Raw genomic sequence first — 115,343 nt, forward strand, 5'->3', positions numbered from 1 at the left:
TATTCATGCTGTTGTGTGGTAACAAGCCTAATTGCACGTTCACGAAATTCTGATGTATAGCGATTTGATTTTTTCATAGTTCCAGTTTCTCAAGTTATTGAGTCTCTGGCAAACACGGGGCGATTCACAATTTATTAAACACGAACATGATAACTACGCGGATCGCAGACAGCACATTTGGAATGCTTTTAGCCCAATATTGGAACTACTTGAAAGTGGCGAGACTCATCCTGCTCAGAAATCAATATCAGAAGTCCTAGAGAAATTTGATTCCGAAAGCATTCATTATGCTTGGGGTAAAGCGTTGGAAAGAAAAAGCACAGATCCAGAGGGTGCAATAACAATCTCTAGGACTATTTTAGAAAGTATCTGTAAACACATACTCGATGATAAAGGAGTTAGATACAACGCCACTTCTATTGAGTTGTCTGAACTTTATAAGCTCACAGCTAAAGAGTTAAACTTAGCACCTGAGCAACATGGTGAACAAGTTTTCAAGCAAATACTTGGTGGTTGTAGCGGTATAGTTAATGGACTTGGCTCTTTAAGAAATAAGCTGGGTGATGCACACGGTCAAGGTAAGAAACCAGTTAAACCACAAGCAAGGCATGCAGAATTGTCAGTAAACTTAGCTGGCTCAATGGCTTTGTTTTTGGTTTCAACTTATGATGCACAAAAAAAATAACAGACCCCCCAAGAACGGATGCAAAACGCTTGGCTTGCGTCACTTCGTTTCGAATTATAACCAAGCATTTTGCACCGCTTAGGCGGGCGTTAGCCAACAAGAGTTAGTATGTCAATCATAAGCATTTATCAAGAACCGAAAGACCTTTTTTTAAAACTAGCTAGAGAGGGAAGAAGGGCTTGGACTTCAGACTCCAAAGTAGATACCGCTGATAATCTTTTCAATTACTGCATAACAGCGCATTCCTTAAGAGATTGGTGTATTAAACACCTTTCTATTCCTAAAAAAGAATTTCATGAAGTTTGTAATACCTATGAACGACTAAAGTGGTGTAGAGACATAGCTAATTCTTCCAAACACTTTGGTCTCATGGCGGACAAAAAAAGTACCGTATCGAAGGTAAACGATATTAAAGATGAGTTGGTTACTATCACCCCTGATGGTCAAACTAGCTCTACTACACACAGTCGAGACTCTTTTATCATTGAAAAATCCAATGGTGAAAGTGAGTTATTGATGATGTTTCTATTTTATTCATTTTCAAACTGGGAAGAAATACTTGATAAGTATCAAATACCAAGGTACCCAGACTCTTTAAAGACTGAAATGTTTATAGAATTTACATAAAAGTTGGCTAACAAACGCTTAAAAAAAGCAGGCTTGCGCTCCTTCGTCGCTAATTTTAGCCTGCTATTTTGCGCCGATTAAGCGAGGCGTTGACATTCTCTGCAAATGGGGCACTCCCACTCAATCAATAATACCAAGCGGTTAGGTTTAATTATTTGTACTAGCTCAACCAATATTCAACAAACTTAAAACCTTTCACCTTTTGCCTTTTGCCTTGAACCTCTAAATTCAGCTGTAAACCCCCCTTACATTTTGATTAAAAAAGCCACACCTCAACATGTGTTAAGGTGTGGCTTTTTTACAGCTGCTTTAACTAAGAATTAAGCGACATTCGCTGCTAATAGCTCGTTACGTACTAGCTCTGCGCCTTTGCTTAGGGCGTTAAGTTTGCCGTTTGCGATATCGCGGGGCAGGGGTGCCATACCGCAGTTGGTGCAGGGGTAGAGTTTGTCGGCATCAACATATTTAAGTGCTTCGCGTAGGGTTTTTGCCACCTCTTCGGGAGTTTCTATGGTATTGGTGGCTACATCGATTGCGCCTACCATTATTTTTTTACCGCGTACGAGTTCTAGTAGCTCTATGGGTACATGTGAGTTTTGGCATTCTAGCGAAATAATATCAATATTCGATTTTTGCAGCTTAGGGAATACTTCTTCGTATTGTCGCCACTCTGTGCCGAGGGTTTTCTTCCAATCGGTGTTGGCTTTAATGCCGTAGCCGTAGCAAATATGCACGGCAGTTTCGCATTTTAACCCTTCTATGGCTCGCTCTAGACAGGCTATGCCCCAGTCGTTTACTTCATCAAAAAACACGTTAAAAGCGGGTTCATCAAATTGGATTATATCAACCCCTGCGGCTTCTAACTCTTTGGCTTCTTGGTTGAGTATTTTAGCAAATTCCCATGCTAGTTTTTCACGGCTTTTATAGTGATCGTCATACAGGGTGTCGATCATGGTCATTGGCCCTGGCAGTGCCCATTTGATTGGTTGGCTGGTTTGCTGGCGTAAAAACTTGGCGTCTTCAACAAATACCGATTTAGTGCGAGACACAGGGCCAACCACAGTGGGTACGCTGGCGTCGTAACGGTCGCGAATTTTAACCGTTTTGCGGTTTTCAAAATCAACGCCATTTAAGTGTTCAATAAAGGTGGTTACAAAGTGTTGGCGGGTTTGTTCGCCATCGCTGACTATATCTACGCCTGCGGTTTGTTGCTCGTGTAGGGAAATACGCAAGGCGTCGTGTTTGCCATCAACCAGCTCGCTACCTTTTAATTTCCACGGTGACCATAAGGTTTCGGGCTCAGCAAGCCATGACGGTTTTGGCAAGCTGCCAGCAGATGATGTGGGTAATAGTTTTTTCATAATAAATGCTGCCTTTAATTTTGTTGTGTGATTAAGCGATACTTGCTGAGAACTGCTGCAGCACTGATTGATAAGGCTTAATAAAATGCTGCTCGGTGAATTTGCCTTGCTCAACCGCTAATTGACCTCGTTCTGCGCGGTCATACACAATTTGCGTTAATGAATGATCATCATTTTTTAAATTTGGTTTATAACGGCTACCTGCGGCGGCATTGGCGTTATAAATTTCTGGACGATAAATTTTTTGAAACGTTTCCATGGTGCTAATAGTGCTAATTAGCTCAAGGTTGCTGTAGTCGTTAAGTAGGTCACCAAAAAAGTAAAAGGCTAACGGTGCAACGCTGTTTGGTGGCATAAAGTAGCGCACTTGTAAGCCCATTTTTTTAAAATATTGCTCTGTTAACGACGACTCATTAGGCTGATACTCTACGCCTAAAATGGGGTGTAAGTTTTCGGTTTGCTGATAGGTTTTATTATCAGACACGCTTAAACAAATAACCGGTGGCTTTTTAAAGTGCTGTTTATAGGTATTTGAGTTTACAAAGCATTTAAACAACTTACCGTGTAAGTCACCAAAGTTATCGGGAATACTAAATTGCGGTTTGCTTTTGTTATGCTCAAGCAATAACACGCTAAAGTCGTAGTCGCGCACATAGGATGAAAAGTTATTACCCACCATGCCTTCAATTCGCTCGTTGGTTTGGCGGTCAATAATATTGGTTTTTAATACCTCAATTGACGGAAATGCTTGGCCACTGCCTGCAATGTCTAAATCAACCGAAATGATCTCGAGCTCAACCTCGTAACGATCCCCTTGTGGGTTATCCCAACTAGCCAGAGCATTAAAACGATTGTTGATCATTTTTAGGGTATTACGCAGGTTTTGTTGGCGGCTTTCACCCCTTGCTAAATTAGCGAAGTTGGTCGTAATACGTGTGTTATTTGATGGATGATAGTTTTCATCCAAGTTAGTGCTTTTAATAGTAAATGTAAGATCAGTGCTCATAGCCGTATCCTTTCAATTTGAGTTGTTGCTGCTTTTATTGATGGCGCATTACTCGCTGTTAAAACCGACATAACGGGTTAGCTGTAATGGTGCTCTGCAGAGTTAATAAATTTATACGCGCTATGTAGCATGAAGAAAAACGGTATTATTTCAGGTAAAACATGAGCCAGATTCATTCTGTAGCAAAGTTAAATGGGTAAATTCAGCTAATTACCTATGACCCTCTCACAAAAACCGCTTTAGAAGTCTAGATTTCTAGATGTTTTTACGGGTGTTGTGATTTATTCATACAAAACGTGAGTATTATTCAATACTTATAAGTACTTAAAGTGCCATTTGCATAAACGGTTGTTGATATACTCGAATAAACCTTGGTGAGCTTAGATGTTTTATTAAACGTTTTTTACACGCAACTCACCGCCACAGAGCATAACAACCCTTAACATAAGAAGAGACAAAAGGAATGAGTGATTTAATAGTGTTAATTATATACTGCGCCATATTAGGTAGCGGTGTTGGTTTTTTAGCAGGCTTATTAGGAATAGGGGGCGGGCTGGTTATTGTACCCATACTCAGCATGATATTACTGCACTTTAATGCTTTGCCACCTGAGCAAGTAGTGGTGGTTGCCATTGCGACCTCGCTGGCCTCTATTTTATTTACCTCGACCTCGTCGGCTATTGCGCATCATAAAAATGGCAATGTACCCTGGAATATTGCACCTTGGGTTATGGTAGGCGTTGCCTTTGGCGCGCTTATTAGTGGCTTTATGGCTGCGCTGTTACCTGAGCATGTAGTGCGTTTGGTATTTGCTGTAAGTGTGGTGCTAATTGCACTTAAAATGATTTTTTCTGGTAAAAGTGATTCAGCAATAGCGCGCCCGTTACCAAACAAAGGGTTACTCAGTGTTTATACGACCATAACCGGTGGCTTGTCTGCCATGATTGGTATTGGCGGCGGGGCAGTATTGGTGCCGTTACTGACGTTTTTTTCTGTTGATATGAAAAAAGCCATTGGCTGCGCCTCGGCCTCAGGCATTGTGATAGCGCTGTTTGGTTCACTGGGTTATATCAGCTCAGGCAACCAGTTATTTAGCCTAAAACAAGGATTTGCAGGCTTTGTGTATTTGCCCGCTTTATTGGGTATTGTATGCACCTCATGGTTTACCGCGCCACTCGGTGCTAAAGCCACCCATTATTTGCCAGTTTCAACCATAAAGAAAATATTTGCCGGCTTATTAATTGTAATGGCAATCAATATGTTTACTCGATAAGGTTAAAGTTCGCAGGCTTGCTTGCGAATATATTTTGAAATAATAAACTTTAAGGCAAGGATGCTATGAAAATAGTTAAATTAAGGGATAAAGTTGATAAAACAATCTTAAGTGTTGCTTTGTTCTTTTTGATATCACCTACTATAGGGTTAATTACAGGAACTGCTCATCAGCTTGGAACGACAGGCAGCGACTATCAACAAGCATCGTTAATTGATGACCCAGAGCAATACTGGCAAATTATTATCATGCAACTTACTATTACTTTAGCTATCGGTATCCAAGGGTTTATTACATTTCCAGCCTTAATTGCCGCACGCCAAAAAATATTAAAGTTTAGAGATAACAATAAAATAGTAGCCAATATCATATTTTATTTGCTCACTCCGATATTCTTTATCGCTTTGTTGATATTTTTAATATATTTATTTGAAGTATGAGAAGTGTAAGGTTTTAGATCCGTAACCCGCACCCCGACGCCCGTTAATCTTAAGACGGTTAACTAAAATCTACGTCATTTGCGCGTGCTTTATAAACTCGTCATAAATACTGTCTTTAATGAGCCTGTCGGGTGTAAAGGCATAATAATGCTGATAAACATTATCAATTCTACCAATGTAATTAACGTCGTAATGGCGTTCTACTTCGGCTCTTACCAAAATAGGCGCAGGGAATATCCCAAACCCTTGCTCACCGAGTGACTTCATTAATGCGCTGTCGTCAACATGGCCTGCTATTGTCATTTCAATGTCTTGCTCTTGCAGCCAATAATAAATAGCACGCGCGACGGGGCTTTCTTTTGCGGGGAGCACTAGAGGCTTGTTATTTAAAGACTGCGGAAACTGCTTATGTAACTGCGAATGCCATGTTTCGTTACCAAAAAGAGCAATTTGGCTTTTACCTATTTCATGGCAAAACGCCTTAAATGGCAAGGTGGTATCGAGTGGTTTATCGGCTAACACTAAGTCGAGCTTATGAATCGCCATTTGTGCAAGCAGCTCATCTTGTTGGCCGTCAATACAGTGTAAGTTTGTAATACGGTCGTTATTAATTAAAGGCGCTAGCCACTTCGACACCAGTGATTTAGGCAACACGTCTGAAATACCCACCTTTAACGTTCGTGAATAGTGCGTGGTATCACCTTGCGTGGTTTCTAGCCATTCATGGGCAATAGCAAACATATCATTGGTGTATTGCTGGGTTACATGGCCAAATTCCGTTAACTGTAGGCCTCGCCCTTGACGAATAAATAGCGGTTTTCCTAGTCGTTGCTCTAAGTTAGTAATTTGCGAGCTCACCGTTTGCGGCGTTAAATTAAGTATTTTACTCGCCGCTGCAATACTGCCGTGCTTACTTACTTGCCAAAAATAATATAAGTGATTGTAGTTAATGTTGGTAATCATTCGAAAATACCTGTTTTAAAGTAAGAAATAATCAGCTTTTTCCTTTGCCACTAAGTTAGTAGATTACAGTCATGCCTGCAACATAGTTACTATTAAAAGGTGTAATTGCATGAAGCTAAAACTTACAGTTAAAAACAAGATAATTAACGCAAGTGAAAAGATGTCGCTTTTAAAGTTGATAAAAAGCCAATTGGCAAAACATGCTTTAAATATTCGTAAAGTTGAGATTCAAATAAATGATCTTTCGAGTGATCGCCACGGCACTTTGCAGCAATGCAAAATTAATATTCTTTTGCCTGGGCTACCCAGTATTAATGTAAATACAAAGGGAAGAAGTATGCTGCAAGCGATAAAGCGAGCACTTAAAAGTTTGCAGCACATTCTCGTTAATAAGTATCAACCTTCGCAACCAAGCTCTTAATATCGCACTTGTAGTAGCAAGGATGCTACTTTTTTAATACCTCTCTAATTCCAAGTTATGTTTAGCAATAAATGATTCAATTATTGCCATTGAGCAGTATTTCCTTGTTGGGCTTTGTTCGACTCTACCCAACTCACAATAACTAAAAACCTTTGCCCTTTTTCCTTTAACCTTTGACCTCAGCTGTAAACCCCCGCACCATTTTGATTAAAAAAGCCGCACACTAATAATTAGTGTGCGGCTTTAGTATTTTATTTTTTTAAAGCGATTACTTGTTTAATAAGTGCTTTTCAAAAAAGTCGGCCATCATAGTATGGTAATGCAAAGTGGTGCCCTTGCCTTCGCGCAAGCTGTGTGAACGGTTAGGGTATGAGAAAAACTCAAACTGCTTGTTGTGCTTAACGAGTTCGTCAATTAAACGCTCTGAGCCTTGATAATGCACGTTATCATCGCCTGTGCCGTGAATAAGCAATAGCTTACCGGTTAGGTTTTTAGCAAAGGTAATAGGCGAGGTGTTATCGTAACTCTCAGGATCGGTATTTGGGTTACCCGCATAACGCTCTTGGTAAATGGTGTCGTATAAACGAATGTCTGGCACGGGTGCTGAGGCAATGCCTACTTTAAATTTATCACCGTGGCGGAACAATAAGTTAAGGGTTGAACTACCGCCCCCTGAGTGTCCCCATACGCCAACACGGTCGGTGTCTATTACATCCCAGCGTTTAGCCATAGCATCAAGCGCGTCTACTTGGTCTTGCACGGTAATTGAGCCAATTTTTTTATAAATTGATTTGCGCCAATCTCGGCCTTTTGGTGCACGTGTACCACGATTATCAACCGATGCCACAATAAAGCCTTTTTGCGTTAGTAACGATTTATATAAGTAACTGTTACCTTCCCAGCGGTCTTGCACGGTAGAGCCCCATGGTTCGCCGTATACGTAAAAAACAATTGGGTATTTTTTACTTTTATCCATGTTTTCTGGGAACATAATATAGCCGTCAAGCTCAGTGCCATCTTGCGCGTTTACTTTAAAGAACTCATGCTTTGGTAAGCTTTGCTCAGCAAGCTTTTGTTTGAGCTTTGTATTTTCAACTAAGGTTTTTACATTACTATGATCGCTCACTTTAATGATCTCTTTAGTCGGTGGCGTACCAAATTTTGAGTAAGTATGCATTGCCCATGAGGCATCTTTTGACATGTAGTAGCTGTTTGATCCCTCAAACTCAGCAGGTGTTACCCGTACCGGTTTGCTGCTGCCATCAAGCGGTGTGCTGTATAAATAACGCTGACCAGGATCGTTTGGCGAGGCAATAAAATACATCACGTTTTTGTCTTCATTGATGGTAAGCATATCAATAATGTCGTAATCGCCAGGGGTTAGGTCGATAATAGTCTTGCCATCGCGCGATACACGATAAAGATGACGCCAACCGTCGCGTTCGCTATGCCAAATAAAAAACTCGCCGTCTTTTGACCAGTTTGCTTTATAAAACCATTCGATAAACGCATCGTCTTTGTCTTCTAAAATCTTGGTCAGTTGCTGCTTTTGCCAATCAAACAACCACACTTTGTTATGGCTTTGCGGGCGGTTTAAGTCTTGAATCATTAATTCATTACCGGTGCCAGCCCAGCTAATACGCGGAATATAACGGTCGCGGTTATCGCCTTCAAGCTCAGCCCAACGGGTTTGTTTATCACTAAGGCTTACCACACCAACACGCACGGCAGAGTTGGTTTCACCGGCTTTAGGATAAGGGAATTCTTTAAGGGTAGGGTACAGTTCGTCGGTGTTGTTAATCATAGTGAAAAATTTAACGTCACTGGTATCAAGCTGCCAATAGGCGATTGATTTGTTGTCGGGGCTCCAACGAAAACCATCGGCAATGGTGAATTCCTCTTCGTATACCCAATCAAAATTACCGTTAACTATGGTGGCGCAGCCATCGGTTGTAAGCGCGGTTACATCGTTACTGCCAACCGATTGCATGTAAATGTTGTTATCGCGTACGTAAGCCACTTTTGAGCTATCTGGCGAGAACTTAGCAAACATTAACTTAGTTGGCTCAACGTCTTTACCACCAAGTTGCTGTAATTGGTTAGTCTCAAGGTTAAGTAACCAAAAGTCGCCTCGGCTGCGTGAGCGCCAAACTTGCTCACTGTTGGTAAATACCATCAGCCATTTACCGTCTTTTGACCACTGATAGCTTTCGATTGCAAATGGCTCGTCTGCGCCCTCTGGCAACAGCTTTTCAAACTCAACCAGTACTTTACGGCCTGTGCCGTCAGCATTGTAAAATACAATGTCGTTGCCTTTTACGCCGTGCTCTTTTTCGTCATCGGCTTGGGTGTCGTCTGTTTGCTTTTTATCGCTTTCGCGCTCTTCAAGCACAGTGTAGCCAGTACCATCGTCTAGCCACTTAAAGTAGGTGCTACGCTGGGTTTTAAACTCTTTATCTTTATAAATTTGCGCTAGGCTTAATGGATTATTCACGGTACTCATCGCTGCATTGTTGTTGGTTGTTATGTTGGTACTTGAACATGCTTGCAAGCCTAAGCCCGCAACAATGGCCAGTGCCAAGCCCGATGTTTTGATCAGATTCATTGTTATTGTTCCTTGGGTCTGTTGACCTTTATAGATTAAGGCGCTTATTACATTTACTGTAACAAAATAACGTACACAATATCAGCATGCTTAACGCACAAAGCTATGGTTTAAACCCAAACTTTTATAATTAATTACCATGCTGGATTTTTAAATTCTTCACTGAGCGTGTCGATTAGTGCTCTTACTGTTGCTGATAAATGCTGACGAGAAGGGTAAAGCACATATATTTTCATTGGGTTTAATGTCCATGGCGCTAATACACGCTGCAAGCGACCATCCAGTATATATTGATTTGCCAAATACGTAGGCTGCACTGAAATACCACCACCGGCTATGGCTGCATGAAGTAATGTGGTGGCCTCGTTTGCACTTAAATTACATTTAACATCAACCGATTGAAATTCATCCCCGTTGTGTAAATGCCAAATATATCGGTCAAAGTTTTTATAGCCTAAACATTGATGAGTGCTTAACTGTTGTGGTGTCGTTATTGGCGGATAATCAGCAAGGTAGCTGGCTGAGGCCACTAATATAGATTCACACTCGGCAATAGGTTTACCTATTAACGAAGGATCAGGATTGGCTGCAATACGTATTGCTAAGTCAACACGCTGCTCTATTAGATCTGTGGTTGAGTCTTCAAGATCTATGTCTATTTGCACGCTAGGGTGACGTTTCATAAAGCGTGTAAATATAGGGGCTAATTGTGCAAAACCTAACGACATACTGGTCGCTACTCGTATTTTACCTGACAACTGTTGCTGGCTTTTAGTTTGTTCAACTAAACGGTTAGCCTGTGCTAACCATTGCTCTATTTCGGGTAAACAGGCCTCGCCGGCGGTGGTAAGCGTTACTTTACGGGTAGTGCGATGCAATAAGCGCGTATTTAACCAGGCCTCTGCCGACTCAATATGACGAGTAACCATAGGGCGTGACATTTCAAGCCGATCGGCAGTGGCAGTAAAACTGCCTGAGTAGGCAACATCCACAAAAACCTGCGCTGCGGTGAGTTTATCCATAGTATTTGCACGATTTATGAAACAATGATGCTAATTATTGGTTGTTTTTCTGAACATATCAAACCTTTATTATGCTCGCATTAACAACCAATGATGAGAATACTATGAACCTACGCACGCTTTTACTAAGCACACTATTAGCCAGCAATATCGCTATTGCAGACGAAACCCCACTAACCCTTGATGTGTATAACGCTGACAGCAATAGCTTTCATGTTAATGCCACGCTGGTTTATGGCCGTACCGATGCAATTTTAATTGATACCGGATTTACCAAAGCAGATGCACTGCGCATTGCCGCCAAAGTAATTGACTCTGGTAAACAACTAAAAACTATTTTTATTAGCCAAGCCGATCCTGATTACTACTTTGGCGCTGAAGTGTTACAGCAGTTTTTTCCTGACGCAAAGATTATAACCACACCGGCAGTGCACCAAAAAATAGCAGCAAAGCTTAAAGGTAAACTTGCTTTCTGGACGCCAAAAATGGGTGAAAACGCCCCAAAGGACCCCGTTGTTCCTAAGGTATTTAATGGTAATAGCTTAAAAATAGAAGGCCATACCATTGAAATTCGTGGTACAGAGGGTGAGCATAATCATCGCCCTTATTTATGGATACCTGATAACAAAGCCATTTTAGGGAATGTGGCTGTATACGCTAATGTTCATTTATGGATGGCCGATGCGCAAACTCAAGCAGAGCAAGATGCCTGGGCAAAACAACTTAATGAAATGAAAGCACTTAAACCTGACGTGGTGATCCCAGGGCATATGAAAGCAGGCACCCAATTAGATGCTGCAAATATTGATTTTTCAATTCAGTATTTAAAGGATTTTGCACACGCTAAGCAAAGTAGCGGTAGCAGTAAACTGCTGATAGATAAAATGACCAACTCATACCCAGAGGCTGTATTACCTATGGCTCTTAGCATTGGCGCTAAAGTTCATAAAGGCGAAATGAAATGGTAATTGCCGCTTAACCGCTGCAATAAATGCAGAAGAACCAAAAAACACGCCTAGCAAAGTCTGGCGTGTTTTTTATTATTGCCACAAATACATACTGGCTCGCTTATTGGCAATATTTAATTCAAATACCTCAGTGCTTGAACACATAGCAGCACCATAGCATACATGTAGCGGTAACAAGTGTTCTTCTCTGGGGTGATTAAAGCGTGCAGCTGGAGCCTGCTGCCATGCTAATAATTGCTGTTCACGCTGCTGCTCGGTTAATGTTTGATCTGCGATTGTGCTTACCAGCCAATTTTCAAATGCCTGATTTTGCTGATTAACATCGCTTGATTGGGTAACACCAAAAGCGCGCATATTATGGAAGGTAAAGCCTGAGCCTATAATTAATAAGTTATCGTAATCAATACGTTGCAGCACTTTACCAATTTCAACATGCAACAGCGGATCAAGACTTGGATGCAAGGATATTTGCACACAAGGAATATCGGCCTCTGGGTACATAATTTTTAACGGTACAAACATACCGTGATCAAAACCACGCTGTGGATCGAGTTTTGAGTCAATATTATGTGTTGCGAGCGCTTGCTGTACTAAATTAGCAAGTTGCGGCTGGCCAGTACAAGGGTAAGTTAATTGGTACGCCTGCTCAGGAAAACCATAGTAATCGTAAATAAGCGGCGGTGAAGAGTGCGCAGTTATACTAATTGGTTGAGCTTCCCAATGCGCGCTGACCATTAAAATAGCGCTAGGCTTTGGGATTGTAGCGGCAACTTGTTCTAAGCAGGCTCGCATTTCTGCATGGTTAGCATCACCTAGTAATGGCATTGGGCCGCCACCATGAGAAATGAAAAAGACGGTTGGGCGTTGCATGTGGTTAATCCTAAAGGACAGATATTATTATAGTGCCTGCGCAGTTAGTAAATAACTAGCCACATAAACGCACAACCTCAGTGCGCAAATATTATATGTGGTGTTTATTCATCAAGCTCTAAGTGAGCGCGTTCAACGCTTTCTTGAGGTAACTCTTTTTGCACCGATACACCCAACTCTTTAAATTCTGAGGCTTGTTTAATTAAGTTACCTTTACCACGGTATAACTGAGAGAATGCTTTATCGTAGGTTTCTTTGGCTTTATCGAGCTGTTTACCCACCCCTTCCATACTGGTTAAAAAGCCGTTGAGCTTACTGTAAAAACGCTCAGCACGATTAGCCAGCTCTTTTGAATATTTAGTTTGCTCTTCAAAGCGCCATAACTGCTTAACAATATTTAAACTGGTTAGCAGGGTAGTAGGAGTAGCAACCAAAATGTTTTTTTCGATTGCTTGCTGGTAAATGTCGCTTTGGTATTTAAGTGCTTCTACAAACGCAGATTCAATCGGTACAAACATAATAACAACCTCAGGCGAGTTTATCCCTGGTAAACGGTCATACGATTTACTGGCCAGCTCATTTATACGGGAAGTTACGGCATTTACATGCTCTTTAATCGCTTGTTGAGATTCCAGCTCTGTTTCGGCATTTACATAACGGGTATAGGCATTTAACGATGTTTTTGCATCAATCACTAAGTGGCGACCTTGAGGTAAATACACCACCACATCAGGACGAAGACGGCCGTCTTCGGTATTAAACGACACTTCGCGTTTATAGTCTGTGCCAGCTCGAAGTCCTGCGCTATCAAGCACGTTTTCAAGCATTAACTCGCCCCAATTACCTTGGGTTTTCTTTTGTCCTTGCAGCGCATTACTGAGCTTGTCAGCCTGCTCGGTAATGGCTTGGCTTTTGGCTTGTAAATGCAATAGTTCGGTTTTAAGCGCAGCACGTTGTTTTAAGTCTTCAACGTGAATAGATTCCATTTTATCTCTAAAGCCTTTTAGCTCACCTTGAACCGGCTTGAGTAACTGCTCTATGCTTTCTTGATTGAGGGTTTTAAATTTTTGCGATTTTTCTTCTAAGATTTGATTGGCTAAATTTTCGAATTCTTTTTTAAGCGTTTCTTTACTTTGCTCTATATGGGCGAGTTGCTCGCTGAAATGTTGCTGCTTTTGCTCAAGGGTGGTGCGTATATTATTAAGCTCGACATCGCGCAGATTGTATTGCTCGCGCAGGGCGGTTAGCTCGGCTTCGGTTTTACGCCAATATTGATTATAAAGTTGACTTTGTTTTTCTTGCTCAGTTAATCGCGTTTTAAAATGTTGCGCCTGATCACGTTGCTCTTGATGAGTAAGCCCTAACAAGTCGTGCTCTTCCACTAAAGAGGCATATTGATTTTGCGTATGCTCATACTGGCTTTGTAATAACAATAACTCTTGTTGCTGCTCACTCACTTGGCGCTTTATTTTTTTACTTAACTGGACTGATACAACGCTGAAAATAGCCATACCGGCTATAGCGCCAGTACCAACACTTAACCAATCTAAATGGGATAAAAACGAAGTAAACATAGAATAAACTTTTAAAATTTAGTGACATGCCATCATAACGAATTACGCTCTTTAGCAGTAGGGTAAAACACTAAATTAAGCGCATAAAAAAAGCCAGCTAGTAAAGCTGGCTCAATATTACTAAATTAGTAAATTAGTAATCAAACAGGGAAATCAACATGAAACTTGTAAAACAACATATCAACTACAAGCATAATTGTAGACGCGCTCTGATTAAATTAGTTCAAAATAATTTTAAAAAAGTTGAATTTGAGGCATAAAAAAAGCCAGCTAATAAAGCTGGCTCAATATTACTAAATTAGTAATCAAACAGGGAAATCAACATGAAACTTGTATAACAACACATCAACTACAGGCATAATAATAGACCCAGCCATTTGTGATTAGTTCAAAATAAATTAAATAAAAAATAAATATTTTTAAAAGCAAAAAAAAGCCAGCGCATTACTGGCTGGCTTAATCATTACTATGTCTAGTAACTACTATATGGGATATCAACATGAAAGCTTGGAGAAACTGCAATTTAACCAAGCATATTAATAGACGCCTACAATTTAAATAAGTTCAAAAACTCGTCATGATTTTTTAAAATTATTTTAGCTTTTAATTAAAGACAGCATTTGTTGTTCGTCAAACTGGGTAAAACTCATTGATTTTTCGGTAAATAATGCATCTACAAGCGCTTGCTTATCTTGCTGCATTTGAAATACTTTTTGTTCAATAGAGTTAGCCATAATTAGTTTATAAACAAACACTGGGTTTGTTTGCCCAATTCGATAAGCACGATCGGTGGCTTGTTTTTCAACGGCAGGGTTCCACCATGGATCAAAATGAATAACCGTGTCGGCTTGGGTTAAATTAAGCCCTGTGCCACCGGCTTTTAAGCTAATTAAAAACACAGAAGTGTTACCACTGGTAAATTCGTCTATTACTTTATCCCGATGACGCGTTTGCCCCGTTAGCATACTAAAATTAATATTTAGCTCATTTAAACGCTCGGCAATTAAATCAAGGGCAGAGGTAAACTGACTGAATATAATGACCTTACGGCCAAGGCTTAGCATTAAAGGTAAGTGGCTCGATAACCATTCTAATTTAGCACTGGCTGCCTCAGTTTCAGGTTCAATGAGTTTAGGATGACAACAAATTTGGCGTAACTTTAACAAGGCTTCTAAAAAGGCGAGTTTACTTTTTTGCACACCTTGCTCAGCAAATAAATCGATGAGCTTTTCTTCAAGCGCACGCGTAATGCCGTGATACATATCTTTTTGTTTAGGTTCAAACTCAAACTCTTTTATAAGTTCGGTTTTTTGCGGCAGCTCTTGAGCCACTTGGGCTTTAGTACGGCGCAAAATAAACGGCATAATTAACGCTTTTAGTTGCTCTGCACGTTCAATGTTGCTTTCGCGTTCAATAGGGCCTTGAAAATGCTGCTTAAAGTGCGCCTGTGAACCTAAAAGCGAGGGCATTGCAAAGTCGAGCAATGACTTTAATTCAAATAAATTGTTTTCAATTGGTGTGCCACTTAAACAAAGCTTAAAGTCGGCATTTAAACGTTTTACCAACCGCGAAACTTGTGCGGTATCGTTTTTAATATACTGGGCTTCATCAAGAATAATGTTTTCAAAATACAGCGGTGAGTAATAAGCAATGTCACGTTTTAATAGCGGATACGTGGTTAAAATACACTGCGCTTGTGCCAAATGCTGCAACGAATCATTTCGGTGTGCACCAAAAATAGTGGTCACTTTTAAGCTTTTTGCGAACTTGGTAATTTCGTTTTGCCAATTACTCACTAAACTTGTAGGGCACACAATAAGCGTAGGCCCTGCTTGCGGTGTATTGTATGAGCTTGCTAAGTAGGCAATCACTTGTAACGTTTTACCCAAGCCCATATCATCCGCTAAAATCCCACCTAACTGATTACGCTTTAAAAAGTTAAGCCAAGCCACGCCTTCTTGCTGATACTCTCTTAATACTACAGAATCGTGTAAGCCATGAATGGCAGTGTTAGGTGATAGCAGTGCATCGTTATTTAGTTCATCAAGGTAACGCTCTAATGACGGGTCATGTAGCTCTACATTAATAGCTGTGTGCTGAACTAATTCAGGTAAGTATGAAAGCGGAATGTTAAATTCGTCACGGGTTTTAATAAATTCAAACCGCAGTTTAAACTCAATTAATAAATTAAACGCTGCTTTATCAATAACCCCAAATTGACGGCCAACAGGGTAGTAATAAAATAATTCACTTTGACGGTTTAACGATTCATACAGTTTATTATTTACATTTAATAGGGTGGCTACTTTGGTATCGTTTAGCATTACTTTACTATGCATTTGATGATTTGCAGCTCTGTTTACATGCAATGAGATTTGGCTTTTAGTATCAGCAACATTAACTTTGCTCATTGATACTTGCCAACCGCGTTGTTTAAAGCTGGGCAGTACCTCGTGAACTAGCCAATGTAAGTGAATAGCCGATTCCTGACTAAAAATAAACTCGCTGTGTAAACCCCCTTTACAAAAATCGAAGCCTAAGTTGACTAACTCATTGGTAACGGTGTTTTCAAAGGCGCTATTAATTAACTTTGCAGGCGCGGTGCCCGCTAAATAGTTTTTATTTTTATACTTAAACGATAACGAAATAGCCATTACTGAGCCCGACATGCTAACTTTAAGTATGGCATTACTCAACGACTTAACAGGCGTGCTTGGTGTATTAGTAGGGTGGGGAATAACACCTACTCCAAAGTTATCAGCAAGCTGCTTATAAATTCGGTCAAAGTTTGTATCGTGCAGCGCCGGTATAGTTTGTAAGTGCGCAATTTCATCAGCACTGAGGGGCGTACGAATACGGCCTAATTTATATTTATCTAAATCTAAGTAGATAGGCGGCGTTGTTTTAATTAACGCCCAATTAGGAATTTGATCCAAGTGAATTTTTAACTGGGTTACCTCTTTTTGTTTTTCCCAAACAAAGTTAAGAGGTAAACCAGGTTGCGCTTTAATAGGTACTCGAGAGCGTTGTAAAAATAATCTGTCTGTGGCTAGTAATTGCTGCAGCGCATTAAAACCCCATTGACCTTTAAGCTCAATATTACCGACCGCATTTTGCGATCGGATCCAGCTATATAATCTAAAATCACTTTCGAGCAAATCGCTAGGGGTTACAAAACTATTAAGCTGTTGCTCAGTTAAATTTCGCCCAAGTGCATAATTATTATTTTTATCGTAGTTGGCAATTTTAGGGGTTAAAAATACTTTGTTGTTTTCTATGTCTAATACAAACAGTAATACTTGCGAGGGTTGAGCTTGGTCGGTGTTTTTAAGTGCGCTTAGTTCACTAAACCAATCATTAATAAAATAATCTTCACCGTACTCACCAGAATGCTCAATTTTAAGCTTTAACAAAATAGCGGCCAAATGGCGGCATTTTGTTTTAACATTACAGGTACAGTGGGTATCGACCGAATAACCAGTTGGTAATTTACTGATCTCAATACGTTGGTTGAACGCGATTCCTTTATCACCTTGCACCGTAGAGTCAACCACAGAAAAATCTGCATTATGTTCTAACCAACTGATTTGGCCGTTTTTATAGTACGATTTTCCTTTGGCCAACACCGCGGGTTTAAATAATTTTTTAATGAATCGCTCAGAAAGAGGAAACTGGGTAGCCTGCTCATTTTTAATTTCTTCAAAAATAGCCATTAAATCATTTTTTGATAAGTTAGCAGACATGTCACTCAAAGTATTAAAATTTAAAAACAATTTTTCCAGTATATGCCTTATCAGCGCTGAGCTAAAGCAATATTATTTTTAAAATAAACTGGTTGGATCTGATTGGTTAGTAAAAAATTGGTTTATAGCGAATTGGCGATCATTGTTTAATTTTGCTCACTAAAAAAGTACGTTTAAATTACAAAATAAAAACAATTAATTAACTTTAAAAGGAGATTTAGTTAGGCTTAGATCAGGTTTTTACTAACAAGGTGAAAAATGGCATTAAAAGGAGGTGTTTAGTTAGTAAAAATATGATCCTTGATGGTTTAAGCCATGTTTTTAGCCTTTTTATGCCACTAAAGATCAGATTTTTACCAACTAAAAAAGAGGTTTAGATCATGTTTTAACTAACCCAACCCCTTTTACAGATCACGATATTACTAACTAATTAAAGGCACTTAATAACTTAGTAAGTTGCTCTAAGCGCTTGTCTGTCATCACTTTATTATTTATTTTAATTGAAACGTCACCACTTTTAAGGTTGCGTTGCACACTAATAAAGTCATTTTCTAAAACCGCTTCACGTTTTGATGCTGTTTTAGGCTCTGCAGTTAGGTATTTAGTAATTAGCATAGCGCGCTTGTCGTCGGCTTCTAAGGCGTTAATTTCATCATTGCTGGCAAGTGCAACAACTAACTCGTTAAATGCTTCCTCATCGCGCTCCTTTGCGTTAATCAGCTTTTTAGCAACTTCTCTACCAACATGATTAGCTGTTGGGTAAAGGGCTATAACATCTGCAGATATTTGCTCATACGCTTTTATCGCATCAGCAATCGCTGTATGCGATACCCCTTCAATAACAGCAATTTCACGGTACGAGCCTTTTTTGCCTTGTTGAATAAGATCGTTTCTAGTTTGCTGATACGCTTGACCCAACTCCCAAAGACTTGGGGCAATGTATTGATCTGATGAAACCGCAAGTACTTTGGCATCTTGCTCGCTAAAGTCACTAGAACTCAATACGAGGTAGTCTGCGCCACCTAAAATACAGGCTTTACGACGTCTAGAGCCAGCTAATACAAGGCTCATATCACCTTGCTCCCACAATAGAGCAGGGTGCTGATTACGGCCATCTTCTTTAATAGCAGGAAGAATATCTGCGACTGACTTTTCGTTTAAAAGCGCTTGTACGCGACGATTTTTACCATAAACCTGAGTTGAGTTTTCAATCTCGTTATGTGCTATCACTTTACAAACAAGCGTAATTTCCCGATTAGGATCACTAGGAGCAGGCATACGAATAACATCGCCTGCATTGGCTTGCTCTAAAAGGGCATCTAAGCTGCTACTGCCAACAGCGGTTGCAAAGGGATCTAAGCGGGTGTCATTTTTACGTTTTTTAGCCATTTTTAGTCAACATCCTTACTTAGGCGTATTTAATTTAGATTGAGTGGATTGCCAATTAGAACGAATTAGCATTTCGAGTTCATCAACTACATCTTTGATATTTTCTTGTGCGCGCATTAATGACTCTCTACTTGCTAAGCTGTCAGATGCTTTTTGGTCAAAGATAGTATTGAACGACGATGAACTGGCGGTAATTGCTGAACTATGATTGATAGGATAGCTCATTACTTGGCGACCAAAAGCACTACGCACATCTTTAACTATGTCGCGTTGTGAGTGATTGCCTTTCACATAATTAGTAACTAAAAATTGCATGAAATCCCAACCATCATGGCCAAGAGCGGCAACTGTATGATAAATCTCACCTAAACGTTTTAAATATTTATTATTTGCATCAAAGTCTACCGCTTCAGGGTGAACCGGAATTAGCATCGCCGTTGAAGCCATTAATGCATTGTAAAACATAAAGTTAAGCGTTGGCGCTGTATCAATTAAAAGAATGTCAAACTCATCTTTTACCGGATTTATTACTCGTTCTAGTAGTTTGTGGTAATGGCGTGTTTGCTCATAATTGGAGGTGTCTTTGAGTAATGTTGCTGTTTCGTGTTCAAAGTAAAAGTCATCCATACCTGATGGTAAAACACGAATATTAGGAATATGAGTAGGTAAAAAAGAATTAGACACAAATTCTGGCCATGTTTCACCTTCATCAAGGTCAATGCAATCACGCATCAAATCACCAACGGTAATTGGATCGGGCTCTGAAGATGGGAAAAAGCTTGATGATGACCCTTGAGGATCTAAATCAATTATACCGATACGGTAACGTTTAATGTTAGTGGTAGCGAGTGCAGCAGCAATGTTAACCATGCTTGTTGTTTTACCACAACCACCTTTTAATGAATTAATAACAATAACTTGGAGTTTGTCTGTTGATGCGCGGTGATCAGGCTGTATGTCCATAATATCAGCCATAGCAAAAATATTAACTAAGGTGTAGGCATAGTGGCCGTTTGCACCGCGTTTTATATTTAAATCGTCAAAGTCACCATTGTCATGGCGTCTTTTTAAGGTACGATTATTACAGCCAAGTAAATCAGCTGCTGCTTTTTGGGTGTAAGTTCTTAATTCTTTTTCTTCAGATTTAAGATGGGCGCGATAATGTTGGATACGTCCTTCTAGTGATTTTTCAGCAACTTCTGCGGTTGCTTTCAAAAGTCGATAAGTATCTAGCGCGTTTTTATTGATAGACATACTTTATTCCTCAAAGTTAGGTGTTTAGTATAATGTCCATTCAATTAGCTGTAAACAACTATTTAAGGCGACATGTCTTTTAAATACATGACATATAAAATAATTTTTACACCTTTAAGATTGCTTAGTATAAATAAAGAAGTTTAAGTATGGTTAAATATATAAGGTATTTAAGGCTAAGGGTGTAAAATACATATATAACGTAATGATTTATATAAATAATATTAAAAATAGTGGATCAGCATTGTACGTGGTTAAGATCAGATCCTTATCTACTTGCAGATCAGCTTTTTACTAAGCGAATATTTACAATCTAAGTTACGCACAGGTTAAGCACTGAGTTACTCACAAATACCTACCTGTAGATCATATTTTTACTAAGTAAATTATAAAGTTATGCACTAAGCAATAGTGATAATGCATGGTTTAATTAGTATAGATCTGATCTGTAGTAAGTACAGATCAGATCTATGCTAACTCGAACTAAGCTTATCCACAGGGGGTTAAGATTTTTATATAATTTGTCGTGTAAAATATAAAAAAAAACACTTTGTAATGGACAAAATTATTATTTAGTTAGTAAAAATTTGGCTTATCAACACTCAGTTAGTAAAAATGTGATCTGAAAACGCTTGTTTTAAGTTTTCCTTAGTAAAATACTGATCTGAGCATTTTATTTGAAGTCAGATCACTTTTATACTAACTTAAACATTTAACTTTTGTGGCTTTATGTGTTGTTATTAGCTGTCACAATAAAAACGGAAATAAAAACCATGAGCCGAAAGGTCAACATCTCGGTAGATAACTTGCCCGATACACTTAGGGGCCAAATTCACGGGGTGGAAAGTGCGATCGATAACGAAAGCCTAGCACTATTTACAGATAATAAAGATGTGCGAATTTCGATAGAAAATGCAGCCCATGGGTTACGCGCTTACTCTAACACATTTAACCATTATGATCTGTGGGGACGTTTTGTTCGCTCAGGCCACAAAAAACTGCCACTTGAAGAAGCCCCTAAAAAAACCATCATTACGCGTAAGATATCTGAAAAAGTAGATGGTATTTTATATGATGGCGAAATAAAAATAACACCGGCTGTGGTCAGTACTCGTAAAGATGGCGAAGATGTAGAATATTTAGTGTGGCCATCAGATAGAGAAGAAAAAGTAGAGCGCGCATTAATTCGCCTAGCTTCAAAAGGTAAAATTGTAAAAATTAATTTTAAGTCCGGTATTCAATATGCCGTTGTGTTTTCTATGAACGAATTAGCACAAGAGCTTAAAGCGGTTGGCCAATCTATGCCATATCCGCAAATTAAAGAGTCGCTTGAAGCATTGCAAGGTTCTAAACTTTCTTTTAAATATTCTGCAACGGATACTAAAAATTCTGATATTGATGATTCGTTTTACGAGTCTAATATGAACTTTTTATCGTCTTTGCACTTTAGTGGTAAGAAAGGCCAAGGCGGAAATGTAAAATGTGTTGCGTGTTTAAATGCATTTGTACACAACATGATTGATAACCTTGAATACAAAGGTTATTACTTTAACAGTGCACAAGAATTAAAACGCGGATTATCGCGTTGGATGATGCTACGTTTATATCATTTATGGCGTTATGCAGCACCAGGAAAAACCTACCATTTTAGATTACTTTCTATTATGGAAAAATATGGCTCTATTTACTCAACGGATGATATTACCGAAAATAAATTAAAAGCACTGCGTCGTGATATGACAACCACGATGAAAGATTTAATTGAAAAAGGAGCAATATCTGAATACAGCATTACCAATGTTAAAGATGATAAAACCGGCAACATAGTCGATTACACTTATGAAATGCATCCGTCTGATCAATTTTGTGATGAGATATTGGCATTAAATAAACACAATAAGCGTATTGAAATACAAGGCGGTAAACGCATTGTTGAAAATGCGGTATTGATTGATGAAGATAAGCTGGAAGAAATTGTAGAAAAGTAATTCTATTTATTTTTACCAACAAATATATTAAAGGCCACATTATGTGGCCTTTTTAACATAATTTATTTAGTTACTTGTTCTAAATATAATCGGTCCACTAGAAAATCATATTCGCGTTTTCGGGGATGCGATAAGGGTTTTTGGTAACTCGGTAGTTCGCCAAATTTTACGTCGGGCTGTGGGTTAATTAGTATAAAAGGTAAAGCAGCACTAACATGATAGCGATTTTGTGCAGTGTACCTCACATTAACTTGAGGACTAACTCGAGTAGGGCGCCTAATTCGCAATTTTTCTTTTTCACCCAAACTGGCTACTCGAACCTGTTCTTGTGCAACCAGTGACTGCCATTTTTGCTGATCAATCATTCGCGGGTTTTTATAGCCTGCCGATTTTTCTAACATTTCAAGCGCCATTTTTTTTGTAAGTGTTTTGGTTGCGTGTTTATGCATCCAAGTAAAGCGAACAGAAAAAGGGGATTCAATTTCACTATGAATTTTACGATACGCCGCAAGCGTTATTAAATTTGGCATTGCATTATGCACCGCTTCAAATCGCGCGTCGTTATTATCTATTGCTAAAATACAATTTTTAAAAGCTGCTTTTGCACTATTTACCTGTGCTATGCGATCAATAATGGCTTGTTTATTCGCCTCTTTTATTACTAGCAAACCAGGGTGTCGCTTTAATACTCGGCTGCTTAGCCCTGGCTTTTTATACATATCTGAGAAAGCATTTAAAATTGCCTTATGTGCCAATTCCCCTGTTATTTTTGAAACGCTTATAGACTCAGGAATTATATTTTCTTCAGTACTACTAATCTCAGGTAATTGAAAATACTCTGCTTTAGCAAAGCCAACCTCTTTAAGCTCATCAATTAAGCTAAGTGTTAATTCATTGAGTAAATCAAACTGACTTCTTATTTGTACCTTTGTAACCATTAGCTACCTACCTAGAACACATCTTACTTATATACTATTCTCGCAAACAACCCTTTCTTTTGATATTTATTTCTTTAAATAACATGCTTTAGCTAAGATTTACAGTATTTTTAATTAAGTATGATGTGTTCTTTATGGTTTTTTAAGTACTTTTGCTTCATATACTTTAAAGGAAATAATAGAAGGGCTGAGTTAAGGCATTGAGCTTTGTATGAAGCGTTAGCATAAATATTTAAAAACGCATAATTGAGTAGCATTCTTTTTTAAAACCACCCGTAAAGTTAAGATTACATAAGTGCTAATTAAGTATGATGTGTTCCTATTACTATCTGTATCACCATCGCTTAGCTGTTAAGCTTCTACTCAAGCCATTATAATGCACACTCTACCTACTTAGATTATTGTTTTTAAATGTTTATTTATTTTTGCTTTATAAACTTGCTCATCAAAAGTAACTCAAAATAGGCTCTTAAATCTTATTAAAATTTAACTAATAACTAAATAATTGGTAAATAGTGTATTTAGTCCTTGAACAAAGCACACTGCATACGTTAATTTCATTACATCAGGTAATAGGAATGAGGAATGAACATGCAATCGTGGAACCCAAATAGCTGGAGAGAACTGCCAATACTGCAGCAACCACAGTACCCAGATCAAGACGTATTAAAGTCGGTAGAAAGCCAGTTGAAAAGTGCACCGCCTTTAGTATTTGCCGAAGAAACAAGAAGTTTATTTAAACAACTTGAAGACGTATGCGAAGGCCGTGCCTTTTTACTTCAAGGTGGAGATTGTGCAGAATCGTTTAGCGACTTTAATGCCGCTAATATTCGCGATACATTTAAAACCATCTTACAAATGGCTGTAGTATTAACCTATGGTGGAAAGTGCCCGGTTGTTAAAATTGCACGTATGGCAGGTCAATACGCTAAGCCACGTTCAGCCGACTTAGAAACAATAGACGGCGTTTCGTTGCCATCTTACCGTGGTGATATAGTAAATAACTTTGAGTTTACTGAAGAAGCACGTATTCCAGACCCTCAACGTTTAATGACGGCATATCATCACAGTGCGGCAACGCTAAATTTGCTACGCGCTTTTGCACAAGGTGGACTTGCCGACTTACATCAAGTTAACCGTTGGAACATGGGCTTTGTTGCTGCTAATCCACAAAAAGCAAAATACCAACAACTTGCAGACAAAATTCAAGACGCGTTAGAATTTATGGAAGTGTGTGGTATTAATTCAACTATAGCGCCAAGCTTAAAAGAAACTGATTTATACACGTCACACGAAGCGTTATTACTAGGCTACGAAGAAGCATTAACACGTAGAGACCATTTATCAGGTGACTGGTACGATTGTTCAGCACACTTTGTTTGGATTGGTGAACGTACTCGCCAGCTAGACCATGCCCATATTGAATTTTTTAAAGGTATTAAAAACCCAATTGGCGTTAAAGTTGGACCAGGTATGGATCCAGACGAGCTTATCCGTTTAATCGATGCGCTTAACCCGGATAATATCCCAGGCCGATTAACACTTATCACGCGAATGGGTGCGGATGTATTACCAGAGAAGTTACCTGCGCTGGTGCGTAAAGTACAGCAAGAAGGTCGCAAAGTAATTTGGAGCTCAGATCCAATGCATGGCAATACTGAAAAAGCCAGCTCAGGTTATAAAACTCGCAGCTTTGATAACATTATGCGCGAAATTAGTCAGTTCTTCGCTGTTCACAAAGCTGAAGGCTCATACGCAGGTGGTGTTCATTTAGAAATGACCGGACAACACGTTACTGAATGTACCGGTGGTGCATACGGTTTATCAGATGATGACTTAGCGCAGCGTTACAAAACTCAATGTGACCCTCGCTTAAATGCCGATCAAGTATTAGAGCTTGGCTTTTTAGTTGCAGACCTTTTAAAAGATGCTCGCAAGTAATACTCTCCTAATATGTTAAAAGCCGCTATTATTTAGCGGCTTTTTTGTGTGCTGTGTGTCATTACATGCTTAAATCACATGTTAGTTTGTTAGTACTTACGACGCTCAAGACCTGTATCAGAAATGATTTTTGCTGAGATCTCTTCAACCGAATGGTGGGTAGAATTTAAATGAGCAATCTTATGCTTTTTATACAGCATTTCTACTTCGCGAACTTCAATACGACACTGTCTAATTGATGCATATTTTGAATTTGCCATGCGTCTGTCTCTTATTGCAGCCAGTCTCTCAGGGTCTATAGTTAAACCAAACAGTTTATGTTTATAAGGCACTAAGCACTTGGGTAACCCTTCGCTTTCTAAATCATCTTCGGTGATCGGATAATTGGCCGCTTTAATACCGTATTGCAGGGCTAAATAAAGGCTTGTTGGCGTTTTACCGCTTCGACTAACGCCAACTAAAATAATATCAGCCTCAGCAAAGTTTTTAATATTACCGCCGTCGTCATTCATTAAAGCATAGTTAACTGCATCAATTCTAAAGTCATAGCTTTTTTCGTGTATAGAGTGTGTTCTATGTACTTTAGGTACTGGGGCAACGTTTAATTCGCTTTCAATTTTTTCGCTATACGTTGTTAAAAAGTCATAAGAGACAGCATCTGCAGAGCGAATAATCTCAGACAACTTATGATTCACAAAAGTAAAAAACACCAAAGGCTTTTCACCTTGCTTAGATGACGTGGCGTTAATAAGCGCTTTTATTTCATGCGCTTTTTCTTCAGTTTCTACAAAAGGGATTGTTTTATGATTAAATTCGACAGGGAATAAAGATAAAGTCGCATGACCAAACACTTCAGATGTGATTGCTGTGCCATCTGAAATATAAAACGCAGTTCTCATAAAGCCTCTTTTTTATTACATTTAATTTTAAAATCAGTGTATCACGGTTTACGTGGGGACGTTTGCCAGTGTAGAATGGTGGCGACCTTTATAAAAGGTTTTCTTTCTTAACTCTCACAGTTACTACTACAATTTGTTTTTTGGAGAAAGATCCGTGCAAGAATACGTTCTCTGGTATCAAGAGCTTGGTATGCAAGATGTTCCTCGAGTTGGCGGTAAAAATGCCTCACTTGGTGAAATGATTTCAAACTTAGCTAACGCAGGTGTGCAAGTCCCAGGTGGTTTTGCTACTACCTCAGACGCTTTTAACGAGTTTTTAGAACAATCAGGACTCAACGCAAAAATTCATGACATTTTAGATACACTCGATGTTGATGATGTAAACACACTCGCCAAAGTCGGCGCCGATATCCGCCAGTGGATTATCGATACCCCATTCCAACCTAGTCTAGACAAAGCAATCCGCGACGCATACAGCCAGCTACATGGCGACACAACTGCAGATGTTTCATTCGCTGTTCGTTCATCAGCAACCGCTGAAGATATGCCAGATGCCTCTTTTGCAGGCCAACAAGAAACGTTTTTAAACGTTGTTGGTATAGATTCTGTAATGACAGCCATCAAACACGTATTCGCTTCGTTATTTAACGACCGTGCAATTTCTTATCGTGTTCACCAAGGCTACGATCACCGTGGTGTTGCCTTATCAGCAGGTATTCAACGCATGGTTCGCTCAGATAAATCAGCATCAGGCGTTATGTTTAGTATTGATACTGAATCTGGTTTTGAAGATGTTGTATTTATTACATCAAGCTATGGTTTGGGTGAAATGGTTGTACAGGGTGCGGTAAACCCTGATGAATTTTATGTTCATAAACCAACGCTGCTTAAAAACAAGCCATCAGTAGTTCGTCGTAATATTGGCTCTAAAGCCATTCAAATGATTTACTCACAAGACAAAGCTCACGGCAAACAAGTAGAAATTGTTGACGTAGATCCAGCGCTTTCAAACAAATTCTCGATTACAGATGAAGAAGTGCAAAACCTTGCCAAACAAGCTGTAATCATTGAAAAACATTACGGTCGTCCAATGGACATCGAATGGGCAAAAGATGGTAACGATGGCAAACTATATATAGTTCAAGCGCGTCCAGAAACAGTTCGTTCAAACGAAGACACTAACGTAATGGAACGCTTCCAACTTAATGGCAGCAGCAATGTTGTTGTTGAAGGCCGTGCAATTGGTCATAAAATTGGTAGTGGTGTTGTGCGTGTACTTGATTCAATCAAAGAAATGGACCAAGTACAAGTAGGTGACATTTTAGTTACCGATATGACCGACCCAGATTGGGAACCTATCATGAAACGCGCAGCTGCGATTGTTACAAATCGTGGTGGCCGTACTTGTCATGCTGCGATTATTGCACGTGAGTTAGGTATTCCAGCCGTTGTTGGTTGTGGTAATGCAACAGACTTAATTAAAGCAGGTCAAGAAGTTACTGTATCATGTGCCGAAGGCGATACAGGTTTCATCTACGAAGGTATTTTAGACTTTGAAGTGTTAACTTCACGCGTAGACGAAATGCCTGAACTGCCAATGAAAGTAATGATGAACGTAGGTAACCCAGATCGCGCATTCGATTTTGCTCGTTTACCACATTCAGGTGTTGGCCTTGCGCGCGTTGAATTTATCATCAACCGTATGATTGGTGTTCATCCTAAAGCGTTATTAAATTTTGATGCACAAACTGATGCATTAAAAGCAGAAATTACTGACATGATTGCCGGTTACGAATCACCTGTTGAATTCTATATTGGCAAACTTGTTGAAGGTATTTCTACCCTAGGTTGTGCGTTTGCTCCAGAGCGTGTAATTGTGCGTATGTCTGATTTTAAATCAAACGAATACGCAAACTTAGTGGGCGGCCAGCAATACGAGCCAGAAGAAGAAAACCCAATGATTGGTTTCCGTGGTGCTGCGCGTTATATTTCTGAAGATTTCCGTGATTGTTTTGCCCTTGAGTGTGAAGCAATAAAACGCGTTAGAAATACTATGGATATGACTAACATTGAAATCATGATCCCATTCGTACGTACCCTTGAAGAAGGTAAACGCGTTATTGAATTACTTGAAGAGCATGGCCTTAAACGTGGCGAAAATGGTCTTAAAGTAATTATGATGTGTGAACTTCCGTCAAATGCATTAATGGCTGAAGAATTTTTAGAATACTTCGATGGTTTCTCTATCGGCTCTAACGATTTAACTCAGTTAACGCTTGGTCTTGACCGTGATTCAGGTTTAATTGCGCACTTATTTGATGAGCGCGACCCTGCAATCAAAAAGCTTCTTTCTATGGCTATTAAAACAGCAAAAGAAAAAGGTAAGTACGTAGGTATTTGTGGTCAAGGTCCTTCAGATCATGAAGATTTTGCTGCATGGTTAGTAGAGCAAGGCATTGATTCTGTCTCGCTTAACCCAGATACAGTACTAGAAACATGGTTATATTTAGCTGATAAACTCGCTAAATAAATTACCTTGTTAAAAAAATGCCAGCATCTGCTGGCATTTTTTATGGCTTAAAATGTGTGTTTTGCTAATTTTTTATCTAAATAGGCACATAAACGAGTAAGCGCTTTTTGACACCACGCTAAATAACCTCTCGCTTTTGGGTAATACATAGAAAAGCACAGTAAACCTGCAATAAAAAATATTAACGAAGGCCCTGGTACTACGGCAAATAGTAGTCCTAATAAAATAAACAGTGTCCCGCTGATCTGTATAAGTAGTTTTTTCATATAAACCTCATAGTAGGCGTTTAATTTGATTATAATTGCAGCAGCTCATATTACGATTAAAAGAGTGTTACAAACTGTAAAATCTTCAATTTCTATTAGCCATCACCATGATATAATTACACAAATGCATTAAAAAGCGCCGCCATGATAGCAACGATTACACAACAAGATGCCGCGACCGAATTGGTTGCAAATTACTTAAATACCATAAAAAATCAAGGGTTTACTGGAGATACAGACGCCAGTTATGCAACGAGGCTGACTGCATCAACCGATAACAGTATTTACCAGCAGCTTCCGCAAGGTGTTATTTTTCCAAAAAGCGAAAAAGACATTCAAATTGCCTTACAAACTGCATCTCATGACCCGTTTTTGTCGTTAACTTTTGGTCCTCGCGGTGGCGGCACAGGCACTAACGGACAGTCTTTAACCCCAGGTATTGTGGTTGATTTATCACGTTACATGCGTGAAATCCTCGAAATAAATGTAGAAGAAGGTTGGGTACGAGTTCAAACGGGCGTGATAAAAGATCAACTTAACGACTTTTTAAAACCGTATGGATTTTTCTTTTCACCCGATTTATCTACCAGTAACCGCGCAACCATTGGCGGCATGATCAGTACAGATGCATCTGGCCAAGGGTCATTAGTTTATGGCAAAACCAGCGACCATGTTTTAGGGTTAACTACGTATTTAGTCGATGGCACAGCAATGTCTACCAGCCCAATAGACATAGAAAAAGCAAAAATAATTGCCGATCAAGACTCATTAATTGGGCAAATATACAAAACAGTTTTAGATATTTCAATTAGTGAACGCGACGCTATATTAGCCAAATTCCCACGATTAAATCGCTTCTTAACTGGGTATGACCTAGAGCATGTACTAAGTGAAGACTTACAAACTTTTGATATGAGTCGACTAATTACAGGTTCTGAAGGCTCATTAGGTATAGTTACTGAGGCGAAATTAAACCTAACACCCATTGCTGAATTTAAAACACTCATCAATATAAAATATGACAGTTTTGATTCTGCACTTCGCCATTCACCATTTTTGGTTGATGCCCGTGCTACCTCGGTTGAAACCGTTGACAGCAAAGTTTTGAATCTTGCGCGCGAAGACATTATTTGGCATTCAGTATCGGACTTAATAACCGATGTACCAAATAAAGATATGCAAGGACTCAACATGGTTGAGTTTAATGCTGTATCACCACAAGACATAAAAGACAAAGTAGACACTTTATGTAAATTATTAGATGAATGCGTTGAAAATCAAACTAATGGGGTTATTGACTATCAGTTAACAAGCGATAAAAGCGATATACTAAAAATTTATGCAATGCGTAAAAAATCAGTGGGTTTATTAGGTAATGTAAAAGGAAGCCAAAAGCCCCTCGCGTTTGCAGAGGATACTGCCGTACCGCCTGAAAATTTAGCCGATTACATTGTCGAATTTAGAGCATTACTCGACAGCCATAATTTACAATATGGTATGTTTGGCCATGTTGATGCCGGTGTATTACATGTTAGACCTGCACTGGATATGTGCGACCCAGAACAAGAAAAATTACTACGTACAATTTCAGATGAGGTAGTAAAACTCACCGCTAAATACGGTGGATTAATGTGGGGCGAGCATGGCAAAGGATACCGAAGTGAATACGGCCCTGAATTTTTTGGTGAGCATTTATTTACTCAATTACGAAAAATAAAGTCAGCTTTTGATCCTAATAATAAAATAAACCCCGGTAAAATATGTACGCCAATTGAAAGTAAAGACTCACTAGTTAGTGTTGATGGGCAGAAACGTTCTTACTTCGATAAGCAAATTTCTATTGATGTTAAAACCAGTTTTAACAATGCAATGACCTGTAATGGTAACGGCTTGTGTTTTAATTATGATGAAAACTCGCCAATGTGCCCATCTTATAAAGTGACCGGCGATCGCCGTAATTCACCTAAAGGTCGCGCGGGTTTAATGCGTGAATGGTTACGACTTCAAGAGTCAAAAGATGTTAATTTGCTTGAAGTAGAGAAAGAGCTAAACAAAGGTGAAGTGATCACCTGGTGGGAGCGTTTTGTTCATAGCCGTGAAAAAAATAAAGGCGTTTACGATTTTTCTCACGAAGTAAAAGCATCAATGGACGAGTGTTTAGCATGTAAAGCGTGTACTACCGCTTGCCCAATAAAGGTAGATGTACCAACTTTTCGAGCTCGTTTTTTAAATTATTACCATAGTTATTATGCGCGCCCACTTAAAGATTATTTAGTGGGTAATATCGAAAATAGCGCACCGTTAATGTCAAAATTTGCTCGGATTATTAACCCAATTGTAAAAACATCATTGGTTAGTAGCATCATTAAAAAAACGGTCGGTTATGTTGATACCCCGCAGCTAAGTATTCCAGCACTCGGTAAACGTATAAACAAAGCGCAAAAATTTGATTTAAATTTACTTAAAAAATTAAGCGCCGATGAGCAAAATGAGTATGTACTCATTGTTCAAGACCCATTTACCAGCTTTTACGAAGCCGAATTGGTTGAGAGCTTTATTACACTGATCACACAGCTTGGAAAAAAACCCATGTTGTTACCATTTAAACCCAATGGTAAGCCTCAACATGTGAAAGGTTTTTTACATGAGTTTAAAGTGACAGCTAAAAATGCTGCAGAATTTCTAAATCAACTTAACGAGATCAATGCGCCATTAGTAGGTTTAGATGTATCTTTAGTGATGTGTTATCGCGATGAATATAATACAATTTTAGAAAATAACCGTGGTGATTTTCATGTGCTACTTGCCCATGAATGGCTAGAAACACAATCGTTTAAACAGTTAACGGCTAAACAAAATTTAAATACTGAATTTACGTTATTGAGCCACTGCACTGAAACAACCGCTTTACCAAAAGCGGCAAGTGTTTGGAAAACTATTTTTGATGAACTTGGTTTGACATTAAACACTACAAATACGGGTTGTTGTGGAATGGCAGGTACGTATGGCCACGAAGCACAAAACCAAGATAACTCTCGATCGCTTTACGAAATGAGTTGGAAACCTATTGTTGATAAAAATAAACCTGAGCAACTTTTATCAACGGGATTCTCATGTCGCAGCCAAGTTAAACGTTATGAAAAGTTTAAACCCAAGCATCCGATAGAGTTACTGGCAAATGTACTTAGTTAATAATTTAATTAATTAAGCTGAAAATAAAAAGGCGTAACTTATTATTAAGTACGCCTTTTTATTTTGCTTATATTTATTTAGTTTTTTTAGCAAAACTATCTGCTATAGGTTTTGTACTAATACCGTGAATAAACACACTAAATAAAATTGTTGTCATGGCAATGGTCGCAATTTGAAATTTGTTTTCTATTTGTGTATCAATAACCATTAAAGTAAAAACAATCGAAGCCAATCCTCGTGGCCCAAACCAAGCAAACGTTAAACGCTCTTTTATTTTTAATGACGTAAATTGCAATGACAACATAACAGGAATTATTCTGATCAGTGTTGTACTAAGTAGCGCATAAATTATTATTTCAGCATTTAATTTCGGGATCACTAAATAAGCACAAACAAAACCGAATAAACACCAAATCATTAAAGAGGAAAAGTCAGCTATATGCTCTGAGTCTTCAATCAGCTCTTTGTTTATTTTAGTACTCGCGTATTTATCAAATAAAAGCCCCGCTACAAATACGGCAATAAATCCACTGCCATGAAAATATTGCGTAAGTGAAAATACAATCATAGCAAAACCCAATAGTAAAAACGGGCTAGTGTTTTGAGCAAAATAATGTCGCTTCATTGCAAAGTTTAAACACGGAATAAAAACAGCAATACTTGCAAATGCAATTAATAATGCAACTCCCAACTCTCTGCCAAATACACTTAACGTTTGTGTTGCAGTAATTGCGGATTCAGGATTTTTTGCAAGCAGAATAAATATTAAAAATATAGGCACACATAAGCCATCGTTTAAGCCACTTTCAGTATTAATACCTTCTCTTATTTTTTCAGGCACTTTTGTATTACTTAATAACCCCTTACTTAACGCCGCATCGGTTGGGGTTAATATAATTGCGATAAGTGCTGCTTGAATTAATGAAAGCTCAGCAAATAAAAATAACGCAGTAGCAATCCCGAGTAATAGGGTTAAAGGTAAGGCAACAAATAAAAGTAAACTTGGGTATTGAAAACTATGCCTTAATACTCCTAATTTTGACTTTGCTGCATCGGTAAATAAAAAGATACTGAGCGTTAATTCGATAAAGGGCAGTAAAAACCGTAAGCCATTTTTAAAATTTTCACTTTCGTTCGGAGCTATCAATGCTAGCAGCATCCCCCCTATAACAAAAAACATCGGCCCAGTAATTTCTGTTTTTTCTAATTGGCGTAGTGTTATAGAATAAATTAAAAATAATGCACCAATAAAAGCAATAACTAAGTATTCCATTAAATCTTCCTTTTTATTCCAGACTTTGCCCGTTCTTTAATATTTGTTTGAATATATATTTGATCGGTTGTAGCAATTTTTGCATGGCCTAAGTCTTCAGATAAATGTTTTAAAGGGCGAGTTTGTGCGTCATGCGTTGCACCGGTATGTCTAAGCCAATGTGCAGTGGCCGCTTCTAATTGTTCCGCGTCATCTTTAAACCCATCATCAAGTAATGACTGCTGAGCAATATCGAAACTTTGTTGTACCAATCTGCGAATTTGTCTTACGGTCATTCCACCCTGACCACGAATTTTATGAACTAGCGGGTCTGACTCATCAACGCGGGGCAGAGCAGGCAAGCCTCGATACAAGCGATAACGTTTTAAATACTCAAGAAAATCATCACTTAATGTTACATCGCGTAATTTATTTCCTTTACCCATTATTCGTAAAAACCAAAAACCATCATTATCTTGCCAAAAATGAGACATAACAGGTGACCATTGTGGTCGCTCTGATAATTCTGAAATACGAAGGTAGAGTCCTTTTAAACAGGCGAGGGTAAATAAGTTTCTTTCATACTCTGGTTTTTTTTCGCATATATCTCGGGTAACGCCAAATACATATTCCCATTGAATATCACTTAATGTATCGGGGATTTGTATTTGCGATTGCACAACCAAGTAGGGACTATTTTTTTTAACAACAGGTACAAAGTTAGCAAAGGTTTTTTCTTCTAAAATAGCGAATTTATAAAATACATTGAGGGCAGTAAACATGGCCGATAATGTTTGCTGACTCGCAATAGATTCTTTTAACATGAAAGGGCGCCAATCTTGATTTAACCGACGAATTCCTTGCTCATCTTTATAACGCCATTGAACAGATGTAGATGCCCATTTTTTATCCGGTTCAACCATAAAATCGACATAGGCTTCAATATCTTCACGCTTAAGTTCAAATACAGATTTTTCAGCTATAAGCCATGACCATAAATAAAAACGTTCCAACTCATTACGAAAACGACTATAGGTTGCCTCAGATTTTCGTCCATAAACATATAAAAACTGGTATAAAAAATTAAGATCAGCCTTTGATTCAGTTACAGTCAAGCTGACTTGCTGTATAAAAGAGGCTAGTTCTGGATATTCTGATGAGAGTGTATTATCTTCAAGATGAGCTATTTGATAACGTAATTGTTTTAATGTATCGACCAGAGCAACAAGCATAATAGTAAAATATATAAGAAAATAATAGACTTATAGGTTAACCTTAAAGTCCGATACTGTCTAGTATTGGACATAATGAATTTTTGATATTTATGCTAAACGCAGATTTATTAACCATATACCTTATTAATGGAAAAATCATGAAAAAATTACTTCTGTTGAGCATGTTAGTTATTAGCGTTTTATTAACAGGTTGCGCTACTACAGGCAGTGCTTCCCCTAGAGAAAAACGTGCTTTAGTACAAAGTATGAAATCGAATACATTAACTGCTCTATACGAAAAAAAACCAGATGTTAAAACCCAAATCGCAAACTCTGCCGGTTATGCTGTATTTGATAATGCTAATGTAAACGTTATTTTAGCCAGTTTTGGTGGTGGGTACGGTGTAGTAAAAAATAACCTAACCGGAAAATCTACCTATATGAATATGGGTGAAGCTGGTTTAGGCTTAGGTTTAGGTGTTAAAGATTTCAATATTGTGATGGTTTTTCACGATCAAGCAGCGTTAAATAGATTTATTAAACATGGTTGGGCGTTCGGTGGTAATGCCGATGCTGCTGCAAAATACCAAGATAAAGGTGGTGCTTTAGTTGCCGAAGCTATTGCTGACCAAGTTACTGTTTACTCTTTAACCGAAAGTGGCCTTGCACTGCAAGCTGTTTTAAAAGGTACTAAATTTTGGGTCGATTCTGAGCTAAATTAAGACCTCAAAACCCTTTCATAAGTGGGCTAGTTTGTATGATTACGCCCACTTTAATTTAAATCCTGCAATTTACCATAACGTAATTTATGGGTTGTTGTTATTAGCCAAAAATAGCTTATAGCTTAAATTTTTCAATTAGTTTTAATTCAAGTTTTTTATAGCTATACTTTTATCAAACGCGTCAGCTAAAGCAAATTTAAATAATTTATCTAGGCTATTTTCTCCTACTCGCCCATGGGCAGATTATAGAATTTGATATCACGACAACAAAATGACTAAGCCTTGGGGTATAGTAAAACCATCTGATTTACAGTTAGTACGCCGATATAAATGTTCTGCTAAGAAATCAGAGTAAATGTACCAAAACCTCAAAAGACAGACATCTACACAAGATAAGTATTTATTTGAATTACAGAACCAATTACTAGATATTGTTGGTGATATTTCAGAAAAGACAGGAAGTTAATTTTGCTAGAATCTAAAAAATTAGTACCAAAAAAAAATCATCATTTTGTTTGGCGGCGTTATCTAGAAAATTGGCAGGTTGATAATAAATTAGCTTACTTTGCTACTAAAAAACATATTGCAGCAACTGAAACCGCACTTGGAGTAGCTAAGCAAGATTTTTTTTATAAATTGGAAAATATTGAAAATTATGAAGATCTATATATTAAGATCATTCTTAAGTTTATATCTGATTCTAATTACGAGATAAACCTTCATTACTACAATTCGTTTAAAGCAGCTTTAAAACAATCCGATAGTATTAATAACTGGAAAATTAACCTTTTAGAGGATTATCATTCTAAAATAGAGGGTAAAATGCTTAAAGTTTTGCCTCAACTAAGTAATGGTGATTTTAATATCCTTGAAAACTCAGATTACTTTAAAGATTTTATGAATTTTCTTGGTCATCAGGCAACTAGGACTAAAGATTTAAAAGATAGTAGTTTTTCTAAGTTAAATTTGTGGCCTAGATTTTCTTTAGATGAAAATTTTAGAGATGAAAAAGATATTGACATTCTATTGAGTGTATTTAGAAAACACTGGTGGTTTTTTAGTTTTGTCTTTGGGCAAAATTATGCTCTTAATCTCTTAACAAATTGCAATATCGATATTCATATCCCATTAATTAACTCTTCAAACATTTCATTTATTACTTCTGATTCACCAGTAGTAAGTCTTAAAAGTATTACTGGTAATGGTAAAGATCTCTATTTTCCAATTTCACCAAAGTTTGGGTATGTAATCTTACGTGATATAAACACTAAATTTTTTAATGAGTTATGTACAACAGAGGATGTAAAATTATTTAACTCATTAATTGTTCAACATTCACATCAAACTTATTTTGCAGATTCAGAATCTTCTATAAATGAATACAGAAAGTTATTTATGAAAACTCACTAGTGTCATTATATCTTATTCCTAACATTGTAAATAATTGATAAAAAGGGCTTTCGCCCTTTCCTTTAATATTACGTACGATAATTTATGGATTATTAACTACGACTCATAAAACTACATTACTTGATAGATTAGATCATCCAATTATTTTCACTATTGAGTTTTCTATCAAAATCATCAGCTAATTTCTCAGTTTCACTAAACACGGTATTCCAATATTTAATGCGGGTGTCGGCATCTAGATCGGTGAAGTCGTTTCTATCTGGGATTTTCCCGTAAGGTAAACCCGCGACAAATTCTTTTGATGGGGTGATCATCACAACGTTGTCGTAATTTTGTGGTGCGACTTTTCGTTTTAAATTTTTATCAAACCACCCTGCTTTTGGATCTGAATTAAAATGCGGATATAAAATTAAGCCTGGGTTATTAATTTTTAAATCAAAGTGGTAATCAATAATGCCGCCATCGCGGTAAATTCCTGGTGGGGAACCGGCAATATTTTTTATGCCTTGCATTACTAGTGGTATAGAGCCCGATGCCAATAAGGCATCTTTTAAATTAGTTTGGCTAAGGACTATGTTTTGCGTTTTAAAATTGTAGCTGTCGGTAATACTTAAATCACTATTGGGCGCGCCAAAAATAAAACGCTCATATTGCGAGCCTAATAATTTTCGATTAACGCGGTTAAGCATATAACTTTTTGATAAACCCAAAAGCTGTATTAATTTATTCTCACTGGCAATAAACCCGTTAGATTTTGCGACAATAAAATGCGCTTTAAATACCGGATTATTTATAATTTCAGTGACACCGTTATCACCAAACACATCTTCAAGTAATGCGCGGGCTTTAGTGGTAATTTCAGTTGGGGTGGGTTTATTACTAGAATATCGGGTTTGCGAATACGATTTTGCTAAACGTTCAATGGCTTTAACTGGATCGTTTTGTGCAAAACACGCAGAACGAAAAGCCCCTGCCGATGAGCCAATTAAATTAAGCGGTTGGGTGCGATGTTTAAAAAATTCGCCAAATATATATTTGTCTAAGCCAAATAAGGTAAACCATTTAGGGCCACCACTTGCCCCTAAAAACGAGGTAAAAAGCTCGGGTTTAAACCCTTGTTCGTTTATTATTTTTGCTGCAGTTTTACCTGCAAAAATGTCGATCATCTAAAAATACTACCTGTAGAGTCGCAGTTTAATGTTGTTAAAGCCAAACTTAAAAATGAATACTTATGCAATATAAAACTTTTAAACTTTAATCTTAATCCCAAATTCCGTCTTCACATTTGCCCTGCACTTTTACGTTTTTTACCTTAAATTCAGGCTCTATGCCTTTGTCTCTTTGTGCGTGGTAGTCGTTAGTAACAGACAAAATAGTTGGCGTTAACAGTATAATAGCGATTACGTTCACCACTGTCATTAACCCTAGGGCAATATCGGCTAAATCCCATACTTGTTTTAATGTGGCAGATGCACCCCACAACATCATTGATAAATAAAGCAAAGTATAAATACCGCGCCCTACTTTGTTATCAAGCTTAAATAGGTGCAGGTTACTTTCAGCGTAGGCGTAGTTAGCAACCACCGAGGTAAAAGCAAATAAAGTAATGGCAGCGGCTACAAAATACACGCCACCTTGTGCTAAATGTGAGGTCATAGCGGTTTGGGTTAAACGAATGCCTTCCATTTCGCCGCTTATGTTCACATCGGCCAATAAAATAATAACCGCGGTACAGCTACAAAGTACAATAGTGTCGAAAAACACGCCTAGCATTTGTATGTAACCTTGGGTAACCGGGTGATTAGGTATGGGGCTGGCACTTGCCGATGCATGCGGCACACTACCTGCGCCTGCTTCGTTTGAATATAAGCCCCGTTGAATACCGTTTTTAATCGCCGCCCCCATTGCGCCTGCTCCCGCTTCTTGTAAGCCAAACGCGGATAAAAATATATCTTTTAGCATACTGGGTACTTGGGTAAAGTTAATCAGTGTAATTACCACAGCAACAAGCACAAACACGATGCCCATAACAGGGACTACTCGCTCAGCAAAACGGGCAATAGCTTTAAATCCACCTAAAATAATTGAACCGGCTAACAAAGTGATCACGATGCCGGAATAGTGTGTGGGAATTTCAAAGGTATAATTAAGCGCATCGGTAATGGTGTTGGTTTGCATGGCGCTAAAGGTAAAGCCGTAACCTAAAAATAAACAGGCGGCAAACACAATAGCAAACGCACGGCTGCCTAAGCCTTGTTGAATATAATACGCAGGGCCACCTCTAAAATCGCCATTACTATCACGAATTTTATAAATTTGCCCAAGAATACTTTCTGCAAAACCGGTCGCCATACCCAGTATGGCAATCACCCACATCCAAAATATGGCGCCACTTCCACCAAGTGATATAGCAACAGCCACACCGGCTAAATTACCAGTACCAACACGCGCACAAAGCCCCGTACATAGAGCCTGAAAGGAGCTAATGTTATTTTTATCACACTTGCTACTGCCTTTTAGCAGGCTAAACATATGTGTAAATTTAACGAGTTGAATAGCTTTTAAACGCACAGAAAACCATATGCCAGCAAAAAGTAAAATGTAAATGAGTACTTGGCCTTCGCCCCATAAAAGGCTATTTACACTTTTGATCAGCGTGTCGAACATCAGGCTTCCTTTTTATTATTATTTGCCACGGTATTAATTTAGCGACGTGAGTGTTTAAGTTTAGTAGAGACTTAGCCACTTTATAATAAAGCTAATTAGATGTGAATTATTTTTCTTTATTAATGAATATAAATTCACCCAGCAAACTGACTTATATTGCAGTGTAATTGCTGATGTAAAAAGAATGTTTTAGAAAGGAATTAGTCGCGTGCTTTAATAACCGTTAGCGCATTATTTTCGGGGTAAAAAACCGAATATTTCTCACGGCTAAATGACTGCCATGAGAACACAGTAAATGCTGATTTATTATCTTGCTGATAATAAACACACAGCTACGCTATGTAGCTGTGTTTATAATCATCCTGATCTGGGTTATGGTTTTTTAAGTAGTTATGGCCTGCTGCTAAACCAAGTTTATAGTCAAATCGTAAGTCATCATTTGAGCTGCCTAATAACTTACTATACAACTTTTGATTTGCAAAAATTTGGATTATTTCTACATCTTTTGGTGGGTTAGCAATAAATGCTAACTCATCTTCGTAGGCTTGCTCATGTTGTAATAAGTAGTCTATTGTTTTTGGGCAATAGCCAGATACTTCAACAAATGATTTTAATTTACTTACCCATGCTGATTGAGCCTGAAAGGCTTCATCAACGGTGCGTATAACCACAATTTTGCGTGCGCCACGATTATAGGCTTCGCGTACAGGAAGCGGTGCGGCAAGGCCACCGTCTAAGTAAAAATCAGACTCTGACTGTATCTCGGTCTTACCTAATTCATTTGCGGCTAATGCATTTAACCACGGCGTCAATTTTACACCTTGCTTATATAAAAATGGCAGTGCACTTGACGCTTTTAATAGCTCTCGCCATTGCTGGCCTTCCCCTGTTGGGGATAAAAAATAAGGTTTGCGATCACGGGCATTAGTTGCAGTAATTAATAGCTCACGGTCGCCTAAACTGGCTTTTGCAGTTTTAAAATCAAGCGCTCTGTTTACTTCGGTGGTTTTATCAAAGTACCAATCTAGGTCAACAATATGTTTACCCATTAGGCCGCGACCTAATTGAAAAAAACGTTTATGACGCGAAAGGCCTCTGATCAGGCGTTTAGCATAGCCTTTTTGACGCGCCAAATAGCTTGTTAAGTTTTGAGAGCCTGCAGATGTGCCAATAAATAAGTCAAACGGATCATACTCTTGCTCTAACCAAGCATCGAGTACACCCGCGGTAAATATCCCTCGTTGTCCGCCACCTTCTGCTATCAGCGCTACTTTTGGCGGCACTGAGTTGTTGCATGAATGGGGTGTCGTACTATTTTGAAATTTCACGCTTTACCTTCCTATTTATTTAGCTGAATTGTGTTGCATACCCTTATAATAATCGTTCAATATTCATAATTAAAATTGATTGTTTAAATCTGTTCTATTGAAAAAATAGAACAAGCTTTTTCATTGCCACTTTTTAAAATAATACAAAATGGCCACGACTCAATTAACTTTAATCTGTTTAATAGCATAACAAGCGTAGAGTGTACGCTTGCTTAACCGTTTTTTATTTGCATTAAAATTTCAAGCGCTTTATGGCGTTTTTCATTATTAAATAAGTCGTTGGTGAATATAAGCTCATCAACCCCTAATTGATTTACAATCATTTCTAACTTGTGTTTAATACTGGCTGGCCCACCGGTAACACTTAACCCTAAAAAGCTCTCAACATGAGCGCGCTCTTGTTCGCTCCACAAACCTTCCATTGTTTCTACTGGGGGTTTTAACCACAGCTCGTCGCCTCTAATTAACGATAACACTCGCTGTTTGGATGTAGTTGATAAATACTGTGCTTCTTCATCTGTATCTGCAGCCACTAAAGGTAATGCCAACATGACATAAGGCTTAGCTAATACATTTGATGGTTTAAATTCTCGTTTATACAAGGCTATTGCATCATGCACAAAACGCGGTGCAAAGTGCCCCGCAAATACATAGGGTAATCCTTTTTGTGCAGCTAACTGCGCACTAAATAAACTTGAACCTAAAAGCCAAATGGGAACATTGGTGTTTTCACCAGGTATTGCTCGCACGCGCTTAGTTCCCTCATAAGGGCCCAATAATGTTTGTAACTCGCTCACTTCATTAGGAAAGTTTTCAGCACGACTGATATCGTTATTTAATGCACGACTTGTCACAGGATCGCTACCTGGAGCGCGCCCTAACCCTAAATCAATTCGACCTGGGTATAAACTTTCTAAGGTGCCAAATTGCTCAGCAACAACTAAAGGAGCATGATTAGGTAACATAATTCCACCCGACCCTACGCGTATTTTTTTAGTGTGACCGGCTATGTGCCCCACCAAAATTGAAGTAGCCGCACAAACAATCCCAGGCATATTATGATGCTCGGCTAACCAAAAACGATTAAAACCGAGTTCCTCAGCTTTTTGTGCATAGGCTGTACTTTTATTTAAGGTGTCACTCACAGTGGCGCCTTTAGGCATAGGCGCCAGTTCTAATAACGAAAAAGGAATAGTTGATAACAAAGTAGTACCTCCAAATTAAATAGCGATTTATAGCGCTAGCCATAAATAATGAGTCTATGCTAAGAGATGGGTGTGTATGACAGTCAATTCAAGGCGCCTTGCCTTTTAAAAGCTAAATAGCGATGTGATTGAACAAAAATTAAGTTAGCTATTTTTAGCAGCAGCGTGTTGGCGCTTTAGTTTATAAGCTTCTGAATCAAGCCCTTTTTTCCAATAGCCCGATGCAACAATTTGACTGCGCGGTATAGCTAATTCATCAGTTAATATGGTTTTTGCTTTACGGACTAATCCGGCTTCAAGTGCCATAAATACAATAGGTTGTTGCTCACTAAGTGGTAGCGATTTTAATGCGTTTATCATATCTGTATCGGGGTTATTTGTTATTAACCAAGTTACATCACGCGAGGAGTCTAAGCTAATCACATCATCTTTTGTTGGTGCATGAATAATCGCGTCAATTTTTGCGTTTATAGGCAATTGTTGCACGTAGCCTTTAATTGCATTAACCGAAGTTAAATCGCCAAGTAATAGATAATATGAATGATCATAGTTATCCAACTTTTTAGGGCCTGGCCCTGCTATACCCACTTCATCGCCTACTTTTGTTTCTTTAGCCCAATTAGTGGCTGGACCTTGGTGCATATTTATCACAAAGTCGAGGGTAAGTGCACCAGTGTGCTCATCAACATGTCTTATAGTGTATGAACGCATACACGTAGTTTTAATATTAAAGTCAACGAGGCCATTTTGTGGAATAAGCACCTTAACGTAGTTACCAATGTATTGGGCACTCAGGTCGTTAAACTCATCTGAGCCAACAATAATGCGTTGTAGATGTGGGGTTATTTGCTTTGTGCTTAATACGGTTGCTTTGCGTACTTTTTTACCCATATAAATTTACCTCATTAAAAAAGATGAATTGCACAACGCCCCATTGGTTGATAAAATCAACTATAACGATTTAATTGACTTTGTCAACTATAATGGAGTTATTATGAACTCATCAGTGGCTAATACATTATTTGCTTTAATGCAAAATTATCGCGTTACCATACGCGAAGCCATTAATGCAGGTGAGCTTGGGTTAAACGCGATGCATGTGCGTTGCCTGCATATTATTGCAGCGACACCTCAGTGCACTGCTAACGATATTGTAAATCAAACCCAACGCGACAAAGCCCAAATAGCACGGTTAGTGAAAGAACTGCTCGCGCTAAACTTAATTCATAAAAATGCCAGTGAGCATGACAAGCGTTGTTTTATTCTGTCGTTTACCGCACAAGGGTGCACGCTTTACGACAAATTATTAAACGCTGAGCAGCATGTAAATGCGCAAATGTGTAAAAACTTAAACCCACAGCAAATCAATGACTTTTTACATACTGCCCAACAAATGATCAAAAACATGGATTGATCTACCATTCATTACTTGGCATAACTGATACAAAACGCATATACTGTACACTTATACAGTATATGCATTTTAGGTTGTGTTATGTTTGTTATTCCCATTTATATAGAGGCCGGTGTTTGCGGGTTTGAATCGCCTGCAGCGCAGTATAGTGAGTTAGGGATATCACTTGACGAGCTATTAATAAAACACCCAGATGCTACATTTATTGGCGTTGCCTCAGGGTGTTCTATGCAAGAAATTGGTATTTTTGAGGGCGACTTACTGTTAGTTGACCGTGCAGAGATTCCTAAAGATGGCGATGTTATTGTGGCGAACTTAAATGGTTTATTTGTATGTAAGTTGCTAGATAAAACCAATGCGCGGCTGCTCTCGGCTTCTGCTGCTTATAAACCCGTGCAATTAACCGAATCTGATGAATTTCAGCTTGAAGGCGTGGTAACTCGCTCAATTAGATTACATCGGCAAAGCCCTGAGATACTTTCATGTATGCCTTAGTTGATGCGGTTGCTTTTTATGCCAGTGCTGAAAAGGTATTTGACCCCGCAATTCGTTCAAAACCAGTAGTGGTGCTTACCAATAACGATGGCTGCGTATGTGCGGTATGCCCTATTGCCCGTAAGCTTAATATTCCTAAATTTGGCCCCTACTTTAAAGTAAAGCAATTACTAGCAAAACATCAGGTCGTAGTGCGCTCATCTAACTACGAACTATACGCTAATTTAAGCGATAGAATGATGAACGTTATTGCTCGCTTTTGTGATACCCAGCATATTTACAGTATTGACGAATCGTTTTTGCACTTTAAAGGCTATCAGCCATTAATCACCGATTGGCACCACTACGGTCAGCTAATTAGACGTACAGTATGGCGCGAAACCAAACTCCCTGTTGGGGTTGGTTTTGGGCCAACACCAACCTTAGCCAAAGCCGCGAATCATGCTGCTAAAAAGCTAACTGGCTTTAATGGGGTTGCCGTGATTGATGATGAAGCAAGCCGACAAGCTATTTTACAGCAAATGCACTGCCAAGATGTTTGGGGGGTGGGCAAACGTATAGCTAAGAAGCTGGCGCTAATGAATATTAATACCGCATGGCAGCTGGCTGAGCAAAGTCCAAGAACAATTCGTCGTCAATTTAGCGTAGTGCTTGAGCGTACAATTAAGGAGCTCAATGGCATTACCTGTTTAAACTGGGATGATGTGCGCCAAGACAAACAAGCTATTTTTTCAACGCGTAGTTTTGGCCAGCGCCTTTGCGACCCCGATGCAGTGAGAACCGCATTAATAAATCATGCTAGTGTAGTTGCACAAAAATTAAGAGCGCAACAGTCGCTCACTCATCGTATTTATATTTTTGCTGCCAGCTCATCACATGAACACGCCTTTTATAAAAAGTCAGTTATGCATCAATTTGATCCGCCTACTAACGATACTCGCGTTATGGCCAATGCGGTATCAAAGAGTTTTGAGCAAATATATCAACCGGGAATTCGATTTTATAAATGTGGTGTGGGCGCATTAGAGCTCAGCCCGCAGCAGTTTCAACAACATCATTTATTTGATAAGCAAACCGATAACCCGCAGTTAATGAGCTGTTTAGATGCTATTAATCATAGATACGGTAAAGGAATGCTTAGCGTGGCGAGCAGCCAATTAAATGATCATTGGCATATGAACAGGGCTTTTTTATCGCCGCAATACACGACTCGTTGGCGTGATATTCCAAAAATACAGTGTTAGTCGGCAACTTTAATAAATTCACATTCTACACTCGGATTGTCCAATGTGTATTTAAGCGTATTGCTGGTTAAAAAAGTAATGCTTTGTTTAATCGTTCCTTCATGGATAGGATTATCACAGCGGCTCATGCGTAAGCTATTTTCTAGGCCATCTGTTTTATATTTTAGCGAGCTGGTAATAAAACAATAATTTGGTTTTTCAATGGTACGAGTACCATTGTGTAAGGAGTTAAACAAAATCTCTTTGCCTAAGCTAAAACCTTGCTCAGGATCTTCAGGGTTATTAAATTGTAATCGGCTATTAGTACATAACCCAGAGTTACTTGAGGTCACTTCGTAATTACCCAGCTTAGTTTGTAACAGCGGAATAAAGCGAGTTTTATTACTTGGGCCTGCTACTGCATAGCAGCTAAAAAGGCTTATGGTAAGTAAAACCAGTGTGAAAAATTTCATTATAGGCTCTATCCTCGTGTATCAAATATGATCAAGCACTGTGACTATGCTTAGCTATTTCTAACTATAACAGAGATTTACTATAAAAGATGTGAAGGATAGCGCAAGCTGTATCAAAACCTAAGCAACATAAAATGCATTACTCATAAACCCTAAGTAATGCATTAATAGTCAAAAGTGAGCGATTACTGCCAATACTTAGCAAATAATTGCGGGTAATTTTGTTTTAAAAACTTAGGTTTGTCTTTAAAGCGCTTACCTTTAGGTTGTTCAAGCCCTGAGGGGATAAAGGGTAACTCATCGTCATTACGTTCTTCATATAACAAACCTGCAATTAGGTCATACTCATCTAAATACGGGTAAGGTTGCTCGTTTAAAAAATAAAGTGGTGTGCACTGTGCAAGGCTATCGGGGTTTTCTAACGCTGCTTTAAATACCGCTTCACCCCGAGAAATTAGCCAACAACGAAATTCAGAAAAACCATATTCATCATTACAACCAGCTATTACAAACGCCGCACCAAATAAATCCCAAGTATAACTTTGGCGCATACAAATACTAAACTGTTTATCAAATTCAATAAGCTGCTCGTCGGATAAATCACTCAATGCAGCCTTAAGGGATTGGCATACAGACTCAGGCTCTGCGGTTCTGTCGTTTACAGTTACCAATCGCCAAAAATCAGTTAAGGTTAAATCGCTCATGCAATGATCTCTTTTACCCGACCTACTTGACCATCTTCTAACTGTACTTTAATACCGTGCGGATGATTAGGTGACTTAGTTAATAAACGCGACACAATACCATTGGTTAAAGTACCACTGCGTTGATCTTGTTTAAGCACAATATTAACCTCAGTGCCGGGTGTTATTTGTGAACGTGTTGGAACAGCCATATATAATCTCTTTTGCTATTTTTGGGGATTATAGCCTGCTTAATAAAATCACTCCATATTAAAGCTTTTAAAGGCCCTATAAAGCATAATTCAAGCTAATGTGAAGAATAAACAAAACCCATCGTACACATTATGGCTGCTTAGAAAATGAAATGGCATTGGCTTTAATATGTATGTTCAAGCTGGCTAACGCATTACAAATAAGCTGCTCAATGTAATAAAACTGATTTTTTTGTTTAGCCTGCTCTAGTGCAATATCATCGATAAAATAACAACTTACTTTAAACTTAGAAGGTAAATTGTTTAAGTCTGCTGAATGGGTAAGAAAGCTAAAGTCCTCCACAGTATCTTTTATTTGCTCACAAGCGAGCGTTAATTGCTGACGAATACGTTTATCTAGCTGCTTTTGGGTTTTGGTCATCGTTTATTGCTGCTCGCGAGCTTGTTGTTCTTTAAATTCTTTGTAACTGTCTTGCTGTTGTTTAACACACTCATGGTATTCCTTATCTGCCATGTAGCTGCATTCACCCAACCGCGCTGATTGAATTTCATGGTAGCGGCTATCGCTGCTACATCCCGCTAACACCAATAATGCGGATAACGAAAATAGATATTTTAACTTATTATTTAACATTCAAAATTCCTACTATTTTAACGGGAAAACTACTGATTTTCGTTATTTTTGCTGTATATTGCACTGGTTTTGTATTTATAACCGTTAAGGGCACGTTATGATGTTGTCGCAGTTACAAGAGCTGTTCCAGCGTATCGATAAAAGTAAACTATTTCAATCATTTGTTATTGCAGTTATTGTTGTTTCTGCATTGACCGTGGGCGCACATACTTATTCATTGCACCCAACCGCCGAACTCGTTCTACATTGGATGGATATAGGCATAACGGTGTTTTTCTTAATTGAACTGATTATTCGCTATATTGCCAGCAAAGGTATCAAGGACTTTTTCTCCAAAGGTTGGAACATATTTGACTTCATTATCGTGATCGGAAGTTTATACCCCGCGGCAGGCTCTACTATTTTTATTGCTCGACTACTACGCATTTTCCGCGTACTACGTTTAGTGTCTATGATCCCAGAGCTGCGCTTATTAGTGAACTCACTAATAAAAGCCATCCCGCAAATGGGCTATATCGCGCTGCTAATGTTTGTGATTTTTTATATTTATGCTGCCACAGGTAGCATGTTGTTTGCTGAAATAAACCCAGTACTGTGGGGCGATGTCTCTATTTCTATGCTTACTTTGTTTAGAATCGCCACCTTCGAAGATTGGACCGACGTGATGTACGAAACCATGGCGGTATACAAATTAAGTTGGATTTTTTACCTAACCTTTATCTTTTTAACTGCATTTGTGTTTTTAAATATGATGGTTGGCGCTATTTTAGAAGTGATGAGTGAAGAGCATCGCAATGCACGAGAAGAGCAAGCCGATATAGACTCACTCCCTGCCACCCAAGGCCAAGTAAACGAATTAAAAGCACAACTAGCAGAATTAAAAGAACTACTTAAAAATAAGTAGCAGGGATAAAAAGGGCATGCATTTGCTTGCCCTTACACTTTAAATTTACCCACCAACCCCGTTAAAATTGACGAAAGACGATTCATTTCGTTGCCGTTTTCACTGGTGGTCACGGCAATATCACTCACCTCATCAGCCGCATTTTTAATTTCAGTAACATTGCGGTTTATATCTTCAGCTACATGTTGTTGCTCTTCAGCAGCGGTGGCTATTTGGGTATTTAAATCGCTAATATGAACGATAGATGCCGTGATCTCACTAAATTATTGCTGCGCCGAATGCGCAAGCTCTACGGTTTTATTAGTGGTTTCTATACTGCGTTGCATACCTTTAGAAACTTTAGATGACATAGTGCGTAGTTTATCAAGCTGTGAAGCCACTTCTTCGGTTGACTCAGCGGTTCGTTGCGATAACGCGCGTACTTCGTCGGCCACCACAGCAAAGCCGCGTCCGTGCTCACCAGCACGTGCAGCTTCTATTGCAGCATTTAAGGCCAATAAGTTAGTTTGTTCTGAAATACCGCGAATAACACTGAGTATCGACATAATGTTTTCGCTTTCAGTATCTAGCTGAGTAATATCTGCTGAGGCATTGTTTATTACCTCACATAGCTGAACCACACTTTCCACAGTTTGTGTAATAACCGATTGCCCCAAGTCTGATGCTTGCTGTGTTTGAACAGCCAAATCCGCTGCATTTGCACAACTGCTAGACACTTCGTTCGCGGTGGCAGCCATTTCATTAATAGCCGTAGCTGCCATCTCTAAAGCTTGTTGCTGTTGGCTGGTGGAGCTTGTTAATTGTGCCGCTTGCGATGAGGTTTGTGATGAGGTTTTACTTACATTTTGCGCGCACTCATTAATTTGAGTTACCAGCTCGCTGATCAAGTTTAAAAATAAATTAAAGCTATTAGCCAGTTTAGCGGTTTCATCTTTGGTTTTTATTGTTAAGCGTTGGGTTAAATCACCGCCACCTTGCGATATTTCAGTTAAGCCATCACTCACTTCAACAATAGGGGCTGATATTAATTTAGAAATATAACTCGCTATAGCAACAAATACAGCAATTAATATCGCACTAATAACCAATATGGTATAAGCCATGGTATTCGCCGTGCTCATCACTTCGGCTTTCTCTACTACCCCAATAAACTTCCAGCCTAAGGTAGCAGAGGTATGAATATTAGCCATATATTGTTTACCATCTATCTCTACATCAAACAGCCCTTGGGTATTTTTAGCTAAGTCGGCGTATTTTCCCCCCCTCAAGATCTGCTAAGTTTTTAAATCGGTAATCTGGGTGTTTAACATCCACCAGCACACTGCCACTATCTTCAATCAACATTAAATAACCGGTTTCGCCTAATTTAATATCGGCAATAATATCGGTAAGCCCGCCTAATGATACATCCATTCCTTGGGCGCCAATTAATTGCCCGTTATCAATAATCGCTTTAACCGTAGTTATACGATGTTGCAACGTAAAATTATCACGCCTATTTTACAAAAAAAACTTGCTATATTCAGGTATGAGAGATGGTAAAGCGATCATCTAGCTACAATAAATTTATTTGTGCTTATTACTCTATCCGAATAATCATTATGATATTGAACTATAATTGGTTTAAGGGAATTTTAAGGTAGCTTATGCCGTTATCTTCAGCGGGAGGTGGGTTGCCAGCTCTAATATTCATTTGAATAGCAGGTAAAATTAAGCGAGGCATAGGTAATTCTTCGTCACGGCTATCGCGCATTTGAACAAACTGCTCTTTGCTTATTTTAGTCTTTACATGAATATTTGTTTCTTTTTGTTCTTTTACTGTGACCGCAAAACGGTGATTTCGTTTTTCAGTCGGATAATCATGGCATACATAGATTGTTGCCTCATCGGGCATCGAGAGTAGTTTTTGGATTGAATCGTATAATGTTTCAGAGCTACCACCTGGAAAGTCGCACCTTGCAGTGCCTACGTCAGGCATAAAAATCGTATCACCAACAAAAATGGCCTCTTCATTTATAATGTAAACTAAGTCGGCGGGTGTATGCCCCGGTGTGTGCATTACTCGTATCGATAACTGGCCAACATTAAAACTATCTCCATCTTTTAATAGTCGGTCAAAATCAGCCCCATTGGGTAAAAATTCTTTTTCAAGATTAAATAGCGCCTTAAAGCTTTGTTGTACCGTTTTGATATGTTCACCTATGGCGATTTTAGCACCAATGTGTTTTTTAAAATAAGGAGCTGCAGAGATATGATCGGCATGTGCATGTGTTTCGAGAACCCACTCTAATGAAAGAGAATGGCTTTGAAGGTACTCGCCGATTTTTTTGGCGCCTGATTCACAGCTGCGACCTGATTTATAATCAAAATTTAAAACGGGATCAATCAAGATTGCTTGCTGAGAGTTACTATCAGAAACAACATAACTAAAGGTTTCGCTATCGTCATCAAGAAATGCGTGAACATGAAATTTACTGTGCATAATATTCTCCAATAAGTCTGAACTCATCACTTGAATTAATAAAAATGACCGGAAGCAATAATATAAACGTTGGTAAAGGCCATGAAGATATTAGCGATTTAATTATTAAATAAAAAGGGCTAGCAAATGCTAACCCTCAAAGTAAATATTATTTATTATCAACAATAATACGTAACATACGACGCAGTGGCTCTGCTGCGCCCCATAAAAGCTGATCGCCTACGGTAAAAGCGCTAATATATTTTGGCCCCATGGCGAGTTTGCGAATACGGCCAACAGGTATACTTAACGTACCGGTTACTTTAACTGGGGTTAAATCGGTACTGGTAATGTCACGCTCATTAGGAATTACTTTAACCCACTCATTGTGCGAGGCTAAAATTTCTTCTATTTTTTCTACGCTAATGTCTTCACGTAATTTAATGGTCATCGCTTGGCTATGACAACGCATTGCACCAATGCGTACACATAAACCATCAATAGGCACAGGTTGTTTAGATGAGCCTAAGATTTTGTTGGCTTCAACTTGCGCTTTCCACTCTTCTTTTGATTGACCGCTTGGCATAGGCACATCAATCCATGGGATTAAGCTACCCGCCAGTGGCACACCAAACTGGTCTTGTGGCAAATCCCTTGATGCCATTTTTTCGCTGACTATTTTATCAATTTCTAAAATAGCTGAACTTGGGTTATCTAGTTGCTGTGCAACACTTGCATGAATAGCCCCCATTTGAGCTATGAGTTCTTTCATATTGCGTGCACCCGCGCCCGATGCTGCTTGGTAAGTCATTGGGCTTACCCATTCGATTAGGTCTTGCTCAAATAAACCACCCAGCGCTAGTAGCATAAGTGAAACCGTGCAGTTACCACCTACAAAGGTTTTAACGCCTTGCTCTAGCCCTTGTTCAATGACATCTTTGTTAACAGGGTCAAGTACGATAATACTGTCGTCACTCATACGCAGTGCAGAGGCTGCATCTATCCAATAGCCATCCCAACCTGATTCACGTAATTTTGGATACACCGCATTGGTATAATCGCCACCCTGACAGGTAACAATAATGTCCATTTTTGCAAGCTCAGAAATATCGCTGGCATCTAAAAGCGGTTTAGCTGCACCCGCTAACTCAGGGCCAAGCTGACCTGCTTGTGAGGTGGTGAAAAAGGTGGTGTCGATATGTGCAAAATCATGTTGTTGTTCCATTCGCTCTAGTAACACTGAGCCTACCATGCCGCGCCATCCGACTAATCCTACTTTTTTCATTGTTTGTTCCACTGTTTGAGTCATAAAAGGAGCCTATACATTAAAAATTAAAAATTCATTGCGTGAGATTTAATTTTTACAGCCCTAAGCTAACACCACCAGCACGCTAAAACTAGTCAATAAGCTGTAACTTAAATATTTTTCATACACATAAAAAAGCCCTGTATAAAATACAGGGCTAATGAGTAGTTAGGCGTTGTTATAAATCCTATCCTTGGGCTTTTACTTAAAACTCGTAACTATAACTAATATCAAAGTTCATACCGACTTCTTTAGAGCGAACAATAATATCTGATTGCGATACTTCCTGATCTTCATTAAGTAGGTTTTTAACTTTAAACTTCACCTTAGAGTTAAAGTCAGGGTAAAAGGTATAAACTAAATCAAGTGAATGAAATGGCTGCTCATAAGCATCATCTCGACTCGCTACACCTGCTGCTAAAATACGTTCACCAAATACGTTATAAACCAAAGAACTACTGTGCATTCCGTCGAGTGAATCGTAGTTAAGTTGTAAATTAACTACGTACTCTGAGTGACCCGTCATACGTTTTTTAGGGTTAGTTAAGGTGCCCGCAAGCGCAGGATCGATAGACGCTTCTGAATCACTCAAAGTTATATTACCACTGGTAAATAACCCTTCAGATAAAAACGTAAGATCTTGCAACCATTCGGCTTCTATACCGTAGACCTCAGCGGTTTCACCATTGATAAATGAGGCTGAATAGTCTTCATCGCCAATATTTAGAACCGTTTCAATGGGTGAAGTAATATCTTTGTAAAAGGCAGCCACACTAAACGAATTACCGGCTTCACCGTAATATTCATAACGTAGGTCATAGTTTTTAATTGGGCTACTTTTAAGCCCTGTACGGCCAAATGTTCTAATATCGGTAAGTGGGTCAAAGTAAGTAACCGGTACCACTTCACGAAAATCCGGACGAACTACCGTTTCACCATAGCCTGCACGTATTTGGTAGTTATCAGCGCCTACATAGGTGACAGAAAGCGCAGGGTACCAATCGTCGGAAACAATAGAGCCTGCTTGAATTTTTTCAGGGTCGTAGAAAGTATTTAAGTCATCTTGATCAAATATTAGGCTAGATGTACCAATAGACGTTTGTTTAAATTGTTCATAGCGTACACCACCGCTAATGCGTAGCCATTGATCATAAAACACATCAAACGAGGCGTAACCCGCATCTACTTTTTGTCCTGCTAGGTAATCATCCGCATCAGGAGCTGTTGGTTCGTTAAAATCAACCAGTATCGCGTTATTATTAATAAATTCATCGCTTAGATACCCGCTATTATTTAGCGCATTATCACTGCCATCATTTATAGTGATACCAGCACCACCACTGTTATTAATAGCAAAACTTGAGGTATTAAAAATACGCGCTCTATCTGAAAAGTCATACCCTACTTTAAATTCAACATCCATGCTGTCAAAGCTAAGCGGTAAGTTTAAATTACCACTGTAAGACTTAACTCGTTCTTCCATGTTGGTGTATGACATAATCACACGGTTATCATCACCCGTGATTTGAGAACCTACATACGACCCGTCTGTGTTGTACTCATCGCGAAATTCAAAATCAGCATTCGTCGGAATATCCGTTGTTGCCTTCGCTTCGGTATACTGCCAATCAGCGCCAATCCCCATGTAATCTAAAAAGGTGTGCTGACCAATAAACTGGGTAATATTGAGTTGTCGCTCTTCGTAGTTAAAAGTATGGTTACGATTAGCAACGCCATCCCCTGCAATACTAAATGTTGAACTACCCGCTGGACTTTGCGAAATAGCAATTTCAGACTCATCTTCATTATCAATAATGTATAGCTGCTGCGCTGATATACTGTGAGTACCTAAGGTATAGCCTAAACTAAATGACGCATTATAACGCTCGTTTTCTGTGGTCACTTGGGAATTTTTTACAGTATTAAAACATGAATTTGCGACATCATCTGCAGTATTTAGCGCTGTCGTACAGTCAATTTTACCGTCTTCATTTTTTAAATCTTGGCTTATCACTGAGCTAAATCGGTCTTCAAAATCCCACTCATTTTTATAAGCGCCAGAAAGCATAAAGCCTAACTTGCCGCCAAAGTAAGATTCGCTAAAGCTATCACCGTAATGGGCTTTAATATTGTATTGTGGATCGAGAGAGTCTTCTTTTAACTCATAACCACGCGGTAACGACTTAAGCAATTCGTTATTAATCGCAGTCGCTTGCTCTGCACGCGTTGTATCACCATCGACTAAGCCATCGCGTTCTACTATGTTGCCAATACCAAAATCACCTCGGTATTGTGTTATTGCAGATGATAACGCATCAGGTAGTCCGCTTTCTTTACGGTTGTAAGTAAAGCCGTCACTTGCAGCAGTGTTATAACCAACACCCGCCTCTACACCCGCTGTAAACTCGTTCGGTGCAGTTTTGGTTCTAATGTCAATATTACCGCCACCAAACGCGGCGGGCATATTTGGTGAGTAAGCTTTTTGTACTGCCATGCTTGAAATTATACTAGCGGGAAAAATATCAAGCGGGATCACATTGCGAGTTAGATCGGGGCTGGGTATGTACGCGCCATTTAAACGTGCGCTCGAATAACGTTCACCTAAACCACGCACATAAATGAACTTGCCATCAACGAGGGTCAAACCGGTTACACGCCTAAGGGCAGAAGCGGCATCGCTATCGCCAGTACGTGCTAATTGCTCTGAGCCTAAAATATCGGCTACAAAGGCTTGATTTTTTCGCTCTTCAACCACAGCAGCAGCACTGCCTTGTAAGCGCGTACCTACTGCCACTACTTCTTCTATTTCTTGGGCTACATCAACATCATTTTGCGCAGCAAATAGGCTTACAGATTGGGCACACAGCCCTAAACCAATCGCCCATGTAATTTGATTAAGTCTATGCTTTTTAGACATAAGATACATCCTGATCAGATTATACAAAAGAGGCGCCAAACGCTTATTATGCAAGCTCCAAGGCGCCTTCAGAAGTTTATAAATAGTGCTAAATTAGTCTGCGTTAGCCGCGGCTACTGCTGCTTCAACCCATTTATACCAATTTGAGGTTGTATCCTGGTCCGATACGGCACCGATGTAATTTACCGATTCAAAGAACGAATCTGTTGTACTTAAATCAGTGGCTGTAACGCTCACATCTGTAGAAGCCGTATTAGTAGCAAAACCATTAGCAGCAAGTACAGAGACATCATCTGTTAAAATTTCACTCGCACCGCCATTTTCAAACCATGCTGTTTTAGTTTGTCCTGCAAGCGGACCACCAGCAAAGGTATCTGTATTAGCGAAATTATTTGAACATGCCATTACTGAGCTAGTAAAAGAAATGTTATCGGCTTGCTTTTCACCATCACCCGAGAATTCGATACATTGTGTATTAACTGCGTTTTTCTTAACAATTAACGCGTTATAAATGCTTGAATTAAATTGATCATCAAACTTGTAGGCTTGTGAAGGGTCATCATCACGAACTGAATTGCCATCAGTTGTAACCACAGTCACATTAGCAACCATCGGGTTTGAAGGTGATACTTGAGCAGAAGATGAACCTTTAACGCCGTCAGACTCAAAACCATTATTACCCATATTAACCACAGAACCATCGTTAAGCGTTACCGTACCGTGTTGAACAAATAAGTACTGCGCCTTACCTTGCCAACCGGCATCAAAGTCAAACGAATCATCTTGAGTATCTGTTACTGCAATATGCTTAAGCGTGGTTGCACCACCAAAGATTTCAATACCGTCATCAAAGCCTTGGTGAATATGAATGTAATCAAACTCAGAGCCTGAACCAACAGCATTAAGTGTTAATGAATTTAAATCATCACCTTCACCACCTACGCGAGGGCCAGAGCCTGCATACCATACTTTAGCCCATTTAATATTACCGCTTGAATCGCTATTATCGTTACCACCAAAGTAGCTTGTTATACCTTCAGAGGCTACGTTACATGTACCGCCATCACGCTCTGCATCTGTACATTGGTCAGTAATACCTTGACCATTAATGATAATGCCCCCCCAGTCAGCATAACGTGCACCTTCACCAGCTGTATCAAAACGGTCAAAGGCATTAGCTGAGGTAAATACTACTGGCTTTTCTGCTGTACCCACGGCTTGAATTTTTGCACCACGTGCAATACGTAAAATCGCTTCACCTGATTGAAACGCAAGCGTTGCGCCAGGCTCTACAGTCATAGTTGGGCCATTAGTTGGAATAGAAAAGCCATCAACTGTGTTGCCATCTTCACCAATTTGCAGGGCATCAGCAAATACATGTACACCACCGCCAGGTAACTCTTTAAAAGTAATGTTGTTAGTAATTGAAATAGTTTTACTTGAAAATGAATCGTTGTATAAGCAATCTATACCACTGACCACGCCTGTTACCGTGCCTGCATCTGATTCATAGCTTGCACATACAGCCTCATCATCAGTTGTTGAACCGGTGTTGTTATTAGAATTATTAACACTGTTGTCTGTACTGGTGCTGTTATCATTAACGGTTGGTGTAATTTCTATATCACCACCACAACCAGCAAGTGTCATTGCTGTAGCCACTAAGCTGATTTTGAATAAGCCAGATAATTTCATTGTTCACTCCGTAAAAGTATTTAATTATTGTGTTAGCGCATTAAGTAATAACTTAAGTCACTTTAAGGCACGATACTCATGCATTAAGGTCACTTGAGTTATCGAATACGAAGTACAATACGGGAGTGATATGACAATGAAGTTACACTTTAATAAACATAAAATGACAATGTTAATTAATTAAAAATCAATTAGTTATTTTAAAAATGCAAGCAAAAAAACCACACTAACCGAATGTTAGTGTGGTTTGAGTAGTGCAATTATGAAATGGTTTTTAGTGCGTCAATTAAGAACTAATAATCGCACTATAAAAATTAAAGCAGTGCTGTTTTTAATGTTTGCGCATGCACTTTTTCGCGTTTTACATATTTGATCCATTGCTGGGCTAAACGTTGCGACTTTTTGTGCTTTTCGGCTTGTTCAAACGCAAGGATAGACGCATCAAAATTTTGTAAATTGTATTGCGCCATCCCTAAAGCAACAAACGCATTTGATTCAAAATCAAGGCCGCCTTTATCCAGTGCCATTCGCGCTGCATCGGCAGCTTCGTCATACTGCTCGGTGTTTACATACACTTCAGCTAAGCGCTGGTCGTATTTACCATGCTCTGAACGCTCTGCAGCTTTGGTAAAGTAACTAATCGACTTAGCATCTTCTTTAGCTTGTACCATGGCCTCGGCTACAAAGGCATAATTTTTAGCAGTTGGTTCAGCAATCCCCTGCTCTATTGCTTTACTCATTACACTGGCTGCTTTATAAGCAAGCTGATTATATAAATATACCTGCGCAAGCTGCCTTAGATCAGATTTAGAGGTTAAAAATCCTTGCTGGTAAGCAGCCTCTAAAACACTAAGCTGCTGTTTTTCTTGCCCAGTTTCACCATACATACCGGCTAATTGGACCCAATACTCAGGTTTATTGTAAAGCTTTACCATACGCTCAAGTACGCTCACTACTTTATCGGTTTGGTTAAGTGAGTAATACATAGCGCGTTGCAGTACCAGCCAGTTTTCTTTGGGTACTTTGCCTTCGCTATCACTTAAGTTAATGGCTTGGGTAATGTAACTTAGGCCTTGCTCATAGTCTTTTAATTGATAGTAGGTTTGCGCCCTTAATAAATAATAGGCGTCGGTTTTAGGCTTAGTGTTTATGGCGTCCCATTTGTCTAAAAATGCAATCACCTTTTTATAGTCACTGTTAGCCATAGCAAGCTGCGCAAGGCTGAATGTTGTGCTCAGGCGTAGTGTTTCTGGAATGCCATCTTCGGCAATCACTTTTTCAAATGAAGCAATCGCTTTTACAAGGTCGTTCTCATTGTAATAAATAAACCCATAAAAGTTATGCATCATCGCAATTTCATAAGAGTTCATACTTGATGAGCGCGCTTGTATGCTGTCAAGCGCAGCCAAGCCCGCTTTACTGTCGCCATCATCCGCTAGTTTTTGGGCGCGAGCCAATTGGCTGTATACTTTTTCACGAAGTGCGGGTACTCGTGTTGTTTTTTGCTGTTCAGCGGCCTGTACTGTCGCCAAATTTACACCCGGAAGTACACTTAATGCACTTGGTGTAACAATACTGGCACTGATTGCAACAGTGCACAGCATACTCAGCTTTAATAGCTTGGTTGTTAGTTTTAATTTCATAATTGCCTCACGTTCACTCTTTGCTTACTTAACAGAATTAACCATTAATTTGGAAAGAAATTTTATTTTGCACACCGGCTACTTCAACGGCTTCACCATTAACCACGCGCGGTTTATATTTAAATTTAAGGGCCGCATCCATCGCTGCTCTGTCAAACAATGACTCTGGCTCGGCTTTAATAACTTGCGGCTCTTTAACCGTGCCTTGCTTTGTCACTGTAAATTCAACAATGACATAGCCTTCAATGCCACGCGATAACGCACGCCTTGGGTATACTGGTGCCACTTTTACTATGGGTAAATACTCACCATCACTGGTTTCTAACGCTAATCCACCCGCTAGATTTACATCCGCATCGACATTGGCAGCAAAATCAAAGTTGTTGCTGGCTGCGTTGTTATCGCTACTTTGCATTTGTGGCGATTCCATTGGCGGTGGTGGCTCTTTAGGCGTTGGTGGCTTTTGTGGTTTTCGCTCCTTTTTTTGTACCGTTTCTTCTTTTTTCAAACGGACAAAATCTAACACATTCCCTTTGGCAGGCTCCGTCATGGCGCCTTCACCACCGGTGATCAATGCCTGCATACCTAAAAACAGCATAAAGGTCACCACACCCGCTATAATTAACGCAAGTACATAACGCATCACTCGTTACCCTTCTTGAGCCGCTATTGAAACATCAAATACACCCGCTGCACGCGAGGCATCCATGACTTTTATCAAGGTTTCTGTGGTGGCTTTTTTATCGGCTTGAATAACTACACTGCCTTGTGGATTTTCAGCTTTTAAGCGCTCAATGTTGGCTTGTACAGCGCGTACATCAATTTGACGTTTATTGATCCAAATTTCGCCTTGATCTGAAATGGCCACTAATATGTTAGCCCGCTCTTTTTTTACTGCGGTTGCCGCTTCTGGACGGTTTACATCAATACCCGCTTCTTTAACAAACGAGGCTGTCACGATAAAGAAAATAAGCATAATAAATACAACATCCAGCATAGGGGTCATGTTTATTTCTTCTGCTTCGTCTTCTTGGAATAAATTACCTAATGGGGCTCTCATGTTATTTCTCCTAGAATAAGCGGTGATTATGTTCACCGCTTTTCAATAATTATTTAGTGGTCTAACACCATAGTGTCTTGCAACAATTCAACTTCACGCTTTGCTTTTCGTTGTAAATAGGTTGAGGCAAACACCCCAGATAACGCACCGACCATTCCTGCCATTGTCGGTATGGTTGCTTTTGACACACCTGATGCCATAGAGCGTGCACTGCCTGTACCTGTAATGGCCATTACATCAAAGACTTCTATCATCCCTGTAACTGTGCCAAGCAACCCTAATAGTGGACACAGCGCTACCATCACATTAATCAGCGGTAAGTTTGCGTTTAATCGCATACTAGCGCGTGACACCATGGCTTGACGTATTTGCTCTGCGTTCCAGCTGTTGCGTTCACTGCGCGTTTTCCAGGTGTTTTTAACGTCTTTTTTGTAGTGCCGATAGCCATTAAAAAAGTACATAAATCGCTCGAGTATCAATAACCACATCGCGAAAATTAACACGGCAATGACCAAGAGCACTTGGCCACCCGTGTCGAGAAAATCACGGATAGCATTGATTGAATCAATCAATAGCACCATGGTTTAGGCTCCTTTCTCGCTTCGCTCGGCAATAATACCTGCACTTTGTTCTTGCAAAATAAGCAGTAAACCTTTTGAGCGAGTATTCAATAAGGTGTATAAAAACACCGTTGGAATGGCAACCACAAGGCCTAATACCGTAGTAACCAGGGCTTGCGAAATACCGCCCGCCATTAGTTTAGGGTCGCCAGTACCAAATAAAGTAATTGCTTGGAAGGTATTAATCATCCCGGTTACCGTACCGAGCAAGCCAAGTAATGGCGCTACCACAGAGATAATTTTAATAAGCGTTAAATTACGGGTGATTTTTGGCATTTCGCGTAAAATGGCTTCGCTTAACTTAAGTTCAAGTGTGTCGTAGGCCACATTTGGGTATTGATCTTTCACTTTCATGACGCGCCCTAACGGGTTGTCATCACGGGCTGTATCGTCTTTTAATTGACGACGGATTTTTCCACCCATCAGCATGAGCGATACAAAACGCTCTAGCGCAATTAATAACGCTAATAAACCAACGCCTAAAATAACGTAACCGACCGCACCACCTTGATGAACTTGCTCGCTGGTATCAGGGGCTTGTACTAACAAACCTAAAATTGAGCCGCCTGTTGGGTCAAGCGCAAACGGTACAACACCCGTGTTTGCTTGCTGCAAATCAGCCGCGGTCGCAGTAAAGCGGCTGCTTGGTTGGCGAGTAAGTTGGCTAATGGTATTGGTGGCCGGTGTATACTCTAGGTACTGACCGTCACTAATAAGGTTAAATGCACCCACACGTACCACTTCTTTTTGTACTTTATTGCCACCGTCAACAATTACATCAGTATTGAAGCGGCTTACTTTTCCTTGTTCGGTCATTTCGCGTTGTAGCTCAAACCAAACCTTTTCTATATCTTCAATAGACGCAAGCTTTGAAGTTGAACCCATTTTTTGCGCCAATTCGTCCATAAAAGTACTACGCCCAGGTAACTGTGCCGATACCACAGAGGTAGCAAACTTGTTACTTGAATCGCCAGCAACTTGTTGTAGTACACCAAATAGCTCTTTTAATGAACCCATACGCTTTGATAAGGTATCAGTTAGATTAGCCAATTTAATTTCGTTTTCTTCAAATTGCGTCTCTAAACGCTCTGACTCGCTAAGCATTTGGTTACGTTTAGCTTGGGTGTTTTTAAGCATTTGCACTTGTTCATTTTGGCGTGCTGCAAATTCTTGTTCACGTTGTTTATTTTGCTCTGATTGCGCTGATTTACCCTGCTCTAAGGTTTTTAATAAGGCATCTAAATTCATCGGCTCAGCGGCAATGCTGGTGCCCACAAAGCTTAAACTGGCTGCAAACACGGCCATTTTTGTCATTTTCGTTAATAATTTCATGGTAAACCTCTTATTCTGCAGCGTGAATTGGCAGTGTTAACATATCGGGGGCTAGTTGTTTGCGAGCAATGCGAAGCCCTTTATTAATTTGGCTAATGGTTGAATCAGGCAGTGCAACAAACGACTGTGACTGTTGATCCCAACTACCTGCTTGTTTGCCATCGCGGGTAAGGTAAATGAGTTCTAAACGGCCAATGCGCAGAAAGTCAACTTCACGTTCTTTATTGTCCACATCAAGCAATGCGGTATACGCTTCAATAGTGCGTCCGTAGTCAACCTCAACTTGATAAGCCTCTAAAACACGACGAAATTTTTCACTTGATGAAATATCAGCGCGTTCCATCATTGCATTTAATGATTCAAGGCGCTGCTTACGCTCTTGCTTTAAAAACGGCACATCTAAGGCAACAAACTGTTCAAGCCCGGTGATCATACGAAGCATTAAAGGGGTTATTTGGCGTTCAATTATCGATACTTGATCCATCGATAAATTAATCGACTCCATCTCTTCTATTTGATTATTTAACTGTTTGGTAAGCTGTGCGTTATAAACGGCTAGGCCATCTATTTCTTTATTTAGGGTTTTAAATTGCTGTAAACGCCCTTGCATTGAATCTGCAATCTTGTCTATTTTTGTTTGTGATTGCGCAGCTAAATTATTAATTTCGCTGCTTTTATCAATTACCGTGTTTAAATCATTGGCGTGGACTGCTGCACTTGCGGCTACAATACCAGCTAAAATTAATGGTTTAACGCCTTTCATCGTATACACCTTTGCTCGTTAATTAGCGGATTTGCTAGTGTTTATTAATCGCTTTAGCTCGTTTATAAAAAACAATTTAAAGCGAGATAGTTTCAATGAGCGAAAGTGTATAGATTAAAAATGACAAGCGTGTTGCGTAAAAAAGTCGCTTTTATGACAACGGTAATAAATTAGCCTTATTGGCCTATTTTACAATTCAGGGATGAAAATAGTGGGATTAAGTTTACAGGTAGGATTGTATTTCAATCAGGGTTTGTCGCCAATCTGTGTAGTTAATAGCAATAGGGTAAGCGCGATTGTTATGTATTAATACTAACGACGGAAAACCTTGAATAGGTAAACTGCGAACATAATTAAGCTCATCATCAAAGCGACGCTTAAGCTCATTAGAGTGAAGTAACTGTGCAAATAAACGGGCGTCTAAACCAATTTTTTCGCTTAGTTTAATTAAAACCGCTTCATCCGATGGGTTTTGTGCCTGTAAATAATATGCCTGCTGTATTGCCGCTATCATCTGTGGTTCTTTGTTGAAGCTGCGAGCAATTAAAGCGGCCCTGCAAGAGGGATAGGTAGAACGGCGAGGTTGGCAGTCTCGCCAAAAATCAAAATTAAACTCTGTGCCTAACTGGCTGCTAATTTTTTGCCATATGGCTTGTAGTTGCAACTGCATATCCTGACTCATTGGCAAGTCAGTATCTGCAGCTAAACCACCCACTCTGTACTCAATGGGAAGTTTGTTTGCTAAGGCAGCCTCAAGCGCATGCCAAGTCGGTGCATAACCCCAGCACCAGCTACACATAGGGTCGTGTACATATATTAATTTACTCTGAGGCGTGTTGATCATGTACAGATACCACCTTATTTCTACCTTGCGCCTTAGCGCTGTATAAATACTGATCCGCTTGCTTTAACGCATTATTATAATCATCTACACTGTTAGCCTGAGCAATACCCATACTACACGTTAATGATACTCGCTGATGTTTGTCGGTTAGCATCACATGGTTTTGCACACATTCTCTAAAACGGTTGGCCAAAATGCTGGCCTCAAGGGTTGTTTGTTGCGGTAAAATAACCACAAACTCTTCGCCGCCATAACGTGCTTTAAGCGCTGTTGCAGGAAACTGAGACTCTAATAACTTAGTAAATTCAATTAAAACCGTATCACCAAAATCATGCCCGTAGCTGTCGTTTAATTGTTTAAACTTATCTAAATCAATGAGTAAAATAGACAGCGGCAAATAATGTTCTGGCCTTGAAGCTGCTAGCTTTAAAAAATGTGAGGTAATAAAGCGACGATTAGGCGCCCCGGTAAGCTGATCGGTATGAGCATGCTGTTTTTGCTCTAAGGTGATATCAGCAATTGCTAAATGACTGCGGTGACGAAAATATTCACCTATAAACGAAAACACTAACACCAGCGAAAATGCAGCAACAAAACGGGTCTTTTCTACCGCGCCATAAATAACTTGCCCCATATCAGGGCCATACAACATAACAATACAGCTCAATAACATGGCACTGCTTAACCAGGCGCCAAACTTCACACCCAGTATGGCAAATGCAGCAACGGGATAAAACATTAGCCAATATAAAGCAGTGTTTTCTTTACCGCCGGTGTATACCAAAGCTAAGCACATCACAAATACAATCACTAAAGTGATGAGGGCGATTGCATCAATCTGCTTTGTTTTCATAAAATAAATAATACACCCTACAATCGTTACGTTAACCACAATTAACGCAATAGTAAGGATTGGTGCATACACGTGATGATTGGCAATTACTAAATAGGTAATTAACACCAAGGCAATCGCTATCATGGTAAATAACGAAAATACTTGGCGTTGTTTATCAAAGCTATAAACGCTGTCAATATTGATTAAATTGAGCCAGCTTGGCTTATTTATTTTTGTTTTACTGATCATACTTTGAATTTTTTAACCATGCGCTCTAAGTCACTAAATTGATGCTTAAGTTTGGTACACTCTTCCAAAGTAAGATTTAGGTTTGATTGGCCTTGAATCGATAAGTCGCTGATAACGTGAATATCGCTATGTAATGACTTAACCACTTGGTTTTGCTCATCCGTAGCATTAGCGACACTATGATTGGCGTCGGTTATTTGCTTAATCGCACTAATTATTTGTTTCATTACATCGCCAACCGCATCCGCTTGCTGAACACTTTTTTCACTTTCTTCTAAACTGGTTTTCATAAGTTCAACGGCAGAGCTTGAACCTTTTTGTAATTCAATGACGGTGTTTTCTATTTCTTGGGTTGATTGCTGAGTACGCTGTGCTAGTTGCCTTACTTCATCGGCAACAACCGCAAATCCTCTTCCTGCTTCGCCAGCACGAGCCGCTTCTATCGCCGCATTTAAAGCCAGCAAATTGGTTTGCTCACTCACCCCTTTTATTACTGCCAATACATTTCCTATATTAGCGGTATGCGAGTCTAAACTATTTATGGTTTCTTGCGCTTGCTCTATATTTTGTGACAGTTGATGAATACTTGAAACGTTGTTTGTGAGGGTCTGTTGATTTTTAGCACAGTATTGATCTGCATCTTTGGCAAGCGTCGAGGCATTACTGGCGCTGGTTGAAATTTCTGTTGAGGTAGCTGAAAACTGATTAATTGCCGACGCCACACTGTTGGTGCGCTCACTTTGGTCATCATACATAGTTAATGTTGAGTCTGTCTGCGTAACCAATTTAGCAACTGCCGTTTCCAGTAACTGCGTTGAAGATTTAACCTGAATTATTGAATTTTGGATTTTTTCTATAAAAATATTAAACGAATTGCTCAATTGACCAAATTCGTCATCGTTTTCTACGCTTAACCGACAGGTTAAATCGCCCTCACCCTGCGCTATATCTCTAATGGCATCATTGAGACGATACATAGGGCGCATCAAATAACGCAGTAAAAATTCCAGTGACGCAACAATCACTAAAATACCAATAATTAAAAATACAATTGCCTTTTGCCCAAACGAAGAAACACTTGAATACGCTTTATCTTTATTAACTACTACACCTAAATACCAATCAACGTTTTCAATACCACGAATTTTAGTAAAGGATACCAGCGAGGTTTCACCTGCTACTTGATACTCGGTGAATTCTCTTGCTAACGGTGCATTTTTACCAATTAAGTCAGCGACTGTTTTTGAATTTAATTTGCTATCAGGGTGACTCAATATTTGCCCTTTATTATCAAGCAAAAAACCATAACCGAGTCCTAAAAAATCAATATCTCCAATAATTTCAGCGATGGTTTGCATATCAATATCTGCCCCCGCTACCCCTTTAAATTGACCATTACTATTAATAGGGGCAACGGCTGAAATTGTCAGTTCGTTGGTCGTTACATCGATATAAGGCGTTGTAAAAGCCGTTGTTGTTTTATTTTCTACTAATTTATACCAAGGGCGACTTGTCGCATCAAAATCGCTGGGGAGTACAACACTTTGATCATTTAAAATAAATGTACCCGATGATTTACCTATGTAGGTATTTTTAAAATCCCCCGCAAGCTCAGCGGTATTTAATTGCGAAAGCGTTAAAGACTTGGCATCGTCATCTTGGTATGTTTTTGCGATAGAGATCACAATCGCTAATTTATTATTTAGCCAGCTTGCAATATTTTTAGAGACAGACTCAGAGTTTTGCTCTAGTACCAGCGATAACTGCTCTTGAGTTTGATGCCGCATTGAAAAATAATTATTTATGGTGAAAACACCTAACACTAAAACCAACACTAATGATGCAGCAATGGTGATTTTGGAGGTGAATTTAAGCGAGCTAAACATAAGTACCTTAAGTATTAATCATTATTATCAGTGTCTTTTTAACAAATTTTTAACTGAATGTCTTAGCAAATATGATTTCAATGAAATTAAAGAACAAAAATAATAATAAATAACTAGTTCTTTCAAGGATGACTTTGCCACAGTGCGTTTAATTTTTAGACTAGCAGAGCTAGATAAATAAGTGTTTAAAAGCACTATGGGGATAAATTTTATCCCCATAGTAACGCTTTATCTAAATTATTCTTCTTGTTGGCACTGGCTTGTGATCGGTAATTGCCGAAGTACCTTCATCTGTGGATCAACAATAATATGATCAACAGGTTTAGCTTTGATGGTAATGACTCCTTCAATTGGTGTATAGACTTGAAGCTGGCCATTGATTGAAATGGGTACTGGCATTTTAAAAGGCGTCGCATCTTTTTCACTTTTGCTCCAATATAAATTGGCCACGTTATTTTGACGTTTCATGGTTAGTGTTGGCAATGCAGCTTGTTTTAAATACACATCAAATAGCCAGTTATAGTCTTTTTTTGTAATGCGATTAACAATATCAATAAACTGTTGCGTGTTGCGATATCGCGATTGAATTGGGTAACTGAGACTTTGCGTGTCGCTACTCCCGTAGATTAACTCGCGTGTTGCTTGCCAAAATAACTCATCACCAATTAACCAACGCAAAGTGTGTAATGTCCAGCCTCCTTTACCATAAATATCTGAGTTAAAAGCTTCTTTTGAGCTTAACTCACCCTCTTTAACAATAGGTTGGCAGTTTTTTATCCCTAAATAGGCTTTATACATTGCATGGTTATAAGCGGCCTCACCAAAGGTATATAAACTGTAAGACGGTTGCATGTAAAAGCCAAAACCTTCATGTAACCACGCATCATTCAATTGCTCGTGTGTCATTAAATTACCAAACCACTCATGCGCTAATTCATGCTGAATAAGCCAATCATAACCACTAGGGTCGCGAGTGTACCCTTTGCCATAAGCATTTATCGTTTGATGTTCCATGCCTAAATGAGGCGTTTCTACAAAGCCAAGTTTTTGTTGCCCCCATGGATATGGACCTAACACAGATTCAAAAAATGCCATTTGTTGATAAACATCGTTGGTGAGCAAATTACTGGCTTTTTGCCTATTTTCAGGTAACACCCAAAATTCCACAGGAATGTCAGTACCATTTATACTGGTATATTGCTGTTGAACACGCTCAAATGGGCCAATATTCAGCGCAATGTTGTAATCACTCGCAGGCTCAGATAAAAACCAATCAAACTCGGTAGTCTTGTTTTGTAATACAGTTATATTTTTTAGTACCCCGTTACTGGCAACATACAATCCAGTGGGTACCGTTACACGTATACGCATACTATCGGCTTTGTCACTAAAGTGATCTTTACAAGGCCAAAATAAATCACAGCCCTCACCTTGCACCGCTGTTGCTATCCAAGGTTTACCATCGTTTGTTTCACTAAATACAAAACCACCACTCCATGGAGGGTTAAGCGCAATATGTGGCTTGCCTGAATAGTTAATGGCAACTTCAACCACTTCTCCAGGGTACTTTTTTTCATATAAGTTAATCGTGATCACACCATGAGAATGGAGAAATTCGGCTTTCTTATCAGCCACTGTTACTGTGTTTATACTAAAGCGACTATCGAGTTTTAGTTCAATTTGCTGAGTTTCTTTAACGACCCGAAATACTGTTTTCCCTGTGCCGGCTATCTGCTTTTCTTCTGGAAAAACGGCTAACTTAAGATCATAGAAAATAACATCGGTTGATTGAGCCACGCTAGATAATGGTTGACCAGTATTAGCAACGAGGGGATCTAATTTTGCAGGTTTGCTGGTGCAGGCACTGAGTATATATATCAATGTAACAACCAAGTAACACCTAATCACATGGTGCAAGAACAACATAAATAATAAGCTCTTATAATTATAATTTTTTAATATAATTACATAGTTTTACATTTATAGTGTTTAAAAAAGACGAATTGCTTATTTTTTAAGTTAACTAGTTACTTTATTTTACATTTAGCAAGGGATAAACCTTAAACAGCTAATATATTTAAGGTTGTTTTTGCCATTTCATTTTATTATTGGTATCGCGTGAAGTGATAATGGTTTCATCACTACTTTGAATACCGCCAAGCTTGGCGAGCCGGTCATAAAGAACAACATTACAGGTTGCTGCTAAATTCATACACCCTATGGTTGGAATATAAACAACTTCATCGCACCATTTTAAAACGTCTTTTGGCACTGAACCATCCTCTGGGCCGAACACATAAAATGCGTTCTCAGGGTGGGTAAACTCAGGCAAGGGAGTGGCCCCTTCTATTAGCTCTATCACCACCACTTTAGCGCCTTGTGGTTTACTTGATGCTAAATTATCGGTAGCGGTTAATGGAATACGTTGCACTACATTTTTAGTATCGGTATGAAATTTCTGTGCGTTTAAATAACGGTTGCCAGTAAAAAAAACCTGCTGTGCGTCATAACAACCTGCGGCGCGTAATACGCCCCCCACGTTGGTCGGGCTTTTAGGATTAATTAAGCCAATACTTGCTTGTAATTTACTCATTAATTGCAATCCTTGGTTGGCCACTCGGCTATATACAAATCAAAATCTTCTAGCTTTACGTCACAGTCTTTTACGGTTTTATCTTTAACAGAAATGTTTAGCTCGTGCATTTTAGTTTTATCGCCGTTATTAAGTAACGGATGCCACGTTGCTAATCCACGTCCTTCGTGAAGTCGGCGATAACTGCAGCTTTGCGGCATAAAGAAAATGTCTTTGAGGTTTTCTTTGGTAAGCTTAACGCAAGAAGGCACTAAGGTTTGGCGGTTTTCGTATTCACTACAGCCACAGGTTGCGTTATCAAGGTATTGGCAAACAATATTGGTAAATATAAGTTGCTCACCTTCTCTTAGCTGATCAGTGGCGGTAAAGTCATCTTCGTCTTCGCTGTCAATAAAGGTGTTTAAACAACACTTTCCGCATCCGTCACAAATGGCTTCCCATTCTTGCTGGTTCATTTCATTGAGACTTTTGCTAAGCCAAAATTGGGTTTTTGCTAATTGTTGATCAAACATGGTGTTCTCGCGCCTTTTAAGAGCGCGCATTCTAACGTATTGCAGCAAAGCGCGCAAAGCCAATCCCTGTTCAAATAATGACTTTGCGCGATTATGTTACTGCTGAGATTTAACCCAACGTTTAATTTTTTGCTCTAAGATAGGCATAGGCAATGCGCCATCTATTAATATTTGCGTATGAAAGGCTTTAATATCAAATTGCTCGCCTAACTGCTGGTGGGCGTAATCTCTAAGCTCTTTAATTTTAAACTCACCCAATTTGTACGATAATGCTTGCCCAGGCCATGCAATATAACGTTCCACTTCAGCAATTACATCGCTTTTTGCCATTGAAGAGTTAGCTAACATGTAGTCAATGCCTTGTTGACGTGTCCACCCTTTGGCATGAAAGCCTGTATCAAGCACTAAACGCATAGCTCTTAGCTGCTCATCGTTAAGACGCCCATACCACATATACGGGTCGGTAAATAAGCCAAGCTCTTTGCCAAGACTCTCCGCGTATAATGCCCAGCCCTCAGCAAACACCGTGTAGCCGCCAAATTTACGAAAATCGGGCAGGCTTTCTACTTCTTGTTGCAGTGCAATTTGAAAGTGATGACCAGGTGCTGCTTCATGAATAGATAGCGTTTCAAGTAAAAATTTAGGCTGCGCTTTTAAGTTGTAAGCATTAATGTAAAAGATACCCGGACGAGAACCATCTGGTGCAGGCCCTGCATAAGATGCCCCCGCTGCCGATTGCGCACGATACGCTTCTACTGCTTTAACAATGTAAGGGGCTTTAGGCTCAATATTAAATAATCGCGGTAAGCGCGCATCTATTTTTAGTTTAATATCTTCATAGGCGGCAATTAACTCATCAGCTGTTTTATAATAAAACTCATCTGAGTCACGTAAATGATCAAAAAACGATGCTAAATCACCTTTAAATCCCACGGTATTTTTAACCGTTTTCATTTCACTTAAAATTCGAGCCACTTCACTTAAGCCAATGTCATGAATTTCATCTGCTGATAAACTCAACGTGGTGTTTTTCTTGATTTGATATTCGTACCACGCTTTACCATTAGGTAAATCAGCATAACCAACAGAATCACGAGCATGAGGAATATAGTCGTTGAGTAAAAACTCACTCATACGCTGATAAGCGGGCACTAATTTATCTAAAATAAGCGTTTTATACTGCTCAGTGAGTTGCTGTTTTTGTGCATTAGAAAATGAGTCGGGCATGGCCTTTATTGGTGAATAAAATAATGAATCTTCTGCGTTAGTTACTACGTGCACTTTAAACTGAGGCAATAATTTTTTAGCCAATGGCATAGGCAATACCACGCCTTGTTTAACACCTTGCGCCATTGATTGTTCAACACTGGCTAACCATTTCACAAAACCATCAGCACGTTTAATAAATTGCTCATAGTCGGCAACAGTATTAAAGGGCTGTGCACTTTGCCCTGAACCAAATCCAGCAAAGGTATTATGTGCTCCCGACATTTGGTTAATCGGTAACAAATAATCTTTATATTGCATGCCCTCAAGCTTCAGGGCTAAATCTCGCGATAACACTTCAAAGTTAAGTAGCGCCTGCCCTGTTAATTGTGATTCATCGATTAGCGTTAAACGTTGTTGATATTTTTTATAAAAAGCAGTTTTTTTATCACGATTAGCCTGCGATATCACCGGCAAGAATTGATCATCGAATTCATGGCGACCGTTATAAGTGGCGCTTAAGGGATTAAAGGTTAATGACTCATCGTAGTACTGGGCAACGAGCACATCTAATTGCTGCTGTGCTGATAATTCGCTTATTACAGGCGCGACTGGCTGATTTGTGTTTAATTGTGAGCTGGTGCTCATACAACCACTTAAGGCAAACATAACGCTACTGGCAACCAGTGCTATTTTAATAACTTTCATAAAGATCCTTGTTAGTTTTTACCCGCCAATTATGCGGTTTTAAATGCCTTAAATAAAGCAATTACGGTGAGTGGGATTCGTCGCTAAATAATTTACTCAATACCTAATGATTGCTACATTCAGGTAAATTTAAATAATTAAATAATAAAAATGATCAAAATAAAAAAACATTTACTAACTACATCAATCGCATTACTGAGCTTAACCAGCGCAAGTACACTGGCAACCACCTATATATCGGCCAAAGCTTTGCTTGATGTAAAAACTGGAGATCTAAAAGCTAATCCGTTAATCGCGATTGACGAGGGTGTAATAAGCCAAATCCAATTTAATAAACAGCCAACGCTTACCAGTAATGATGAACTGATTAACCTACCTGAACTCACCGTAATGCCGGGGTTGATGGATATGCATGTGCATTTAACCAGCGATCCAACCGTTTCGCGCAGTGAACGTATAGGCCAATCAGTACCGCGTATGGCTATTAAAGCCAGTTACTTTGCTAAAAAAACATTAGAAGCCGGCTTTACCACAGTGCGTAACCTAGGTGCAGAAGGCTTTAGTGTTATTGCGGTTCGCGACGGCATTAATGCAGGTGATATTATTGGCCCTCGCATCTGGGCTGCAGGCCCTTCTTTGGGGATTACTGGCGGACACTGTGACAATAATCGTTTGCCTCCAGAAATGAAATATACCGCCTCGGGGGTTGCTGATGGCCCATGGGCTGTTCGCATTAAAGTACGTGAAAATATTAAATATGGCGCTAATGCAATTAAATTATGTGCAACTGGTGGGGTATTTTCTAAAGGCACAAAGGTGGGCATACAACAATACGCATTTGAAGAAATGAAAGCCATTGTGGATGAAGCGCACATGCGAGAATTACCTGTTGCGGCTCACGCACACGGCACTAACGGCATTAAAACAGCCATTAAAGCCGGTGTAGACAGCGTAGAGCATGCTAGCTTTTTAGACGATGAAGCGATTGAGCTTGCTATAAAGCACGGTACTTGGCTCTCTATGGATATTTACAATACTGAATATACACTGAGCTTTGGTGAGCAAAATGGGGTAGATGAAGAGAACCTAAATAAAGAACGCCTTGTTTCTAAAAAGCAAAGAGACAGCTTTAAACGCGCCGTTGAAGCTGGGGTTAACATGGTATTTGGTACAGATGCGGCTATTTATCCACATGGTGATAATGCGAAACAGTTCTCGCGAATGGTTGAATTTGGTATGAGTGAATTACAAGCTATTCAAGCCGCGACCATTAATAGTGCTAAATTACTAAAGGCAGATTCACAACTGGGGCAAATTAAAACTGGTTTTGCTGCTGATATTATAGCGGTGAGTGCTAACCCACTTAAAAATATTTCTACACTAGAGCGTATTCCTTTTGTAATGAAAGCCGGTGTCGTTTACAAGCAGTAAACCCAATACATCTTTATAAGGTTGAGCTTAGCTCAACCTTAACAATTTTTTAGCTAATGTAGCTAAACTGCCCATTTAATCATCAATACTTTATTTAAATTCTCTCTTGGTAAAGCCAACTAGCGACTGCAATACCCCGTTAATATTTTTAAATGTGATTGTTTTTAAATCACATTGTATAACTATCAAGCAAACACACCCATTAAAGTAAAAAAGTTTGAACTTTTTATTTTATTTTAAAATGATAACCATTATCATTCACGAAAATTAACAAATGCGAATGGTTATCACTCTATGAAAAGGTTTCAATACTCACTACTCACACTCGCGTGCTTAAACGCGCACTTGGCATTGGCAAACGAGTCACAAGTTAATTCCGATATTGAACGTATTAGTGTTTACGAGCAACAAAACCGAGTGGTAATGAGCTCAGGTTTGGCCACTAAATCTGATATGTCACTAATGGAAACCCCTGCACCCGTGGTCATTGTTGATAAAGCGCTAATTGCATCGCAAGGTATTGATAGTTTACAAGATGTGATCCGAAATGTAAGTGGTTTAACGCAAGCCGGTAACAACTATGGCATTGGTGATAATTTAGTAATTCGTGGTTTAGGTGCTAATTATACCTATGATGGCATGTACGGTGGTGCAGGATTAGGCAATACCTTTAATCCAACGCGTTCTTTAACCAATGTTGAATCAATTGAAGTATTAAAAGGCCCAGCAACTGGTTTATACGGCATGGGCAGTGCTGGTGGTGTGATTAACCTGATTGAAAAAAAGCCACAGTTTAACGAACAACATACCTTAGAAATGGATATTGGTCAGTGGGATAGTTATTCTCTGGCACTCGATAGCACCAATGCAATAACAGACGACTTAGCTTATCGAGTCATGGCAAAAACCGCCTCTAGCGATGGCTTTCGTGATTTAAAAGAACAACGTGATGAAATTTATTCGTCTTTAAAATATGTACTAAATGATCAACATGCGTTTGTGTTATCGGGAGCCTATATCAAGGACGCCATTGCTGTGGATTCTATCGGCCATCCTATTCGTATTTTTAACAGTGAATCGGTCAACGGTTTAACTGCAGGTGAAGTATCAGGCGCCGATTTAGTGAATGACCCTACAGCAAGTGGCTTACAATTGAGTGAAGCACAACGAAATGAACTAGCTAACTCTTTGGCAAGCAATGATGGTTTAACACCCTTTAACTTTGGCACCAATGGCATAATATCACCGATGGCAAAGGATAACGAAGGTGAAGAGCTGCGTTTTAAATTAGCCCATAATTATTACATTAGTGATGATTTATTTGTTAATCAACAACTACAGTACCGTAATTACACCTCAAGTTTTGCCCGCCAAACAGGTGCTTACAACTACGTTTACTGGAAACGTAACGGCGTGATCAATCAAGACCCACGCGCACCGCTAGTTGTTGATGACGTGTTATACCCTTTTGCAGCCAGACGCCAAGAGTACCGCCAAGTAGAAGCGGATGAAAAATCATGGCAATACTTTTTAGATTTACGTTATGACTTTATGCTCGGTAACATAGAAAACGAATTACTGGTTAACGCCAACTATGAAGATCGTGATATTCGTTTTAAACAATATTCTATTTACGATGCCGATAAGGTCATTAAAAACAAAGCCGGTGAAGTTATTTACCAAGGCGCACTACCGTATATTTTTGATATGCGTCAGCCAAATTGGCCTACGGGTGAATTTAATGATTACGATCCGCTTAAAACCAGCGATTATAATAAAAAAGTACAGGCATGGGGTTTAGGCCTTCAGCATGTTGCCTACATTAACGATAAAATCACCACCCGTATTGGGATTGCTCATAATCGTATAAAACAAAGTTACGAGCATTTTGGTGTTGACCCACGTTATAGTCAAAGCCGCGCAAATCCAACGCCAGAGGCAAACACCTCAGATAGCGGTTTAACGTACAATTTAGGGGCTACTTATCAATTAAGCGCTGACATGGCTTTATTTTTAAATCACTCAAAAGGTCGTACTGCCTACAGTGTACTTGGCTCTGTTGCTGGTAATGAAGCCGATAGAGAAGACTCAGAATCTGTTAGTAACGATTTAGGATTTCGTTTTAAAGCGTTTGATGACCAATTACTGGCTTCAATTGTAGTATTTGAAAGTGCACGTACAAACCTAGAGTACGCCAACCCACTTTATGAAGCAGGCGTGTCTGCACCAAACGTAGTGGAGAGCTTCTTTGATGGTGAAGAACAAACCAAAGGTGTAGAAATTGACTTAAATGCGTATTTGAACGATCAATGGAAAGTTAACATCAACGGTGTTTATCAAGATGCTAGAGATAAAACTAACCCAAACAGCACAAGCTTTGATACTCGCCAAAAAGGCGTGCCTTATGTAACTGCTAGCTCATGGGTAACTTACTCTGCTGCGTTATTTGAATTACCTCACGCAGTAGATTTAAGCGCAGGCTTAACGTTTGTTGATAAGCGCAGTACTAACTCAAGCTCGTTCGGTATTGATAACGGCTACGTCCCTGCTTATACCGTGTATGATGCTGCAGTTAGCTATAAAGCAGACAACTGGCAAATGCAATTAAACATTAATAACCTGTTTAATAAAAAATACTATTCTAAAGCCATGTTTTTAGGCGGTATGCCAGGTGAGGAAAGAAATGCAAAGTTAAGCTTTAGTTATACGCTATAGCATACAATGCGCACAAGCCAGGTTGGTTTGTGCGCACTATATTTTGGTATAGTTAGATTGTAACAACTATACGGCCGTTAATTTCACCTTTGAGCATGTCATCGAAAATTTCATTAATATCTTCGAGTTTTTTCTCTTCAATGATAGCTTTTACTTTACCTTGTGCGGCAAATTCAAGGCATTCTTGAAGGTCTTTACGTGTACCTACAATAGAACCTACTACTGAAACACCATTTAGCACAGTATCAAAAATTGGCAATGGCATATCTTCTGGTGGTAAGCCAACTAATACGCATTTGCCCCCACGGCGAACACTTTTATACGCTTGTTCAAACCCAGGTTTTGATACTGCGGTACAAACAACAGCGTGCGCCCCACCTACTTGCTCAAAAATAGCCTCACTTGGCACCACGTCTTTAAAATCAAGCGTAATATCAGCGCCTAACTCTTTAGCTAGGGCCATTTTTTCTTTGCCTGTATCTACAGCAATAACATTAAAGCCCATTGCTTTTGCATATTGCACCGCTAAGTGACCTAAACCGCCCACACCAACAATAGCAACCCATTGACCCGGCTTTGCATCTGATACTTTTAATGCTTTATACGTTGTTACGCCGGCACAGAATAACGGGGCAGCTTCAGCAAAGCCTAATCCTTCCGGTATTTTGATGATGTAATCACCATGTGCTAAACAATATTCTGCATAACCACCGTCAATTGAGTAACCGGTATTATGTTGCGATAAACACAGGGTTTCACGTCCATCTAAACAAAATTCACAATGGCCACAGGCGCTATACAACCAAGGTACACCCACTCGGTCGCCCACTTCTAAATGTTTAATATTACTGCCTAGTTTTTCTATTACACCCACGCCTTCGTGACCTGGTACCAATGGCATTTTTGGTTTTACCGGCCAATCACCATGACACGCATGTAAATCGGTGTGACATACACCACAAGCGGCTATTTTTACCAGCACATCGTTAGGACCTACCTCTGGGATTGGTAAATCGGTGATTTCTAACTTGCCTTTATATTCTGTATTTATTGCTGCTTTCATAGTCATTCCATCGTTTATAAAAAATTATGCTATTTAACAAAGGCGTTAAACAACAATGTTATGTTGCATACCCGCAACATAACCCACTATAAATGCTTAAATATTAATCTATATCAATCATTAGTCGTAAAACGTGGTTTTTTATCCAAGCTAAACGCTTGCCATACTTAACCAGCGTGCTAGCATAGATTTCATTTATTTTTGAAACTTGTAACAATGACATTATCAGAAAAAAACTTTGCCTTTGTAATGCATTGTGGCGAGATGGGCAGCCGCTGGGGATTTAATCGTACAATCGGCCAAATGTGCGGGTTACTTATTATTACCAAAGATCCAATGACGGCAAACCAAATCGCAGATGCGCTGAGTATTTCACGCGGTAACGTGAGTATGGGAATTAAAGAATTACAATCTTGGCAGCTGATCAAGGTAATGCATATCCCAGGAGATAGAAAAGAATACTATGCACCTGCGGGTGACATTTGGGATATGGCTAATCGCGTGTTTGAAGAACGTAAAAAGCGTGAAGTAGAACCTACACTTAGCTTACTCAGAGATAACTTATTAGATGAAGCAAGTAACGACGATGAAATTTATGCACAAAAACAAATGGGCGAAATTCATAACTTACTTGAAACAGTGACTAAATGGTCGTCAGAGTTACAACGCTTAACCCCTGAGCAGCTAAACAAACTAATGAAGCTAGGTTCAGGCATTGGCAAAGTCATTGACCTTAAAGATAAAATATTCAAAAAAGAGCAGTAAACCATTAAAAAGCCGCAATGAGCGGCTTTTTAGTTATTCGCTTAAGCTTAAATTTTTGGGTAAGCAATTCTATCTGACAAATAACCTACGCTGGTTGCAAAGTAATATGATCGATTCCAGTGCATAAATACTTTGTAGTTATCGTATGCTAAATACATGCGTCCATTTATATCATCCGGCATCACCAGTGCTGCATCTACAGCAACCGTAGGTAAATCACTGCCATCAACACGACGAACACCTAATGCTTGCCAATCTGCTAAAGAGCGCTCTGATTTATCCCAGTACTCTAGCCATTGCTTTCGGGTTTTAGTACCGCGCTTTAATATATACTGCTTATCAAAATCAGCGGGCAATTGTACCTGGCGACCCCAGGTTAAATTATCATTCCAACCCTCTTGCTTTAAGTAATTTGCAATTGAAGCAAACGCGTCTTCTTTGGTTGTCCAAATATCTTTGCGGCCATCGTTATTGTAATCAACGGCGTAAGCATTAAATGAGGTTGGCATAAACTGGGTTTGCCCCATTGCACCCGCCCACGAGCCTTTAAATTTATCAAGCGTGATATGTCCCGACTTTAATATATCCAGTGCTGCCCACAATTGGCGTTTGTATAACGCTTCACGACGTCCATCAAATGCTAAAGTTACTAAGGATGAAATAACATTGTGGCCGCCTTGAATAGCGCCAAAATTACTTTCTAAACCCCAAATAGCCACAATAAAACGCGCTTGAACACCAAAGTCTTTTGCTACTTTTTCTAAGACTTCTTGGTTTTCTTTATACAATTTACGCGCACGATCTATTTTCCATTGCGGTACTCGTTTTGGTAAATACGTTTCCAGCGTTTCTTTTACTTCTGGCTGGTTTTTGTCTGCTGAAATGACTTTTTCTTTATAAGATGCAGTGGCAAATGCTTGCTCAATTAACTGAGTATCGTAGCCTTTTGCTATTGCCTCTTGCTTTAAATTAGTAAGATATTGTTGAAACTCAGCTTGTGTTTTTGCCATCACCGATGAGCTTAAACACACACCACACAATACAACCGCTAATTTTTTAATCACTATCTGCTCCATTTTGTTTTCTTAATTGACTTAGCAAGTTTTCCTCTGGTGGCGGAATTTGTAAATAATAGCCTTGGTCGCTAAGCGACTGTTTTAAAGTGTCTAAATCCGCTACGCCTAATTGAGTCCGCTTCGCTAAGTTAATGATCATCACGTACTGAGGTTGACCAAACATGGCCATTAAAGGTTCCGGAACTTTACTAAAATCGTCTCTTTTTTCAATAAATAAGAAAGTATCTGCTTTTTTCTTACTTTTATATACCGCAGTTAGCATTATGGCCCTATAAAATCTTGCTTAACAGTGCTACACACTATAACATGGCAATAATAATAAGTTATAAAAATTAGTGTGGAAACTGTAATAAAAGCCTTGTTCAGCCTAGGTTTATATAAAGTTACATGCTAACTAGACAATCCAGTTGAGCATCTATGTCGGACCAAATTTTTGAGCTAAAAGGCAACCTTTTTACGTTATCAGTTTTACATCTTTATAGTACTGATATTAACCTTTTAGCAGAACAACTGTATGTAAAAATTGCCCAAGCCCCAAAGTTCTTTGAGGGTGCCCCCATTGTCGTCAATTTAATTGAAGTAAAAAACAGCGCAATCGACTTTGTTCACTTAAAATCGCTTATTGAACGCATGAGCTTTAATGCTGTAGGTGTATGTAATGGTTCGGATGAACAGCATAAACAGGCAAAAGCCGCAGGGTTATCTGTTTTAAACTATTCACAAGACGTTAAGAGTGAACCCGCAAGAGTAGAGTCAAATACTTCGGTTGTAGAAAAAACCGTGTATTTACCAGCGCAAATTATTAATGGTGCGGTGCGCTCAGGCCAACAAGTTTACGCCAAAGACCGCGACTTGGTGGTGTTAGGCGCGGTAAGCCATGGTGCAGAAGTAATTGCCGATGGCAATGTACATATTTACGGAACCCTACGAGGGCGTGCAATTGCCGGCGCAAAAGGGCTCGAAAACGCATACATATTTTGTAATAAATTAGAAGCAGAACTCGTTTCAATCAATGGTAATTACTGGATCAGTGACTCACTGCAAGGTGAACACTGGGGTAACGCAGTTCAAATACAACAAAAAAATGAATCTTTAGAAATTTCAGCTTTGGTTAAAGGATAAATCTCATGGCAAAAATAATTGTCGTTACCTCGGGTAAAGGGGGTGTTGGTAAAACAACATCAAGCGCAGCAATTGGTACAGGCTTAGCATTAAAAGGCTACAAAACTGTTATCATCGATTTTGATATCGGTTTACGTAATTTAGACCTCATCATGGGTTGTGAACGTCGCGTAGTGTATGACTTTGTTAATGTGATCAATGGCGAAGCTAACCTTAATCAAGCACTCATAAAAGACAAACGTGTAGAAAAGTTATTTTTACTTCCTGCTTCACAAACTCGCGATAAAGACGCACTCACCCGTGATGGTGTTGAACGCGTATTGAACGAGTTAAAAGAAGACTTTGACTATATTGTTTGTGATTCTCCTGCAGGTATTGAAGCCGGAGCTATGATGGCGATGTACTTCGCTGATGAAGCAATAGTTACAACCAACCCTGAAGTCTCGTCAGTACGAGATTCGGATCGTATTCTAGGCATTTTACACAGTAAATCGAAACGTGCCGAAGAAGGATTAGAAAACATTAAAGAGCATTTGCTAATAACACGCTATAATCCAGATCGTGTATCAAAAGGTGAAATGCTATCTGTTGAAGATATCCAGGACATCCTAGCCATAGACTTACTAGGTGTCATTCCTGAATCTCAAGCAGTGCTTAGTGCATCAAACTCTGGACAACCGGTAATTCTTGATAGCGAATCAGACGCAGGTCAAGCTTATGCTGATGCGATCAGTCGTTTATTAGGCGAAACGGTTGAATTTAGATTTTTAGATGTAGAGAAAAAGGGTTTATTCAAACGGATATTTGGAGGTTAATGTGTCTTTACTTGACTACTTCCGCTCAGAAAAGAAAAACAGTGCGTCATTAGCAAAAGAGCGATTGCAGATCATTGTCGCGCACGAGCGTTCTCAGCGTGGAACACCAGATTACTTGCCACAATTAAAGCAAGATATTCTTGATGTCATTCGTAAGTACGTTAATGTAGGCGCCGATGCGGTTCAAGTTCAGTTTGATCAAAATGAAGACGATTTAGCGGTACTCGAGCTCAATGTCACATTACCTGACGAAGAAAAGAAATAATAAAAAAGGGCGCTAAGCGCCCTTTTTATTTTTTACATCAAGCTATTTAATACTCTAATTATCCCACTCTTTTAGCGCATCTTTAACAAAATCATATCGCCATGAGCTGAGTAAATCTGGTTTTATGTGTTTTTCTTTTTGCTGAGCAGTTAACTTCCAGTTCCAACTAATTAGCTGATTTATTTGCTTTTTAGAGGCCATAACGTCTTCTGGAATGTTATGCTCTTTAGCAACTTTAGTAATTTTTTGTTTGATCTCCTTCGCTACTTTTTTATAGGTAGGAAAATCAATTAACCGCTTTAATACTTGTGGGTGTTGCTCAGCTGGAATGGCTTTGGCCTGCTCAATACACTTTAAAATTTCAACCCCAGAACGATTCACTTCAATGGGTTCTACCCCAGGAATTTGTCTCAGAGCATTTAAACTTGAAGGGCCTCGTTTGGCAATTTCGGTCATATTGTGCTCTTTAAGCACAAAATTAAGCGCTAGATTTTTACGAATAGCTTTATTTCGACGCCATACTGCTAACTCTTTAAGTACCGCTAGTTCATGCGGCTTAAGTTGCCATGCATTTTTAATTTCTTTGTAAAGTAGCTCATCCGGGATTTGAAAAGCACGTTTATTGGCAACTAATTCACTTTCATTGATCACAATATCAAATAAATCAGCGGCTTTAATGCTATCTATAATTAACTCAAAACAAGGCAGCAGGTGATACGTATCAGCAGCAGCGTATTCAAGTTGCTTTTGGGTAAGGGGGCGTTGTAACCAATTAGTGCGCGATTCGCTTTTATCAATCTCAATATTCAATAATGTTTTCACCATTAAGGCAAAGCCCATACAGTTTCCCTCACCTAATAGCTGAAGTGCAAACTGGGTATCGAATAAAGGATAAGGAACAAATCCTGCGTACTTTTGAAAAACTTCAATATCTTCTGAGGGTGAATGGAGTACTTTTAGCACTTTAGGATCTTTAAGTATTTGCCAAAAATCAAACAAGGAAAGCTCGGCAAGCGGGTCAATAAGCGCTAAATGTTCGCCATCATAAACTTGAATAAGTGCAACTTCTGGATACAAAGTACGGCGGCGCATAAACTCGGTATCAATAGCAAGAATGGGTTTGTTTTTAATTTGTTCTACAAACGTATTAAGCTCATTTTGGGTTTGGATCAATTGGTAGTGCACTGAGTCTCCTACAATAAAAAAGCCGACTGATGTCGGCTTTTTTATAGTTGCTAATCTTTTAAGGCTCTTCTGAGAATTTTACCCACGTTAGTTTTGGGTAACTCATCCTTAAACTCAACGAGTTTAGGAACCTTGTAATTAGTTAAATTATCACGACAATGTTTTATTATATCTTTTTCAGTTAAAGAAGGGTCTTTTTTCACAACAAAAACTTTAACTTGTTCACCACTAATGTCATGAGGGATACCAACCGCGGCCACTTCTAGCACGCCTTCATGCATGGCAACCACTTCTTCTATTTCATTTGGGAAAACATTAAAGCCTGAAACAATAATCATGTCTTTTTTACGATCAACAATGTAGAAAAAACCTTCGTCATCGTAAGTGGCAATATCACCAGTTGCAAACCAGCCATCTTTTAAACATTCAGCCGTTGCATCAGGGCGATTATAGTAACCAAGCATTACTTGCGGACCTTTTACCCACAGTTCACCCGGCTCACCTTTAGCAGCTTCTTCACCGTTATCGAGCATTAATTTAATGTCAGTACTTGGCGCAGGTAGACCGATAGAACCATTATAAGCTTCTAAATCATACGGGCTAATTGTGACTAAAGGAGAACATTCTGTCAGGCCATAGCCTTCCATTAGTTTGCTGTTAGTGACCTTTTGCCATTTTTCTGCAACAGGGCGTTGTACTGCCATGCCGCCGCCTAATGACATTTTAAGGTGACTAAAATCAAGCTCAGAGAAACCAGGGGTATTTAATAAGCCATTAAATAAAGTGTTCACCCCTGTAATAGCAGTAAATTTATGCTGACTAAGCTCTTTTACAAATCCAGGCATATCACGTGGATTTGTAATTAAAACGTTTAAGCCGCCGTATTTCATAAATGCTAAACAGTTCGCTGTTAATGCAAATATATGATAGAGCGGTAGCGCGGTAATAACCACTTCTCTACCACGCTCAAGCACGTTATCTAAACAACCAGATACTTGCTCAAGGTTACCCACCAAATTACCGTGGCTCAACATTGCCCCTTTAGACACACCGGTTGTACCACCGGTGTATTGTAAAAATGCTAAATCGCTTAAGTTAACCTCTGGGCGCTTATAGCCATTCAGATCAGCTTTTAATAAATCACAAAAGTTAATCGTGTTAGGCAACGTATAGCTTGGTACCATTTTTTTGAAATGCTTAACAACAAAATTGACTAAATGCTTTTTAAGACCACCCATCATGTCACCAACCTGCGTAACCACAATGTGTTTAACGTCAGTATTAGGCAGTGCTTTTTCAAGCGTGACAGCGAAGTTAGCAAGAATAAATATTGCTGATGTTTCAGAATCTTTTAATTGGTGCTCTAGCTCACGAACGGTGTATAGCGGATTAACGTTAACCACCACACACCCTGCGCGTAAAATACCTAATATAGCAATTGGGGTTTGCAACAAGTTAGGCATCATAACAGCGACTTTATCGCCCTTTTTTAATCCTAAATCGTTTTGAATATAAGCCGCAACACGTTTTGTTGCCGCGTCAATTTCGTTATATGACAATGTTTTACCCATATTAGTAAATGCAGGTAAATCTTTGTAATCATTAAAACTTTTTTCAAACACTTCGAGTAACGAGTTGTAGTGCTCAGGATCGATTGTTTCAGGCATACCTTCTGGGTAGCGCTTAAGCCAGATTTTTTCCACTCTTAGCCCCTGTTTATAATTATATTTTTATTAACCTTAATCTAAGTAAGGCACTTTCACAATTGAGCAAATACTCTAATCTAGAGATAATCCCACATTTATCGGTAATATACAATTAACATGCACTACTTTGCACCATAAATGCGTGAATGTGTTCAAAACATAGTCCACTACTTTGCATATGGCAATGATGCCCACCAGGCACATCTATTACACTCAAGTTATTGTAATATTTACTATACTTGTCTAGATTTTGTTTTACAAATGGATAACCTTTATCACCTAATATTAATTGGCATGGTGCAATTAATTCTTTTATTGCACCAATACATTGCGCTTCATCAAATCGAAAACCTGAGTGATTTTTAAGCTTAGGATCGCAAGTTAGCTCAAAACCACTGTGCATTTGTTTTATGTTTCTGTCCATCAGCAATGCAATTTGTTCATTATTTAAATCAGTTGTTTTTGCACGTGCTTGATAAATTTGCTGTTTTGATGTGTATACCCGTGATTTTTTTGTACTAAACCTTGCTCGGTTTAGTATGGCATTTCTTAGCTGAGAACACACTTCATCGCTATCGGTAGTAACACAGCCTATTCCTTCAATAAAAGAAACAGATTTTACGTACTCACTAAAACAACTAGCAAATAGCCCTGCTACCATAGCCCCCATAGAATGACCAACTAAGTGTACCTTCTTTAAGTTAAGCGCTGTGATTAATGCATACACATCATCCACATAATCAATAAAGTAGTAATGTGCCTGAGGGCTTCGCCAAGATGACAGTCCATGCCCTGTAAAATCAATGCAATACCATGTTTGCGAAGGCGCAGCACGACTCAGCATAGGCACGAAGCTAGCACAATTATCTAGCCAGCCATGCAGAGCAATAACGACGTCTTCACCGTCTCCAAATTTAATACCGTGTATATCTAGGTCATTAGCTTTTACCGAAAATGGTTGCAACGCAAACCTCAACTTTTTTATTTGGTTATGGTCATAACATACAAGAGTTAATACACAAATAATAGAACTGAACTAATAGAACACACACTTAAATTTCGTGATTTCATAACATATTCATTTATTTATCTTGCTATCGGTATACAATAATAGTCGCTATTAAAATAAGTACACTTAAAGGGTACGCACAATGAAAAAACAGTTCGGCTTATTAGCGCTTTTATGTACAACAGGAGCATTCGCTCAAACAGCGCCTAAAAATGTTATTTATATGATTGGTGATGGCATGGGTCCCGCTTTCACTACCGCTTATCGATATTACAAAGATGACCCTAAAACAAAAGAAATAGAAACAACCGTTTTCGACACTATGTTAAAAGGCATGGCGCACACTTATCCTGATGACCATACTTATGTAACAGACAGCGCAGCAGGTGCAACTGCACTTAGCAGCGGTCATAAAAGTTATAATGGCGCAATCGCTGTCGATACGGCCAAAAAACCGGTTAAAACCATGCTAGAAATTGCAAAAGAGCAAGGAATGACAACAGCGTTAGTGGCTACCTCACAAATTAACCATGCAACACCTGCAAGCTTTGCCGCGCATAATGAATCAAGAAGAAATTATGATGACATCGCAAACGACTACATTGACAATAAAATTGCAGGGAAATTACCGGTTGATTTAATGTTAGGCGGTGGAACTCAATATTTTATTCGTGATGACAGAAACTTAGTCGACGAATTTAAAAAAGCAGGTTATCAATACGGTGACGATATTAAAAACTTAGGTCAAATCACACAAATCCCTGCCATTGGTTTATACGCACCTAAGGGATTACCTTTTGCGCTAGATGAAAACCCAACGAGATTAAAACAGTTAACCTCTAAAGCGTTTGATTTGCTTGATGGGCAAAACGATAAAGGCTTTTTTGTGATGATTGAAGGCAGCCAAATTGACTGGTGTGGTCACGCAAATGACATTGCTTGCGCAATGGCTGAAATGGACGACTTTGCAAAATCAATCGAAACGGCAAAAGCCTATGTAGATAAAAACCCAGACACTATTTTAGTGATCACGGCTGATCACTCTACAGGCGGTTTAACCATTGGCGCACATGGCCAATATAAATGGGAAACCGACATTATCAAAGGTGTTAAAGCCACTGCGGGTACATTAACCAAATTATTAATGGGATCAGATAACCTTAAAACGGTATGGCAGGCTAATACCCGTATTGAGTTTACAACTGAAAACGAAATTAAACTTAAGCAAGCTAAAGCCATGGGTGAAAAAACCCTTAATTTAGCGGTTAAAAGCATTATCAATGATTTAAGTTTCACTGGTTGGACAACGGGCGGACATACCGCTTCCGATGTGCAAGTATTTGCCTATGGTAAAAATAGCGATGACTTTATTGGTTCGCAAAACAATACTGACATAGCTAAAAAACTGATTAGTTACATAGAACAGTAATCGCTGTTATGAAAATAAAAAGCCCGAATAATTTATTCGGGCTTTTTATTTGGCTATTAATTTTATAACTAAGCGTATATATCAACACCAATTAAGCTTTGAACTTCAGCTCTTCGCTCTAAATTAGCAAACTCAGTGTAAGTAGAAATTGCCTTACTGACTTGCGCACTCGGTTGATCGTAAATAGTTTGGCTATATTGGGCCTCTTTGGTGTTCGCTTTTACAAACTCTTTTGCGAGTTCAAGCCCTTCAGGACTGCTCTTAACATAATCTGTATTGGTTTTCTGTGATATTGGCTGCTCTGATAGTCGTTCATGCTTTGCCGTAACAACAGCAGTAGAACGCACCTTAGCAGGGATATCACCAGTAAAAAAACCAGAGCTTATAGGCAGCGACATTACGCTTCTCCAACCAACAACATGCTTAAATTATGATTTAAAATAGCTCAATATGCAAACAATACAACTTAGCGTTACTCGCGGCCTGGTAATTTTTTCCATGTCACTGTGTCACGCACATACTTAGGCTGAGCATCACTGGCTTTTACGCCATTACCTGCAAGGTACTGTGCATCCACTAACGCTAACATGTATTGTGCATCGGGTAGCGTAATTTCAGGGTGTACACTCACATTTGTAAATGTAGTTAATGCATCGGGATAACTTTTAAATCCAGTCCCCACGCCGGTTGCTGTTTTGTTTGTGTCTATCAATGAAGCATCAAGCAGTTCAGGCTTAAAAACACGTTCTTCACCGCGAAGTGTCATCAAATTATTATTAACTTGGTATTGAGCAAAGTATATTTCCCCCATACGCGCATCAATGCTTGAATAAACCACTTCATCGCCAAATTGTTCAAACGCTTGTTGCGCCATAACCGCTAAGGTAGAAACTCCCACTAGCGGTAAATTCGTTGAATACCCAAGCCCTTGTGCTATGGCCACACTAATACGCACACCCGTAAAGCTGCCTGGACCTTGGCCAAAGCCAATAACATCTAAATCTTTTAATTTACAATTGGCTTTATTAAGCAGCTCATCAATAAGTGGCAGAATTTTTTGGCTATGCTGCTGCGGACACTCTTCAAAATGATGAAATGTTTTACCCTGATAATGCAAAACAAGCGATAAAGCCTCTGTAGAAGCGTCTAGGGCGAGAATGTTACTTTTGATCATTTTTGTACTCAATTAATATGTTTTAAAAATGTATTTGCATCTTCTAAGCTACGTGTACGGCGCATTGGCGGTAAACTCTTTAAAAATACTTGTCCATATTGGCGTGTAACTAAACGATTATCGCAAATTACTAACACACCTTTATCTTTGTTATCACGAATTAAGCGACCTACCCCCTGCTTTAAGGCTATAACCGCTTGTGGTAACTGAATATGCGCAAACGGGTCTTTTCCTTGCATTTGGCAATCTTGCATTCTAGCTTGCAAAAGCGGATCATCGGGCGCTGCAAACGGCAGTTTATCGATAATAACACAGCTTAAAGTACTGCCTCTTACATCAACCCCTTCCCAAAAGGACGCAGTACCGAGCAACACGGCATTACCATGACGGGTAAATTTCTCTAATATAATGCGTTTAGACATTTGCCCTTGCATGTAAACCGGATAGTCCATTTGTGTGGTTAAGCCCTCAGCCACCAAATGCATCATTCGGTAACTAGTAAATAGCACAAAACAACGCCCTTTTGCTGATTTTATGAGTTCGAGAGTTAACTTTACAATCGCATGCGGCATATTATCTGCGTGGGTTTCAGGTAAATAGCGCGGTAAGCACAATAGCGCCTGATTTTCATAATCAAACGGACTGTCTACCATCATACTTTGCTTTGGTTTTAACCCAAGGCTGGCATTAAAGTGAGTGAGTTCGTTGTCGACCGATAACGTGGCTGAGGTAAACACAAACCCTGCACCAGACTCTTTCATCATCAAAGCAAATTTAGCCGATACATTCAGTGGCGTTATATTTATGGTTAAATAGCGACGCGTGGTTTCGTACCAATAACTAAAGCCTGTTTGGGCGGTGTCGAACACACGCTCTAACTGGCCTTTAAATGCCAGCACCCGCTCAAATGGGTGTTCAATTTTATCACTTCGTTCTAAGCAATGTTTTAAAACCTGATACACAAATTCTAAATCACTAATAACACGATGTAATGCAGAGCAAATAAGCTTATTACTGAGCTTTTCACGCCAATCCCCGCGGCTACCGTCCACACCAAACTGCAATCTTAAATCGGCGACACTGGTTTCCAATTTATTCAAACTTTTTCCTAATTGCAGCATGTCAGGAATTTCAGCGCGGTAAATAGCGCGTAAATCATTAAGTAAATCCACCAGCTTTTTAGTACTCATGGTTTCGCCAAAATAGTCGCTGGCAATTTCACTTAACTGGTGGGCTTCATCAAATATATAAGCATCTGCGTTGGGCATTAGCTCTGCAAAGCCAGACTCTTTAACCGCCATATCGGCAAAAAATAGATGATGGTTAATTACGACAACGTCGGCATCCCCTGCTTTTAAACGCGCTTTACGAATGTAGCACTCTTGAAAGTCAGGGCACTCTTTACCTAAACAGTTATCTGCAGTCGAGCTGACATACGGCAACACTTTGGCATCTTCTTCAATACCAATACAGTCGGCTAAATCGCCCGTATGCGTTTCACTGGCAAATTTAGCAACCATAGCGAGCTGATGCATTACATCAGGGTCGTCTGTGGGTACGTGTGTAACATGTTGGGTAAGCCGATAAGTGCATAAATAATTGGCACGCCCTTTTAACAATGCCGTTTTTTTAGCCGCGCCTAAGGCTTTTACTAACACAGGTAAATCACGATGATACAGCTGTTCTTGCAGTGCTTTAGAACCGGTTGAAATTATTGTTTTGCCTTTAGATTTAAGGGCTGGCGCTAAATAAGCAAAGGTTTTACCTGTGCCAGTACCGGCCTCAACAACAAGCTGGGAACTTGTTTTTAATGCATCCTCAACAGCCACGGCCATATCAATTTGAGGTTGGCGTGGTGAGTATCCATCTATTGATAAAGCCAAAGGCCCGGTTGCACTAAACAGCTGTTTGATAATACCAATCACTTTATAAAAAATAATAGCGGGATTCTACGTAAGCTATTGATGAAGGGCAAGCCAAATAGCGTGAGAATTTGGCCTTTAAAGGGGCTTATGCCCCTGTTAATTATTGTGCATTTATAGTTAGCGTAATACCACTTGCATTGCGATAGCCTTTAACATCTATATGCCATATACCTGCCTGGGGTGCAGAAATAGTGCAACTTTCTGTGTTGCCGTTTTTATATGGCCTACACACAAATTGTGTATTTAAAGATGGCGCACCGAAATTTAAATACAAATCAGCATCGCCGCTTCCGCCTGAAATAGCAACGTTTAGGGAGGCATAACCCGCGGCTAAACGTTGTTCAAAACGCTGCCAATCACCTGTATTTACGCTAATGTTATCTTCTACGCGATTGATTGGCTCTAAAGCGCCTGCTGGCTCAAAACTGCCTGTCAAAGAAACATTATTAATTGCGCTGTATGCCTCAACCATGACATAGTAAGTGCCTTCATTACTGGTTGGAATGTCGCAACGCTCATTACTTGTGGCAGAGGTACTTTTACAGTCGTAATCAGTTAACGTGGGCGCCTGATTATATTTAACGTATAAATCGGCATCGCCATTATCACCTGAGGTTTCAAAGCTTAAGTTTTGCGCTCCTTTTGGTACATTCAATGTATAGATAAGCTGCTCTTTAGCAGTGGCATTGATACCAGAAATTGGTTCACCATTGACTAACTCATTATTATTTGGCGGAGTGACATCACCGGCATTTTTTGCCAATTCTGCAACAAAGCTAACGGCTAAGTTAGCAAATTTAATTGCATGATCAGCGTCAAAATTACTGTCGTTTTGTGTATGTATCAGTGGGTTAATGTCATTCATTTTTGATTCGAAAGGCATAGAGGCCGCAAACCCTTGTTGATACCACGAAGCATGATCGGAGCAACCATACCCACATTGATCAAAGCCATAACTAATTTGTGGTAAGTAGGTGTCTATCAGCTGGGCTAAAAACTGGTTTTGAGCATTGGTGGTGTAATCCGTCATCATAATAATATCTTCGATACTGCCGTTATTACCAGTCATATCAAATTGCACCATGCCAACTACATTCTTACCCAGCGAACGATAGCTACTGGCTATAGCTTTAGACCCTTTTAACCCCACCTCCTCTGCTGCAAACGCCATTATTTGAATAGTTTTTTGCGGTTTATAATTTGTATCAACAATTGCTCTTAACGCTTCCGTTAACACTGCAATACCCGATGCATTATCATCCGCGCCAGGAGAGCGCCCTTGTGCTGGATTTGCTTGGTTAATCGAGTCTAAATGCCCCCCAATAATAACAATTTCATCTGCATTTTCAGCACCTGCAATGGTTACAATCACTGATGATTGCGCCCAGCTATGCTGATAACTCTCAATGGTTATATCACTTCGAACGCTGGCAATTTGTTGCCAATAACTTTGCAGCCACTGTGAGGCATCAACGCCGGTTTGCGAAGTATAATAACGATTATTAAAACTAGTGAGTGAATTTACAGTGCTTTGTAAATTAATTGGGCTTTGTGCACTAATTAAACTTTGTACTGTTTGCGCATTATCAATTGAATAATTAAAGGCTGATGTAGCTTGGCTATTTTGAACAACAGCTAATTGTTTTGCGTAATCATTCGCTTCTTCGAACGAACTATGCGCAACAAACCCACCACAACGGTTATAGTTCTGGTGCATAAACTCACTTAAATTGTTTACTGCGTCACGCGGTACACTGAGTAAATCAACGTCAGGTAAAATACTTGATTTTCTATGCGCAAATTGCATTTTTTGCAAAAATGTACCTTGTTCATGTTGATAATGCTGGGCTGCAGTTGAGTCAATGGTGACCCAAATATTGTCTGGATTTTCATTTGCTAAGCAATTAAAACTTAAGGTTAAAGTAGTAATAACTGCTAACTGTTTAAAGTAGTTCATAAATATTCCTTATCTTGTCACTTTTATTTTAAGCATTAAAAAAGGGGCAAAGCCCCTTTTGATATGTATGCCTAATTAGCCGTTACGTTGAGTGTTACGCCGCTTGCTAAGCTGTAACCTCTTAAATCAATGTACCAAGTACCTGCTTGTGGGTTATCAAATGTACATTCTTCATTATTACCATTTTTGTAGGGTCTACATAAGTATGAAGACGTACTTGAAGGCGAGCCAAAGTTTACATAAAGATCAGCATCACCATTACCACCGGCAATACTAATATTTAAAGTGCTATACCCTTCTGATAAATCTTGAGTAAAGCGGCTCCAGTTATTAGTAGTCACATTAATATTAGACTCAGTTCTATTAATTGGCGTCACACCACCATTCCCATCAGAGTAGCTTCCCGTTAGCGATACACCAGATATCGCACTCCATGCTTCAACCATTACATGGTAAGTTCCTGCTTGTGCATTACTTATGTTGCAGCTTTCTGTACTGGTAGATGTTGTGCTATTGCAATCATAGTTATTTAAGCTTGGTCTACTAGCAAATTTAACATATAGGTCTGCATCACCTGAGCCACCCATTGTATTAAATTGAAGATTTGTTGCGCCGTCAGGGACTTCCAAAGTAAAGAATAGTTGCTCTTTTTCTGCGCCGCTAATACCCGTACGGGTTACTCCATTGGTTAACACTTCATCGTCAGTCGGTGGTGGTGGTGTAGCACAATCACTACCTGAACTAAGATTTGAATTAACACCTACCGCAGCCAAAGCGGCTTTTACATCATTAGGGTCATAATTTAAATCACAGGCTGCATCCATCACACCGTTACCGGCTAAATCCCAGCCTACACCCGCACTCCAATATAGTTGGTTAGCACGTGCCATTACGATAAAGGCTTTTTGCGTATCCCAACCCGGCGTAGTTGCTAAATTATAAAATGCCTTGTTATAAACACCTGAACTATAATGCACGTCCATACCTGAATAATAGTTACTTTGGTTATCTATAGAACGGCCATCTTGGGTAGGGTTATTCATGTAACGCAGTGCACCATTACCTTTAAAAATATCCTTTCCAACTAGCCAATCGTTGCTGCCTTTCATATAAAATTCAGCGGCTTCACCAGCCATATCCGAAAATGCTTCGTTTAATCCGCCTGGTTTACCATTGTAAATCAAGCCTGAATTTTGCTCAGTAAAGCCATGGCTGACTTCATGCGCAGAAACATCTAAACTCACCAACGGGTAGAATGTATTTTGCCCATCACCAAAGGTCATTGCGCTGCCATCCCAAAACGCATTTTCATAGTTACTTGAGTAATGAACCCGCATTTGTAACTGAAAACTCAAAGGCGCAGTCCCTAACCAATCGTTATACATATTAAAAATAACGTTACCAAAAAAATGAGCATCGTTTAGCGGTGAATAAGCACCGTTAATTTCTTTAAACGTATTTTCAGGACATGTAAATGAATACGCAGAAGAGCCACTTGTTCCGCCATTTAAATTAATAGTGCGAACATTTGCGTTATTCATGCTACAAGTATTACCTGATTGACTAACATCTAGGCTGTCAAAATCAGTTCCATATAAATACTTGCCTGTTTTTAGATTGCCCCCGGGGCCTGTTGCATTGGCATGTTGCAGGTTATCGTAACTAAGCAAGACCTCACCGGTATTAGCATCAATGATCAGGTATGGCCTTGATGGTGACTTGCCATAAGTAACATAAGACACTTCATAAACTAAATGCGCCTTATTTTGATCGTCAACCCAGATAGCAAGTCTGGATTGCTCATTATGTTTTTTTAAGCCTACTGATTTTGCAGCTATACCCGTTTTAGACCCTTTTAAAATCGCATCTTTTTTTGTCAATTTAGCCGATACATCAGATAAATCTTCATCAATATTATAAACAGCTGCACCATGGGCTTTTTTAAGCAACCCATTATTAAATGTTAAGCTGACCGTATCACCAATGACAGGAATGCCCTGGTACGTTTGTTGATAGCGGCGGGTTACTTCTCCGTTATTGCTAGTAAATTCTTTTAATACAACTAATTCGTTCCCTACACTCAACCCAATCAACTGATTTGGACTTACTGATAACAAGGAAGCAGAGTTTGATTGCACCATATTATTAATTGTCGGTTGTTGATTTAGGTATTTCTTATTCGCAGCTACTGCATTTGTTGCTTGAACCAAAGTTAAAGCAGCAAAAGTTGCTATTGTGATTTTAGATAAATTCACGTTTACGCTCCGTTAAAGTTTAAGTTTTTAATGTATTTGTATTAATCGGCACACCTTGTACCCGATTAAGGATCAGAGTAGATCACAAACTTAAATAACGAAAATTAAACATTTGATTTACAATTAAAGTATTAGCTCGAAAATTAATCTATTATTTTACAATGATTTAAAAACTACTGTTTTAACTAATGAAGGCCAGAAATAACATTTCGTATACATATATTTACATAAAACAGCCCAGAGAAAGTATTAGATTTTAAAATCACACGCTTTATTGTTAATCACTAATCGACTGCTCAATGAGCATGTAGTTGCTAAGAAAAATACTTTACCTGTTGAGCTTTAAAAGAGGGGTAATCTATTTTAAATGGGTAGGGAGTAGTTTTAAAAACACGCAGTTCATAGCCATGCACCACTATTTGCTATGTTTAAACAAATTTGCTTTTATTGAGGGCGATTTTAACTTGAGGCAATAACGGTATCGCCAATCACTTGTACTAAGCCCATGTATCTAAATGGGGTTTGTCGTCATCTTCTTCAGCGGTTTTATTGCGCGATTTATTTTCGTCAAACGCCAGCTTATGTTGCTTTTCTACTTCTCTTTTTTTACGCTCTTCTAACTCGACTTTTTTGGCACTGGCACTTTGTTGAACCCCAGCAATATGAAAAGCCCCTTTAGATTCAAGCGTTAAACGCGTAATAGGCCCTAAATAAGGGATCATTATATCCATGCGTGCCTCCATTGAATTGAATGTAATTTAATCACTATAAAACTGTTGATAAATAAAGCAAACCTTTAGTTATTATCGACAGTTATAAGGTATTCTTTAATTTAAGAAAATTTTTCTTGCCATGCTATTGGTTTATGTGTTTTTATAAATGCGAAATTTATTAAACAAACAGCAGCTAAGCGTTAACATAATAACGAATAGCTAAACAGGATAAAAAATGCGCAACACTCTGACAGCAGTACATCACCACCATCATTCATCGGAATAACCTGTCAGGTCTTTCGCTGAGAGGTTGTTCCTAAAAGGAAACCTCTGGCGAATCAACATACCAAGATTCATTTTCGCCCTGAGGTTTCCCTCGGGGTTTTTAGTTTTTAAATTAAAGGAAAATGAGTAATGAATAATAGTAATCGTCTTCGTATCGCCATCCAAAAAGGCGGCCGCCTATCTAAAGATTGTCAAGATCTGCTTAAGCAACTGGGTGTAAAACTCAACCTTCGCGAGCAGCGCCTTATAGCACACTCAACCAACATGCCAATTGACGTTTTACGTGTACGCGATGACGATATCCCAGGTTTAGTTATGGACGGTGTATGTGACTTAGGTATTGTTGGCGAAAACGTTTTAGTTGAAGTACAAGCAGAAAGAGAGCGCCAAGGCGTTCCAAGCGAAGTAACTAAATTATCAAAATTAGATTTTGGTTACTGTCGTCTTGCACTTGCATGGCCACAAGAACTAGGTAAGCAAGACAAAAGCTGGTTTGAAGGCAAACGTATTGCAACCACCTACCCTGAAATTTTAAGCCAATATTTAAAACGTGAAGGCATCAACGCCAGCACTGTTATGCTCACAGGCTCTGTTGAAGTGGCGCCGCGTGCTGGTCTTGCTGATGCCATTTGTGATTTGGTCTCAACAGGTGCAACCCTTGAAGCTAATGGCTTAATGCAGGGTGATACGATTTTAGAGTCAAACGCTTGTTTAATTCAAAACACCCAACTGCAAGATGCTGACAAACTCGCGCTTATCAATAAATTGATGCCGCGTTTGCGTGGTGTCAAGCAAGCTAAAGAAAGCAAGTACATCATGCTACACGCACCAAAAGATAAGCTGGATGAAATTTGTGAAATCCTGCCTGGTTCTGGTCAACCTACATTACTTGCACTAGCAGGATCTGACGAATATGTAGCATTGCACATGGTAAGTAGCGAAACGTTATTTTGGGAAACCATGGAGCAGCTTAAAGCCCTCGGCGCGAATTCTATTTTAGTTATGCCAATTGAAAAAATGATGGAGTAACAAGCCATGCTTCGTTGGAATGAGGAATCATCACAAGTTCAAGCAGCGGCGCTGATGCGCCCTGCTGTATCAGCGAGTGAAAAAGTAGAAAGTATTTGCCAAACTATTTTGGCAAAAGTAAATGCACAAGGCGATGCTGCATTACTGGCGTTAGCAAAAGAGTTTGATAACCGAGCTGAGCCGCGTTTACGTGTTCCACTTGATGAAATTAATGCCGCTGAGAAAATGCTAAGCCCTGAGCTTAAGTATGCAATTGATACCGCTTATGCAAATGTAAAATGTTTTCACCAAGCGCAACTGCCTAAAGATATTAAATTATCGACTCAACCAGGCGTTGAATGTGAACTGAAATATCAAGCCATCGAAGCGGTCGGTATTTATGTACCCGGTGGCAGTGCCCCATTGCCATCGTCAGTTATAATGCAAGGTGTATTGGCGCAGTTAAGCGGTGCAAAAACCGTGGTACTCACTACCCCCGTACAAGGCGATAAAGCAATAAATCCTGCTATTTTATATGCTGCTAAATTATGTGGTATCACCACTATTATTGAAAGCGGTGGTGCAGGCGCGATTGCTGCAATGGCCTACGGCACTGAATCAGTACCTAAAGTGAATAAAATTTTTGGCCCAGGTAATAGCTTTGTGACTATGGCAAAGCAGTTAGTTGCACAAACAATTCCAGGAATGGCGATTGATATGCCAGCAGGTCCATCTGAAGTATTAGTGATAGCAGATGAACGAGCAAATCCAGAGTTTATTGCGGCCGATTTACTCTCACAAGCAGAGCATGGCGCCGACTCGCAAGTTATTTTATTGTGTAACAGCGAAACTATTATTAAACAAACGCAAGACGCGCTTACTCGTCAATTAGCTAACTTAAGCCGAAAAGACACCGCTGAACAAGCATTGGCTAATTCGTCACTTATTTTAGTTGATTCAATAGCGCAAGCATTTGATGTATCAGCGCAATATGGGCCAGAGCACTTAATTTTACAGCTGGCAGATGCAACCCCGTACCTTGATGCGGTTAAAAATGCAGGTTCAGTATTTGTTGGCGACTACACACCAGAATCGGCTGGCGATTATGCATCGGGTACTAACCACGTATTACCTACTTACGGTTATAGCGCGACATACTCAAGCTTAAACTTGCTTGATTTTTTCCGCACATACACAGTACAAACTATTAGCAAAAGTGGCTTAACAGAGCTTTCAAAAGCTATTTTACCACTGGCAGACGCAGAAGGCCTTGATGCCCACGCTAATGCGGTTTCAATTCGTTTAGAGGCAATAAACAATGAGCAATGAGAGCGCCCAAGCAACCAGCTTATTACCCGATAATATTAAAGCGCTTGCTGCTTACAGCTCGGCTAAAAGTGAAAAGTTAACAGGCACAACGTGGCTCAATGCCAACGAAAGCCCATATGCTAAAAACCTTGAGCTGAGTATTGAAGATTTAAATCGCTACCCCGACCCTCAGCCACAATTGGTTATTGATCGCTATGCAGCTTATATCGAGCTTAAAAGCGACAATGTCCTTATGACGCGAGGTGCAGACGAAGGCATTGAGCTTTTAGTACGCACGTATTGCCAGCCAGCTAAGGACAGTATTGCGCTGTTTTTGCCTAGCTACGGTATGTATAAAGTCACTGCTGATACGCACAATGTGGCTATTAACGCGCTTACTCAAGAGTTATTATTAACAGCCAATGTTGATGATATTGTCACTGCGGTCGGTAGCTCAAAACTGGTGTTTATTTGTAATCCAAATAACCCAACAGGTAGTTTAACGCCGCTAGATAAAGTAAAAGCCATTGCCACTGCGCTTGCAGGTAAAGCATTGGTGATTGTTGATGAAGCCTATATTGAGTTTTGCCCAGAGCAAAGTGCAACACAACTTATAAACGAGTTTAGTAATATTGTAGTGCTACGTACACTGTCAAAAGCGTTTGCGTTGGCAGGCCTGCGAACCGGGTTTACCCTCGCTCAAGCCAGTGTACTTGCGCCCATTCGTAAAGTCATTGCACCGTATCCGGTATCGAGCGTGGTAGCGAGTATTGCAGCGCAAGCCATTGCCCCTGATGCCATTACCTCTATGCGTCGCCAGGTGAGCATTTTAAACAGCTTAAAATTAAAGCTAATAGAGTGGTTAAACGCCTCCCCTGCTGTATTAAAAATTCTCACTGGTGAAGGCAACTTTGTTACCTTAAAATTAGCCGATACAAACAGCTTTAAAGTTGCCCTTGAACAAGGCTTAGTCATGCGGGCATTTACCTTATACGGTGAAGACGACTGGCTACGCATTTCAATTGGTAGCGAACAAGAATTAGAACAAGTAAAAATTTGGCTCGATGGTTTAACCACCCCAACAGCCCTATCACAACAGGAAGTATCATGAGTAATCCCTATTTATTTATAGACCGTGACGGCACCATTATTGAAGAGCCAATCACCGACAAACAGGTAGATAGCCTTGAAAAGTTGGCTTTTTTACCTGGTGTTATTCCGGCATTATTACAACTACAAGCCGCTGGTTATCGCCTAGTTATGGTATCTAATCAAGATGGTTTAGGCACTGACAGTTTCCCTACTGCGGATTTTGACATAGCCCAAGACAAAATGATGGACATACTCAACAGCCAAGGGATTAACTTTGAAGATGTACTCATTTGCCCACACTTTGATGAACAAAACTGCGATTGCCGTAAGCCAAAAACAGGCTTACTGACCGAGCTTATGCGCTCTGGCAACGTAGATTTAGCGCGCTCTTTTGTAATTGGCGACCGCCAAACAGATATTGGCCTTGCGCAAAACTTATGTTGTGAAGGTATTTTATATGATGGTAGCTGGCCTGCTATTGTTACTAAGCTTACAACGGCAAACCGTGAAGGCCGTGTTACACGCAACACTAAAGAAACACAAATTGATGTAGCGGTTAATCTTGATCAAACTAAAAACGGTAGCATAGACACCGGCCTTGGCTTTTTTGATCACATGCTGGATCAAATACGCACCCACGCAAACATTGGCTTAAACATTAAAGCCAAAGGCGATTTACACATAGACGAGCATCACCTTGTTGAAGACATCGGTATTGCCTTAGGGGTTGCTCTTAAACAAGCGCTGGGCACAAAATCACAAATCGCCCGTTATGGTTTTGCCTTGCCTATGGATGAATGTAAAGCCGAGGCACAAATTGATTTATCGGGTCGAGCATCATTTGTATTAAATGCCAACTTTAGTCGTGAAAAAGCCGGTGATTTAGACGTACAAATGGTTGAACACTTTTTCAAAAGCTTAAGTGATAACGCTGCAATTAGCCTTATTTTGTCGGTAAGTGATGGTAACTGTCATCACCAAGTAGAGGGCTTATTTAAAGCATTTTCTCGTGCTCTGCGTATGGCAATTGCACAAGATACTAGTCAACAAACAGCCAGCTCTAAGGGGTGTTTATGATAGCGATAATTAATACCGGCTGTGCCAATATCAACTCGGTACGCTTTGCATTTGAGCGTTTAGGCAAAACGCCTACCGTTATTACCTCACCTGAACAATTAGCAGGCTATGAGCGCGCTATATTACCTGGTGTTGGCCATGCCTCTGTGGCTATGAAGCGCCTAGTCGATAATGGCTGGCAGCAAGCTATTAACGAGTATCAACGCCCACTAATGGGTATTTGTTTAGGGATGCAATTGCTGTGCGAGAGCACCGAAGAAGGCAACGTGCAATGCTTAGGTAAAATACCAGGCGAAGTAAAAGCACTGGATGTAGGTAGTTTAACGTCACCGCATATGGGGTGGAATAATTTATCTATTCAACAAGCGCACCCACTAACCAAAGGGCTGCATAAAGACGATCAGGTTTATTATGTGCACAGCTTTGCGCATACCGTTAACGATGCCACTTTAGTCAGTAGTGAATACGGGCAAACTTTTTCAGCCATTGTCGCTAAAGATAATTATGCCGGTATGCAATTTCACCCAGAGCGAAGTGCTAAAGTAGGCACTCGTTTATTACAAAATTTTCTAGATTGGCAGTTATAAGCGACTGTTCATAAATAATAAAAGAGATACACAGTGATTATTCCAGCATTAGACGTATTACAAAATCAAATTGTACGTTTGTATCAAGGTAAATATGATACCGCACAGTTTTACCCCTTTGAACTTGGCGCTCGCCTAAAAGAATACGCTGACAGCGGCGCGGGTAAACTGCACCTAGTTGATTTAGAAGGCGCACGCGATCCAAGTAAAAAGCAGTGGCAACATATTCAAGCAGCCACAAAAGCACTGGATGTACCCTACCAAGTGGGTGGTGGTATTCGTTCAGAGCAAGATGTGAGCGATTGGATAAAAGCCGGAGCAAATCAAGTGGTTATTGGTTCAATGGCAGTTGAAAAGCGTGAACAGGTTAAAGCTTGGATTGAACAATTTGGCGCTGAGCACTTTGTGATTGCCCTTGATGTTAATAAAACAGAGTCCGGCTGGGCGCCAGCAACCCATGGTTGGTTAAATGAATCTGAGTTTGGGCTATTTGAACTTATTGATTTTTATGTAGAGCTGGGCATTATTGATTTTTTATGTACGGACATCAGTAAAGACGGCACCATGACCGGCCCCTCTTTTGCGCTTTATGAAGATTTAATTAATCATAATGCAGATATTAAAGTACAAGCGTCGGGTGGGGTAAGTTCGTTAGATGATATTAAAAAGCTAAATGAACTTGGTGTTGGCGGCGTGATTTTAGGCAAGTCTTTATTAGATGGTGCTTTTAGCGTAGAAGACGCGCTTAAATTAAGCTAAAAATATAGCTCTAAAAAAGGCACAGGTGCGAGCGCATCTGTGCCTTTTTTGTATAAAACTATCAGTTTATTTATGCTTACCAGGTAACATAGAGCCTAATACGCCATCTTGCTTTATTAAACCATGATAAAGCGCGGCACTAACATGCATAAAAATAAACAATAAAAATGCGTAAGCAATTAAACCATGTGCTTCACGGAAAAAAGCATATAGTTCAATATCTTTACTAACTAAGCTAGGCAAAGTAAATAAATCAAAAAAGCCCACATGACGGCCATCAGCGCTTTGCATTAACCAACCAGAAATCGGCATTAAAATCATAGATGCATATAAACCCACTTGGGTTAAATGCGCGGCTAATGCTTGAGCCTTAGGAACACTCGGTGGTAATGCAGGACTGGTGGTGACGACTTTATTGATTAATCTAATAGCAACTAACACCAACGCTAAAATACCAAATGACTTATGCAGCGCAATGGCCTCTATTTGCCAAACCGCTAAACTTTGTACCATCGACAAACCAAGAAATAACATAGAAAGTATGATTAACGCCATCGCCCAGTGAATAAGCATACTCGACGCCGAGTATTTATTAATTGTTTTCATTCGATATTTCCTGTTATTAATTATTTAAAAGTACTTCTTTAGCACGACGACGAAATGACTCAGCATAAGCCGCGCCACGGGCACGTAATATAGGATCGGCGCTTGGCTCTATCCCTGTAGGAAGTACCAAGGGATCAAAGTTCATATCAGCACACACGCCTCCTTCTTGCGCCTGAAGGCTTGAGATAACTAATGTGCCTGCGTTAATTGTTTTGCGTGATTGTGGCCATAAAACAGTTGGGTTGTTTTCATCATCTTCAGCGGTTGCAAAGCTAAACAGCATGTCGAATTTAACAGGGGCTTGAGCAACTTGATCTTTAAGTTGTAGCTGCAATGCATCGGCTGAATCATTATTAAGTGGTTGAATGTTTTCATCGCTTAATTGTGGTTTAGCTATCCAACGTACGGCGTGCTTTTCATTATTTTCATCAACCAAATAAAAGGCATTAATACTATGGTATTGCTCAGTGGCAAAACTGCTAGTTGGTTTATAACTTGCTTTCCAGTTATTAAATGCGGCACTTTCAGGGTGTGCGGCAAAAAAGGCTTTAATTTTTTCAGGACTGCGTTTTTTAGTTACCGGATCAGGGGATAGCGCTTGTAACTGTTTAAAGAACGCATCTGGCGTCGCTACAGCCATAACTGGAGGCGTGTTCATTGCTACGCGCCATTCTTGGTTATCATCGGTTGTTATAGAAAACGCTAAACTACGCACCGGTGCTTTTAAATCAGGTGCGGTTGGATTATTGCCCGCAATAGAAAAACGGCCAATAAAAGGAGTGGCGCCTAAATCAAATACCTTGGCTTGCGAATATTTAGCAAGCTCACCGGTAGACTCAAACGACCCCGCTAAACAAATACCTTTTGCATGGGCTCGACGAAAACCCGCATGGGCTTGATCACCTTGTTGTAAATTAACAAAACGCTGCGCAGTAACCGCATCGCTGTTAAAAGCGCCGGTAAAATATAAAATCGTCAGTGCAAATAAAGTGATTATTGCAATTAAGGTGATTTTTTTACTCATGGTAGGATTAGACCTCGTATGATTATTTTCATGATGATTATGTTTGGAATTTTTCATAGTTTTAATTACGTCTTTAAATTAATGGCTAACCATTACTGAGATATGCTTTAGATCGGATAGCTTTTATTTAGTTATACCGACACGACACTCACAAGACCGACCCCAAGCAATTAATATTTCAATTTAATTAATAAAAACCGCACTTTAAGTATTTTAAATTCCAAAAATATAATCTTTATGAGCTGCGCTTTAAAAAAGCCGATTGTTAATTATACTAATGTTGATACAAAGCAAGCATTAGGGTACTGATTTATTACGTTCTACAAAATCACACAAATTAAAACAAAACCGTACAGCAATAATAAACTGTTGAAATTAAAATATTATTTATTACTCACTCGTTATCTACTGCTTTTTTCAAGTAGTAAGTAGTTATAGCTTAATAAACAGCAGTACAGGTAAATTCGAAAATAAACACATTTACGCATTTTATAATTTTAAACCACACAAAAATGCCAACGATTAACACCGCACTTTTTATTTAAGGTAAGCAAGATGATCAATAAACCATGTTTTACTAAATTTAATTTTATTAGTATTGCGCTACTGTTGTTAGCCGGTTGTTCAGATAGCGAAGTCAGCACTCAAAAGCAAAACAAGCCACGCCCTGTTAAGTTAATAACCATTGATGATGGCTCTCAATCAAAAACACTCACCTATCCTGCCACTATAGATACAATAAACAGTTCAAAACTGGCCTTTCAGGTCAGTGGTAAACTTGAAAAGCTCAACGTTATTGCTGCGCAAAATGTAAAAAAAGGAGACGTAATAGCCGCATTAAAGCAACGAAACTTTGTTAATGAGGTTAAGTCGAGCAAAATACAGTTTGAAACGGCCAACAATGATTATCAACGTGGTTTAAAGCTTGCAAAAGACGGTGTTATTTCACAGCGAGATATAGAGCAACTAAAATCTAAAAAAGAAGTGGCCGAATCACAGTATGACTCAGCGCAAAAGGCATTATCTGACAGTAAAATCATAGCGCCTTACGATGCCATTGTTGCAGAAGTTCCGGTAAAGCAGCTTGAAAACATCAGTGCTGGGCAACATGTAGTTACCCTATTTGGTAAAGGTGAAATGGAAGCGGTTGTAAATATTCCCGCGTCTATTGTGGCTACGGTAGATTCTAAACAAAACAATGTAGCCTCAGTAATTTTACAAGACGTATCGGCTGCGCCTATCCCTGCGACATTTAGACGTGCGAATTTAGAAGCCGACTCAGCCAGTCAAACCTATGAAGTACGCTTTTCGTTTGCTGTACCTAATAACCTTAATATATTACCTGGCATGAATGCCAGCCTAAAAATAGAACGTAAAACAAGTTCAAACGCAACACGACTGGCTGTCCCTACCTTTGCTATTTTTGAAGAAAGCGGCCAGCATTTCGTATGGACTGTTGACCAAAAAACAATGCAAGTATCAAAAACACTCGTTGCTATTGAGCAAGGTATTGGCGAACAACTGATTATTACTGAGGGCTTAAAAGCAGGTGATGTGATTGTAGGTGCAGGTGCAAACTATGTGACTGAGGGTATGAAAGTACGTCCTTGGACTAAAGCATAGGAGCGCAGTCATGGATTTAGCAAAGTGGACAATAAATAATAAATTAATTAGCACTATACTCATCATTTTAACGCTTGGCTTTGGTTTTTCGTCATACAAAAACATGGCTCGGTTTGAAGATCCCGAATTTATAATTCGCACCGCGCAAGTATTTGTTTCTTATTCAGGCGCGAGCCCGCTTGAGGTTGCTAAAGAAGTAACCGAGCCGCTTGAGCGTGCCATTCAAGAACTACAAGAAGTCGATACTATATCGTCGACCTCATCTACAGGGTTATCTGAAATTAAAGTAGAAATTAAATCAGAATTTTCGCCAACCAAATCTGAGCTACAAGTTATTTGGACTAAACTCAGAAACAAAATTAACGATACTCGCCCAACACTTCCTCCTGGTACAGGGACCCCAAAAGTGTTTGATGATTATGGCGATGTATATGGTTTGAGTTATTTAATTACTGCCGAAGGTTACTCCCCCGATGAACTGCATGCCTATGCTAAAACGCTACAAAGTGACATTTTACAAGTAGACGGTGTAGCGAAAGTTGCCATGACGGGCGTACAACAAGAGGGGATATTTGTAGAAATTGCTCGAGAAGAGTTAGCCTCTTTAGGTGTATCTATCAATAACATTTACGGTATTTTGGATGAACAAAACGCCGTATTGAGTGCAGGTAATACCCAAATTGGCGATCAACGTATTTTTATTGACCCCACCGGCGAATTAAACTCCGTTGATACCATTAAAAACCTACTGGTAAGTGCCAGCGCTAAAGGTAAAACAATTTACCTAAAAGATATTGCCAATGTATACCGCGGTTTTCAAAGCCCAGCAACCAAGTTAGTGCGCTACAACTCTAAGCCTGCCATATCCCTGGGGGTTGCCAGTGTATTAGGCGCTAATGTGGTAAAAGTGTTTGACCGCGTTGATGATAAAGTAAAGCAAACTGAAAACCTCAGACCACTTGGCATCAGCGTGCTTGAGTTTTACCACCAAGGAAAAGTGGTACAAGACTCAGTCGATAACTTTGTGGTTAATGTATTAGTGGCGCTGGTGATTGTCATGGTCACGCTACTGCTATTTATGGGGTTGCGCTCTGGGATTATTATTGGCGCCGTGTTACTGCTAACTATTTTTGCGACCCTTGCTACCATGGACTTTAGCGGTATACCCATGCACCGTATTTCCTTAGGTGCGCTTATTATTGCCCTCGGTATGATGGTTGATAATGCGATTGTGGTGACAGAAGGAATTTTGGTAGGCACACAACAAGGGCGTAAAAAGTTAGACATTGCCAGTGAAGTTGTAAAACAAACTAAATGGCCACTACTTGGCGGCACATTAGTCGGCATTGTTGCCTTTGCACCTATTGGCCTCGCACCGGGCGATACAGCTGAATTTACCGGCCATTTATTTTGGGTTATTTTAATCTCTTTGTTATACAGCTGGTTATTTGCCATTACCCTAACTCCCCTGTTTTGTTATTGCTTATTTAAAGAACAAGATACCGATACCTCTGGTTCAGCAAAACCTAATAAACTCATGGCGTTGTATCAATCGGTTGTGGTGTCGGCACTTCATCATCGCTGGTTAACGGTTACTGTAGTGGTTGCCATGTTTAGTGTGTCTATGTGGGGTTTTCAATTTGTAAAATCAGGGTTTTTCCCAGCTTCCACCACGCCGCAAATGGTGGTTGATTTTTGGTTACCACAAGGCACCGATATTGAAAAAACCAAAAAAGACATGCTCAAACTTGAAGCGTTTGTAAAACAACAAAACGGCGTTGAAGGCATACAAACTCTTATTGGCGGTGGCGGATTACGTTACATGCTTATTTATGGCAGCGAATCACCCAACAGTTCTTACGGGCAAATTTTAGCTAAAGTCGATGACTATAAAAAACTAGATCAACTCTTACCTAGGGTACAAAACTACATCGATAATAACTTTGTGGATGCGCAAGGCAAAGTATGGCGCTTTGTAATGGGCCCAGGTGGTGGCTCTAAAATAGAAGCCACATTTAAAGGCCCCGATCCGAGTGTATTAAGAGAGCTGGCAGCAAAAGCAAAAGCCATATTAATTGATGATGGCGGTGCGTTATCAATTAAAGACACCTGGCGACAACGCATTAGTGTTATTGAGCCACAGTACTCAGCCATTAATGCACAGCGCGCAGGTGTAACGCGCAAAGCTGTTGCTGAAGCACTGCAACAAAACTTTTCAGGGCAAGTGGTTGGGCAGTATCGTGAAGGCGAAGAGCTCATTCCTATTATCGTCAGAGCGCCACAAAAAGAACGCGTAGACATAAACGACATTGGTAACATTCAAGTGCAAAGCAATATCACCGGTGAAACACTGCCTCTTGCTCAAGTCACCAATGGCTTTAAAACCGTATGGCGCGACGGCATATTAAAACGTGAAGACCGTGAATGGACCATAAAAGCCCAAGCCGATCCACTGCCAGGGGAGCTTGCTTCTGAGTTATTTAATAGAGTAAAACCAAAAATAGAAGCCATTGAACTACCACAAGGCTACCGCCTAGAATGGGATGGCGAATATGGTCAATCGAAAGAGTCTAACGAAATGCTGGCCTCAACTATTCCACTGGGTTTTTTAGCCATGGTACTCATTGTTATTGTGTTATTTAACGCATTAAAACAACCTATTATTATTTGGCTTGTGGTGCCATTAGCCTTAATTGGTGTTGTTTTTGGGCTGGTTACTACACAAATCCCATTAGAGTTTATGGGTATATTAGGATTACTGTCGCTCTCTGGTTTATTGATTAAAAATGCCATTGTATTAGTGGATCAGATGGATATGGAAATACGCCAAGGAAAACCACGCTATGAGGCCATTATCGATTCGGCAAATAGTCGGGTAAGACCAGTAATGATGGGCACACTCACCACCGTACTAGGGGTAATACCACTATACTTTGATGCGTTTTTCCAATCGATGTCAGTGGTACTGGTGTTTGGGTTACTGTTTGCCACCCTACTGACTTTAATTGTGATCCCCGTACTCTACGCGATATTTATGAACGTAAAAACAGATGAACATATACATAGTTAATTGTTGATCACACTGAATCTTGGTCAAATGTTATGAACACTTTGATCAAGATTCACCCTACTTTAGTCAAAAATTACAGAATAAACGCACAACCATAATGGCAATAAACGCACTTTCTAATTATTATATTAATATCAAACAGCAGTATTTTTAAATTAACGATAACAATTCTACTGTCCGCCCTATATTAAATTTAGTCGCTTTTGTTATTCAATAATAATTGGCTCGGAAACTTTATATGCCATTACAACGCTTACTTATTCTTTTTATATCACTGGCGTTAAGTGAAGCCACTATTATGATGTTATTGGCATCATTTGTTACGAAATATACAGGCATCTGGTTTTCTGTAATATTAGATGCCAGCCTTATCTCATTCATTGCTATTATTACTATTCACTACTTATTTAATGATAGTGACTTTGTAAAAAACCAACAATCGAGAACCGAATTCCTAACATTTAAAATAGCTATGATCGTTTTTACGATTGAGGCTTTAGTTATGTTTGCCTTTAATTTTGACGAATTTGTTTTACAGCAATGGCAAGTCATAGCAATTGATAGCTTAATACTCAGTAGTCTGAGTGTGCCTATAATTTACTTTTCCATTATTAAACCTGCCTTCTTGCCCTTACAAGAGCAAAATTCGCAAAAGCTAAACACAACCATATTTACTAGCCTACTGACCTATTTTTGCTCTGCAATTATTTTATATATTGCCTTGTATATGTTTTACGAAAACCAAATACAAACGCGTATAGGTTCTGTTATTCAAAAAGAGAAAAATGAGTTAAAACAAGCTAAATATTCGTTTTTACAACAACTTAATCATGCATCTCGTGATCTGTTAATTCTTAAAAATAATCACCACTTTAAGGAACAGCGTTTTTTTAGTAATGAAAACAAAACACTATTAGAACAGGACTATTTTAATTTTATCACCATAAAAAATTATTACACCCAAATAAGAATTCTTAGCTTAAAAGGCCAAGAGTTAATAAGGGTGCAAAGAGAAAATAACAGTACCGTTATCGTACCTCCAGACAAGCTTCAAGATAAAAGCGATCGATACTACTATAAACGCGGGATAAAGCTCAGCCCTGATGATATTTTTATATCTCCATTAGATTTAAATATTGAAAATGGTCAAATTGAAAGGCCATTAAAACCAATGATCCGTTTAGGCTCAGTGCTAGTTGACAAAAACAATGAAAAGATTGGCTTACTTATAATAAATCTCGGAGGTGTGCATTTACTTAGTCAATTAGAAAATATTTCTAAAAGCTCACTAGGTGACATTATGCTCTTTAATGAAGAAAGTTACTGGTTATTTGGTGATGTACAAAAACAATGGGCTTTTATGTTTGCCAATAAACCCCAGCAACGTTTTCAAGATATCCATCCAGATATATGGCAAGCGATGGAAACTAAAACAAATGGGATCATTGAAAAGGATAACAACATTTATATTTTTGAACACATGACCTTACTAGATCAAGTACCAACACTTGATAATCCGAGAAATAGCAACGGGAAATGGCCCAAATGGAAGTTAGTAAATAAGGTCCCTCTATCACTGATTGAAAACGAATTTAGTAGTTTAAAAAAATTGATTGTTTTGCTCTATCTAGGTGTAATGTTATTAATGATATTTGTTATTTACACCTTTGCTAATCACACTATCGCCAGACGAGAATACGAGGCCAAAGTAGAAAGTTATGCGTTTGTAGATAGCTTAACAGGACTTTATAACCGTAGGATATTTTTAGATAAGCTTGATAAAGAACTAAATAAAGCCCAGTTCAATGAGTCACCATTAGTCCTCATGTATTTAGATTTAGATTACTTCAAGCCAATAAATGATGAGTTAGGCCATGGTGCAGGCGATGAAGCACTTAAAGAAGTTGCAACGCGCATAAAAAGCTGTTTACGTAAGCACGATATTATTGCTCGAATAGGTGGAGATGAATTTGCAGCAATTTTGCCACAGTTAAATGATAAAGACGTGATCTCTGAGATAGCACAAAGAATCATTACAAATATTAGCAAACCATTTATTTTATTTGACCAAAAACGCACGCTCGGAATAAGTATAGGAATTACCATCACAAACGGAAAAGCTCATACTAGCTTAGAAGTAAAAACACACGCAGACCAAGCACTTTACGAGGCTAAAAATTCCGGTCGAAACTGCTATCGGTTTTCTAAAGAAACACGCTAATTTTTAGTATTTTATGAATTTAGTCTACGGTTTCAAGATTGCGCGTTTTTCCGGAATGAATTATCACTTTTAGTTCTAGCTTTTACCATTAACATAGCGCAAGTTTTATTATATAGTGGAGCCAAGAATTCATTGCATAGTAATGCATTTAGATTCATTCATTAAATTAACTATTCATTTTTATTAAAAATATAACATATCAAGTGCAGTCTATGTGTTTTCTAATGAGTTATACCAATAACAAACGTAATAATAACCATATTACAATCCAGAATTTTAAAAACGAGGTAAGCGCATGTTATCAAAACGCATAATTCCTTGTTTAGACGTAAAAGACGGCCAAGTCGTTAAAGGCGTTAAATTTAAGGGCCATGAGGTAGTCGGCGATGTTTTAACACTTGCTAAAGCCTACAGTGAAGCCGGTGCCGACGAACTGGTATTTTACGAGATCAGTGCAAGCGTTGAAAAACGATTACTCGATGTAAATTGGGTAGAAAATATTGCCCGCCATATCGATATTCCATTTTGTGTAGCGGGTGGCATTAAATCGGTAGCCGATGCAGCGCGCGTGCTTGAACGCGGCGCTGACAAAATCAGCATTAACAGCCCTGCCATTGCCCGTCCTGAGCTTATAAAAGAGTTACACGATGAGTTTGGCAAGCAGTGTGTGGTTGTCGGTATTGATAGCTTTTACGATGAAACGACCGGTGAATACTTAGTGTATCAGCTTACAGGCGATCCTAATGCCTCAAGCCGTACTCGTTATAAAACCCAAGAGTGGGTTCAGCGGGTACAAGACTTAGGCGCTGGCGAAATTGTTTTAAACTGTATGAACCAAGATGGCGTTCGTAATGGTTACGACAACGAGCAACTAAGCAAAATACGCGAGCTATGCGACATTCCTTTAATCGCCTCAGGGGGCGCAGGCACAATGCAAGATTTTGTTGATGTATTTAAACAAAGCAAAGTAGATGGTGCACTCGCAGCCAGCGTTTTTCATAAAAACGTGATTAACATTGGCGAACTAAAACAATTTTTAATAGATAACCAAGTGGCAGCCAGATTATGCTAGTAACGCAAGAAAACCTAACTCAAGTTGATTTCGCAAAAAGCGAGATGATCCCTGCCATTGTTCAAGATGCACGCTCTGGCGTTATTTTAATGCAAGGTTTTATGAATAGCGAAGCGCTTGCTGTCACGCTTGAAAGTAATAAGGTGACTTTTTATTCGCGTTCTAAATCGCGTTTATGGACCAAAGGCGAGTCATCAGAAAACTACTTAAACGTGGTCTCTGTGCATACAGATTGCGACTACGATTCAATTTTAGTATTGGCAAACCCAGAAGGGCCAACGTGCCATTTAGGCACGCAAAGCTGTTTTGGCGATGCTGCAAAACCAAGCTTAAGCTTTTTAGCGCAACTTGAAGATGTGATTGTTGCACGTAAAAACGACGATCCAGCTAAAAGCTACACCGCGTCTTTATTTGCTGAAGACTTAAGCCGCAGCTGCCAAAAAGTAGGTGAAGAAGGCGTTGAAGTGGCGCTTGCGGCAATGAAACACGACAACAATGAGCTTACTAACGAATCGGCTGACTTGTTGTATCACTTAATTGTGTTACTACAGCGTCAAGGCTTAGAGCTCACCGATGTAGTTGCTTGCCTACAAGGGCGTCATAAGTAAAACAGCCTGTTACTGTGTGCGCCATTTTGTGGCGCACTCAGTATGTTAAAACCATAAATTCACTTTAAATTACACCTTGCGAATAGCATTTACTCCCTCCCTTAGGTATTCTTTAACTAGGGTCTGTTGACCTTTGCGGATTAAAATTTGTTCAAACTAGGGGCGGTTTAATCGCGGCGCGAGGTTTGCAACCTAGTGGGCTAAGTCAAAACCGAGCAACAAAGAGTAAATCGCCCCTAGGCAGAACCCGAAGGGCAGCGCCTGTTTGGCATTGATGCTGCGTTATCACCTATTTATGGGGAATAACCACACTACATAGGCTCTGCCTTGCCTAAATACCAAACAGACTGCTGCAAATTCAACCTTGAAAGGTCAATAGACCCTAATGTTCAAGGAATAGCTATTACAAAAGGATAGCGCATTATGAAAACCTATATATCGCTGGTATTAACTGGCCTAATTTTATCTGGCTGTAGCAGTTTAACCACTGAGCAAAAAGCTAAACTAGATAACCTAACTCCCTGCGAAAAAATGGATGGGCTGATTGCCGCCTATGACAATCGCTTTGAAGCGTTAAAAGACACCAAAGTAAAAACACCTTATTTAGATGTGTGGAGCGCAAAGTACAACGTATTTGGCAATAACTGCCAAGTAACCAGCTTTAACAATCAAACCGTGACCTATCGCTGTCAAGAAAACTACAAAGACCAGCAACAAGCCGTTGCCATGCATAAACAAGCCGTTGAGCTCACTCGCCAATGTTTAACAAAAAATAACAACTGGTTAGAAACACAAAAAGAGTCGGAAACCTCTCTGCGCACCACCTTTGTACTTGATGATAAATCGCCGGTTATTTCTGTTTATACCAGCAAAACCTTATCAAAAATTAAAACCTGGTCTACCTCGTTAGAAGTAGGAAAGCCCGTTGCCACTAAATAATAACGAGAGAATGTATGCGCCAAACACCCAGTAAACAATCCACTCATTTAAAAACAGACTGTATCGGTGAATGTTATAGAATGAATGGCTACTGTACTGGGTGCGGGCGCACAAGTGACGAAATATTCGACTGGATTATTTTAACCGATGAGCAAAAGCAAGCTATTTTGGCCTCCCCTCGTGAAGACGCCAAAAAAGACTAGCTTAAATTTATAACCATTAAGGCGCATTACGTTGTGATGGGTCGCGTTTAAAGTCTTTGCTTAATTGCTTAGGGTCTAACGCTTCACGTTGTTTGCTAGCACCTTCTGCCCACCAAATTAATTGATTGAATGTGCGCGAAAAATAGCTATCCCACGATGTTTGCTCTGCCGCATTGTTTGCTTCACCACTTTCAATAAATACATCCTGTGCTTTTGGTACATGGATCATTGCTGATACCGGCAAACAGCCCAGTTCACTTAAAAAGCTGCGCATACCAACAGCAGCGCGCACGCCGCCCCACTGCCCTGCAGAATAGGTCACAATTGCGCTGGGTTTATAGCCAAATAAAGAACTACCAAAATGGTTTAGCAAATTAGCAAGTGCCGGACTCATCGAATGATTATATTCAGGGCTCACCATAACAAAGCCATCGCTGGCTTTAATTTTTGCTGCTAAATCATCAAGTTGTTTAGGTACCTCAGCCTGCGTATAGGCAAAGTGCGGTTTAAACACAGGGTCTAAATCGTAATCGAGCGGATCAATAAGCTCTATTTCATGCTCAGAGTAATGCTCAAGCAAACAACGCTCACATGCTTTCGCTACCCTTTCCCCTAAACGCGCAAGCTTAGGTGGGGTACTTTTTCTAACCGAACCGAGAAAAATTAAAAATTTCATGTATCGGCACTCCTTTTTAATTGCGAAAATAAATACCTCAAAAAAGTTTGAGGTATTTACTGTACGATTTAGGCCTTATCGAGCGCTTGGCTTACATCGGCAATAATATCGTCAATGTTTTCAATACCCACCGATAAACGAATTAAATCGCGGCTAACGCCAGCATTGGCCAGCTCTTCATCATTTAATTGTCGATGCGTGGTAGATGCTGGGTGGCAAGCCAGCGATTTAGCATCGCCAATATTAACCAAACGTAAAATCATGTTTAGAGCATCAATAAACCGCGTACCGGCTTCAAGGCCACCCGCAATACCAAAACTTAAAATACCTGACGCTTTACCATTGGTAATTTTTTGGCTTATTTCGTTATACGGGCTTGATTTTAATCCCGCATAATTAACCCAAAGCACCTTAGGATGGCTCTCTAAATATTCAGCAATTTTTTGCGCGTTTTCACAGTGACGATCCATTCTAAGCCCTAATGTTTCAAGGCCAATTAAAATGTCTGATGCGTTTTTAGGCGCAAGCGCCGCACCGGTATTTCTAAGTGGTACAACGCGGCAACGCCCAATAAATGCCGCTTCAGCAAAAGCATCGGTATACACTACATTATGGTACGACGGATCAGGCTCATTCATCATCGCAAAACGGGTTGCATTGGCTTTCCAGTCAAACTTGCCCGAATCAACAATCATGCCGCCAATCGCGGTTCCATGGCCGTTAATGTATTTAGTGAGTGAGTGCACCACAATATCGGCACCTAACTCAAATGGACGACACAGATACGGCGTAGCCACGGTGTTATCTACAATTAAAGGCACCCCTTTGCTGTGGGCAATTTTCGCAAGGCGAGCGATATCAACTATATTCCCAGCAGGGTTACCAATTGATTCGCAAAAAACTGCACGAGTGTTTTCATCAATGGCGTTTTCAAAACCGTCAAAATCATCGGCTTTAATCATTCGCGCCTCTATACCTTGGCGCGGCAAGCTGTGGGCAAATAAGTTATAAGTACCACCATACACTTGGCTGGTGCTTACAATATTAGTACCCACTTCACATAAACATTGAATCGCATAGGTAATCGCCGCCATACCCGAGGCCACAGCCAGCGCACCAATACCGCCTTCCATCGCGGCAATACGCTGCTCAAGCACCGCATTGGTTGGGTTCATTATGCGGGTATAAATATTACCAGGCACTTTTAAATCAAATAAATCAGCGCCATGCTGCGTATTATCAAAGGTGTACGAAGAGGTGTTATAAATCGGCACCGCCGCCGACTTTGTGGTGGCTTCAGATTCATAACCATGGTGCAACGCTAAAGACTCAAGTTTCATAATTTATTCCTTCAATATAGTTACATCTAACGTAGCATTTAATGGTTACAAAATGCACATGAAATATACTAAAGAATGTTGAAAGAAATAGATTTATCGCTGTATCTAGCTAAATGTTCAAACTACCGTTTGCTCATATATTAAATAAAATGAGCCAAGCGCGCATATTATTCCTCTAAGCGTTGCTTAAATACAATAAAAAACTAGTGATAGTAATATGTTAGGTAATTTGTTAAAACTATATAAAATAGAAAAGTGAGCGCAGCGCTGGTATAAATATGCGCTGTGAGCGCACTATTAAATTGTTATGTTTGAGTCAGATATGGATGCAGATTTAAAGAAAAAAGTTGATGTTGTAGTTGGATTGAGCCGTATTGCAGGCGGTACATTGATTCTTGTTGGTAGTATTTTGGTGTTCGTTTTTGTTCAATCTGCGCTAGATCCAAATGCTGTAATAGAAATTAATGGTGTTCCAACAAATGATCAAACAGATAAAATTATAGCCGCCATTTTTAGTGCTTTATTTCCGATAGCGGGTTTGTTTTTATCTTTTGCGCCAGCCAAACTTCTGGATAACTGGGCAGCAAAACTAATCAGTCGTTTGAGTTAATCTCAAACATAACAAGCGCCTAAACTCCGACAATGTTAAGTTGTCATGGTTTTGGCAAACAACGCAAAAACCCATGCCAACACATTGCGTGTTAGGCGGGCGTTAGGCTTAACTGAGTATTTATGAACAAATTTAATCTAATAGAAAATGCTAGTGATTCTTTAGAGCATGCATTGAGGCACATGGGGCCAATTGAGGAAAAAGGGCTGGGAAATTGGAAGAGGATTATTGTTGACCTTGCTCATGTTGTTGAGCTTTTGTTTAAAGAGAAGCTCAGGCAAATACATCCAGCATTTGTTTTCACAAATATTGATAAATATCCATCTCCGTCTCAACATACTGTAAGTAGTGAACTTGCTTGTAAAAGGTTACAAAAAATTGGCGGTGTCAAGTTCAGCGACGATGATCTAAATGCAATTCAAACTGCTAGGGAAAAACGGAATGAGATAGAGCACTTTGAATTTTCAATATCAGACCAAGAAGCAAAGGCATTAGTTGGGCAGGTTTTACTATTTGTTATTAATTTCTCTGAAGAGCATTTAAGGCTAGACTGGAAGTCCAAGCACTTAAAAGAAAATAGCTTTGCTGTTCTATATAGCTACACAGAGTTCTATAGCAATTATCTTAAGGCAGCTTACGAAAAAATCGAAAAAGAAGAAATTGCTACTATAAAGTGCACTTCCTGCCATAACTTGACCTTCGACATTGACAATGAACTATGCCTGGTCTGTAGCCATAAGGAAGAAGTTTTAGATTGTAAGTCGTGTAAATCTCCATACATATATTCAGCTTGTGAATATGATGAAATGGCTGAATTGTGCCCAGAATGCGAATATAAAGACGGTTATGCGGCAGCGCATCATGAAAAGTATTAAAAGCCTAACAAACGCGTTAATTGAGACTGGTGAAATCACTTTCAACATCCTAGATCTTAGGTCTGTATTCGGTATGCTGGCAGCTCCTTATTGCTTCCTATTGTTTTTAAAAGTAGCGGTAACAGGTCATGCGTCAAAGTCATGGATTCCATGGAAGTAGGGCAAACATAACAAGGGTTTTCAAGACGGACAAATTACAGTTGGCTTTTTGTTCGTTCCTCACTTATTTTAGCCAACAGTAACTTTCCGCTTATTGCGGCGTGATACAAGGCATGACCTTTTGAATATCGTAAAATGGATTAGTGAAAACGAGATAACGCTATTAGTAGAAGAGCAATCTGTTCTAGAGGAATTCGGTGACTATTCGATAAAGTACTATAAGCATCCAAAGGTAGGATCGAGAGTAAGTGACAAGTACTTTTATATTAGGTACAAATCTAACGTTAAGTATTCGTCTGGGCCATATGAATTTCCAGATAATCCTGTACTGGAGAGTTTGTGTACAATACTAAGTAAACTAGATTTTGTATTTTGGGGCACATTTAAAACCGAAATTGCGCCACTACACTTTATGGAAAGTATGCAAAGAAAAAATAAGATAGATAAAAGCTTTCTATACATAGAAGCTGGCGAAGATGTTGTTAAGTCAAGTAAATTAGAAAATGCATAACATGGAAATTTATGAGTCAATGCCCTCGCTGTGAGCATAAAATAGATGTTTTCAGCCTTTATTTATCTGCATTCCCGTTTTACTTTAAATGTGCCAGTTGCAAGACGAGATTGAAACTTATCAGCTCAAAATTATTCTGGGCTATATTTTTATTGTATTCGGCAGTCGTGTTTACATTGATAATGTATATTCCAATTTTTAGCAAATATGGTTTAGGCGTAATTTTAGCCATATTAGGCTGGTTTTTTGTTTACTATAAATCGTCACCTTACATACTCAGCAAAGATAACGTTGCACTATATGGTAGTGACTAGCTAAAAACAGCTTTATTTTATCTCTTCCTCTAAAAGCGCAGCGTCTCCTCGCCCTCTTTGTGCATAAATCACTAAAAGGTCTTATTCTACAAAGAGAAGTGGATGAGGAGCAAATGAGAAACCAAAACCATCAAATAGCTTTGTTTTATGTCTTCCTCTGAAAGCGCAGCGCCTCTTAGCCCTCTTTGTGCATAAATCACTAAAAAACCTTATTTAACAAAGAGAAGTGGATGGGAGGCTTCGGGCTACGAGGCGCGAGTAAAATGCTAATGCCCATAAATACGCGATATGAAATCGCTTCTACAGGGCAATATATGGCTTTTTTACGTTCACTAAAAGGTCTTATTCTA

The 115,343-nt window shown here is 39.4% G+C and carries 99 protein-coding genes; 39 read left to right on the forward strand and 60 right to left on the reverse strand.

The window, feature by feature from the left end:
* The first annotated feature begins 199 nt into the window (after nucleotides 1–199).
* Nucleotides 200–685, forward strand: coding sequence for an abortive infection family protein (locus QL986_RS05540; RefSeq protein WP_290191297.1), 486 nt, complete (start codon nucleotides 200–202; stop codon nucleotides 683–685).
* Nucleotides 686–793: 108 nt separating this feature from the next.
* Entirely contained in the window at nucleotides 794–1,312 is a 519-nt protein-coding gene (locus QL986_RS05545; RefSeq protein WP_024602461.1) for a hypothetical protein, read from the forward strand.
* A gap of 320 nt (nucleotides 1,313–1,632) precedes the next feature.
* On the opposite strand, the gene QL986_RS05550 is transcribed toward QL986_RS05545, so the two are convergent.
* Entirely contained in the window at nucleotides 1,633–2,673 is a 1,041-nt protein-coding gene (locus tag QL986_RS05550; protein WP_024602462.1) for a methionine synthase, read from the reverse strand.
* Between the two features lie 31 nt (nucleotides 2,674–2,704).
* The gene (locus QL986_RS05555; RefSeq protein WP_010388779.1) at nucleotides 2,705–3,679 is read right to left on the reverse strand and encodes a DUF1852 domain-containing protein; all 975 of its coding nucleotides are present in this window, start codon (nucleotides 3,677–3,679) and stop codon (nucleotides 2,705–2,707) included.
* Between the two features lie 463 nt (nucleotides 3,680–4,142).
* Here QL986_RS05555 and QL986_RS05560 point away from each other — a divergent pair, with 463 nt between their 5' ends.
* Together QL986_RS05560 and QL986_RS05565 are read left to right on the forward strand one after the other, a co-directional pair.
* Complete coding sequence (locus tag QL986_RS05560; protein ID WP_290191298.1) at nucleotides 4,143–4,952, forward strand: sulfite exporter TauE/SafE family protein; 810 nt, start codon at nucleotides 4,143–4,145, stop codon at nucleotides 4,950–4,952.
* Between the two features lie 65 nt (nucleotides 4,953–5,017).
* On the forward strand, nucleotides 5,018–5,392 hold the full coding sequence (locus tag QL986_RS05565) for a hypothetical protein (RefSeq protein WP_024602464.1): 375 nt from the start codon (nucleotides 5,018–5,020) through the stop codon (nucleotides 5,390–5,392).
* 69 nt (nucleotides 5,393–5,461) lie between these two features.
* Here QL986_RS05565 and nhaR read toward each other — a convergent pair whose 3' ends face one another.
* The gene (nhaR, locus tag QL986_RS05570; RefSeq protein ID WP_024602465.1) at nucleotides 5,462–6,355 is read right to left on the reverse strand and encodes a transcriptional activator NhaR; all 894 of its coding nucleotides are present in this window, start codon (nucleotides 6,353–6,355) and stop codon (nucleotides 5,462–5,464) included.
* A gap of 109 nt (nucleotides 6,356–6,464) precedes the next feature.
* On the opposite strand from nhaR, the gene QL986_RS05575 reads away from it, so the two are divergent.
* Nucleotides 6,465–6,776 (forward strand): hypothetical protein, encoded by a 312-nt coding sequence (locus QL986_RS05575; RefSeq protein WP_013462778.1) that lies wholly within the window; start codon nucleotides 6,465–6,467, stop codon nucleotides 6,774–6,776.
* Between the two features lie 268 nt (nucleotides 6,777–7,044).
* Here QL986_RS05575 and QL986_RS05580 read toward each other — a convergent pair whose 3' ends face one another.
* Both QL986_RS05580 and QL986_RS05585 read right to left on the reverse strand, forming a co-directional pair.
* Complete coding sequence (locus QL986_RS05580) at nucleotides 7,045–9,381, reverse strand: S9 family peptidase (RefSeq protein WP_013462776.1); 2,337 nt, start codon at nucleotides 9,379–9,381, stop codon at nucleotides 7,045–7,047.
* A gap of 134 nt (nucleotides 9,382–9,515) precedes the next feature.
* On the reverse strand, nucleotides 9,516–10,403 hold the full coding sequence (locus tag QL986_RS05585) for a LysR family transcriptional regulator (RefSeq protein ID WP_013462775.1): 888 nt from the start codon (nucleotides 10,401–10,403) through the stop codon (nucleotides 9,516–9,518).
* 104 nt (nucleotides 10,404–10,507) lie between these two features.
* Between QL986_RS05585 and QL986_RS05590 the strand changes: the two genes are divergently transcribed.
* Nucleotides 10,508–11,371, forward strand: coding sequence for an MBL fold metallo-hydrolase (locus tag QL986_RS05590; protein WP_029609893.1), 864 nt, complete (start codon nucleotides 10,508–10,510; stop codon nucleotides 11,369–11,371).
* 72 nt (nucleotides 11,372–11,443) lie between these two features.
* On the opposite strand, the gene QL986_RS05595 is transcribed toward QL986_RS05590, so the two are convergent.
* The 5 genes from QL986_RS05595 to QL986_RS05615 all read right to left on the reverse strand — a co-directional run bounded on the left by QL986_RS05595 (nucleotide 11,444) and on the right by QL986_RS05615 (nucleotide 20,201).
* Entirely contained in the window at nucleotides 11,444–12,241 is a 798-nt protein-coding gene (locus tag QL986_RS05595) for a class III extradiol ring-cleavage dioxygenase (protein WP_013462773.1), read from the reverse strand.
* 104 nt (nucleotides 12,242–12,345) lie between these two features.
* A complete protein-coding gene (rmuC, locus tag QL986_RS05600; protein ID WP_013462772.1) occupies nucleotides 12,346–13,815 on the reverse strand; it encodes a DNA recombination protein RmuC in 1,470 nt (489 codons plus the stop codon).
* 596 nt (nucleotides 13,816–14,411) lie between these two features.
* On the reverse strand, nucleotides 14,412–17,558 hold the full coding sequence (locus QL986_RS05605) for a DEAD/DEAH box helicase (protein ID WP_029609892.1): 3,147 nt from the start codon (nucleotides 17,556–17,558) through the stop codon (nucleotides 14,412–14,414).
* A 426-nt stretch (nucleotides 17,559–17,984) separates the two neighbouring features.
* Nucleotides 17,985–18,947: a transcriptional regulator gene (locus QL986_RS05610; protein ID WP_013462769.1), complete on the reverse strand. Its 963-nt coding sequence runs from the start codon at nucleotides 18,945–18,947 to the stop codon at nucleotides 17,985–17,987.
* A 15-nt stretch (nucleotides 18,948–18,962) separates the two neighbouring features.
* Nucleotides 18,963–20,201 (reverse strand): AAA family ATPase, encoded by a 1,239-nt coding sequence (locus tag QL986_RS05615; RefSeq protein ID WP_008464468.1) that lies wholly within the window; start codon nucleotides 20,199–20,201, stop codon nucleotides 18,963–18,965.
* A 773-nt stretch (nucleotides 20,202–20,974) separates the two neighbouring features.
* Between QL986_RS05615 and QL986_RS05620 the strand changes: the two genes are divergently transcribed.
* Entirely contained in the window at nucleotides 20,975–22,189 is a 1,215-nt protein-coding gene (locus QL986_RS05620; protein WP_013463357.1) for a hypothetical protein, read from the forward strand.
* Nucleotides 22,190–22,251: 62 nt separating this feature from the next.
* Here QL986_RS05620 and QL986_RS05625 read toward each other — a convergent pair whose 3' ends face one another.
* A complete protein-coding gene (locus QL986_RS05625; RefSeq protein ID WP_008464472.1) occupies nucleotides 22,252–23,127 on the reverse strand; it encodes a DNA replication terminus site-binding protein in 876 nt (291 codons plus the stop codon).
* 591 nt (nucleotides 23,128–23,718) lie between these two features.
* Here QL986_RS05625 and QL986_RS05630 point away from each other — a divergent pair.
* Complete coding sequence (locus QL986_RS05630; RefSeq protein ID WP_024602472.1) at nucleotides 23,719–25,068, forward strand: class II 3-deoxy-7-phosphoheptulonate synthase; 1,350 nt, start codon at nucleotides 23,719–23,721, stop codon at nucleotides 25,066–25,068.
* A gap of 89 nt (nucleotides 25,069–25,157) precedes the next feature.
* Here QL986_RS05630 and QL986_RS05635 read toward each other — a convergent pair whose 3' ends face one another.
* A complete protein-coding gene (locus QL986_RS05635; protein ID WP_008108730.1) occupies nucleotides 25,158–25,967 on the reverse strand; it encodes a pyruvate, water dikinase regulatory protein in 810 nt (269 codons plus the stop codon).
* Nucleotides 25,968–26,121: 154 nt separating this feature from the next.
* On the opposite strand from QL986_RS05635, the gene ppsA reads away from it, so the two are divergent.
* A complete protein-coding gene (ppsA, locus tag QL986_RS05640) occupies nucleotides 26,122–28,497 on the forward strand; it encodes a phosphoenolpyruvate synthase (protein WP_016898933.1) in 2,376 nt (791 codons plus the stop codon).
* Nucleotides 28,498–28,544: 47 nt separating this feature from the next.
* Here the strand turns inward: ppsA and QL986_RS05645 are convergent, their stop codons facing one another.
* A complete protein-coding gene (locus QL986_RS05645) occupies nucleotides 28,545–28,763 on the reverse strand; it encodes a PGPGW domain-containing protein (protein WP_024602473.1) in 219 nt (72 codons plus the stop codon).
* Nucleotides 28,764–28,907: 144 nt separating this feature from the next.
* Between QL986_RS05645 and QL986_RS05650 the strand changes: the two genes are divergently transcribed.
* Complete coding sequence (locus QL986_RS05650) at nucleotides 28,908–31,955, forward strand: FAD-binding and (Fe-S)-binding domain-containing protein (RefSeq protein ID WP_024602474.1); 3,048 nt, start codon at nucleotides 28,908–28,910, stop codon at nucleotides 31,953–31,955.
* A gap of 73 nt (nucleotides 31,956–32,028) precedes the next feature.
* Here QL986_RS05650 and QL986_RS05655 read toward each other — a convergent pair whose 3' ends face one another.
* Together QL986_RS05655 and QL986_RS05660 are read right to left on the reverse strand one after the other, a co-directional pair.
* On the reverse strand, nucleotides 32,029–33,228 hold the full coding sequence (locus tag QL986_RS05655; RefSeq protein ID WP_290191299.1) for a cation:proton antiporter: 1,200 nt from the start codon (nucleotides 33,226–33,228) through the stop codon (nucleotides 32,029–32,031).
* Complete coding sequence (locus QL986_RS05660; RefSeq protein ID WP_290191300.1) at nucleotides 33,228–34,439, reverse strand: tyrosine-type recombinase/integrase; 1,212 nt, start codon at nucleotides 34,437–34,439, stop codon at nucleotides 33,228–33,230. The genes QL986_RS05655 and QL986_RS05660 overlap by 1 nt, the downstream gene beginning before the upstream one ends.
* A 140-nt stretch (nucleotides 34,440–34,579) precedes the next feature.
* Between QL986_RS05660 and QL986_RS05665 the strand changes: the two genes are divergently transcribed.
* Complete coding sequence (locus tag QL986_RS05665) at nucleotides 34,580–35,143, forward strand: YSC84-related protein (RefSeq protein WP_290191301.1); 564 nt, start codon at nucleotides 34,580–34,582, stop codon at nucleotides 35,141–35,143.
* 468 nt (nucleotides 35,144–35,611) lie between these two features.
* Nucleotides 35,612–36,553, forward strand: a complete 942-nt coding sequence (locus tag QL986_RS05670) for a DUF4238 domain-containing protein (RefSeq protein ID WP_290191302.1) — start codon at nucleotides 35,612–35,614, stop codon at nucleotides 36,551–36,553.
* 128 nt (nucleotides 36,554–36,681) lie between these two features.
* On the opposite strand, the gene QL986_RS05675 is transcribed toward QL986_RS05670, so the two are convergent.
* The 5 genes from QL986_RS05675 to QL986_RS05695 all read right to left on the reverse strand — a co-directional run bounded on the left by QL986_RS05675 (nucleotide 36,682) and on the right by QL986_RS05695 (nucleotide 42,644).
* Nucleotides 36,682–37,719, reverse strand: a complete 1,038-nt coding sequence (locus QL986_RS05675; protein WP_290191303.1) for a patatin-like phospholipase family protein — start codon at nucleotides 37,717–37,719, stop codon at nucleotides 36,682–36,684.
* A gap of 94 nt (nucleotides 37,720–37,813) precedes the next feature.
* Nucleotides 37,814–39,220, reverse strand: a complete 1,407-nt coding sequence (locus tag QL986_RS05680) for an alanine/glycine:cation symporter family protein (RefSeq protein ID WP_290191304.1) — start codon at nucleotides 39,218–39,220, stop codon at nucleotides 37,814–37,816.
* Nucleotides 39,221–39,552: 332 nt separating this feature from the next.
* A complete protein-coding gene (locus QL986_RS05685; protein ID WP_290191305.1) occupies nucleotides 39,553–40,548 on the reverse strand; it encodes a patatin family protein in 996 nt (331 codons plus the stop codon).
* A 212-nt stretch (nucleotides 40,549–40,760) separates the two neighbouring features.
* On the reverse strand, nucleotides 40,761–41,753 hold the full coding sequence (locus QL986_RS05690; RefSeq protein ID WP_128583734.1) for an LLM class flavin-dependent oxidoreductase: 993 nt from the start codon (nucleotides 41,751–41,753) through the stop codon (nucleotides 40,761–40,763).
* 144 nt (nucleotides 41,754–41,897) lie between these two features.
* Nucleotides 41,898–42,644 carry a siderophore-interacting protein gene (locus QL986_RS05695; protein ID WP_128583733.1) on the reverse strand — a complete coding sequence of 249 codons (747 nt, stop codon included), beginning with the start codon at nucleotides 42,642–42,644 and terminating at the stop codon, nucleotides 41,898–41,900.
* Between the two features lie 103 nt (nucleotides 42,645–42,747).
* On the opposite strand from QL986_RS05695, the gene QL986_RS05700 reads away from it, so the two are divergent.
* From QL986_RS05700 to QL986_RS05710, 3 genes are all read left to right on the forward strand, one after another.
* A complete protein-coding gene (locus tag QL986_RS05700; RefSeq protein WP_128583732.1) occupies nucleotides 42,748–43,167 on the forward strand; it encodes a MarR family winged helix-turn-helix transcriptional regulator in 420 nt (139 codons plus the stop codon).
* Nucleotides 43,168–43,248: 81 nt separating this feature from the next.
* Nucleotides 43,249–43,662 carry a translesion error-prone DNA polymerase V autoproteolytic subunit gene (umuD, locus tag QL986_RS05705; protein ID WP_010388819.1) on the forward strand — a complete coding sequence of 138 codons (414 nt, stop codon included), beginning with the start codon at nucleotides 43,249–43,251 and terminating at the stop codon, nucleotides 43,660–43,662.
* Complete coding sequence (locus QL986_RS05710) at nucleotides 43,650–44,906, forward strand: Y-family DNA polymerase (protein WP_128583731.1); 1,257 nt, start codon at nucleotides 43,650–43,652, stop codon at nucleotides 44,904–44,906. The genes umuD and QL986_RS05710 overlap by 13 nt, the downstream gene beginning before the upstream one ends.
* On the opposite strand, the gene QL986_RS05715 is transcribed toward QL986_RS05710, so the two are convergent.
* The 5 genes from QL986_RS05715 to QL986_RS05735 all read right to left on the reverse strand — a co-directional run bounded on the left by QL986_RS05715 (nucleotide 44,903) and on the right by QL986_RS05735 (nucleotide 46,887).
* Entirely contained in the window at nucleotides 44,903–45,358 is a 456-nt protein-coding gene (locus tag QL986_RS05715; protein ID WP_008468096.1) for a hypothetical protein, read from the reverse strand. The two genes, QL986_RS05710 and QL986_RS05715, sit on opposite strands and share 4 nt — an antisense overlap.
* A gap of 185 nt (nucleotides 45,359–45,543) precedes the next feature.
* Complete coding sequence (locus QL986_RS05720) at nucleotides 45,544–46,062, reverse strand: DUF4240 domain-containing protein (RefSeq protein WP_013463337.1); 519 nt, start codon at nucleotides 46,060–46,062, stop codon at nucleotides 45,544–45,546.
* Entirely contained in the window at nucleotides 46,059–46,253 is a 195-nt protein-coding gene (locus QL986_RS05725; protein ID WP_008468098.1) for a YwbE family protein, read from the reverse strand. The genes QL986_RS05720 and QL986_RS05725 overlap by 4 nt, the downstream gene beginning before the upstream one ends.
* A gap of 130 nt (nucleotides 46,254–46,383) precedes the next feature.
* Nucleotides 46,384–46,674 (reverse strand): hypothetical protein, encoded by a 291-nt coding sequence (locus QL986_RS05730; RefSeq protein ID WP_033103166.1) that lies wholly within the window; start codon nucleotides 46,672–46,674, stop codon nucleotides 46,384–46,386.
* Between the two features lie 3 nt (nucleotides 46,675–46,677).
* Nucleotides 46,678–46,887 carry a hypothetical protein gene (locus QL986_RS05735; RefSeq protein WP_013463335.1) on the reverse strand — a complete coding sequence of 70 codons (210 nt, stop codon included), beginning with the start codon at nucleotides 46,885–46,887 and terminating at the stop codon, nucleotides 46,678–46,680.
* A gap of 100 nt (nucleotides 46,888–46,987) precedes the next feature.
* Between QL986_RS05735 and QL986_RS05740 the strand changes: the two genes are divergently transcribed.
* Entirely contained in the window at nucleotides 46,988–47,791 is an 804-nt protein-coding gene (locus QL986_RS05740) for an ion transporter (protein WP_171046529.1), read from the forward strand.
* A 263-nt stretch (nucleotides 47,792–48,054) separates the two neighbouring features.
* Here the strand turns inward: QL986_RS05740 and QL986_RS05745 are convergent, their stop codons facing one another.
* From QL986_RS05745 to QL986_RS05835, 19 genes are all read right to left on the reverse strand, one after another.
* Nucleotides 48,055–49,059 carry a methyl-accepting chemotaxis protein gene (locus QL986_RS05745; protein WP_244152589.1) on the reverse strand — a complete coding sequence of 335 codons (1,005 nt, stop codon included), beginning with the start codon at nucleotides 49,057–49,059 and terminating at the stop codon, nucleotides 48,055–48,057.
* Nucleotides 49,028–49,270, reverse strand: coding sequence for a hypothetical protein (locus QL986_RS05750; RefSeq protein ID WP_236613543.1), 243 nt, complete (start codon nucleotides 49,268–49,270; stop codon nucleotides 49,028–49,030). Before QL986_RS05750 ends, QL986_RS05745 begins: the two co-directional genes overlap by 32 nt.
* Before the next feature lie 133 nt (nucleotides 49,271–49,403).
* Nucleotides 49,404–50,273, reverse strand: coding sequence for an MBL fold metallo-hydrolase (locus QL986_RS05755; RefSeq protein ID WP_013463333.1), 870 nt, complete (start codon nucleotides 50,271–50,273; stop codon nucleotides 49,404–49,406).
* 148 nt (nucleotides 50,274–50,421) lie between these two features.
* Entirely contained in the window at nucleotides 50,422–51,561 is a 1,140-nt protein-coding gene (asd, locus tag QL986_RS05760) for an aspartate-semialdehyde dehydrogenase (RefSeq protein WP_041695995.1), read from the reverse strand.
* A gap of 202 nt (nucleotides 51,562–51,763) precedes the next feature.
* Nucleotides 51,764–54,475 carry a TonB-dependent receptor gene (locus tag QL986_RS05765; protein WP_024601015.1) on the reverse strand — a complete coding sequence of 904 codons (2,712 nt, stop codon included), beginning with the start codon at nucleotides 54,473–54,475 and terminating at the stop codon, nucleotides 51,764–51,766.
* A gap of 93 nt (nucleotides 54,476–54,568) precedes the next feature.
* Nucleotides 54,569–56,170 (reverse strand): hypothetical protein, encoded by a 1,602-nt coding sequence (locus QL986_RS05770; RefSeq protein WP_024601016.1) that lies wholly within the window; start codon nucleotides 56,168–56,170, stop codon nucleotides 54,569–54,571.
* Between the two features lie 314 nt (nucleotides 56,171–56,484).
* Complete coding sequence (locus tag QL986_RS05775; protein ID WP_024601017.1) at nucleotides 56,485–57,813, reverse strand: tetratricopeptide repeat protein; 1,329 nt, start codon at nucleotides 57,811–57,813, stop codon at nucleotides 56,485–56,487.
* 37 nt (nucleotides 57,814–57,850) lie between these two features.
* Nucleotides 57,851–58,456 (reverse strand): energy transducer TonB, encoded by a 606-nt coding sequence (locus tag QL986_RS05780; protein WP_008111498.1) that lies wholly within the window; start codon nucleotides 58,454–58,456, stop codon nucleotides 57,851–57,853.
* 6 nt (nucleotides 58,457–58,462) lie between these two features.
* Nucleotides 58,463–58,873, reverse strand: a complete 411-nt coding sequence (locus QL986_RS05785) for a biopolymer transporter ExbD (RefSeq protein WP_008111500.1) — start codon at nucleotides 58,871–58,873, stop codon at nucleotides 58,463–58,465.
* Between the two features lie 53 nt (nucleotides 58,874–58,926).
* The gene (locus tag QL986_RS05790) at nucleotides 58,927–59,454 is read right to left on the reverse strand and encodes a MotA/TolQ/ExbB proton channel family protein (RefSeq protein ID WP_008111501.1); all 528 of its coding nucleotides are present in this window, start codon (nucleotides 59,452–59,454) and stop codon (nucleotides 58,927–58,929) included.
* Nucleotides 59,455–59,457: 3 nt separating this feature from the next.
* The gene (locus QL986_RS05795) at nucleotides 59,458–60,825 is read right to left on the reverse strand and encodes a MotA/TolQ/ExbB proton channel family protein (protein ID WP_016900179.1); all 1,368 of its coding nucleotides are present in this window, start codon (nucleotides 60,823–60,825) and stop codon (nucleotides 59,458–59,460) included.
* 10 nt (nucleotides 60,826–60,835) lie between these two features.
* A complete protein-coding gene (locus QL986_RS05800) occupies nucleotides 60,836–61,588 on the reverse strand; it encodes a DUF3450 domain-containing protein (protein WP_013463326.1) in 753 nt (250 codons plus the stop codon).
* A 223-nt stretch (nucleotides 61,589–61,811) separates the two neighbouring features.
* The gene (locus tag QL986_RS05805) at nucleotides 61,812–62,432 is read right to left on the reverse strand and encodes a DsbA family protein (protein ID WP_128583728.1); all 621 of its coding nucleotides are present in this window, start codon (nucleotides 62,430–62,432) and stop codon (nucleotides 61,812–61,814) included.
* Entirely contained in the window at nucleotides 62,410–63,516 is a 1,107-nt protein-coding gene (locus QL986_RS05810) for a diguanylate cyclase (RefSeq protein ID WP_013463324.1), read from the reverse strand. The genes QL986_RS05805 and QL986_RS05810 overlap by 23 nt, the downstream gene beginning before the upstream one ends.
* Entirely contained in the window at nucleotides 63,513–65,402 is a 1,890-nt protein-coding gene (locus QL986_RS05815; protein WP_016900175.1) for a methyl-accepting chemotaxis protein, read from the reverse strand. Before QL986_RS05815 ends, QL986_RS05810 begins: the two co-directional genes overlap by 4 nt.
* Nucleotides 65,403–65,639: 237 nt before the next feature.
* Nucleotides 65,640–67,283, reverse strand: coding sequence for a M1 family metallopeptidase (locus QL986_RS05820; protein ID WP_235190262.1), 1,644 nt, complete (start codon nucleotides 67,281–67,283; stop codon nucleotides 65,640–65,642).
* A gap of 196 nt (nucleotides 67,284–67,479) precedes the next feature.
* On the reverse strand, nucleotides 67,480–67,995 hold the full coding sequence (locus tag QL986_RS05825; protein ID WP_013463320.1) for an RNA methyltransferase: 516 nt from the start codon (nucleotides 67,993–67,995) through the stop codon (nucleotides 67,480–67,482).
* Nucleotides 67,995–68,507 (reverse strand): YcgN family cysteine cluster protein, encoded by a 513-nt coding sequence (locus QL986_RS05830; RefSeq protein WP_016900173.1) that lies wholly within the window; start codon nucleotides 68,505–68,507, stop codon nucleotides 67,995–67,997. The genes QL986_RS05825 and QL986_RS05830 overlap by 1 nt, the downstream gene beginning before the upstream one ends.
* 96 nt (nucleotides 68,508–68,603) lie before the next feature.
* Nucleotides 68,604–70,421: a DUF885 domain-containing protein gene (locus tag QL986_RS05835; protein WP_024601323.1), complete on the reverse strand. Its 1,818-nt coding sequence runs from the start codon at nucleotides 70,419–70,421 to the stop codon at nucleotides 68,604–68,606.
* 159 nt (nucleotides 70,422–70,580) lie between these two features.
* Here QL986_RS05835 and QL986_RS05840 point away from each other — a divergent pair, with 159 nt between their 5' ends.
* Together QL986_RS05840 and QL986_RS05845 are read left to right on the forward strand one after the other, a co-directional pair.
* Complete coding sequence (locus QL986_RS05840; protein ID WP_024601324.1) at nucleotides 70,581–71,852, forward strand: amidohydrolase family protein; 1,272 nt, start codon at nucleotides 70,581–70,583, stop codon at nucleotides 71,850–71,852.
* Between the two features lie 294 nt (nucleotides 71,853–72,146).
* Nucleotides 72,147–74,567, forward strand: coding sequence for a TonB-dependent receptor plug domain-containing protein (locus QL986_RS05845; RefSeq protein WP_016900170.1), 2,421 nt, complete (start codon nucleotides 72,147–72,149; stop codon nucleotides 74,565–74,567).
* Nucleotides 74,568–74,619: 52 nt separating this feature from the next.
* On the opposite strand, the gene adhP is transcribed toward QL986_RS05845, so the two are convergent.
* Complete coding sequence (gene adhP / locus QL986_RS05850; RefSeq protein ID WP_016900169.1) at nucleotides 74,620–75,630, reverse strand: alcohol dehydrogenase AdhP; 1,011 nt, start codon at nucleotides 75,628–75,630, stop codon at nucleotides 74,620–74,622.
* 216 nt (nucleotides 75,631–75,846) lie between these two features.
* On the opposite strand from adhP, the gene QL986_RS05855 reads away from it, so the two are divergent.
* The gene (locus QL986_RS05855) at nucleotides 75,847–76,395 is read left to right on the forward strand and encodes an HTH domain-containing protein (protein WP_013463314.1); all 549 of its coding nucleotides are present in this window, start codon (nucleotides 75,847–75,849) and stop codon (nucleotides 76,393–76,395) included.
* A 47-nt stretch (nucleotides 76,396–76,442) separates the two neighbouring features.
* Here QL986_RS05855 and QL986_RS05860 read toward each other — a convergent pair whose 3' ends face one another.
* Nucleotides 76,443–77,459 (reverse strand): lytic murein transglycosylase, encoded by a 1,017-nt coding sequence (locus QL986_RS05860; protein WP_016900168.1) that lies wholly within the window; start codon nucleotides 77,457–77,459, stop codon nucleotides 76,443–76,445.
* Complete coding sequence (locus QL986_RS05865; RefSeq protein ID WP_013463311.1) at nucleotides 77,452–77,733, reverse strand: YcgL domain-containing protein; 282 nt, start codon at nucleotides 77,731–77,733, stop codon at nucleotides 77,452–77,454. The genes QL986_RS05860 and QL986_RS05865 overlap by 8 nt, the downstream gene beginning before the upstream one ends.
* Nucleotides 77,734–77,888: 155 nt before the next feature.
* Here QL986_RS05865 and minC point away from each other — a divergent pair, with 155 nt between their 5' ends.
* The 3 genes from minC to minE are packed head-to-tail and all read left to right on the forward strand — an operon-like array spanning nucleotide 77,889 to nucleotide 79,673.
* Nucleotides 77,889–78,593 (forward strand): septum site-determining protein MinC, encoded by a 705-nt coding sequence (gene minC / locus QL986_RS05870; protein WP_013463310.1) that lies wholly within the window; start codon nucleotides 77,889–77,891, stop codon nucleotides 78,591–78,593.
* 5 nt (nucleotides 78,594–78,598) lie between these two features.
* On the forward strand, nucleotides 78,599–79,408 hold the full coding sequence (minD, locus tag QL986_RS05875) for a septum site-determining protein MinD (protein ID WP_013463309.1): 810 nt from the start codon (nucleotides 78,599–78,601) through the stop codon (nucleotides 79,406–79,408).
* Nucleotide 79,409: 1 nt separating this feature from the next.
* The gene (gene minE, locus QL986_RS05880) at nucleotides 79,410–79,673 is read left to right on the forward strand and encodes a cell division topological specificity factor MinE (RefSeq protein WP_008111532.1); all 264 of its coding nucleotides are present in this window, start codon (nucleotides 79,410–79,412) and stop codon (nucleotides 79,671–79,673) included.
* A gap of 54 nt (nucleotides 79,674–79,727) precedes the next feature.
* Here the strand turns inward: minE and rnd are convergent, their stop codons facing one another.
* The 3 genes from rnd to QL986_RS05895 form a co-directional block, all read right to left on the reverse strand.
* Nucleotides 79,728–80,858: a ribonuclease D gene (gene rnd, locus QL986_RS05885; protein WP_013463308.1), complete on the reverse strand. Its 1,131-nt coding sequence runs from the start codon at nucleotides 80,856–80,858 to the stop codon at nucleotides 79,728–79,730.
* Nucleotides 80,859–80,908: 50 nt separating this feature from the next.
* Complete coding sequence (fadD, locus tag QL986_RS05890) at nucleotides 80,909–82,561, reverse strand: long-chain-fatty-acid--CoA ligase FadD (protein WP_016900167.1); 1,653 nt, start codon at nucleotides 82,559–82,561, stop codon at nucleotides 80,909–80,911.
* Nucleotides 82,562–82,676: 115 nt separating this feature from the next.
* The gene (locus QL986_RS05895; protein WP_138765076.1) at nucleotides 82,677–83,528 is read right to left on the reverse strand and encodes an alpha/beta hydrolase; all 852 of its coding nucleotides are present in this window, start codon (nucleotides 83,526–83,528) and stop codon (nucleotides 82,677–82,679) included.
* A 187-nt stretch (nucleotides 83,529–83,715) separates the two neighbouring features.
* Between QL986_RS05895 and QL986_RS05900 the strand changes: the two genes are divergently transcribed.
* Nucleotides 83,716–85,002: an alkaline phosphatase gene (locus QL986_RS05900; RefSeq protein ID WP_290191306.1), complete on the forward strand. Its 1,287-nt coding sequence runs from the start codon at nucleotides 83,716–83,718 to the stop codon at nucleotides 85,000–85,002.
* A 68-nt stretch (nucleotides 85,003–85,070) separates the two neighbouring features.
* Here QL986_RS05900 and QL986_RS05905 read toward each other — a convergent pair whose 3' ends face one another.
* The 6 genes from QL986_RS05905 to QL986_RS05930 all read right to left on the reverse strand — a co-directional run bounded on the left by QL986_RS05905 (nucleotide 85,071) and on the right by QL986_RS05930 (nucleotide 93,044).
* Entirely contained in the window at nucleotides 85,071–85,400 is a 330-nt protein-coding gene (locus QL986_RS05905) for a hypothetical protein (protein ID WP_290191307.1), read from the reverse strand.
* A gap of 74 nt (nucleotides 85,401–85,474) precedes the next feature.
* A complete protein-coding gene (gene tsaB, locus QL986_RS05910; protein ID WP_290191308.1) occupies nucleotides 85,475–86,176 on the reverse strand; it encodes a tRNA (adenosine(37)-N6)-threonylcarbamoyltransferase complex dimerization subunit type 1 TsaB in 702 nt (233 codons plus the stop codon).
* 8 nt (nucleotides 86,177–86,184) lie between these two features.
* Nucleotides 86,185–88,101 (reverse strand): ATP-dependent DNA helicase, encoded by a 1,917-nt coding sequence (locus QL986_RS05915; RefSeq protein WP_290191309.1) that lies wholly within the window; start codon nucleotides 88,099–88,101, stop codon nucleotides 86,185–86,187.
* A 100-nt stretch (nucleotides 88,102–88,201) separates the two neighbouring features.
* On the reverse strand, nucleotides 88,202–90,058 hold the full coding sequence (locus tag QL986_RS05920; protein WP_290191310.1) for a M28 family metallopeptidase: 1,857 nt from the start codon (nucleotides 90,056–90,058) through the stop codon (nucleotides 88,202–88,204).
* Between the two features lie 71 nt (nucleotides 90,059–90,129).
* On the reverse strand, nucleotides 90,130–92,313 hold the full coding sequence (locus QL986_RS05925; protein ID WP_290191311.1) for a pre-peptidase C-terminal domain-containing protein: 2,184 nt from the start codon (nucleotides 92,311–92,313) through the stop codon (nucleotides 90,130–90,132).
* A 497-nt stretch (nucleotides 92,314–92,810) separates the two neighbouring features.
* Nucleotides 92,811–93,044 (reverse strand): hypothetical protein, encoded by a 234-nt coding sequence (locus tag QL986_RS05930; RefSeq protein ID WP_013463298.1) that lies wholly within the window; start codon nucleotides 93,042–93,044, stop codon nucleotides 92,811–92,813.
* Nucleotides 93,045–93,440: 396 nt separating this feature from the next.
* Between QL986_RS05930 and hisG the strand changes: the two genes are divergently transcribed.
* From hisG to QL986_RS05960, 6 genes are read left to right on the forward strand one after another with little or no spacing between them, the layout of a single operon-like run.
* Nucleotides 93,441–94,340 (forward strand): ATP phosphoribosyltransferase, encoded by a 900-nt coding sequence (gene hisG / locus QL986_RS05935; RefSeq protein ID WP_013463297.1) that lies wholly within the window; start codon nucleotides 93,441–93,443, stop codon nucleotides 94,338–94,340.
* Nucleotides 94,341–94,346: 6 nt separating this feature from the next.
* Entirely contained in the window at nucleotides 94,347–95,648 is a 1,302-nt protein-coding gene (gene hisD / locus QL986_RS05940) for a histidinol dehydrogenase (protein ID WP_090494922.1), read from the forward strand.
* Nucleotides 95,638–96,738, forward strand: a complete 1,101-nt coding sequence (hisC, locus tag QL986_RS05945; protein WP_290191312.1) for a histidinol-phosphate transaminase — start codon at nucleotides 95,638–95,640, stop codon at nucleotides 96,736–96,738. Before hisD ends, hisC begins: the two co-directional genes overlap by 11 nt.
* Nucleotides 96,735–97,796 (forward strand): bifunctional histidinol-phosphatase/imidazoleglycerol-phosphate dehydratase HisB, encoded by a 1,062-nt coding sequence (gene hisB / locus QL986_RS05950; RefSeq protein WP_013463294.1) that lies wholly within the window; start codon nucleotides 96,735–96,737, stop codon nucleotides 97,794–97,796. The genes hisC and hisB overlap by 4 nt, the downstream gene beginning before the upstream one ends.
* On the forward strand, nucleotides 97,793–98,383 hold the full coding sequence (hisH, locus tag QL986_RS05955) for an imidazole glycerol phosphate synthase subunit HisH (protein WP_290191313.1): 591 nt from the start codon (nucleotides 97,793–97,795) through the stop codon (nucleotides 98,381–98,383). Before hisB ends, hisH begins: the two co-directional genes overlap by 4 nt.
* A gap of 33 nt (nucleotides 98,384–98,416) precedes the next feature.
* Nucleotides 98,417–99,142, forward strand: a complete 726-nt coding sequence (locus QL986_RS05960) for a 1-(5-phosphoribosyl)-5-[(5-phosphoribosylamino)methylideneamino] imidazole-4-carboxamide isomerase (RefSeq protein ID WP_013463292.1) — start codon at nucleotides 98,417–98,419, stop codon at nucleotides 99,140–99,142.
* 66 nt (nucleotides 99,143–99,208) lie between these two features.
* Here the strand turns inward: QL986_RS05960 and QL986_RS05965 are convergent, their stop codons facing one another.
* Nucleotides 99,209–99,748, reverse strand: coding sequence for a cytochrome b (locus QL986_RS05965; protein ID WP_013463291.1), 540 nt, complete (start codon nucleotides 99,746–99,748; stop codon nucleotides 99,209–99,211).
* A 16-nt stretch (nucleotides 99,749–99,764) separates the two neighbouring features.
* Nucleotides 99,765–100,772: a catalase family peroxidase gene (locus tag QL986_RS05970; protein ID WP_036954784.1), complete on the reverse strand. Its 1,008-nt coding sequence runs from the start codon at nucleotides 100,770–100,772 to the stop codon at nucleotides 99,765–99,767.
* Between the two features lie 555 nt (nucleotides 100,773–101,327).
* On the opposite strand from QL986_RS05970, the gene QL986_RS05975 reads away from it, so the two are divergent.
* The 7 genes from QL986_RS05975 to QL986_RS06005 all read left to right on the forward strand — a co-directional run bounded on the left by QL986_RS05975 (nucleotide 101,328) and on the right by QL986_RS06005 (nucleotide 110,508).
* A complete protein-coding gene (locus QL986_RS05975; protein ID WP_290191314.1) occupies nucleotides 101,328–102,395 on the forward strand; it encodes an efflux RND transporter periplasmic adaptor subunit in 1,068 nt (355 codons plus the stop codon).
* A 10-nt stretch (nucleotides 102,396–102,405) separates the two neighbouring features.
* Nucleotides 102,406–105,465 carry an efflux RND transporter permease subunit gene (locus QL986_RS05980; protein ID WP_290191315.1) on the forward strand — a complete coding sequence of 1,020 codons (3,060 nt, stop codon included), beginning with the start codon at nucleotides 102,406–102,408 and terminating at the stop codon, nucleotides 105,463–105,465.
* Between the two features lie 238 nt (nucleotides 105,466–105,703).
* Entirely contained in the window at nucleotides 105,704–107,686 is a 1,983-nt protein-coding gene (locus QL986_RS05985) for a GGDEF domain-containing protein (protein ID WP_290191316.1), read from the forward strand.
* Between the two features lie 295 nt (nucleotides 107,687–107,981).
* Nucleotides 107,982–108,758: an imidazole glycerol phosphate synthase subunit HisF gene (gene hisF / locus QL986_RS05990; protein ID WP_033103129.1), complete on the forward strand. Its 777-nt coding sequence runs from the start codon at nucleotides 107,982–107,984 to the stop codon at nucleotides 108,756–108,758.
* Entirely contained in the window at nucleotides 108,752–109,366 is a 615-nt protein-coding gene (gene hisIE / locus QL986_RS05995) for a bifunctional phosphoribosyl-AMP cyclohydrolase/phosphoribosyl-ATP diphosphatase HisIE (protein ID WP_290191317.1), read from the forward strand. Before hisF ends, hisIE begins: the two co-directional genes overlap by 7 nt.
* A 423-nt stretch (nucleotides 109,367–109,789) precedes the next feature.
* Nucleotides 109,790–110,305, forward strand: coding sequence for a hypothetical protein (locus QL986_RS06000; protein WP_290191318.1), 516 nt, complete (start codon nucleotides 109,790–109,792; stop codon nucleotides 110,303–110,305).
* A gap of 14 nt (nucleotides 110,306–110,319) precedes the next feature.
* Nucleotides 110,320–110,508, forward strand: coding sequence for a DUF1289 domain-containing protein (locus QL986_RS06005; protein WP_075170194.1), 189 nt, complete (start codon nucleotides 110,320–110,322; stop codon nucleotides 110,506–110,508).
* A gap of 16 nt (nucleotides 110,509–110,524) precedes the next feature.
* Here QL986_RS06005 and QL986_RS06010 read toward each other — a convergent pair whose 3' ends face one another.
* The gene (locus QL986_RS06010) at nucleotides 110,525–111,184 is read right to left on the reverse strand and encodes an NAD(P)H-dependent oxidoreductase (RefSeq protein ID WP_290191319.1); all 660 of its coding nucleotides are present in this window, start codon (nucleotides 111,182–111,184) and stop codon (nucleotides 110,525–110,527) included.
* 68 nt (nucleotides 111,185–111,252) lie between these two features.
* A complete protein-coding gene (locus QL986_RS06015) occupies nucleotides 111,253–112,524 on the reverse strand; it encodes an aminotransferase class I/II-fold pyridoxal phosphate-dependent enzyme (protein WP_013463280.1) in 1,272 nt (423 codons plus the stop codon).
* Nucleotides 112,525–112,846: 322 nt separating this feature from the next.
* Between QL986_RS06015 and QL986_RS06020 the strand changes: the two genes are divergently transcribed.
* The 3 genes from QL986_RS06020 to QL986_RS06030 all read left to right on the forward strand — a co-directional run bounded on the left by QL986_RS06020 (nucleotide 112,847) and on the right by QL986_RS06030 (nucleotide 114,679).
* A complete protein-coding gene (locus QL986_RS06020) occupies nucleotides 112,847–113,134 on the forward strand; it encodes a hypothetical protein (RefSeq protein WP_290191320.1) in 288 nt (95 codons plus the stop codon).
* Between the two features lie 122 nt (nucleotides 113,135–113,256).
* Nucleotides 113,257–114,009 carry a hypothetical protein gene (locus tag QL986_RS06025; protein ID WP_290191321.1) on the forward strand — a complete coding sequence of 251 codons (753 nt, stop codon included), beginning with the start codon at nucleotides 113,257–113,259 and terminating at the stop codon, nucleotides 114,007–114,009.
* Nucleotides 114,010–114,289: 280 nt separating this feature from the next.
* A complete protein-coding gene (locus tag QL986_RS06030) occupies nucleotides 114,290–114,679 on the forward strand; it encodes a hypothetical protein (protein ID WP_290191322.1) in 390 nt (129 codons plus the stop codon).
* Nucleotides 114,680–115,343 lie beyond the last annotated feature (664 nt).

It is taken from the genome of Pseudoalteromonas sp. APC 3250, from assembly GCF_030407915.1.
Lineage (GTDB): Bacteria > Pseudomonadota > Gammaproteobacteria > Enterobacterales > Alteromonadaceae > Pseudoalteromonas > Pseudoalteromonas tetraodonis.

Coding starts and splice junctions, on each gene's coding strand:
- QL986_RS05545 (WP_024602461.1), top strand. CDS start 794: ATGTCAATCATAAGCATTTATCAAGAACCGAAAGACCTTTTTTTAAAA.
- QL986_RS05550 (WP_024602462.1), bottom strand. CDS start 2,673: ATGAAAAAACTATTACCCACATCATCTGCTGGCAGCTTGCCAAAACCG.
- QL986_RS05555 (WP_010388779.1), bottom strand. CDS start 3,679: ATGAGCACTGATCTTACATTTACTATTAAAAGCACTAACTTGGATGAA.
- QL986_RS05560 (WP_290191298.1), top strand. CDS start 4,143: ATGAGTGATTTAATAGTGTTAATTATATACTGCGCCATATTAGGTAGC.
- QL986_RS05565 (WP_024602464.1), top strand. CDS start 5,018: ATGAAAATAGTTAAATTAAGGGATAAAGTTGATAAAACAATCTTAAGT.
- nhaR (WP_024602465.1), bottom strand. CDS start 6,355: ATGATTACCAACATTAACTACAATCACTTATATTATTTTTGGCAAGTA.
- QL986_RS05575 (WP_013462778.1), top strand. CDS start 6,465: ATGAAGCTAAAACTTACAGTTAAAAACAAGATAATTAACGCAAGTGAA.
- QL986_RS05580 (WP_013462776.1), bottom strand. CDS start 9,381: ATGAATCTGATCAAAACATCGGGCTTGGCACTGGCCATTGTTGCGGGC.
- QL986_RS05585 (WP_013462775.1), bottom strand. CDS start 10,403: ATGGATAAACTCACCGCAGCGCAGGTTTTTGTGGATGTTGCCTACTCA.
- QL986_RS05590 (WP_029609893.1), top strand. CDS start 10,508: ATGAACCTACGCACGCTTTTACTAAGCACACTATTAGCCAGCAATATC.
- QL986_RS05595 (WP_013462773.1), bottom strand. CDS start 12,241: ATGCAACGCCCAACCGTCTTTTTCATTTCTCATGGTGGCGGCCCAATG.
- rmuC (WP_013462772.1), bottom strand. CDS start 13,815: ATGTTTACTTCGTTTTTATCCCATTTAGATTGGTTAAGTGTTGGTACT.
- QL986_RS05605 (WP_029609892.1), bottom strand. CDS start 17,558: ATGTCTGCTAACTTATCAAAAAATGATTTAATGGCTATTTTTGAAGAA.
- QL986_RS05610 (WP_013462769.1), bottom strand. CDS start 18,947: ATGGCTAAAAAACGTAAAAATGACACCCGCTTAGATCCCTTTGCAACC.
- QL986_RS05615 (WP_008464468.1), bottom strand. CDS start 20,201: ATGTCTATCAATAAAAACGCGCTAGATACTTATCGACTTTTGAAAGCA.
- QL986_RS05620 (WP_013463357.1), top strand. CDS start 20,975: ATGAGCCGAAAGGTCAACATCTCGGTAGATAACTTGCCCGATACACTT.
- QL986_RS05625 (WP_008464472.1), bottom strand. CDS start 23,127: ATGGTTACAAAGGTACAAATAAGAAGTCAGTTTGATTTACTCAATGAA.
- QL986_RS05630 (WP_024602472.1), top strand. CDS start 23,719: ATGCAATCGTGGAACCCAAATAGCTGGAGAGAACTGCCAATACTGCAG.
- QL986_RS05635 (WP_008108730.1), bottom strand. CDS start 25,967: ATGAGAACTGCGTTTTATATTTCAGATGGCACAGCAATCACATCTGAA.
- QL986_RS05645 (WP_024602473.1), bottom strand. CDS start 28,763: ATGAAAAAACTACTTATACAGATCAGCGGGACACTGTTTATTTTATTA.
- QL986_RS05650 (WP_024602474.1), top strand. CDS start 28,908: ATGATAGCAACGATTACACAACAAGATGCCGCGACCGAATTGGTTGCA.
- QL986_RS05655 (WP_290191299.1), bottom strand. CDS start 33,228: ATGGAATACTTAGTTATTGCTTTTATTGGTGCATTATTTTTAATTTAT.
- QL986_RS05660 (WP_290191300.1), bottom strand. CDS start 34,439: ATGCTTGTTGCTCTGGTCGATACATTAAAACAATTACGTTATCAAATA.
- QL986_RS05665 (WP_290191301.1), top strand. CDS start 34,580: ATGAAAAAATTACTTCTGTTGAGCATGTTAGTTATTAGCGTTTTATTA.
- QL986_RS05675 (WP_290191303.1), bottom strand. CDS start 37,719: ATGATCGACATTTTTGCAGGTAAAACTGCAGCAAAAATAATAAACGAA.
- QL986_RS05680 (WP_290191304.1), bottom strand. CDS start 39,220: ATGTTCGACACGCTGATCAAAAGTGTAAATAGCCTTTTATGGGGCGAA.
- QL986_RS05695 (WP_128583733.1), bottom strand. CDS start 42,644: ATGGGTAAAAAAGTACGCAAAGCAACCGTATTAAGCACAAAGCAAATA.
- QL986_RS05700 (WP_128583732.1), top strand. CDS start 42,748: ATGAACTCATCAGTGGCTAATACATTATTTGCTTTAATGCAAAATTAT.
- umuD (WP_010388819.1), top strand. CDS start 43,249: ATGTTTGTTATTCCCATTTATATAGAGGCCGGTGTTTGCGGGTTTGAA.
- QL986_RS05710 (WP_128583731.1), top strand. CDS start 43,650: ATGTATGCCTTAGTTGATGCGGTTGCTTTTTATGCCAGTGCTGAAAAG.
- QL986_RS05715 (WP_008468096.1), bottom strand. CDS start 45,358: ATGAAATTTTTCACACTGGTTTTACTTACCATAAGCCTTTTTAGCTGC.
- QL986_RS05720 (WP_013463337.1), bottom strand. CDS start 46,062: ATGAGCGATTTAACCTTAACTGATTTTTGGCGATTGGTAACTGTAAAC.
- QL986_RS05725 (WP_008468098.1), bottom strand. CDS start 46,253: ATGGCTGTTCCAACACGTTCACAAATAACACCCGGCACTGAGGTTAAT.
- QL986_RS05730 (WP_033103166.1), bottom strand. CDS start 46,674: ATGACCAAAACCCAAAAGCAGCTAGATAAACGTATTCGTCAGCAATTA.
- QL986_RS05735 (WP_013463335.1), bottom strand. CDS start 46,887: ATGTTAAATAATAAGTTAAAATATCTATTTTCGTTATCCGCATTATTG.
- QL986_RS05740 (WP_171046529.1), top strand. CDS start 46,988: ATGTTGTCGCAGTTACAAGAGCTGTTCCAGCGTATCGATAAAAGTAAA.
- QL986_RS05755 (WP_013463333.1), bottom strand. CDS start 50,273: ATGCACAGTAAATTTCATGTTCACGCATTTCTTGATGACGATAGCGAA.
- asd (WP_041695995.1), bottom strand. CDS start 51,561: ATGACTCAAACAGTGGAACAAACAATGAAAAAAGTAGGATTAGTCGGA.
- QL986_RS05765 (WP_024601015.1), bottom strand. CDS start 54,475: ATGTCTAAAAAGCATAGACTTAATCAAATTACATGGGCGATTGGTTTA.
- QL986_RS05770 (WP_024601016.1), bottom strand. CDS start 56,170: ATGAAATTATCTGGCTTATTCAAAATCAGCTTAGTGGCTACAGCAATG.
- QL986_RS05775 (WP_024601017.1), bottom strand. CDS start 57,813: ATGAAATTAAAACTAACAACCAAGCTATTAAAGCTGAGTATGCTGTGC.
- QL986_RS05780 (WP_008111498.1), bottom strand. CDS start 58,456: ATGCGTTATGTACTTGCGTTAATTATAGCGGGTGTGGTGACCTTTATG.
- QL986_RS05785 (WP_008111500.1), bottom strand. CDS start 58,873: ATGAGAGCCCCATTAGGTAATTTATTCCAAGAAGACGAAGCAGAAGAA.
- QL986_RS05790 (WP_008111501.1), bottom strand. CDS start 59,454: ATGGTGCTATTGATTGATTCAATCAATGCTATCCGTGATTTTCTCGAC.
- QL986_RS05795 (WP_016900179.1), bottom strand. CDS start 60,825: ATGAAATTATTAACGAAAATGACAAAAATGGCCGTGTTTGCAGCCAGT.
- QL986_RS05800 (WP_013463326.1), bottom strand. CDS start 61,588: ATGAAAGGCGTTAAACCATTAATTTTAGCTGGTATTGTAGCCGCAAGT.
- QL986_RS05805 (WP_128583728.1), bottom strand. CDS start 62,432: ATGATCAACACGCCTCAGAGTAAATTAATATATGTACACGACCCTATG.
- QL986_RS05810 (WP_013463324.1), bottom strand. CDS start 63,516: ATGATCAGTAAAACAAAAATAAATAAGCCAAGCTGGCTCAATTTAATC.
- QL986_RS05815 (WP_016900175.1), bottom strand. CDS start 65,402: ATGTTTAGCTCGCTTAAATTCACCTCCAAAATCACCATTGCTGCATCA.
- QL986_RS05825 (WP_013463320.1), bottom strand. CDS start 67,995: ATGAGTAAATTACAAGCAAGTATTGGCTTAATTAATCCTAAAAGCCCG.
- QL986_RS05830 (WP_016900173.1), bottom strand. CDS start 68,507: ATGTTTGATCAACAATTAGCAAAAACCCAATTTTGGCTTAGCAAAAGT.
- QL986_RS05835 (WP_024601323.1), bottom strand. CDS start 70,421: ATGAAAGTTATTAAAATAGCACTGGTTGCCAGTAGCGTTATGTTTGCC.
- QL986_RS05845 (WP_016900170.1), top strand. CDS start 72,147: ATGAAAAGGTTTCAATACTCACTACTCACACTCGCGTGCTTAAACGCG.
- adhP (WP_016900169.1), bottom strand. CDS start 75,630: ATGAAAGCAGCAATAAATACAGAATATAAAGGCAAGTTAGAAATCACC.
- QL986_RS05855 (WP_013463314.1), top strand. CDS start 75,847: ATGACATTATCAGAAAAAAACTTTGCCTTTGTAATGCATTGTGGCGAG.
- QL986_RS05865 (WP_013463311.1), bottom strand. CDS start 77,733: ATGCTAACTGCGGTATATAAAAGTAAGAAAAAAGCAGATACTTTCTTA.
- minC (WP_013463310.1), top strand. CDS start 77,889: ATGTCGGACCAAATTTTTGAGCTAAAAGGCAACCTTTTTACGTTATCA.
- minD (WP_013463309.1), top strand. CDS start 78,599: ATGGCAAAAATAATTGTCGTTACCTCGGGTAAAGGGGGTGTTGGTAAA.
- QL986_RS05900 (WP_290191306.1), top strand. CDS start 83,716: ATGAAAAAACAGTTCGGCTTATTAGCGCTTTTATGTACAACAGGAGCA.
- QL986_RS05905 (WP_290191307.1), bottom strand. CDS start 85,400: ATGTCGCTGCCTATAAGCTCTGGTTTTTTTACTGGTGATATCCCTGCT.
- tsaB (WP_290191308.1), bottom strand. CDS start 86,176: ATGATCAAAAGTAACATTCTCGCCCTAGACGCTTCTACAGAGGCTTTA.
- QL986_RS05920 (WP_290191310.1), bottom strand. CDS start 90,058: ATGAACTACTTTAAACAGTTAGCAGTTATTACTACTTTAACCTTAAGT.
- QL986_RS05930 (WP_013463298.1), bottom strand. CDS start 93,044: ATGGATATAATGATCCCTTATTTAGGGCCTATTACGCGTTTAACGCTT.
- hisG (WP_013463297.1), top strand. CDS start 93,441: ATGAATAATAGTAATCGTCTTCGTATCGCCATCCAAAAAGGCGGCCGC.
- hisD (WP_090494922.1), top strand. CDS start 94,347: ATGCTTCGTTGGAATGAGGAATCATCACAAGTTCAAGCAGCGGCGCTG.
- hisC (WP_290191312.1), top strand. CDS start 95,638: ATGAGCAATGAGAGCGCCCAAGCAACCAGCTTATTACCCGATAATATT.
- hisB (WP_013463294.1), top strand. CDS start 96,735: ATGAGTAATCCCTATTTATTTATAGACCGTGACGGCACCATTATTGAA.
- hisH (WP_290191313.1), top strand. CDS start 97,793: ATGATAGCGATAATTAATACCGGCTGTGCCAATATCAACTCGGTACGC.
- QL986_RS05965 (WP_013463291.1), bottom strand. CDS start 99,748: ATGAAAACAATTAATAAATACTCGGCGTCGAGTATGCTTATTCACTGG.
- QL986_RS05970 (WP_036954784.1), bottom strand. CDS start 100,772: ATGAGTAAAAAAATCACCTTAATTGCAATAATCACTTTATTTGCACTG.
- QL986_RS05975 (WP_290191314.1), top strand. CDS start 101,328: ATGATCAATAAACCATGTTTTACTAAATTTAATTTTATTAGTATTGCG.
- QL986_RS05980 (WP_290191315.1), top strand. CDS start 102,406: ATGGATTTAGCAAAGTGGACAATAAATAATAAATTAATTAGCACTATA.
- QL986_RS05985 (WP_290191316.1), top strand. CDS start 105,704: ATGCCATTACAACGCTTACTTATTCTTTTTATATCACTGGCGTTAAGT.
- hisF (WP_033103129.1), top strand. CDS start 107,982: ATGTTATCAAAACGCATAATTCCTTGTTTAGACGTAAAAGACGGCCAA.
- hisIE (WP_290191317.1), top strand. CDS start 108,752: ATGCTAGTAACGCAAGAAAACCTAACTCAAGTTGATTTCGCAAAAAGC.
- QL986_RS06000 (WP_290191318.1), top strand. CDS start 109,790: ATGAAAACCTATATATCGCTGGTATTAACTGGCCTAATTTTATCTGGC.
- QL986_RS06005 (WP_075170194.1), top strand. CDS start 110,320: ATGCGCCAAACACCCAGTAAACAATCCACTCATTTAAAAACAGACTGT.
- QL986_RS06010 (WP_290191319.1), bottom strand. CDS start 111,184: ATGAAATTTTTAATTTTTCTCGGTTCGGTTAGAAAAAGTACCCCACCT.
- QL986_RS06015 (WP_013463280.1), bottom strand. CDS start 112,524: ATGAAACTTGAGTCTTTAGCGTTGCACCATGGTTATGAATCTGAAGCC.
- QL986_RS06020 (WP_290191320.1), top strand. CDS start 112,847: ATGGATGCAGATTTAAAGAAAAAAGTTGATGTTGTAGTTGGATTGAGC.
- QL986_RS06025 (WP_290191321.1), top strand. CDS start 113,257: ATGAACAAATTTAATCTAATAGAAAATGCTAGTGATTCTTTAGAGCAT.